At 50.2% G+C, this 115,343-nt stretch carries 98 protein-coding genes and 1 riboswitch (2 of these 99 running past the window's edge); of the genes, 71 read left to right on the top strand and 27 right to left on the bottom strand.

What is annotated here, in order from left to right:
- The 8 genes from KJS63_RS10760 to KJS63_RS10725 all read right to left on the bottom strand — a co-directional run.
- Positions 1-468, bottom strand: the 5' portion of a protein-coding gene (locus KJS63_RS10760) for a glycosyltransferase family 2 protein (protein WP_213619140.1). The gene continues 246 nt to the left of window position 1, outside the view; only the first 468 of its 714 coding nucleotides appear in the window; the start codon lies at positions 466-468; the stop codon falls past the left edge of the window.
- The gene (locus KJS63_RS10755; protein ID WP_213619139.1) at positions 465-1,757 is read right to left on the bottom strand and encodes an ArnT family glycosyltransferase; all 1,293 of its coding nucleotides are present in this window, start codon (positions 1,755-1,757) and stop codon (positions 465-467) included. Before KJS63_RS10755 ends, KJS63_RS10760 begins: the two co-directional genes overlap by 4 nt.
- Positions 1,758-1,888: 131 nt before the next feature.
- The gene (locus KJS63_RS10750; protein WP_213619138.1) at positions 1,889-2,569 is read right to left on the bottom strand and encodes a DNA-3-methyladenine glycosylase family protein; all 681 of its coding nucleotides are present in this window, start codon (positions 2,567-2,569) and stop codon (positions 1,889-1,891) included.
- A 41-nt stretch (positions 2,570-2,610) separates the two neighbouring features.
- The gene (gene abc-f / locus KJS63_RS10745; protein ID WP_213619137.1) at positions 2,611-4,620 is read right to left on the bottom strand and encodes a ribosomal protection-like ABC-F family protein; all 2,010 of its coding nucleotides are present in this window, start codon (positions 4,618-4,620) and stop codon (positions 2,611-2,613) included.
- Positions 4,621-4,719: 99 nt separating this feature from the next.
- Positions 4,720-4,869 carry a hypothetical protein gene (locus KJS63_RS10740; protein ID WP_213619136.1) on the bottom strand — a complete coding sequence of 50 codons (150 nt, stop codon included), beginning with the start codon at positions 4,867-4,869 and terminating at the stop codon, positions 4,720-4,722.
- A gap of 60 nt (positions 4,870-4,929) precedes the next feature.
- Positions 4,930-5,769: an alpha/beta fold hydrolase gene (locus KJS63_RS10735; protein WP_213619135.1), complete on the bottom strand. Its 840-nt coding sequence runs from the start codon at positions 5,767-5,769 to the stop codon at positions 4,930-4,932.
- 75 nt (positions 5,770-5,844) lie between these two features.
- Entirely contained in the window at positions 5,845-7,404 is a 1,560-nt protein-coding gene (locus KJS63_RS10730; protein WP_213619134.1) for an amidase, read from the bottom strand.
- Complete coding sequence (locus KJS63_RS10725) at positions 7,385-7,933, bottom strand: PadR family transcriptional regulator (protein WP_213619133.1); 549 nt, start codon at positions 7,931-7,933, stop codon at positions 7,385-7,387. The genes KJS63_RS10730 and KJS63_RS10725 overlap by 20 nt, the downstream gene beginning before the upstream one ends.
- A gap of 193 nt (positions 7,934-8,126) precedes the next feature.
- On the opposite strand from KJS63_RS10725, the gene KJS63_RS10720 reads away from it, so the two are divergent.
- Positions 8,127-8,579: a hypothetical protein gene (locus tag KJS63_RS10720; RefSeq protein WP_068620777.1), complete on the top strand. Its 453-nt coding sequence runs from the start codon at positions 8,127-8,129 to the stop codon at positions 8,577-8,579.
- Between the two features lie 88 nt (positions 8,580-8,667).
- Here the strand turns inward: KJS63_RS10720 and KJS63_RS10715 are convergent, their stop codons facing one another.
- The 5 genes from KJS63_RS10715 to KJS63_RS10695 all read right to left on the bottom strand — a co-directional run bounded on the left by KJS63_RS10715 (position 8,668) and on the right by KJS63_RS10695 (position 12,706).
- Positions 8,668-8,982: an antibiotic biosynthesis monooxygenase gene (locus KJS63_RS10715; RefSeq protein ID WP_213619132.1), complete on the bottom strand. Its 315-nt coding sequence runs from the start codon at positions 8,980-8,982 to the stop codon at positions 8,668-8,670.
- Positions 8,983-9,011: 29 nt separating this feature from the next.
- The gene (locus KJS63_RS10710; RefSeq protein ID WP_213619131.1) at positions 9,012-9,851 is read right to left on the bottom strand and encodes a DUF4097 family beta strand repeat-containing protein; all 840 of its coding nucleotides are present in this window, start codon (positions 9,849-9,851) and stop codon (positions 9,012-9,014) included.
- 2 nt (positions 9,852-9,853) lie between these two features.
- Positions 9,854-10,450, bottom strand: a complete 597-nt coding sequence (locus KJS63_RS10705) for a DUF1700 domain-containing protein (RefSeq protein WP_213619130.1) — start codon at positions 10,448-10,450, stop codon at positions 9,854-9,856.
- Positions 10,447-10,773, bottom strand: coding sequence for a PadR family transcriptional regulator (locus KJS63_RS10700; RefSeq protein ID WP_068620769.1), 327 nt, complete (start codon positions 10,771-10,773; stop codon positions 10,447-10,449). Before KJS63_RS10700 ends, KJS63_RS10705 begins: the two co-directional genes overlap by 4 nt.
- A 382-nt stretch (positions 10,774-11,155) precedes the next feature.
- On the bottom strand, positions 11,156-12,706 hold the full coding sequence (locus KJS63_RS10695; protein ID WP_213619129.1) for an FAD-dependent oxidoreductase: 1,551 nt from the start codon (positions 12,704-12,706) through the stop codon (positions 11,156-11,158).
- A 177-nt stretch (positions 12,707-12,883) separates the two neighbouring features.
- Between KJS63_RS10695 and KJS63_RS10690 the strand changes: the two genes are divergently transcribed.
- The 11 genes from KJS63_RS10690 to KJS63_RS10640 all read left to right on the top strand — a co-directional run bounded on the left by KJS63_RS10690 (position 12,884) and on the right by KJS63_RS10640 (position 24,012).
- Positions 12,884-13,273 carry a Fur family transcriptional regulator gene (locus KJS63_RS10690; RefSeq protein ID WP_068622567.1) on the top strand — a complete coding sequence of 130 codons (390 nt, stop codon included), beginning with the start codon at positions 12,884-12,886 and terminating at the stop codon, positions 13,271-13,273.
- Positions 13,255-14,007 (top strand): response regulator transcription factor, encoded by a 753-nt coding sequence (locus KJS63_RS10685; RefSeq protein ID WP_244862567.1) that lies wholly within the window; start codon positions 13,255-13,257, stop codon positions 14,005-14,007. Before KJS63_RS10690 ends, KJS63_RS10685 begins: the two co-directional genes overlap by 19 nt.
- A gap of 237 nt (positions 14,008-14,244) precedes the next feature.
- Positions 14,245-16,317 (top strand): methyl-accepting chemotaxis protein, encoded by a 2,073-nt coding sequence (locus tag KJS63_RS10680; protein WP_244862596.1) that lies wholly within the window; start codon positions 14,245-14,247, stop codon positions 16,315-16,317.
- Positions 16,318-16,578: 261 nt separating this feature from the next.
- Positions 16,579-17,412 (top strand): uroporphyrinogen-III synthase, encoded by an 834-nt coding sequence (locus KJS63_RS10675; RefSeq protein ID WP_213619125.1) that lies wholly within the window; start codon positions 16,579-16,581, stop codon positions 17,410-17,412.
- A gap of 63 nt (positions 17,413-17,475) precedes the next feature.
- Positions 17,476-18,114 (top strand): ThuA domain-containing protein, encoded by a 639-nt coding sequence (locus KJS63_RS10670; protein ID WP_213619123.1) that lies wholly within the window; start codon positions 17,476-17,478, stop codon positions 18,112-18,114.
- A 172-nt stretch (positions 18,115-18,286) separates the two neighbouring features.
- Positions 18,287-19,750 (top strand): DEAD/DEAH box helicase, encoded by a 1,464-nt coding sequence (locus KJS63_RS10665; RefSeq protein WP_213619122.1) that lies wholly within the window; start codon positions 18,287-18,289, stop codon positions 19,748-19,750.
- Positions 19,751-19,983: 233 nt separating this feature from the next.
- On the top strand, positions 19,984-20,883 hold the full coding sequence (locus tag KJS63_RS10660; RefSeq protein WP_213619121.1) for a M15 family metallopeptidase: 900 nt from the start codon (positions 19,984-19,986) through the stop codon (positions 20,881-20,883).
- Between the two features lie 91 nt (positions 20,884-20,974).
- A complete protein-coding gene (locus KJS63_RS10655) occupies positions 20,975-21,319 on the top strand; it encodes a DUF3243 domain-containing protein (RefSeq protein WP_213619119.1) in 345 nt (114 codons plus the stop codon).
- Positions 21,320-21,663: 344 nt separating this feature from the next.
- A complete protein-coding gene (locus tag KJS63_RS10650; protein WP_213619569.1) occupies positions 21,664-22,530 on the top strand; it encodes an ABC transporter ATP-binding protein in 867 nt (288 codons plus the stop codon).
- Positions 22,531-22,566: 36 nt separating this feature from the next.
- The gene (locus KJS63_RS10645; RefSeq protein WP_213619118.1) at positions 22,567-23,367 is read left to right on the top strand and encodes a (2Fe-2S)-binding protein; all 801 of its coding nucleotides are present in this window, start codon (positions 22,567-22,569) and stop codon (positions 23,365-23,367) included.
- A gap of 234 nt (positions 23,368-23,601) precedes the next feature.
- On the top strand, positions 23,602-24,012 hold the full coding sequence (locus KJS63_RS10640; protein ID WP_213619116.1) for a YjdF family protein: 411 nt from the start codon (positions 23,602-23,604) through the stop codon (positions 24,010-24,012).
- A gap of 143 nt (positions 24,013-24,155) precedes the next feature.
- Here the strand turns inward: KJS63_RS10640 and KJS63_RS10635 are convergent, their stop codons facing one another.
- Positions 24,156-24,806, bottom strand: coding sequence for an SDR family oxidoreductase (locus tag KJS63_RS10635; protein WP_213619115.1), 651 nt, complete (start codon positions 24,804-24,806; stop codon positions 24,156-24,158).
- Positions 24,807-25,342: 536 nt separating this feature from the next.
- Between KJS63_RS10635 and KJS63_RS10630 the strand changes: the two genes are divergently transcribed.
- The 5 genes from KJS63_RS10630 to KJS63_RS10610 all read left to right on the top strand — a co-directional run bounded on the left by KJS63_RS10630 (position 25,343) and on the right by KJS63_RS10610 (position 32,353).
- Complete coding sequence (locus KJS63_RS10630; protein ID WP_213619113.1) at positions 25,343-26,704, top strand: FAD-dependent oxidoreductase; 1,362 nt, start codon at positions 25,343-25,345, stop codon at positions 26,702-26,704.
- A 496-nt stretch (positions 26,705-27,200) separates the two neighbouring features.
- A complete protein-coding gene (locus KJS63_RS10625) occupies positions 27,201-28,034 on the top strand; it encodes a formate/nitrite transporter family protein (RefSeq protein ID WP_068620744.1) in 834 nt (277 codons plus the stop codon).
- A gap of 265 nt (positions 28,035-28,299) precedes the next feature.
- Positions 28,300-30,378, top strand: a complete 2,079-nt coding sequence (locus tag KJS63_RS10620) for a molybdopterin-containing oxidoreductase family protein (RefSeq protein WP_213619112.1) — start codon at positions 28,300-28,302, stop codon at positions 30,376-30,378.
- Positions 30,379-30,572: 194 nt separating this feature from the next.
- Positions 30,573-31,796: an MFS transporter gene (locus KJS63_RS10615; protein WP_213619568.1), complete on the top strand. Its 1,224-nt coding sequence runs from the start codon at positions 30,573-30,575 to the stop codon at positions 31,794-31,796.
- Positions 31,797-31,846: 50 nt separating this feature from the next.
- Complete coding sequence (locus KJS63_RS10610; RefSeq protein ID WP_213619110.1) at positions 31,847-32,353, top strand: GNAT family N-acetyltransferase; 507 nt, start codon at positions 31,847-31,849, stop codon at positions 32,351-32,353.
- Positions 32,354-32,447: 94 nt separating this feature from the next.
- Here the strand turns inward: KJS63_RS10610 and KJS63_RS10605 are convergent, their stop codons facing one another.
- Positions 32,448-32,921, bottom strand: coding sequence for a low molecular weight protein-tyrosine-phosphatase (locus tag KJS63_RS10605; protein WP_213619109.1), 474 nt, complete (start codon positions 32,919-32,921; stop codon positions 32,448-32,450).
- Between the two features lie 477 nt (positions 32,922-33,398).
- On the opposite strand from KJS63_RS10605, the gene KJS63_RS10600 reads away from it, so the two are divergent.
- Both KJS63_RS10600 and KJS63_RS10595 read left to right on the top strand, forming a co-directional pair.
- Positions 33,399-35,093 carry a glutamine--tRNA ligase/YqeY domain fusion protein gene (locus tag KJS63_RS10600; protein WP_244862566.1) on the top strand — a complete coding sequence of 565 codons (1,695 nt, stop codon included), beginning with the start codon at positions 33,399-33,401 and terminating at the stop codon, positions 35,091-35,093.
- A 237-nt stretch (positions 35,094-35,330) separates the two neighbouring features.
- Positions 35,331-35,933: a nitroreductase family protein gene (locus KJS63_RS10595; RefSeq protein ID WP_213619106.1), complete on the top strand. Its 603-nt coding sequence runs from the start codon at positions 35,331-35,333 to the stop codon at positions 35,931-35,933.
- A gap of 272 nt (positions 35,934-36,205) precedes the next feature.
- Here the strand turns inward: KJS63_RS10595 and KJS63_RS10590 are convergent, their stop codons facing one another.
- Positions 36,206-37,183, bottom strand: coding sequence for a LacI family DNA-binding transcriptional regulator (locus KJS63_RS10590; RefSeq protein ID WP_213619104.1), 978 nt, complete (start codon positions 37,181-37,183; stop codon positions 36,206-36,208).
- Between the two features lie 180 nt (positions 37,184-37,363).
- Positions 37,364-38,578: an MFS transporter gene (locus KJS63_RS10585; protein WP_213619102.1), complete on the bottom strand. Its 1,215-nt coding sequence runs from the start codon at positions 38,576-38,578 to the stop codon at positions 37,364-37,366.
- 166 nt (positions 38,579-38,744) lie between these two features.
- Between KJS63_RS10585 and mobA the strand changes: the two genes are divergently transcribed.
- On the top strand, positions 38,745-39,398 hold the full coding sequence (gene mobA / locus KJS63_RS10580) for a molybdenum cofactor guanylyltransferase (protein ID WP_213619101.1): 654 nt from the start codon (positions 38,745-38,747) through the stop codon (positions 39,396-39,398).
- Between the two features lie 230 nt (positions 39,399-39,628).
- On the top strand, positions 39,629-40,318 hold the full coding sequence (locus KJS63_RS10575; RefSeq protein WP_213619099.1) for a TorD/DmsD family molecular chaperone: 690 nt from the start codon (positions 39,629-39,631) through the stop codon (positions 40,316-40,318).
- Between the two features lie 73 nt (positions 40,319-40,391).
- On the opposite strand, the gene KJS63_RS10570 is transcribed toward KJS63_RS10575, so the two are convergent.
- The 5 genes from KJS63_RS10570 to KJS63_RS10550 all read right to left on the bottom strand — a co-directional run bounded on the left by KJS63_RS10570 (position 40,392) and on the right by KJS63_RS10550 (position 46,037).
- The gene (locus KJS63_RS10570) at positions 40,392-43,712 is read right to left on the bottom strand and encodes an efflux RND transporter permease subunit (protein WP_213619097.1); all 3,321 of its coding nucleotides are present in this window, start codon (positions 43,710-43,712) and stop codon (positions 40,392-40,394) included.
- 42 nt (positions 43,713-43,754) lie between these two features.
- Complete coding sequence (locus KJS63_RS10565; RefSeq protein ID WP_213619096.1) at positions 43,755-44,696, bottom strand: TetR/AcrR family transcriptional regulator; 942 nt, start codon at positions 44,694-44,696, stop codon at positions 43,755-43,757.
- An 81-nt stretch (positions 44,697-44,777) separates the two neighbouring features.
- Positions 44,778-45,092 carry a DMT family transporter gene (locus KJS63_RS10560; RefSeq protein WP_280520805.1) on the bottom strand — a complete coding sequence of 105 codons (315 nt, stop codon included), beginning with the start codon at positions 45,090-45,092 and terminating at the stop codon, positions 44,778-44,780.
- Positions 45,092-45,430: a DMT family transporter gene (locus KJS63_RS10555; RefSeq protein ID WP_213619094.1), complete on the bottom strand. Its 339-nt coding sequence runs from the start codon at positions 45,428-45,430 to the stop codon at positions 45,092-45,094. The genes KJS63_RS10560 and KJS63_RS10555 overlap by 1 nt, the downstream gene beginning before the upstream one ends.
- 25 nt (positions 45,431-45,455) lie before the next feature.
- Complete coding sequence (locus KJS63_RS10550; RefSeq protein ID WP_213619093.1) at positions 45,456-46,037, bottom strand: TetR/AcrR family transcriptional regulator; 582 nt, start codon at positions 46,035-46,037, stop codon at positions 45,456-45,458.
- A 189-nt stretch (positions 46,038-46,226) separates the two neighbouring features.
- Between KJS63_RS10550 and cls the strand changes: the two genes are divergently transcribed.
- Positions 46,227-47,735 carry a cardiolipin synthase gene (gene cls / locus KJS63_RS10545; protein WP_213619091.1) on the top strand — a complete coding sequence of 503 codons (1,509 nt, stop codon included), beginning with the start codon at positions 46,227-46,229 and terminating at the stop codon, positions 47,733-47,735.
- 189 nt (positions 47,736-47,924) lie between these two features.
- Here the strand turns inward: cls and KJS63_RS10540 are convergent, their stop codons facing one another.
- Positions 47,925-49,463, bottom strand: coding sequence for a phospholipase D family protein (locus tag KJS63_RS10540; RefSeq protein WP_244862565.1), 1,539 nt, complete (start codon positions 49,461-49,463; stop codon positions 47,925-47,927).
- Between the two features lie 630 nt (positions 49,464-50,093).
- Here KJS63_RS10540 and fni point away from each other — a divergent pair.
- The 8 genes from fni to KJS63_RS10500 all read left to right on the top strand — a co-directional run bounded on the left by fni (position 50,094) and on the right by KJS63_RS10500 (position 60,386).
- Positions 50,094-51,185: a type 2 isopentenyl-diphosphate Delta-isomerase gene (gene fni, locus KJS63_RS10535; protein WP_213619565.1), complete on the top strand. Its 1,092-nt coding sequence runs from the start codon at positions 50,094-50,096 to the stop codon at positions 51,183-51,185.
- A gap of 340 nt (positions 51,186-51,525) precedes the next feature.
- Positions 51,526-52,626: a redox-regulated ATPase YchF gene (ychF, locus tag KJS63_RS10530; protein ID WP_068620715.1), complete on the top strand. Its 1,101-nt coding sequence runs from the start codon at positions 51,526-51,528 to the stop codon at positions 52,624-52,626.
- Positions 52,627-53,096: 470 nt separating this feature from the next.
- Positions 53,097-54,164, top strand: a complete 1,068-nt coding sequence (gene prfA / locus KJS63_RS10525; RefSeq protein WP_213619090.1) for a peptide chain release factor 1 — start codon at positions 53,097-53,099, stop codon at positions 54,162-54,164.
- Between the two features lie 25 nt (positions 54,165-54,189).
- Complete coding sequence (gene prmC, locus KJS63_RS10520; protein ID WP_213619564.1) at positions 54,190-55,059, top strand: peptide chain release factor N(5)-glutamine methyltransferase; 870 nt, start codon at positions 54,190-54,192, stop codon at positions 55,057-55,059.
- A gap of 393 nt (positions 55,060-55,452) precedes the next feature.
- Entirely contained in the window at positions 55,453-56,634 is a 1,182-nt protein-coding gene (locus KJS63_RS10515) for an FtsW/RodA/SpoVE family cell cycle protein (protein ID WP_213619087.1), read from the top strand.
- 514 nt (positions 56,635-57,148) lie between these two features.
- Positions 57,149-57,844: a stage II sporulation protein R gene (gene spoIIR / locus KJS63_RS10510; protein ID WP_213619086.1), complete on the top strand. Its 696-nt coding sequence runs from the start codon at positions 57,149-57,151 to the stop codon at positions 57,842-57,844.
- 362 nt (positions 57,845-58,206) lie between these two features.
- Entirely contained in the window at positions 58,207-59,469 is a 1,263-nt protein-coding gene (locus tag KJS63_RS10505; RefSeq protein ID WP_374706285.1) for an L-threonylcarbamoyladenylate synthase, read from the top strand.
- 56 nt (positions 59,470-59,525) lie between these two features.
- On the top strand, positions 59,526-60,386 hold the full coding sequence (locus tag KJS63_RS10500) for a DUF72 domain-containing protein (protein WP_213619085.1): 861 nt from the start codon (positions 59,526-59,528) through the stop codon (positions 60,384-60,386).
- Positions 60,387-60,598: 212 nt separating this feature from the next.
- Here KJS63_RS10500 and KJS63_RS10495 read toward each other — a convergent pair whose 3' ends face one another.
- Positions 60,599-61,051 (bottom strand): DUF2269 family protein, encoded by a 453-nt coding sequence (locus KJS63_RS10495; protein WP_213619084.1) that lies wholly within the window; start codon positions 61,049-61,051, stop codon positions 60,599-60,601.
- Positions 61,052-61,187: 136 nt separating this feature from the next.
- Positions 61,188-61,346 (bottom strand): hypothetical protein, encoded by a 159-nt coding sequence (locus tag KJS63_RS10490; RefSeq protein ID WP_213619082.1) that lies wholly within the window; start codon positions 61,344-61,346, stop codon positions 61,188-61,190.
- 167 nt (positions 61,347-61,513) lie between these two features.
- Here KJS63_RS10490 and KJS63_RS10485 point away from each other — a divergent pair, with 167 nt between their 5' ends.
- The 16 genes from KJS63_RS10485 (at position 61,514) to KJS63_RS10410 (ending at position 75,178) form a co-directional block, all read left to right on the top strand.
- Entirely contained in the window at positions 61,514-62,074 is a 561-nt protein-coding gene (locus tag KJS63_RS10485) for a manganese efflux pump MntP (RefSeq protein ID WP_213619080.1), read from the top strand.
- 56 nt (positions 62,075-62,130) lie between these two features.
- On the top strand, positions 62,131-62,715 hold the full coding sequence (locus tag KJS63_RS10480; protein ID WP_213619079.1) for a low molecular weight protein arginine phosphatase: 585 nt from the start codon (positions 62,131-62,133) through the stop codon (positions 62,713-62,715).
- 49 nt (positions 62,716-62,764) lie between these two features.
- Positions 62,765-62,849, top strand: a riboswitch (ZMP/ZTP riboswitch).
- 184 nt (positions 62,850-63,033) lie between these two features.
- Positions 63,034-63,627, top strand: a complete 594-nt coding sequence (locus KJS63_RS10475; RefSeq protein ID WP_213619078.1) for a TIGR01440 family protein — start codon at positions 63,034-63,036, stop codon at positions 63,625-63,627.
- Positions 63,628-63,685: 58 nt separating this feature from the next.
- Positions 63,686-64,936, top strand: coding sequence for a serine hydroxymethyltransferase (gene glyA, locus KJS63_RS10470; RefSeq protein ID WP_213619076.1), 1,251 nt, complete (start codon positions 63,686-63,688; stop codon positions 64,934-64,936).
- 305 nt (positions 64,937-65,241) lie between these two features.
- Positions 65,242-65,871 (top strand): uracil phosphoribosyltransferase, encoded by a 630-nt coding sequence (gene upp, locus KJS63_RS10465; protein WP_068620689.1) that lies wholly within the window; start codon positions 65,242-65,244, stop codon positions 65,869-65,871.
- Positions 65,872-66,138: 267 nt separating this feature from the next.
- Positions 66,139-67,275, top strand: a complete 1,137-nt coding sequence (gene wecB, locus KJS63_RS10460) for a non-hydrolyzing UDP-N-acetylglucosamine 2-epimerase (protein WP_213619562.1) — start codon at positions 66,139-66,141, stop codon at positions 67,273-67,275.
- A 173-nt stretch (positions 67,276-67,448) separates the two neighbouring features.
- Entirely contained in the window at positions 67,449-67,733 is a 285-nt protein-coding gene (locus KJS63_RS10455; RefSeq protein WP_068620687.1) for an AtpZ/AtpI family protein, read from the top strand.
- On the top strand, positions 67,726-68,139 hold the full coding sequence (locus KJS63_RS10450) for an ATP synthase subunit I (protein WP_068620685.1): 414 nt from the start codon (positions 67,726-67,728) through the stop codon (positions 68,137-68,139). The genes KJS63_RS10455 and KJS63_RS10450 overlap by 8 nt, the downstream gene beginning before the upstream one ends.
- Positions 68,132-68,950 (top strand): F0F1 ATP synthase subunit A, encoded by an 819-nt coding sequence (gene atpB / locus KJS63_RS10445; RefSeq protein ID WP_213619075.1) that lies wholly within the window; start codon positions 68,132-68,134, stop codon positions 68,948-68,950. The genes KJS63_RS10450 and atpB overlap by 8 nt, the downstream gene beginning before the upstream one ends.
- Before the next feature lie 69 nt (positions 68,951-69,019).
- Complete coding sequence (gene atpE, locus KJS63_RS10440; RefSeq protein WP_068620681.1) at positions 69,020-69,247, top strand: F0F1 ATP synthase subunit C; 228 nt, start codon at positions 69,020-69,022, stop codon at positions 69,245-69,247.
- 124 nt (positions 69,248-69,371) lie between these two features.
- A complete protein-coding gene (gene atpF, locus KJS63_RS10435) occupies positions 69,372-69,860 on the top strand; it encodes a F0F1 ATP synthase subunit B (protein WP_068620679.1) in 489 nt (162 codons plus the stop codon).
- Complete coding sequence (locus KJS63_RS10430; RefSeq protein WP_213619073.1) at positions 69,857-70,396, top strand: F0F1 ATP synthase subunit delta; 540 nt, start codon at positions 69,857-69,859, stop codon at positions 70,394-70,396. Before atpF ends, KJS63_RS10430 begins: the two co-directional genes overlap by 4 nt.
- Before the next feature lie 24 nt (positions 70,397-70,420).
- Positions 70,421-71,935, top strand: coding sequence for a F0F1 ATP synthase subunit alpha (atpA, locus tag KJS63_RS10425; protein ID WP_213619072.1), 1,515 nt, complete (start codon positions 70,421-70,423; stop codon positions 71,933-71,935).
- Positions 71,936-72,126: 191 nt separating this feature from the next.
- Positions 72,127-72,996 carry an ATP synthase F1 subunit gamma gene (gene atpG / locus KJS63_RS10420; RefSeq protein WP_213619071.1) on the top strand — a complete coding sequence of 290 codons (870 nt, stop codon included), beginning with the start codon at positions 72,127-72,129 and terminating at the stop codon, positions 72,994-72,996.
- A gap of 89 nt (positions 72,997-73,085) precedes the next feature.
- Entirely contained in the window at positions 73,086-74,486 is a 1,401-nt protein-coding gene (gene atpD, locus KJS63_RS10415; protein ID WP_213619070.1) for a F0F1 ATP synthase subunit beta, read from the top strand.
- A gap of 278 nt (positions 74,487-74,764) precedes the next feature.
- Entirely contained in the window at positions 74,765-75,178 is a 414-nt protein-coding gene (locus tag KJS63_RS10410; RefSeq protein ID WP_213619069.1) for a F0F1 ATP synthase subunit epsilon, read from the top strand.
- A 413-nt stretch (positions 75,179-75,591) separates the two neighbouring features.
- Here KJS63_RS10410 and KJS63_RS10405 read toward each other — a convergent pair whose 3' ends face one another.
- The gene (locus KJS63_RS10405) at positions 75,592-76,293 is read right to left on the bottom strand and encodes a copper homeostasis protein CutC (RefSeq protein ID WP_213619068.1); all 702 of its coding nucleotides are present in this window, start codon (positions 76,291-76,293) and stop codon (positions 75,592-75,594) included.
- 304 nt (positions 76,294-76,597) lie between these two features.
- Here KJS63_RS10405 and KJS63_RS10400 point away from each other — a divergent pair, with 304 nt between their 5' ends.
- The 24 genes from KJS63_RS10400 (at position 76,598) to KJS63_RS10285 (ending at position 112,711) form a co-directional block, all read left to right on the top strand.
- A complete protein-coding gene (locus KJS63_RS10400; RefSeq protein ID WP_213619066.1) occupies positions 76,598-76,855 on the top strand; it encodes a DUF1146 family protein in 258 nt (85 codons plus the stop codon).
- Between the two features lie 385 nt (positions 76,856-77,240).
- On the top strand, positions 77,241-78,572 hold the full coding sequence (gene murA, locus KJS63_RS10395) for a UDP-N-acetylglucosamine 1-carboxyvinyltransferase (RefSeq protein WP_068620665.1): 1,332 nt from the start codon (positions 77,241-77,243) through the stop codon (positions 78,570-78,572).
- A gap of 321 nt (positions 78,573-78,893) precedes the next feature.
- Entirely contained in the window at positions 78,894-80,705 is a 1,812-nt protein-coding gene (gene spoIID, locus KJS63_RS10390) for a stage II sporulation protein D (protein ID WP_213619065.1), read from the top strand.
- A gap of 384 nt (positions 80,706-81,089) precedes the next feature.
- Positions 81,090-81,833 carry a M23 family metallopeptidase gene (locus KJS63_RS10385; RefSeq protein ID WP_213619064.1) on the top strand — a complete coding sequence of 248 codons (744 nt, stop codon included), beginning with the start codon at positions 81,090-81,092 and terminating at the stop codon, positions 81,831-81,833.
- A gap of 210 nt (positions 81,834-82,043) precedes the next feature.
- Positions 82,044-82,328 (top strand): sporulation transcriptional regulator SpoIIID, encoded by a 285-nt coding sequence (spoIIID, locus tag KJS63_RS10380; protein WP_068620653.1) that lies wholly within the window; start codon positions 82,044-82,046, stop codon positions 82,326-82,328.
- A gap of 260 nt (positions 82,329-82,588) precedes the next feature.
- Positions 82,589-83,587: a rod shape-determining protein gene (mreB, locus tag KJS63_RS10375; RefSeq protein WP_068620651.1), complete on the top strand. Its 999-nt coding sequence runs from the start codon at positions 82,589-82,591 to the stop codon at positions 83,585-83,587.
- Positions 83,588-84,379: 792 nt separating this feature from the next.
- Positions 84,380-85,255, top strand: a complete 876-nt coding sequence (locus KJS63_RS10370; RefSeq protein ID WP_213619063.1) for a flagellar hook-basal body protein — start codon at positions 84,380-84,382, stop codon at positions 85,253-85,255.
- Between the two features lie 10 nt (positions 85,256-85,265).
- Entirely contained in the window at positions 85,266-86,087 is an 822-nt protein-coding gene (locus KJS63_RS10365; RefSeq protein WP_213619062.1) for a flagellar hook-basal body protein, read from the top strand.
- Positions 86,088-86,096: 9 nt separating this feature from the next.
- Complete coding sequence (locus KJS63_RS10360) at positions 86,097-86,297, top strand: DNA-directed RNA polymerase subunit beta (RefSeq protein WP_213619061.1); 201 nt, start codon at positions 86,097-86,099, stop codon at positions 86,295-86,297.
- 432 nt (positions 86,298-86,729) lie between these two features.
- Positions 86,730-87,167: a 3-hydroxyacyl-ACP dehydratase FabZ gene (gene fabZ / locus KJS63_RS10355; protein ID WP_213619060.1), complete on the top strand. Its 438-nt coding sequence runs from the start codon at positions 86,730-86,732 to the stop codon at positions 87,165-87,167.
- A gap of 23 nt (positions 87,168-87,190) precedes the next feature.
- Positions 87,191-88,915, top strand: a complete 1,725-nt coding sequence (locus KJS63_RS10350; RefSeq protein ID WP_213619059.1) for a phospho-sugar mutase — start codon at positions 87,191-87,193, stop codon at positions 88,913-88,915.
- Between the two features lie 115 nt (positions 88,916-89,030).
- A complete protein-coding gene (locus KJS63_RS10345) occupies positions 89,031-91,061 on the top strand; it encodes a DUF5693 family protein (protein ID WP_213619057.1) in 2,031 nt (676 codons plus the stop codon).
- Positions 91,034-92,167, top strand: a complete 1,134-nt coding sequence (gene csaB / locus KJS63_RS10340; protein WP_213619055.1) for a polysaccharide pyruvyl transferase CsaB — start codon at positions 91,034-91,036, stop codon at positions 92,165-92,167. Before KJS63_RS10345 ends, csaB begins: the two co-directional genes overlap by 28 nt.
- A gap of 5 nt (positions 92,168-92,172) precedes the next feature.
- Complete coding sequence (locus KJS63_RS10335) at positions 92,173-92,931, top strand: WecB/TagA/CpsF family glycosyltransferase (RefSeq protein ID WP_068620634.1); 759 nt, start codon at positions 92,173-92,175, stop codon at positions 92,929-92,931.
- A gap of 112 nt (positions 92,932-93,043) precedes the next feature.
- Positions 93,044-94,165 carry a glycosyltransferase family 4 protein gene (locus KJS63_RS10330; RefSeq protein WP_213619053.1) on the top strand — a complete coding sequence of 374 codons (1,122 nt, stop codon included), beginning with the start codon at positions 93,044-93,046 and terminating at the stop codon, positions 94,163-94,165.
- Positions 94,166-94,371: 206 nt separating this feature from the next.
- Positions 94,372-98,325 carry an S-layer homology domain-containing protein gene (locus KJS63_RS10325; protein ID WP_213619052.1) on the top strand — a complete coding sequence of 1,318 codons (3,954 nt, stop codon included), beginning with the start codon at positions 94,372-94,374 and terminating at the stop codon, positions 98,323-98,325.
- 173 nt (positions 98,326-98,498) lie between these two features.
- Positions 98,499-98,840 carry a hypothetical protein gene (locus KJS63_RS10320; RefSeq protein WP_068620628.1) on the top strand — a complete coding sequence of 114 codons (342 nt, stop codon included), beginning with the start codon at positions 98,499-98,501 and terminating at the stop codon, positions 98,838-98,840.
- Between the two features lie 501 nt (positions 98,841-99,341).
- On the top strand, positions 99,342-102,377 hold the full coding sequence (locus KJS63_RS10315) for an Ig-like domain-containing domain (protein ID WP_213619051.1): 3,036 nt from the start codon (positions 99,342-99,344) through the stop codon (positions 102,375-102,377).
- A 179-nt stretch (positions 102,378-102,556) separates the two neighbouring features.
- Positions 102,557-105,142 carry a hypothetical protein gene (locus KJS63_RS10310; RefSeq protein ID WP_213619049.1) on the top strand — a complete coding sequence of 862 codons (2,586 nt, stop codon included), beginning with the start codon at positions 102,557-102,559 and terminating at the stop codon, positions 105,140-105,142.
- Positions 105,143-105,250: 108 nt separating this feature from the next.
- Positions 105,251-105,814 (top strand): hypothetical protein, encoded by a 564-nt coding sequence (locus KJS63_RS10305; protein WP_213619047.1) that lies wholly within the window; start codon positions 105,251-105,253, stop codon positions 105,812-105,814.
- 110 nt (positions 105,815-105,924) lie between these two features.
- Positions 105,925-106,206: an alpha/beta-type small acid-soluble spore protein gene (locus tag KJS63_RS10300; RefSeq protein WP_068620620.1), complete on the top strand. Its 282-nt coding sequence runs from the start codon at positions 105,925-105,927 to the stop codon at positions 106,204-106,206.
- A gap of 199 nt (positions 106,207-106,405) precedes the next feature.
- Positions 106,406-107,608 (top strand): methionine adenosyltransferase, encoded by a 1,203-nt coding sequence (metK, locus tag KJS63_RS10295; protein WP_068620618.1) that lies wholly within the window; start codon positions 106,406-106,408, stop codon positions 107,606-107,608.
- A gap of 221 nt (positions 107,609-107,829) precedes the next feature.
- A complete protein-coding gene (locus KJS63_RS10290; protein ID WP_213619045.1) occupies positions 107,830-108,348 on the top strand; it encodes a stalk domain-containing protein in 519 nt (172 codons plus the stop codon).
- A 349-nt stretch (positions 108,349-108,697) separates the two neighbouring features.
- Positions 108,698-112,711, top strand: coding sequence for an Ig-like domain-containing protein (locus KJS63_RS10285; protein ID WP_213619044.1), 4,014 nt, complete (start codon positions 108,698-108,700; stop codon positions 112,709-112,711).
- 125 nt (positions 112,712-112,836) lie between these two features.
- Here the strand turns inward: KJS63_RS10285 and KJS63_RS10280 are convergent, their stop codons facing one another.
- Positions 112,837-112,986: a hypothetical protein gene (locus tag KJS63_RS10280; protein ID WP_213619043.1), complete on the bottom strand. Its 150-nt coding sequence runs from the start codon at positions 112,984-112,986 to the stop codon at positions 112,837-112,839.
- A gap of 768 nt (positions 112,987-113,754) precedes the next feature.
- Here KJS63_RS10280 and KJS63_RS10275 point away from each other — a divergent pair.
- Positions 113,755-115,343, top strand: the 5' portion of a protein-coding gene (locus tag KJS63_RS10275) for a stalk domain-containing protein (RefSeq protein WP_213619042.1). It continues 1,114 nt past the right edge of the window; the window shows 1,589 of its 2,703 coding nt (coding positions 1-1,589); the start codon lies at positions 113,755-113,757; the stop codon falls past the right edge of the window.

Genomic DNA, 115,343 nt, shown 5'->3' with positions numbered 1-115,343 from the left:
GCCCGCTGCGCGGAAGCCGCTGGTCGTGTCGGTAAATTTCTGACGGGTGACCAGAGTCACCAGCTTCGAGAAGAAAATAATCCCGACCCGCCGCATGCTTGATGAGCGGTAAGAGGTTTCTTCCACAAAACGGGAGCCAATCACGAGATCATAATCCGAAGCTTTGGCGATCAGCTTGGGAAGTTCCTCAGCAGGGTGCTGGCCATCCGCATCCATCTGGATTGCCACATCGTAGCCGTTGTTGCGTGCATACATGTAGCCGGTCTGCATGCCGCCCCCGATTCCCACATTAAAAGGCATAGTCAGCACATGAGCTCCCGCTTCAAGCGCCAGTGCCTCGGTATTATCCGTGGACCCGTCGTTGACAACGACAATATCAGCTTCTGGCGCGTGCTTGTTGATATCGCGGATAACCCGCACGATGCTGCCTTCTTCGTTATATGCCGGAATAATGATGAGTGTCTTCATCGGATGCCTGTTCCTCCCTGGTTTGCGTTAAGCAATGGTTCATTTTTTCTAATGGACAACAATCGGTCAATCAAGTAAGCTGCGAACAAGAATAAAATGATTTCGTTAGGATACCCATAACGGTTAAAAGCCACAAATGGCTGATAGATCAAAGTGAAATAAGCAAGCGTCAGCAGCAGCGGGGCCATTCTCCGCATCGGGTGTTTGATCAGCGCCCAGACTAGCCCAAGTATGCTTACCACGATCATAATTATTTGAAGCACGTTCATCACCGGACGGGTCACAGGCCAGAAAGGTCTGGAATAGAACGGATGGCTGTAAAGCTCGACCCATCTGCCAACGGTATACCAGTAAGTGTACTTCAGAGGCTCATGCATGAAGCCGTACTTGACGATATCAAGTCCCTTGGTTACCGCACTGCTATCGGCTCCCTGGAATATCGTCTTCGGATCATACTCCGGGTGTTCAACGAAGAAACCAGCTGGCGGCAGTGCTCCGTGAATTCGCGTTCCCAGCAGGAACGGGCTGCCCCCCGAATTCGTGAACAGAATGAACTTATCAAAAGTTACCATGTTGCGGATCCACCAAGGCAGAAGGCATACAATATACACAGCGGCCATGGCCCCAACATAACGGGCCATCTCCTTCCAGCCAATTTTCTGCTTCCACCATAGAATAAGGAAGATCGCCGGATACAGGGTCGCATGCGGTTTGAAGTAAGCCGCGACAGCGACCAGAAGTCCAATAAGCACATACCAGATAGTTTTTCGCTTGTCCAATGCCACAAAAGCGAGGCAGATGAGCAGCAGCTGAATCGTGCGGAAGGTCGTCTCGGACAGGATGCTGCCTGAGGAGTAGTAATCCGGCGGGTAGAGCACACAGATCACTACCGTGATCAGGGCCACCCGGGTATTGAAAACCCGGCGTCCGATAATGAAGATCAGATAGACCGAGAAGGCCTGCATCACACATTGCAGAATCCGGAAGGCGTTGATGCCGACATCGTCCTGTCCGAATATAGCCATCACACCGGCCAGCAGGAACGGCATGCCAGGCATGATAAACGCAGAAGGCTGTTCGCCCGAATTGTAGGCCAGGATACCCTGATTAAGCAGCAGTCTCGCACTATGAATGTACTTAACATCATCGTTGTTGCGCTTCACTAGATCCCCAAGCAGAAAATAGTTATTATAGGTTAACACAATGATGCAGGACAGGATAAGCACGATCGCGATACACACCGCAAGAAACCGTTTTGCGGGACGGCTGACCTCGGTTAAAGAAAACAATTTGGTTTCAACCCCACTCTATTTAATCTGGAAATTACAGGATTTACCTAGCATTAGCCCATTGTCCATGTTATCTCATATTCTGTGAAAGTTCCATGCTTATATTTCAAACGTTTCACATTTGTAAAAAGTTACTGCCGGGATGTTCCAAGTGTTGGATCTTCCGAAATGAATATCCAGTGTTCCAGGTTGTCCGATCCATCCACGGCCCCACAGTTGATGGCCTCCCAGAGATAGAGGCCTGCGATGGCCCCGTATGGGGTCCAAAGATGTGAGATTTGCTCCAGGTATTTCTTGTCTTTACGCTCTTCAAGACCGTGAAGCCACCGGGCCGCACGCTGCAGCCCCGCATCCCCATTCGAGACCACATCATACCGGCCCATGGCGAAGATCAGAAACATCTCCGCCGTCCAGCGGCCGATGCCTTTCACAGCGGTAAGGGCCTGAATAATCTCTTCATTTGTCAGAGAAGGGAAGAGGTTGAAATCCAGCTGGCCTGCAAGAATCCGGCTGCACAGGTCACGCAGGTATACAACCTTGGCTGCGGACAAGCCGGCCGCCCGTAAAGCCTCATCCTCCTGCTGGTGGATCGCCTCAGGGGTGAAGGCGCCTGTTACTTCCAGCACACGGCCGCGGATCGTTGCAGCCGCTTTAACAGAGATCTGCTGGCTGATAATGGATCTGACTAGAGAGACAAAAGGGTCGCTTTCAATCCGGATCTCAAGGTCGCCGATGAACCGGATTAATAGCCCCATTCTGGGATCGGCAGAGCTGAGGGCCAGCGCCCGGGGATCGCTAATTTCGAACTTCATAGAAACCTCCTCAGGAGCATAAATTCAGGAAACCGGCTCCTCTAGGAAGAGGAGTCGGTTAACAAGAAGTATTTCTCATACAATTCATCCAGACGGCAGGTTAATTGATCGCGTTCAAGCTGCAGCTCAACCAATCGCTGGGCATCAAGTACAGCTTCCGGCTTCTGCATAGCCTCATCTATCTCCGCTACCCTCGACTCTTCCGCTGAGATGGTCTGTTCCAGCTTGAGCAGGGAAGAGGGGTTTGCGGCCGGCTTACGGGTCTGCATGCCAGCTTCCCGGTCAATCCTGTTATCTTCCATAATAACAGGATTCGCGTTCCGCTCAAGGCTGGTGTTGCCTGCCTTCCTATTCACAGCCTCCTGGGCCAGTGCTGTAGAGGACGGGGCTGCCACTGCTGTATCCTTGTGAGCCTGCAGCTTCTCCTGATCGGACCGGAAATCATCGTAATTTCCGATATAGGCATGCAGGGTACCCTGCTCCAAGGACCATACCCGGTCCGCGATCCGGTTGATGAAGTACCGGTCATGAGATACCGCAAGGACGGAGCCTGGATATTCTTCGAGCGCCTCCTCCAAGGCCTCCCGCGAATCAATGTCCAGATGGTTCGTCGGCTCATCCAGAATAAGGAGATTCGGTCTGCGGTGCATCAGAACCGCAAGCCGCAGCCTCGTCCACTCCCCTCCGGACAGGTTGCGGACTTGCTTGAACACATCCGCCCCGTAGAACAGGAAGCGGGCCAGCTGACCGCGGGCCTCTCCCGCCTCCATCGCCGCCTCATCCTGGAAATAACGCAGTACGGTCTGTTCATCTTCCTTCGGCGCTGACTCTTGGGGAAGATACCCGGTCTCCACACGGGAGCCGATGGTGATCTCTCCGCTGTCTACCTTCTCAATCCCCAGTATACTTTTGAGGAGCGTGGTCTTGCCAGAGCCGTTTCCGCCGATCAGAGCGGCAGACTCGCCGTATTGAAGGGTCTGGTTCACGCCGCTGTAGAGAGCCCGGTCTCCAAACTGCTTGGAGACATCTTTGAGCACAAGGGCCAACTTGCCGGAGCGATCCTGCTGCTGAAGCTCGAGGCCAATCTTCTTCCGTTCGAGGACAGGCCGCTTCAGCTTGGTCATCCGGTCCAGCGCCTTCTGCATGCTAGCGGCCCGCCGGTGGAAGCTCGGGTTCGGTGGAACGGACCGGTTTCCCCATTCAATCAGACGTTTAATTGACTCTTCCATCTTCTTGATCTTCTTCTGCTGTTCCTGGTAATCCGCGAACTGCTGAAGGAGCAGCGCTTCCTTCTCCTGCTTGTACTGGCTGTAGCTGCAGTGGTAAGTGAAGGCTTCACCGTCTTCAAGCTCGATGATTTTACGGGCAACCGCATCAAGGAAGTAGCGGTCATGGGAGATCACCACCACCGTTCCGCTGTATTCCCGCAGGAAGCCCTCCAGCCACTGAATGGCGGCCATATCCAGATGGTTTGTCGGTTCGTCCAACAGCAGAAGATCAGGCTGCTTCAGCAGGATCACGGCGAGACCGATCTTCGTCTTCTCTCCACCGGAGAGTGAAGAGAAGGAGCGGCTGAACTGCTCTGCCGCGATGCCCAGACCAGCAGCCACGCGGTCCACATTCGCTTCCATCTCGTACCCGCCGCTCCGCTCGAACTGTTCCTGCAACTGGCCGTAGCGGGCGAGCAGCCGCTCAAGTTCCCTCCCGGGAGAGTCTGTGCCTGCCGAGGCCATATCAGCCTCCATCCGCGCCATCTCATCCTGGAGGGCCAGCAGGTCATCATAAGCGCTAAGCAGGACCTCACGTACCGACTTGGTGCTGCCGTAATCCGGAATTTGGCTGAGAAGCCCAATCCGGGCCCCTTTCTTCACGGCAAGCAGCCCCTGATCCGGCCGTTCGCTGCCGCTGAACAGGCGCATCAGCGTAGTCTTGCCGCTGCCGTTTTGACCGATAAGACCAACCTTGTCGCGGTTTTTAATTTCCAGAGTAACTTGGCTGAGCACCAGCTCGGCACCGTAATATTTTTGAATGTTTTGACATTGAATCATCATAAGAGTACGCTCCTTCGGCGAAGCCATGCTCCCATAACCGAAAGAAAGGGTTGCAGGAAATCCCTGCAACCCTCTTCACGCGTGATTCTATCCGTGAGATTAAGGTAGGAGCGGCATTTCGCATCGTAATAGGTTAATTGAATTACCGAAAATGGACAGACTTCTCCCGTTGTCGGCAAATTCATGAACGATGCCAGACAATGCCAATGGCAGCTGGCTCAGTTTACTCCATACCCGATTGCGATCCACTCGTACCTCACCTCCTGATTACATAGTTAACTTATATTTTATCCGAAAAGTGGAAGTGTTTCAAGATTCTATTCCCTGGCCAACAGGCAGCTTACCCGACACAAAATCAAGAAATGCGCTATTGAACTTGTCGAGCTCGTCATAGAAGACCCCATGACCACTCGCCCGGAAGCGGTATAACACCGAGCCCGGAATATTCCGCTGCAGGGCCTCGGCAGACTGGACAGGAACAATCCGGTCCTGCTCCCCGTGAAAGATTGCCGTAGGGACGCGGATATGAGGCAGATCCCCGCCCAGATCCTCATCCCGCAGGGAGAAGGCCGTATTGATTGTCCCGTGGCCGGAAGCTTCGAGCCCCATCTTCAGGAACCATTCCTCGAATTCCGGACTGAGTCTGGTGGCGAAGAATTTACGTCCGAATTCCTTCAACAGCTTGGGGCGATCTGTATACAGCTGCATGATCTGCCGGTTGATCTCCTCTTTGGTCTGGCCGAAGGGGTAGCCTTTCTGTTTCGTAAAAGACGGGGCAGCCGCGGCAAGCAGGGCCAGCCTGCTGACCCCGTGCCCCCGGTGTCTCGACATATACCTGATGGCTACGGCTCCCCCAACGGAGAAGCCGGCTAATGTGATATAGCGGAGTCCCATGGCATCGATAATGACCCGGATGTCGTCGGCCAAGCGGTTATAGTTGTACCCTTGCCAAGGGTGGTCTGAGCGGCCGAATCCCCGCAGATCGAGGCTGATGCAGCGGAAGCCGTATTTCGGCAGTTGATCGAGCTGGTATTTGAACATGTGATGATTGAGGGGCCAGCCGTGAATGAACAGAACGGTACGGTCGCCCCCGGGGTTAAGATCCTTCACGTAAATACGGACGCCAGGCTCGGTCTCGATATAGATCATGCTCTTCTTCGCCTCCCTATAACATGCTTAGTTAAGATTATGGGAAGGCGGGAAAGATCAGACCGTGAAAGTGATTTACGGTCTGCATTGGGCCAGTACGGGGTAGTCCTCCCGGGTCTTAAACAGATTCTCCAGCGTCTGCATGAGAAGAAGCACCTGATCCTCGCGGAAGGGTCTGCCCATGATCTGCACGCTGACCGGCAGGCCGGCGGAACTGCGTTCAAGATCGGCAAGCGCTGCAGCTGCCTTATCTTTAGGGTTTGCTTTGCGGGCGAGGGCTTCCTCGGGACGTACCGTGGAGAGAGACAGCGTTCCCGCGGGAAGACCGAGATAATTGGGCAGTGACACATACGCTCCTTCGAAGGAGATCATCTTGGTCCCACCATGAGGCGGAGCGGTGGTCACGAAGGAAGGGCAGAGCAAGACGTCCACATTTGTGGAATCCAGGGTACGGATGAATAGCTCACGGTGAGCCTCTCTTTGCATAGTTAATTTCTGGTACTGCTGCTCTGTCTTTGCCCCAATCTGGGACACTATCAGCTTGGCGAGGGCCTTCTGGCCGGAGAAGCCCAGCAGCTTGGTGATGAGCCAGCGCTTGGCAGGGGGGAAGCCTTGGGAAGCCAGCACGCCCGCAATATGAGGCGCAGTCGGGCTATCACCCAAAGTACGCTTCATTCCTTGACCCCCATCGGCAGTCATCAATCCGTAAAAGGTCTGAACCATGTGGTCCGGCTCTGGCAGAGTGAAGGGCACCACTTGGATACCTCGGGCTTCCAAGGCGCTGGAAGCTTCGCGCAGCAGACGCAGTATCGCCGGATGGGCTTCAACAATGCCGTCCGAGAGAACGATGCCCACACGAAGTTCAAGCGCGGACTGTCCTGACCGTTCAAGCGGGTACTCCTTCTGCCGGGATGCCAGCACCCGCATCGCAAGGTGCAAATCCTCTGTGCTGCGGGCCAGGGGACCGAGCGAGAACATGGCACCGGCTTCCGGACGAACATGATACACGCCTCTTGGAAGGGAGGCTGGAATCCGGCCGGGTGTTGGCTTCAGCCCGTGAACTCCGCAGAAATGGGCAGGGACCCGAACGCTCCCGCCAATATCGCTGCCTATGCCAAGGGGAGATCCCCCAAAGGCCACGGCAGCTCCTTCGCCACCTGAGCTGCCGCCTGGGGTCCGTGTCAAATCCCACGGATTAGACACTTTTCCATAGACAGGATTATCGGATTCATAACCAGTCAGGAGCTGCATTACGTTAGTCTTGGCGACAATGACGGCTCCCGCCTGGCGGAGCAGGTTCACGGACGCGTCATCCGTGGCTGCAGGCTCGGTAAGGTGGCTGATACCCCAGGTACTCGGAGAGCCCTCGACATCAATGCTCTCTTTTATCGTAACCGGCACACCATGAAGCGGGCCGAGCTTCTCTCCGCGTCTTACAGCTTCATCCGCAGCGGCCGCCTGATTGAGAGCCTCTTCATAGAGGGGGATGGCAACCGCCCGGGTGCTGGATTGCATCTGCTTCAGCCGTTCAATCAGCGCGCTTGTGATTTCAAGCGAGGAGTATCGGCCAGCGGCAATACCGGCGGCCATTTCAGACGCACTCATTTTGGAATAATCAATCTGGATCATGCTCATGGGCAGTTGGCTCCTGTTCCTGAAGTTTAGCAATAAACACTTCTGTTAGCTCTAGCTTGTTGTAATTGGAGCGGATTCCGTATTCCAGCGAGAACTGCTGTGGCAATGGCATCCTGCTGCCGAATTGCTCCTTAAGCTGTTCAAGCTCGGTGATATTCTTGCGGGCGGCTTCACGTGCTTCACTGAGCCATCCTATGATGGTGCTCTTGTCCACGTATTTTCCGAAGAACAGCCTCATCAAGGTATCGGAACGGACGGTATCCGGTTCGTAAGGGCCGACCAAACATTCAAGAAATTCGGCACGTCCGGACTCCGTGATGGAATAAATATTTTTGTTGGGCTTACCGTCCTGTGTAACTACGGTCTTCGTGAGCAGTCCGTCCTGCTCCAGGATTTTGAGAGTGGGGTAAATCGTCCCGTAGCTTGGATCATAGAAATAGGACAAGCGATTCTCAAAATACTGTTTGATTTCATAGCCTGATCTGGATTCATCCATAAGCACGCCGAGGATAGCATGACGGACTTTCATATATATCACTCCGATACAATTTTTAGTATCATATATCGACTCGATATATGATGTCAATAATATGTTTAAAGGTTATTTTTTTTGGGTAATAGTTAGATTGTGGTTCTAAATCCCTTTGATTTCCATTATAATAAACTTTAGTATGGCATAGCATACTTTATTGTTTAAATCATGAAGAAATAAGGGGAGTAAATTGGATAGAACCATAGCAAAGCAAATTTTTGATGATTTGGTGGAGCAAACGGGCAGTCAAGTTACCGTGAACATTCGGAGCCGGTTTCCAGGCGGACGCAATGTAGGCGGCAAATATAGCATGAACGAGCACAAGGTCACCATGTACCTTGGCGAAATCCGTAAGCAGTGTCTGAACATATTCGGGACGCTTGACCGGTATGAGGAGGTGCTCCGCATTGTGTTTGCCCATGAACTGGGCCACGCGGCGGATGCTGAGCTGGCGGGACTATCTGACCAGCTGGATACGTGCGAGAATGAGCTTGAGCGGAAGAAGCTGGCTTTGTTGATCGAGGAGAATGCCTGGAACTATGCGGTGAAGGTCCTACCTGATGCCGACCAAGGTATACTGCAGACCATGATTTATGTGTCTTTGCAGGCTTATCGTGACGCTATCGCACAAGAGATTGCCTAAGTTGCACCTTATATAGATGCGGACATATATGCAGAAACCAAAAGAGGACGCCTGGGGCGTCCTCTTTTTGATAGGAACATTACTTCAATTATTCGGGCTTGTGGCTGACTACAAGCTCATATTGGTCCAGGGAAGCGCCGAGCATATATTCTCTAGCCTCTCCCGCACCCCGGTGGGATTCTCGGAAGGCCTCGCTGGAGGTCCAACCCTTGAATGAAGCTTCATCCTCCCATAAAGTGGTCACTTTCACCTCTTCGGCCCCATCTTTGGGGCTTTGGCTGAGCCATACTTCAAGCCGTAGGAACCCCGGCATGGATTTGACTGCTCCGGCTGTGGTGAACCGGTCCGCCACCTGGCGTCCGAAGCCTTCCTTCACTTTGATAGAGTTCGTTACAACGAGCATTTAGCGTTTCCTCCTTCACGTCAGTTTAACTACTCGATGTCAATGCTCCCGGATTCGGTGCGGGCTTTGATGACATCTGATGAAGTCTTCGGCGAATCAGGAATCTTCACACTCCCTGAATCAGCCTGGGCGTCGTAGAAGCCTTGGAAATCCGGATTCGCCTTAACTTTAATACTGCCTGATTGTGCGCTTAAGTCAAGCTGGGTCGAATTCTGGTCAGCGATTCGGATGCTGCCGGATTCCGCCTTGATGCTTCCGTTGCCGTCAAGGTGTTCAATTTTAACTCCACCCGACTGGGTGGACAAATCCACATCGGCTTGGATGGTCCCCGCTGTAATGCTGCCGGATTCAATCTCCACTTTTAACTGCCTTGCTTTTACGGAATCCAGATCGACATGGCCAGAGCTGCTGGAAATCTCAACCTGTTCCGCCTGAATTCCCTTGAACTCCCCGCTTGAAGAATCCAGGTCGAATTTGATCTGCTCCAGTTCGGACGGCTGCGCCAGGGCAATGGTCATGTGCTGTCTGGTTGATTGGAAATTAAAATTAAAAAATTGAAACTCGGGCTTCGTAGAGAGATCCAGCGCAAGCTTGCCGCCGGAGAGCTTTACCTGATTGACCCGGTCTATAGTATCCTGCTCCAAGTTCCCCGAGATTTCCACATAATTAGTGCCATCAGAGCTCTCTACGAACTCGGCTTCAATGGTATGCTCGCTGTTAACGAAAAGATCTTTAAGCTCCCCGGCTTCAAAAGTCCATTTCTTGCTGTATGAAGGGAGTTCGTCTCCAAAGGCGAATTTGTGGGCGGCCATTCCGCCAGCACCGATAATAATAAGCAGGATGGCAAGTACAACTGCGTACTTTTTCATGGTTAAGCATCTCCTTTAGCGATTTGATGGTTCCAGCTGAAATACTTTTGTGTGGATATCAGCACTGCTCTGAACAGGCCCTTGGAGGCCAGGGCAAGCAGAATGCCAATACCAACCATAAATACGCTTGCGAACCACTTCGCTGTGGAGACCTCGTTGTACAGCATATCCATAGTGAGAAGCACAGGGCTTGCGATGCATGCAACAGCTCCAATGGTTATCGCAGCGGCAAATGTCCAGAAGGCCAGCATTAAAGGTGCAAGCACGAGATTTATGAAGAACATGCCGATAATGACAAAGGTCTGGGCCGTGGCTCCTCTTCTCCTGCGGGCTGGTGCCGGCGGAGCACTGGCTTCGGGCCGTCTGCTCGGATCGTGATACCAATAGACCGGCTCGCGTGATGTGAACCGCTCCCCAAGAGCTTCCTTGGCGAGCTCATGCGGATCACCCAGCTCATGTACGATCTCTTCCTCTGTCTTGCCATTTTGTTTGCCGAAGGCAAAATGGGCTTCGTAGTCCTCAAGCAGCTCCAGCTTCTCTTCGGGTGGAAGCTGGGACAGCTGTGTGTTCAGCAAAGTTAGAAACTCGTTCTTGTTCATAGTATTGGCCCTCTCTCGATTAATCTTGATACGCTGTATACAAATTGCTTCCATTCGGTGATCAGCTTCTTCATATGGGCTTTTCCTGATTCGGTAAGCTTATAGTACTTCCGGGGAGGCCCTCCGGTAGATTCCTGAAGGTAGGTCGTGCAGTATCCTTCATTGACCAGCCTGCGAAGCAGCGGGTATAGAGCACCCTCGGCAACTTCAATATGCTCGGATACGGACTGGGCTAACTCGTAGCCGTAGCGGTCACGCTCGTGAATGAGCACGAGAACGCACAGCTCCAGCGCCCCTTTCTTGAATTGGATGCTGATATCCAAGGGACATCCCTCATTTTCATTTCATTTTCACTTAAGGTGTAATCCTTAGTACTGAGTATTGATCAGTATGTGAGGTAAATGTTACCATGCACTACTGAATAATGCAATATAGTGAATATAATTTAATAAATATGTAAGAAAAGGGCGGCAGATAAAAGAGTCGGATGAAAAATATAAAATGACGCACATAACAGGGAAGAAAGCCTGTTTCTGTGCGCCATTTTCAAAGCCTGTATGTTAACTCCGGTTCAGCTAAATCACTTTATTTTTAATCAATGGGATGTCCCGGTTACCTGGCACAGGAGAGGGGAGCTTAAAGTAATCATATTTCTGCAGGTTGTCTTCTTAATCCTAAACTCCAGATTTGTCTATAGGTGGAACGTTATTGATGGGAATCGAGCGACTTGAGTGGTTCCTTGGCAGGGCCTTCGATTACAGCCCCCTTATGGTCAAAGCGGGAGCCGTGACATGGACAATCCCAAGTTCGTTCCCCCTCGTTCCAGGAAACCTCACAGCCCATATGGGTGCAGGTTGAATCGACAACGTAGAGCGTACCATCCTTATCCCTGTAGGCGGCCGCCTTTTGACCCAGATGGCGTACAATACTTCCCTCGTCATTCTGAAGGTCCTGAGCTTTCCGGTGTACGATATCGACTTTGCCGGCAATCAGCTCTTTCGCAACGTTGGAGTTCTCCACGATTAAATTCTTGATGCCCGGGTTTGCTTTAAAGCGTGAAGGACTAAACAATTCAGCATATCTGTTCTCCCGTCCGAGGATGAGATCCCGGTTGATCAGGGCGGACAGGGTCCCATTGGTCATTCCCCACTTGCCAAAGCCCGTGGCCACATAGATATTCGGATGCCAGCCATTTAACCGTCCGATATAGGGAACATTATCCACTGTGATCAAATCCTGAGCGGACCAGCGGTAAGGAATCCGCTTGGCTCCAAGCAGTTCGCCTCCGAACTGCTCAAGACGCTCGTAGTACTGGATCGTACAGATGCCTTGTCCTGTCTTATGTCCTTCCCCGCCAACCAGGATTACTTCTTTACCGTCCAGCTTGGCGGAGCGAAGAGACCGGGAAGGAGTACCCGCGTTGATATACATGCCGCCAGAATAGGAGGTTTCGGGTTCTATGGCAACCACATAGGAACGATCCGCATGAAGCCGCGCGAAGAAGAGGCCCTCTTTATCACAGAAGGGGAAATGGGTGGCGGCTACTGCGTGATTGCATTTGATCGTATACCCTTCCGAGGTATTCAAGTGAAGAACACCGCTTTCTTCCTCAATCTGCCCATCCAAAGTAGTCTGCTCGTAAATAGCACCGCCCTGCTTCTCAATAAACTCAAGCATAAAGCGCAGATATTGCAGCGGGTGGAATTGGGCTTGATTAGAGACCTTGATCGCCCCGTGTACCGTAAGCGGAACGGGTATGGATTCCACCCATTCCCCAGGAATGCCCAGTTTCTCATAGGCCTCCCATTCCTTTTGCAGCTTGCCAAGGGATTCCTCGGATTCTGCATAGAGGTAGGCATCCTGCTTTTCAAGCTGACAATCAATTCCATGCTCGGTTACGGTCTGCCGTATAAATTCCAGCGCCTCATAATTGCCGTCATGATACAGCCTGGCTTGTTCCTCACCAAAGTGGCTGATCAACTTATCGTAAAACACTCCATGCTGGGTGGTGATTTTGGCGGTTGTATAGCCGGTTGTTCCTTCCAGCACACGATTCATCTCTACGAGCGCAACCTTCAGGCCTTCCTTGGCTAGCAGGTAGGCGGTAGTAATTCCGGAAATACCGGCACCAATAATGGCAACATCGGTATATATCGTCTCCTTGAGCTTATCGTAGGTTGGAAGCTGTGCAGTACTTCTCCACATGGACTCCGGGAACCTTGGGAGCTCGCTGTGCGGGGGGATTGAGCTGTTCATTTTAGTTACCTCCTGCTTTCACTTAGGGTTATGTTCATTTATTACCATTTTCAGGCTGTTAGAAACCATCAGCAGTCTAGAGGGGGAGGCATGGGAGCAGGAACGGGCGCAGAGTTGACAACAATCATATTTATATTTATACTTATTCTAAATACAACTGAAGGAATGAGTAGAATTATGAAGTCTTTGAATCTAACTACACAGCGTAAGGCTGTTTATGACGTGGTACGCAACTCGAACGATCATCCTACAGCGGCTGAAGTCATGAACCGGCTGGTGGAGCAGGGGCATAATTTCGCTTATGGGACCGTATATAATTCACTGAGATATTTAACGGATAAAGAGATGATCCGTGAGCTTAAGCTTGGGGAGGCAGCCAGCCGTTATGATGCCAAGCTGGATGATCACCAGCATATTCTATGCGAGGTATGCGGCCGTGTGGATGAAGTGATGTCACAAGTGCCTGAAGAGTGGAGTGCAGCTGTGGCCAAGGAGACAGGCTATGATGTTCATCATGCTCATGTCGTATTCGGGGGAGTGTGTTCTAAGTGTCTGCAGAAGAAGTAAATACATTTGAGCCTGTTATGCAGCCGGATTTCTGTCCGGTTACCCAGCGGGTCATTGTAGTTAGTCCGCTTCCGAGGGGACTTCATGAGCTTGTACGTGATTTGTCGGACGGCTGCTTTGATGTGATGGTGTTCCACCATCTGGAGCAGGGAATTCGCAACGCCCAATCGGCCGACCTGCTGATTCTGGATCTAACCTCCTATCGGGAGCACGAAGAAGAGGTGGCTCTTCAGACTCTGCTGATGCAGGAGACCGGCGGGGTTCCTGTGCTGCTGCTGATTAAGGAGTCCATGCTCGGACGTATGGACGAACGCCTCCGCCAGCAGGAGCTCGTGGTCTGGCCCGCAAGGCCCCAAGAGGTTCTGTACCATGCCCAGCGGATTATTCGGAGCAGCAATAAGAAGGCTCCTGCCTCCTTATTGCTGAGCGGGACATCTCCCGCGATCTTCAAGGATTTGTGGATTGACCGCAAGAAGATGTCTGTCTATCGGAACGGGGCCCGCATCGAGCTAACGAAGACGGAATATGATCTGCTGCTGAAGCTGCTATTGAGTGACGGGGCGGTACTGACCCGTGAGGATTTGCTCAGTGATATCTGGGATACGTCCTTCTTGGGAGGCAGCAATGTGGTGGATGTGCATATCAAGAGCTTAAGGAGAAAGCTTGGAGACCGGGCATCCAATCCGACTTACATTGCTACCGTACGTGGGGTTGGCTACCGGATGGCTGATTAAGGGAAACATCACATGGGTATGGGGAAACCGTTTGTCAGGAAATGAATGCAAGGGTCTGGAAAGGCAACCCATCGTTAATGGGAGATTTGTCTTAGAGCCAAAGACCTAAAAAATTCATCTGACTAAGCGGTTTTTTTGTCTTAGTTGTCAACTTTTAATGATAAAATGCCGATATCAAATGGGGATACACTGATTAATGGGAAGTTATGAATAAAAATAGGGGGAGTTTCTTTGGATATGGGAGAAGTGGCAGAGCTAGAGACAAATAATAAGACAGAGCCAACTGGGACAACTGAGAGAGAGAACAAGCGAGGTAAGAATAAAAACAGGAATAAAGGCCGATTCACGATCCGCAAGCGGCTGATTATTGCCTTTACCGGGATTCTTCTAATTCCAAGCATTGTTATCGGCGCTGTTATATTCTTCACCTCTTCGCAATCCATCATTTCAGAGGTTACCAGTAACTCGAAAGAAATGGTCAAGCAGGTTAACGGCATCATTGACGATAAGATATCCAATAAGATGCTGAATGTGGAGTACTTGGGCAGACAGGTTACCAGTCAAATGTTGGGACCTGAAGCCAGACCGCAGCTGGTTGGAATCCTGGATAACTATATGGGACTTAATTCCGACGTGGATAACGTCTTCATCGCTACAGCTAAGGGAGATATTATTCAGGCTACGGATGGGAAGATGAAAGATTCTCCAGCCGAGGTTCAGAAGAGCACCTGGTTCACCGATGCTATGACAACGGCCGATACAACTTTTGTAAGTCCGGTAGTTATTAATCGTGAGAAGCTGCCTGTAATTTACATAACCCGTCAGTTGAAAGAAGGGGCCGGAGTCCTTGGGCTTACGCTTAATCTGCAAGTTCTCCAGCGTTCCGTGTCTGTTAAGCTGGGGGATACCGGATATATCATGGTGCTGGATAATAAGAGGCAGTACGTTGTTAACCCGAATGCCAAGCAGGGGACAGTGGCCGCAGACAACTATGTGAATGACATCTTTAAGACGGATGGGAACTTGACCGAGCTGAGTTACACGGAAAAGGGCACGGCCTTAAATATCCAAACCGTGGAGAACGTCTCAACCGGCTGGCGAATTGCGGCGGTCAGAAATCAGATCGATATTAACAACCAGGCTGCGACCAGTTTCTATGTATCTATCGGTGTGCTCGTCGGGGCCCTTGCCCTTGGTGCTATTGTGATTGTGTTTATCATCCGGTCGATCGTTGGACCGATTCGTAAGCTGCAGCAGGAGACGGAAAGCGTCAGCCAGGGTGATTTAACGTCGGAAATCGAAGCTGTGCGCAACGATGAAATTGGCGATCTAGCGGCTAACTTCTCGCTCATGGTGCAGAATTTACGTGAAATGATTGTGAATGTCCAACGGACCACGAATAATGTAAGCACCTCTGCCGAGGCGCTCTCCTTGGGTGCAGAGCAGACCACAAACGCCATCGAGCATGTAACTGTCACGATCCAGGAAGTTGCCTCAGGCAGCGAACGTCAGCTGCAGAGCGTGGAAGTTGGTTCGGAGAGTATTGAAGATATGACGGGTAAGGTTGTTGTCATGTCAGATAATTTGAAGAATGTGACCGGCCGGATGAGTCAGACGATCCAAGTGGCCGAGGATGGGAATACTTCCGTCCTCAGTGTAGTGGAGAAGATTGAGAACATCAATCAGACGGTGGAGGAACTGAGTCAGGTTATCCATACTCTGAATGGCCATACCGAGCATATTGGAGGCATTGTCACAGTGATCACGGACATTGCCCAGCAGACGAATCTGCTTGCCCTTAACGCCTCCATTGAGGCCGCTAGAGCAGGGGAGCATGGCCGTGGATTCGCCGTTGTCGCCGAGGAAGTCCGTAAGCTGGCTTCAGATTCGGAGCAATCGGCCCATCAGATCGGAGATTTAATCCAAGGTATCCAGGGTGAAGTGAAACGGGCTATGACCTCCATGGAACAGGCGGTTCAGCGTGTGGAAGAGGGGATTCTAGCTGTGGACTCCACGGGAAGATCCTTCTCGCGTATCCGCAAAGCCGTTAAGGAAGTGGCGGCGAAAGTGGATGAAGTCACTTCGGCGGCTGTACAGTTAGCCGAGGGGGCAGAGACCGTTAACGCTACAATCACCGAGATACGCCGGATTTCTGAGGAATCCGCGGGAAGCACCCAGACCATCTCAGCTGCTGCTGAAGAACAGCTTGCTTCTGTAGAGGAAATTGCCTCGTCTTCCGCAGATCTCAGCCGGATGGCAGATGAACTGCAGGGGCTGGTTGGAAAGTTCAAAATTCCCCAGTCTGAATAAGCTGTGCCCAGGCTGGGCTTTGGGCCACGCATTAAACTGGGTTCAGTTGATTTAGAACAGAGTAGGTTTATCATAAATGCAATCAGGTCAGCCGGGATGTCCGGCTGGCTTTTTTTCATGAATGAAGTTGGCCAGCATATGATTTTTAAAAGTCAGAAAAAGCGGAAAGAATACCATGGAACGATTTACAACCCTCCCGCTCTCGTATAAGCTGTTAGCAGAAGACAGAGCGGCAGATGCGGCTTTCATGGGGGGAGTACGATGGCAAGAAGACTTGAAGGCAAGAGGATTGCCCTTACCGGTCCGAGAAAGGCACAGGACCTCAGTAAGCTGGTGGAGAACATGGGCGGGATTCCACTGCTCCGGCCGGCCCAGGGAACGGTGTTCCTGGACGATATGAACCTAAGGAATGGGCTGGTGGCTTGGGTGAATCAGCGGCCCGACTGGTCTGTATTCACTACCGGCGTAGGACTGGATGCCTTGTTTGAAATGGCTGAAGATATGGGGATTGCTGAAGCATACTGGGACCTCCTGCGTGAGACTTCGATCGCCGCGAGAGGATATAAGACGGTGAATAATCTTAGGAAACGTCAGCTTGAGCCGCTGGTCCGGGACGATGATGGAAGCACGGAAGGCCTGATTCGGGCCTTTGCGGGGCATGACCTTAAAGGCCGAAGCGTTATGATTCAGCTGCACGGGGACCCTGCGCCAAGGCTTGTGGAATGGCTTGAGCAGCAGGGGGCTAAGACGCAGCAGATTCTGCCTTACCGTCACATCCCGCCTGCAGAGGAGCAGCTGGATCAGCTGTTGTCCGATCTGCTTGGCGGTCATATCGACGCGGTCACCTTCACCAGTACGCCGCAGGTGAGATTCCTGATGGAATATGCTGATAAGCTCGGCAAGCTGTCAGAACTGATCGGGGTGCTCAGTGGACCAGTGGTGGCTGTGGCAGTTGGCAAGGTTACCGCCCAGGGGCTGGTCGAGTCGGGAATCCCACGTATCATCGCTCCGCGCGAGGAGCGCATGGGGAGCATGATGGTGGAGCTTGCCCGCTATTATGCCGGTGAGAGTGAGCCCTTTCAGGCGGATCACTGAAATGCCACACCTGAACGATTCCTAATGAATACCGGGTATCTCCCGGCCACAGGAGGAGATTTGATGAATAAGAAGAAGGCTCTACTGATTGGGGATTATACTCATCCCAAGTTCCATCCTCTACAGGGGGTGGATGCGGAGATCACCCACGCGCTGCAGGATTATTTAACAGTCCAGTGCAGTGAGAATAACCATATGTTCGAATATAATAACTTGGGCGCATTTGATCTGTGTATCTCCTACCGGGACAGCTGGACGGAGAAGCTGTCCCCCAAGCAGACCGGTGGCCTGCTTGCTTTTGTCAGCGGGGGCGGGGGATTGCTTGTGCTGCATAACGGCATTGTGCTGGGCAACAGGTATGAAATTGCCCAATTGATTGGGGCGAAGCATTCGGTGCAGCCTACCAGACAGACGCTGGAGCTCCGGGTAACGGAACCCGGACATGATATTACGGAGGGCGTAGGCACGTTTCAGATGGAGGAGGAGCCCTACCGTTTCGAATTTGACCCGTTCACAGAGAAGACAATTCTCATGGAATACAATATGGACGGAGAATGGCATCCTGCTGCGTGGGCTCACTCTTATGGGCTTGGACGGGTGGTGTATCTGATGCCGGGCAATGATCAGCCGGCGTTTCAGCATCCAGTGTACCGCAAGCTGCTGCTCCAGGCTGCCAAATGGGCGGCACGGGTATCCGGCTAACGTCGGACTGAACCACTTGGTTCCGGTGTAAGAAACAGGTAAACATGTTATACTGTAAAATGTATAGAGGCCGGAACGCCGACATGAGGCGTAACGGTCTTTTGTTTGTAGAGGAAATGTCTGGTACAATGTCCGTGCAACGCGGATTATTCGAGCTATGAGGTGAATTCATTTGACAACTTTTCAAGATTGGGGCTTTTTGCCCGCTTTTTATGATATTTTGCGTGATCAGGGAATCGTAAACCCAACCCCTGTTCAGGAAGCTGCAATTCCTAAGCTGCTGGAGGGACATGATCTGATTGCCCAGGCGCAGACAGGAACGGGCAAGACGCTTGCTTTCCTGCTTCCGATCATGCAGAAGATCCGCCCGGATGTCGAAAGCGCCCAGGCACTCGTCATCACACCGACAAGGGAGCTTGCCATCCAGATCACGGCTGAGGCCAGAAAGCTTGCCGCAGCGAGAGAGGGCGTGTCCGTTCTTGCGGCATACGGCGGGCAGGATGTGGAGCGTCAGCTCCGCAAGCTGCAGGGCGGCAGCCAGCTTGTCATTGGCACACCGGGGCGGCTGCTGGATCATATGCGGCGCGGCTCTCTCCAGCTGGGCAAGGTACGGATGTTGGTGCTCGACGAAGCGGATCAGATGCTGCACATGGGATTCTTCGAAGAGGTGGAGTCGATTATCCGCTCTATCCCACGCAGCCGCCAGACGATGTTGTTCTCGGCGACCATGCCGGAGAAGGTTCGCAATCTCGCGAAGACTTACATGAAGCAGCCTCAGGACGTGCGGATTTCCACGAAATCTGAAATTCCCCGCGAGCAGATCCGCCAGCTCGTCATCGAATGTACGGACGCTTCGCGAGAGCGTGCCCTTCTGGACATGATGGAGCGGGATATGCCTTATCTCGGCGTGATTTTCTGCCGTACGAAGGTAAGGGCGAAGCAGCTTAACCAGTCGCTGCAGGAGAAAGGGTATATGTCGGGGGAACTGCACGGTGATCTGTCCCAGGCGAAGCGGGAGCAGGTGATGCGTTCTTTCCGGAAGGCGAAGCTGCAGTTCCTGATTGCGACTGACGTAGCCGCGCGCGGTATTGATGTGGAAGGGATCACGCACGTGTATAATTATGACGTGCCGCTCGACCATGAAAGCTACATCCACCGGATTGGACGGACAGGCCGGGCTGGCGAGAAGGGGCTGGCGGTTACCTTTGCCGCTCCGAACGACATGCCCGAGCTCCGGAATATTGAGCGCGGCATAGGGCAGAAGATTGCCCGGGAGCGTTATGAGGCTTCCAGCCACTCCTTTGCCCCGGTGAAGAATTCCTCCGTCAGCCACGAGGAGGGTGGCCGCCGGGCCAAGGGCGATGGCGGCCAGGGCCAAGGCCCAGGCGCCTCCCGCCGCGGGGAGCGCAGCTCCAGCCGCAGCGGCGGGCGTGAGCGCACCGGGGGCCGGGGCGACCGTGCCGCCGGCTCCCGTGCAAGCAGCGGCCGCGCCGGATCATCCGGCGGCCGCAGAGGCTCCTCCGGCGCGGGCGGCTCGCAGCCGCGCCAAGGGGGGGCAGGCCGCTCGCAGGGCCAGAGCGGCCGCGGCGGTTCAGGCGGCAGCCGTGACCGCAGCCGCCGGGGCGGCAAGCGGTAGGCGGCATAGAGCCGCCTGCCGCTTGAAAGCCGGCCCTGGGTATCTTCCGGGCCGGTTATAATACAGCTTTAAGGGGCGTGGGTCTAGAAGCACTTGAACACGCCCCATTCAGGTTACAGCAGCTCCGGCGGTTACAATGCCGGAGCCTTTCTGTAACTTTTTGAACGTTATCATAGTCTATTATTTATATGAAATACAGACATGGACAGGTCACGAGGAGGAGCCAGGAACGGATGAAGAATAACAATAACAAAGAATCATTACAGCTGCAGGCAGCCAAGCGCCCTTGGGCGAGAATTACAGCGGTGTCTGCTGTGCTGCTCATTGCGGTGTCTATGTTCACAGCTTGTGGAACCAAAGATAACGCTGTTCAGACAAGTGGAAATACTTCTGCCGGACAGAAGGACTCAACCAAAGGTCAGATTACAGAGCCGGGAGTGGCTACCCCTGAATCTTCAGACAAGGAATCGGGAACAACTAAGGAGCAGTCAGGAGACACAGGCAAGACTGGGGAGAAAGGCAAAACTGCCCAAGAAGCCTCGGCTGATCCAGAGAGCGAGGCTGTTCTGGTGAACAAGCAGTTCGGTCTGCCGGACGGCTATGAACCGAAGGATCTCGTATATCCTAACGTTCCGTTTACCTTCAGCGAGAAGATTGATAAACGAAAAATGCGTAAAGAGGCTGCAGAGGCCCTTGAGAAGATGTTTGACGGGGCCAAGAAGGATGGTATCTACCTGGCGGGAGTGTCCGCTTACCGGTCCAAGAAGACCCAAACGGCTTTATTCAACCGCTATGTCAAGAAGGACGGGCTGGAGAAAGCCAAAACTTACAGTGCGGTTCCCGGATACAGCGAGCACCAGACCGGCCTTGCGATTGATGTGTCGGGCAGTGATGGCAAGTGTGCGGCGGAGTCCTGCTTTGGGGGAACCCCGGAAGCAGATTGGCTCAAGAAGTATGCTCATGAGTACGGCTTTATTATCCGATACCCTGAAGGCAAAGAGTCCATTACAGGGTATAAATATGAGCCTTGGCATATTCGCTATGTAGGCAAGGAGATTGCCGACGAAATAACCAGCAAGGGAATTACGCTGGAGGAATATTACAATGCGGTGGAAGTTACGGGGAAACCTTAGTTTAAGAAGATGATTCATCCATCAAGTGCGGGGGTTATGAGGTATGTACACTTGAACTTCAATCATTCAATCAGCCAAAGGAGGCACTATCATGTCTGAACAAGATCATGTAATTAACAAGGAAGGCGAACTTGAGCTGAATAAGGTCGATGATGCGTTGAACCGTATTGATGGAGAGCAAAAGGATGAGATTTTAAGCAACTTCCAATCTTTTAAAAAATACCTCTCGAACAAGATTGAAATGGCGGAGAACATTGGCTTGAGTGAAGAGACCATGGCGAAGACAGCTGAGAAGATTGCCGGATACCTGGCTGAGCACGAAGAGCCCCGCAACCGTGAAGAGAAGCTTCTTCAGGAGTTGTGGAAGGTAGGCGACCAAGACCAGCGCCATAAGCTGGCACATATGCTTGTTCGTCTGGCGCAGGCCGCCGATTAATACTGAATTGGATAAGCATAAAGGCGGTCTTTCCTGTAAAGGAAGGGCCGTTTTTTTATGGGCAGAGATGAGGTTTTTGCGGGTCATAATTAATGTCTTAATCTCCTTCAACGCCATCACTACATGCAAGCCCAGCATTTCACATACTCAGTTATTGCCCCGGTTTACCAAAACCTCCAACGATATTTCAAGTACTGTCCCTTATACGGATACACATAAAATGAAGATCAGATGAAAAAACAATTGACACTGATAATGATTATCAGTATCTTTAAGAATATAATGATAATGATTATCAATGAATGTTAATAGAATAAGTCATAACTTGGAGAGGGAGATTGACTATGGTATCACTTCAGACCTCACATCTAAATATCGCTTATGAGGACCGCTTAATTGTAGAGGATTTGAACATTGCGATCCCTGATGGGCAGATCACGGCTCTGGTTGGAGCCAACGGATCAGGTAAATCAACGATTCTTAAGACGATGGCCCGGATCATGCAGCCCAAGGGTGGCAGTGTAATTCTGAATGGTAAATCCATTCACAAACAATCCACCCGTGAAGTGGCCAAACAGCTGGCCATTCTGCCACAGAACCCGACTGCACCTGATGGACTGACGGTTTATGAGCTGGTTTCTTACGGCCGCTTTCCTTATCAGAAGGGGTTCGGAAGCCTTAGAAGCGAGGACAAGAGGGTCATTGAATGGGCCATTGAAGCAACAGGTATGGGCCAATTTGCTGACCGGGCGATTGAGCAGCTGTCCGGCGGACAACGTCAGCGGGCGTGGATTGCTATGGCGCTGGCACAGGAGACTGATATCCTATTCCTCGACGAGCCAACGACCTTCCTGGATATGGCCCATCAACTGGAAGTGCTGCATCTGCTTGAGCATTTGAATGCAGAAGCGAACCGGACGATTGTCATGGTGGTCCATGATCTCAACCATGCAGCGCGTTATGCTCACCATGTCATTGCCATTAAGCAGGGTCGTGCTGTGGCGGCAGGCTCTCCGGAGGAAGTGGTCACTCAGGATGTGCTGCGTGAGGTATTCGGTATCGAAGCGGATATTGTTACCGATCCGCGCAGCGGTGTTCCGCTCTGTCTTCCATATGATCTGGCTTCCCGTTCTTCAGCGGAAAACCGCCGCATGAATCAGAATGTGGCGGCTCAGCCTGAGAAGATGATGCTTGCCGCATCTTCCAGATAGAAGCCGTATTCCTTGTTGAAGAGAGGATGGAGTGACGTGAAGCTTGATGCTGATTGGCTTGAGCAGTATGTTCATATTGTGGGAGGGGAGCCAGGCGGTGTTATCACACGTGTATCCGCCTCCGCTTTTCTAGAGGACGACATGGCAGTATCTTTCCTGAGGGAATTTCAGAAGGAGATCACCGGACATGATCTTCAGGTGGCCTCCACCTACTTCATCTCCTCGTGGAGAGCTCTGTGTGCCTTGCAGCAGTATATCGTCACACTGTCGGATACCTGGCTGGATTTCTCCTTGTCCAATATAGAGTTGCTGCTGTGCCGGAAGAATGGGTACCCGGCCATCATGTTTAAGCTGAGCGAGCCTGCTGAGCAGCCTTGGCCTTACCCGCTGCCGCATGAGCGCTTTAGAGAGGATATGATCACCCGGTTTTACAGCGAGACTCTAAGGCCGCTTGCCGAGGTGCTTGCGCGTGTCTCGGGCCTGCCCGCAGCCCAAATTTGGGGACAGCTTCCATTGGGAGTGTCTTACTATGTCAACCTGATCAGTGGCAGATTGGAACGGGAGCCGGATCGCGTTCGGCTCCAGGAAGAATATGAACGTTTGACTGGGGAGCTTCAGCCCTCTGCGTTTGGACTTAGCCTTAACCCTTACCGGATTAAGAAGAAAATGATCGATGACCCTTACCATCCTGGCGGGCAGATGACGATGAAGCCGACCTGCTGTCTGGCGTACCGGACAGATTCGGGCAATGGTTATTGCTATTCCTGCCCAAAGCTAACCCGGCAGCAGCGGGAGGAGAAGGCGGCCGCCATCATGGCTGCTTCCGCATCGAAATAGAAGACCGTTACAGCGCCTGCCGTGCTGTAACGGTCTTTTTTGTGCTGCGTTTATCAATTGCACGTGTTGACTCTTTGTTTTATCATGGGGGTGAGAGCGTAAAAACACAGCCCGGTTGGTAGTCCGGGCGTCCTGCGGATTAGATCGTGTCATCCGTATTCTGTCCGTTATGGATCAGTAACCTTCCCCCCTCGGGATGTCCATCGCTTTCGTATCTTAGAGGGGGTAGTGAGTATGAAGTTAACTGTGTATTATGAAAGTCCGTATTGGGTCGGTGTGGTTCAGGAAGAAGACAAAGGCAGGGTAAAGGCAGCCAGGTATATATTTGGCTCCGAGCCGGCCGATGCTGAAGTGCTTGAGTTTATAACCGGGCAGCTTGCCGCGCTGATGGACTCGATGACAGCCGAGGTGAAGGGCAAGGGCTCCATACCGGGGAAAGTGAACCCCAAGCGGATGCAGAGAATGGCGGCACGCGAAAGCAGGGCTCATGGCGTGTGTACCTATGCTGAGCAGGCCATTAAGCTTCAGATGGAAGAACGGAAGCGGACCCGGCGTATCGCCAGCAAGGCGGAGCGTGAGGAACTGAAGGAACGGAAACGTGAAATCGCCAGGCAAAAGGCTAAAGACAAGCACAGGGGCCATTAATGGCCCCCTGTGCATGCAGGCCGATCGGTGGGATGCGTTGAAGCAGGCTTTTGTGGTCGCGAGATCATTGGATTCATCCATTTCCCGATAAGGCTTTATCTACAAAACAAGCCGTCTTCCCAAGGAAGATCGGCTTATTTTTGTTATTTAGAAGCTGTGCGAAGAGACTGAAGCGCCTCCGCCAGAGGGGTGTCACCCTCTACAAGCTCGAATTCGCACCGCTCTGTTTGGGGGAGTGCCAGAGCAAGCACAGCCGCTTTAGCGACATCATCACGGGAGATTCGGCCTGATCCGGAAAAACCGACGGCTGCGGTCACCCGCCCTGTAGGCGGATCATTAGTGAGGCCGCCTGGCCGGATAATCGTATGGTTCAGCTTGCTTTCCTCCAGCACCCGCTCCGCCCGTCGTTTAGCCATAAGGTAAGGCTTCAGCAGACTTGGCATTTTGTGGGGAGCGAGCGTCCCAAGAGAGCTGATCAGAATGAACCGTTCAATTCCATCCAACATGGATTGCTCAATTAGCCGGACCGTGCCTAGATGATCAACCTCTTCAGGATTGCCTGATGCACCTGCTCCGACCGCACATATTACGGCATCCACGCCTTTCATGCCCTCTGAGAACACCCCGTTCAAATCCCCGATAAAAGGAACGGCTCCCAATTCCTTAATCGCAGCTGCCTGTTCCTCACTCCTCACCAGTCCATGCACCTTGTATCCAGCCTGTACAAGCTCACGCACGATCAGCTGCCCGGTTCCCCCGTGCGCTCCGGCAACAAAAATAGTGCTGTTCTTCATGCCCCGTCCTCCTATTAATGAGATTCACGCGCCCAGATTGATATCAGTATCTCCCTGTATGGTGTATGCAATCCATTACCCGTATAATCCTCCTTTTAAAAGAAATTCAGCCAGGCATAGAGCAGCGGCGGGCCGGGGATGATACAAGTACATCGCATCGAGCTGGTTTTATTCCGTACTAGAAGTGCCTATATAGAAGCCCGGTATGATCAGGGGTGTATCAGGTACCGCAATGACTTTTTTTACAGCCGGGCGAGTCGGAGAACTGCACATAAGAGGACTGCAAGTACCTGCGAGAACAGGGTTTATAGCTGTAAAGTGAAGATTTTTTTAAAAAAGCCAATGCATCATAATTGTGAACATTGTGAGAAAATGCACACAACCTATTGTAATGTGAAAAAAATCACACTATAATAGCGTCATAAGGTGATTTAATTCACAAACAGTATTGAATCAAAAGTGATTGTTTTCACAAGGTTGGAGAATTGGCTTTCTAGATTATAAATAAATGGATACAAATGGAGGAGGAAGAAATCATGAAAGTTGTAGTTATTGGATGTACCCATGCAGGAACCGCTGCTATTGTTAACACTGCCAAGCTGTACCCGGAGGCTGAAATTACGGTGTACGAGCGTAATGATAATATTTCGTTCTTGTCTTGCGGTATTGCTTTATATGTTGGAGGCATGGTTAAAGATCCCCAAGGCCTGTTTTACTCGTCGCCACAACAGCTTGCTGAACTTGGAGTCCATACCAAGATGCTGCATGAAGTAGTGAGTGTGGATACAGAGAATGGTAAGCTTGTAGCACGCAATCTCCGCACCGGAGAAGAATTTGAAGACACATATGATAAGCTTATAATGACTACGGGTTCGTGGCCGATCGTTCCTAAGTTTGAGGGCGGGGAGCTGAACAACATTGTTCTCTCGAAGAACTGGAACCACTCTAACGCGATCATTGAGAAAGCTGAGAAAGCCCGTAACATTGTAGTTGTCGGAGCAGGGTATATCGGGGTGGAGCTTGTTGAAGCGTTCCAGCTGAACGGGAAGCAGGTTACACTGATCGATGCGGAAGACCGCATCCTCAGCAAGTACCTTGATCCTGAGTTCACGGATGCCACCGAGAAGAATCTTCAGGATCACGGTATCCGGTTGGCTTTGAGTGAGAAGGTAACCCGGTTCGAAGGGGAAAATGGCAATGTAAGCCGGGTTATTACGACCAAGGGTGAGTATGACGCTGATTTGGTTATCCTATGCATCGGCTTCCGTCCGAATACGGATTTGCTTAAAGATCAAGTGGAAATGCTGGAGAACGGTGCGATCATTGTGGATGAGTACATGCGGACCAGCAGGGACAATGTCTACGCGGCCGGCGACAGCTGTGCGGTATTCTACAATCCGACAGGACAGCATGCCTACATTCCTCTGGCAACCAATGCCGTACGCATGGGTACCCTCGTTGCCCGCAACCTGGTTGAGCCAACCGTTAAATATATGGGAACCCAAGGAACCTCAGGCATCAAAATCTATGAGGATAACATCGCCGGAACCGGGTTGACTGAAATTGCCGCCAAGGAAGCTGGCCTTGATGTAGAGGCCGTGGTAATCAATGAGAACTATCGCCCTGAGTTCATGCCAACCCACGAGCCGGTGAAGCTGAAGGTGGTTTATGAGAAGGAGACCCGCCGCATATTGGGTGCCCAGCTCATGTCTAAAGCGGATTTGACCCAGTCGATCAATACCATTTCGGTCTGCATTCAGAATCATATGAAGATGGAGGAGCTGGCGTTTATCGATTTCTTCTTCCAGCCTCATTACAACAAGCCGTGGAATTTCCTAAACACCGCAGGTCTTCAGGCGCTGCCGCTTGTACCGTCGAGACAGCCTGCACATGTGTAATCAGCACTGTATCTGAATTGTCAATACTAGTGTCATGTAGTATTATGGGTATAATAACAAGTGTCAAATAGAATGAAATAAGGGACCGGTGGCCGCCGATCCCCTGTACAACAGCTTGAGTGAGGATACTCCTCCGCTTAAAAAGTTACACAGAAGAAGTGACCTGCACGGTTTGCCGACCCAGAGCAGGTCACTTCTTTTTTCGTTCGATGTACGTCAGCAGCGCAATAACAAATGCAGCAAATCCGATAACATCCGCAAAAGAGAAGTTCATACGCCTCACCTCCCTTCTGGAGGAAGAGGCACCCACTCAAGGTGTGTTGTACAAGCCTATTATATCAAACCGTTCCTTAATATGGGACGGTCTTATTTTTATTCCAAGAACTTATGTGAAAAATTTCACTAAATGTGATTTACATTACATTTAGCCGGGAGACCCACGCCCTACAATAGATTTAGAGAGAAAACTCACATAAGGATAAGGAGGCTGACCAATATGGCTTACAATAAACCTGATCAAATTGCGGCCGTTACGGTTCAGAATGGTACACACAAAGCAAACAATCCTCTGCTTACGATGATTATCCTAGGGTTCCTGGCGGGAGCCTTTATCGCAATTGGATTCCTGCTCGATATTCGGGTTATTGCCAGCATGCCCAAGGAATGGGGCAGCTTTGCGAACTTCATCGGCGCTTCGGTGTTCCCTGTTGGCTTGATTCTCGTGCTGCTCGCGGGTGGTGAACTGGTGACCGGGAACATGATGGCGGTATCTCTGGCGGGAATGGCCAGACGAATCACACCCCGGCAGTGGGTGGTGAACATCGCGGTAATTACAATCAGCAATTTCATTGGAGCCTTGTTCGTGGCGTATTTCTTCGGGCATGTGGCTGGATTGACAGAGAGCGGGCCATACCTGGCTAAGACGGTGGAAATGGCAGGACATAAACTGGATGCAAGCTTTGTTCAAGCTTTTGTGTCCGGAATCGGATGCAACTGGCTGGTCGCTATTGCGGTATGGATGTGTTACGGGGCAGACAATATGAGCGGTAAAATAATCGGCATTTGGTTCCCGACCATGAGCTTTGTAGCAATTGGTTTTCAGCACATCGTGGCGAACATGTTCCTGATTCCGGCTGCCATCTTCGCAGGCCATTATAGCTGGGCGCAATACTTTGGCAATTTTGTACCAGTATGGCTTGGTAATCTGGTTGGCGGCGTAGTTTTTGTGGCTGGCGCTTACTATATGGCCTATCTGCGCAAACCCGGCGAGGCGGCTCCTGCCAAACAGGAGGGTGTCACCGGGGAGGTTCTGCACAAGAGTGCCGTGTGACCGTCCTAAAGTAAGCTGGTTGAACTAGGTGAGCTGAGTGAGCGGGACATAAAAAAATTCAGCATACAGCGGGGTTAGGGGGAGTAACCTTGCTTTATGCTGAATTCAGGAGTGTTCTTGAAACAGAGAGATCTGATCAAGAACAGATGCACTTAAGTATCATTACCTCTAGCAGCCCGGGTTGAAACGGGCTGCTTATTATTTTTTTTGCAGTCTGCCGTCTCTCCTTATATGATAGAATGGACCAAGTTGCAATAGGGGAGAGATGAGCTTGATCGAACAGAAGAATGGAATATTCCCCGCTGTGTGTCCGTTGGATTGCCCGGACACCTGCGGGTTATTGTTACATAAAGAGGACGGACGGATTGTTAAGGTAACCGGGAACCCGGAGCATCCCATTACTCAAGGGGCTATTTGTAATAAGGTGCGGAATATGACGGAGAGGATTTATCATCCGGAGCGGGTTCTGTATCCCCTTAAGCGGGTTGGAGCCAAGGGGGAGGGCAAATTTAAGCGGATTAGCTGGGAGGAAGCTGTCAGCGAGATAGCTGCCAGATATAAGCAGCTAATTGCGGACCATGGGTCGGAATCTATCTTGCCTTACAGCTTCTATGGCAACATGGGGATTCTAAGCGTTGATGGTATGGACCGCCGATTCTTCAACCGGCTTGGTGCAGCCCAGCTGCGGCAGGGAATCTGCAACGCGGCGGGAAACACCGGATTCAAGTTCACCATGGGCTTTGGTGGAGGAACCGTTCCGGAAGATGCGGCTGAGGCTGATCTGTTCATCGTATGGGGCGGGAATATCGTCAGCACGAATATGCATATGGTGCCGATTATCGAGAAGGCCCGCAAGCGTGGGGCGAAGCTCGTGGTTATCGATGTGCACAAGAACCGTACAGGGGACCGCGCCGACTGGTTCCTTCCGTTGTATCCGGGAACCGATGCGGCGCTTGCGCTAGGCATGATGCATGTATTGTTTGATCGCGGTCTTGTGAATGAAGAGTTCATGATGAAATACACGCTGGGTCACGAGCAGCTTCGTGAGCACGTCAAGGAATATACTCCAAAGCTGGTATCGTCCATTACCGGTGTGCCCGAGGAGGATATTGTGAAGCTTGCCTTAATGTACGGGCAGACTCCACGGGCTTATATCCACATCGGGAACGGGCTTCAGCATCATGATAACGGCGGCATGACCGTCCGAACCATCACTTGTCTTCCTGCTTTAACCGGGGGCTGGATTGTTAAGGGAAGCGGCGCGTTCAAGACAAATGGCCCTTATGGTAAGGTGAACAGCGCTGCGCTGGAGAGACCGGATTTGCGGCCGAATCCGGATGCGAGAACGGTAAGCATGAACCAGCTGGGTGACGTGCTGCTTCGTCTGGACCCGCCGATCCATGCATTGTTCGTCTACTGCTCTAACCCAGCCGTGGTGGCACCCGAGACCGGAAAGGTGGAGCAGGGTCTGATGCGGGAGGATTTATTTACGGTGGTGCATGACCTATTCATGACGGATACGGCCAAATATGCCGATATCGTGCTGCCGGCAACGTCGTCTTTTGAGAATACAGATTTGTATACTTCTTATTGGCATACGTATGTGCAGCTCCAAGAGCCGGTGATCCCGGCCGTGGGCGAGAGCAAGAGCAATGTGGAGACCTTCCGGCTGCTCGCGGAAGCGATGGGCTTTGAAGAGGAGGCGTTCCGCGAGACCGAGGAGGATATGATCCGGGCCGCTCTGGATTTCGGCAGCAACCCATACCTTAAGGGAGTTACATATGAAGCCCTTCAGGACAAGCGGTTTGTCCAGCTGAATATGGAAGAGAGGGAGCATTATTTGGAGCGCCTTAGCACTCCATCTGGCAAGATTGAACTATATTCAGGCAGGCTTGCCGAGGCAGGTCTCCCGCCGCTTCCAACATATGTGCCTCTGCATGAGGGTTATGACGGGTTGAACAGACCGGGGGACACAGCGGGATATCCGCTTATGTTTATTTCTCCTCCGAACCATAGCTTTCTGAATTCGTCCTTTGGCAATGTGCAGAAGCTGGCTGCCCTGGAGAAGGGTCCTTCCCTGCAAATCCATCCTGTGGATGCCCAGTCCCGGGGGATTGAGGATGGAGATAAGGTAACTGTATGGAATGACCGCGGCAGCTATATTGTCCGGGCTGTCGTTACGGACCGGATGCTTCCGGGTACGGTAGTCAGTCAAGGCTTATGGTGGGAGGCCGAGGGCGGGCGCCAGCGGGCCAATGCCCTTACACCGGACAGACTTGCCGATATGGGGGGCGGGGCCACCTTCTTCTCGACGGTTGTGGAGGTAAGACGCAGCCAAGACTGAATTTCTAGATGTTTGGATCACCTCATTAAAGCGGCAATCGCCCTACTTGCCAAGCCGGCGGAATATAGGGGATACTGGTATTCTGGGCGAAGAATGAAGCAGCTGATTTCATGCGCACTTACAAACTAAGCTTAAGTTAGGGCCCTTCGGGGCTCTTTTTATATGAATACCGGGAAGATAGGGGCGCAGACATGATGAGATGGTTACAGAATTACCCGAAGGAAGTGAAAGTCTTTCTCTTGGCCAGTCTGGTGAACGCCGCCGGAAGTGCGCTAATGTGGCCTTTGATTACGATGTACATTTTCAAAGAGCTTGGAAGGAGCATGACGGACGCAGGGCTGGTAATCCTGGTGCAGTCCCTGGGAGGGATTGCCGGGCAGGTATTTGGTGGAGCACTGTATTACCGGGTCGGAGTTAAACAGCTAATCGTGGGTTCTCTTGTGCTGAATGCGGCGGCATTGGTTCTTCTGCCGTTCACAAGCCAGAACTTTACCTTGTTCATGTTTCTAATGCTCATGGTTGGTTTTTGCAACGCGCTGTCTATGCCAGCGATTCAGGCCTTTGTCGGCTTCAGGTTTGCGGACCGGCGGGGAGAGCTATTCAACATTATTTATGTGGCCAACAATATTGGTGTTGCCCTGGGCACATCGCTGAGCGGGGTGCTGGCACAAATCTCCTATAATCTGAGTTTTGTTATGAATGGGCTGACATCGCTTGTTTTTGCCGGATTCTTCTATGCTTATTTAAGCAAGATTCAGAAGGCGCCGGGCGGGCTTCATCTGGAGAAACGCAGCACTTCCCACACAGATCAAGGGACGGGAGACCTGATCCGGCGCTATCCCGTGTACTTCTTCATGGGCATGGGCTCCCTGTTCATATGGCTTGGAAATAGCATCTGGAACAATGGGGTCGCCCCGTTTACGATTTCCAAGGGGATGCCAGAATGGAATTACAGTATTCTATGGACCCTTAACGGCATTCTAATCTTCGCGGGTCAACCATTCATAAGTTGGCTGAAAAAGACACTGGCCGGCACACCGCAGGCCCAGATGACGGCAAGCGCCGTCTTTTACATGCTGGGTTATGCCAGTATCCTCAGCCTTCAATCCTACCCGGTGCTGGTGCTGGCCATGGTGCTGACCACCTTTGGCGAAATGCTCATCTCCCCGGCCATTCCGGCCTTCATTTCGGATCATACCGGCAAGGCAGCGCCCTTCTATTTGGGCCTGGTAGGTGGGATGGGGGTGGCTGGCAGGGTCATCGGCCCATACGCTATGGGGGTGCTTTACGATGAAGGAGGGCTTGGCCCGGTCGCCTGGCTGTCTGTGATCATAGCCGCACTTTCGGTAGGCTCCTTCGCTGTTCATGCCGCACTTAACCGGGAAGAGAGGCGTGGGGATATCCGGCCTGGGTTCTAGGTGGCAAAAGGCACAATTATACCAATGTCAGTCTAAAGTGGAGGCACATTATGATGAGTTTAAAGCAAACGGTGGTCCGCATCTCTGAACTGCGTGATGCGGCCCAGCTGATTGAAATCGACAAGCTGGTATGGAATCCTAAGACAACGCCAGCGGTCATTCATCCTGTGTCCAGGGAGGATTTCCTTCAGAACAATCCGCCAGGATCACAGCTTGTTGCCGTGATGGGAGATGCTGTATGCGGATACCTGGGCTTCTCCTGCCCGACACCTTTGGAGAGTAACCGGCATGTGTACGAAATTAACATCGCGGTTCATCCTTCCTGCCAACGGCTCGGGGTTGGCCGGGCACTGATGGAGGGGATGAAGAGATATGCAGCGGAGCAGGGCAAGCGCAAGCTTTGTCTGCGGGTTTTGGCAACCAATGAGAACGCGCTGGAGTTCTACCGGAGTTGCGGGTTTATAGAACAGGGGAGACTGGTGGAAGAGTTTTATTTAGACGGGCGTTATGTGGACGATATTTTGCTCTGGCTTCCGGTTCAAGGGGACAAGCAGTGAACGCGGAACTGGAAATAAGGGACATCCCAGCAGGTCATAATTGGCCTCAGGAGGTGTCCCTTTGTTGTAGTCGTTATATTCGTTTGTTGGTGGTTCAGCCGAGATTGTGCTGCTTTTTGATATGTTCGAGCAGAGATGCAAGCCCCTTGCTCAGCAGGTCATAGGTTTCCTCGAAGTCTCCGGTGTAATAAGGGTCCGGCACATCCTTCTTGGCCAAATCTTCTCTGAAGTCCAGCAGACGGAACGTCTTCTCGGCCCCTTGACCGTCTGAGACAGCCAGGATATTGCTGATGTTGCTCTCATCCATCCCGATGATGTAGTCGAAGGACTCTATATCCCCGCTTGTTATCTGTCTGCCCAGGAGCCCGTCGGAGCTAATCCGGTACTTGTCCAGAATACCCAAGGTGCCTTTATGCGGTGGCTTGCCAATGTGCCAATCTCCTGTCGCAGCACTATCAATCTCAAACTTCGCCTCCAAGCCTTCCTTCTTGACCAGATCCCTGAACATGGCTTCTGCCATGGGGGATCTGCAAATATTACCGAGGCACACGAAAAGAACCTTAATCATATTTCCCATCCTCTTTGTCTAAAGTAATCAATCTATTCGCACGGGATATCACCCACGGGCGGTATACACAACACTATACCAGAGTTCTAATTTAATGTGGAACTAGAGTGATGCGGCATCTTGTGCTCATGAGAAAGTCCGGGAAGGTAACTGTTAAAGCAATCAGAGGAAGTGGAGAAATCAACTGCTGTTACAGGTTTCCCTGCAGCGGCCTCTGCCGCTCAGGGATGAAGAGAATATCAGGAGATTCGACACGAAGCTGCGACAGTGGGCGTGGCTTGCGATGTCCATGTCGCAAATCTCCTCCACGAAGGTATCCGTGAAGAATGCGGATGCCTTCTTTTGCCTATAAGGGGGTGTTTAAGCATTGATCTATTGTGAACTTATCGGTATATTTATAAGAAGAAAAAAATGGGGAACCTAATGAGTATCAAGGCTTTAGACAGAGATGAACCCAGACGGAAAGGTGGAGATACTGTGTCCCACAATGCGAGCACACCTCCGAATTTTATAAAGAACATTATTACTGAAGATTTGGAAAGCGGAAAGGTAAAAGAAGTGGTGACCCGCTTTCCTCCAGAGCCGAATGGCTACCTGCATATCGGACATGCGAAAGCGATCTGGATTAACTTTACCCTGGCAGACGAGTTCGGCGGACGGACAAATCTCCGCTTTGACGATACGAATCCGGCTAAGGAAGATGTCGAATACGTCAATTCCATCAAGGAAGATGTGAAGTGGCTCGGTTTTGACTGGGAGGAGCTCCGTTTCGCGTCGGATTATTTCGAAGAAATGTACGAGCGTGCGGTCCTTCTGATTAAGAAGGGCAAGGCCTATGTGGATGACCTTAGTGCAGACGAGATTCGCGAGAGACGGGGTACACTTACAGAACCTGGTACAGACAGCCCTTACCGCAACCGTACGGTAGAGGAGAATCTTGATCTCTTCACCCGCATGCGGGCAGGTGAATTTAAGAACGGGGAGAAGGTGCTCCGCGCCAAGATTGACATGGCATCCCCGAATATTAATCTGCGTGATCCGGTCATCTATAGAATTGCCCATGCCACTCACCATAACACAGGTGACACTTGGTGCATCTATCCGATGTACGCTTATGCCCATCCGCTTGAGGACGCGATTGAAGGGGTTACCCATTCCCTGTGTACGATCGAGTTCGAGGATCAGAGGCCATTCTACGACTGGGTGATTGCGGAGACAGAGATGCCTCACACGCCGCATCAGTATGAGTTCGGGCGGCTTAATCTGGCAGGAGCGGTAACGAGCAAGCGGAAGCTCAAAATGCTTGTGGATGAAGGCATTGTGGATGGCTGGGACGATCCGCGTCTGCCGACCATATCGGGTCTGCGCCGGAGAGGATACACCCCGGACGCCATCAAGAGCTTTGTTTATGAAGCGGGAATTTCCAAGACTCAAGGTCTGGTCGACACAGCAATGCTCGATCACTTTATCCGGGAGGACCTGAAGCTTAAAGCACCCCGCTCGATGGCAGTGCTGCATCCTCTGAAGGTTGTGATCACCAACTATCCAGAAGATCAAACGGAAATGCTTGAAGCAGAGAACAATACGGAGAATCCGGAGATGGGCAATCGTCAGATTCCTTTTTCCCGGGAGCTGTATATCGAGCAGGACGACTTCATGGAGAACCCGCCGAGCAAATATTTCCGACTGTTCCCCGGCAATGAAGTCCGTTTGAAGCATGCTTATTTCATCAAATGCAATGATGTGATCAAGGATGAAGCGGGTAATGTGGTGGAGATTCATTGTACCTATGATCCGGAGACCAAGAGCGGCAGCGGATTCACCGGACGTAAAGTGAAAGGAACCATCCATTGGGTAGATGCCAAGCACGCAGTACCGGCCGAATTCCGTCTTTATGAATCTCTTATCCTGGATGCGGAGCAAGAGGAGACAGAGAACGGGGAGGCCCCGGAAGAGAAGACCTTCCTTGATCAAATCAATCCGAACTCGCTGACGGTAGTGCAGGGATTTGTGGAGCCCGGGCTAGCGGAAGCGAAGCCGCAGGACAAGTTCCAGTTCTTCCGGCATGGATACTTCAACGTGGACAACAAGCACTCCAAACCAGGTGCGCCGGTGTTTAACCTGATTGTATCTCTTAAAAGCTCATTCCAACTCCCTAAGAAAGCTGAATAGGATTTTAACCTCAAGAGCACATTTCACTAAGGTGGGATGTGCTCTTGGCTGTGTTATGAGACGAAATAATGGATGGAATGATGGCATAGAATCGGATAAATCGGGTAAATCTAGATTAGGCCCTTTTGATGAATTAAAAATTCGGGGATTTTTGGAAAAAATGAATTGCCATTCGTTAAAAATGTATGTTACAATTCAAAAGTAAATAACTAACCAAAAGAAGGTAGGTTGTTAAAAATGTCGAATACGTTTTTTGATGCGGTGAAAAACAGACGTAGTATTTATGCGCTCAGCAAAGAATCTCCTGTCTCTGATGAAAGAATAGAGGAAATTGTGAAGGAAGCGGTTAAGCACACGCCATCCTCATTCAACTCCCAAAGTGCACGTGTGGTTGTGCTGTTTGGTGAACAGCATGACAAGCTGTGGAATCATACTGAGGAAATTTTGCGTAAGATCGTAAATAACGAAGAAAACTTCAAAGCGACTGCGGAGAAAATGGCTTCTTTCCGTGCAGGGCATGGCACAGTTCTCTTCTTCGAGGATACCAATGTAATCGCGGGCTTGCAGCAGCAGTTCGCCGCTTATGCGGATAACTTCCCGATTTGGTCAGAGCAATCCTCCGGTATGCTTCAATTTGTTGTATGGACCGCGCTTGAGCAAGAAGGACTTGGAGCTTCCCTGCAGCATTACAACCCAATCATTGACGAAGCTGTTGCAGCAGAGTGGGGAATTCCTGAGAATTGGAAACTTAGAGCTCAAATGCCTTTCGGTAAGATTGCCGCACCTGCTGGTGAGAAGCAGTTCCAGCCGCTTGAAGATCGTGTGAAAGTGTTCAAATAAGAAGCCTGCGTGCTTCTTTTATATAGATGATCCTATAAAAAAGAACATCCTGTGCCCGCCTGCTGAAGATTCTGCTTCAGGGGAGGCTGCAGGATGTTCTTTTGTGTAGGGTAAGATATATGTTGGCAGAACGGCCCGAGTCTGGCTTGGCCTTAACCGATCTTAGCTGAGAGGACGAGTGATTCTGAAGAAGCGAAGCATCCGCCTTTGTCTCCGAATTTCCCCACTGGATATCTAGTTCAAGGATTTCGGTAATGGCCCTAGGCCAATAGTCAAGCTGTTGACCGCTCTATTAATTTGAAAGAGATTTCCTTGGTCAAGGGACCGCTGGAGCGGCCGCTGATGAGCTCATCAGCGATCTGCAAGGCGCTTGCCCCCATGGTGTAGATTCCATTATCCATAGTCGTAATGTCCAGAACCTCGGCTATAGGCTGGTTGTCAAAGCTGATAAAGGCGAGGTCCTGGGGAACCTGGATTCCCTGTCTCCCGGCCTCAACCAGAATTCCGGCAGCAACCTGATCACAGGTGACGACCAAAGCGCTTGGCCGCTCGGGCTGCTCCAGCATCCTGCGCACTAGAAGCACTCCATCTTCAATATCCATACATTGATCGTAAATCCACTGTGGATTCACCGGGATGTCGAACTCCTTATGGATATCGCAATAAGCTTCATATCGGCGGCTGCTGCTGGGACCCTCCAGGCGGCCGATGGAGTAACCAATAGATTTGTAGCCTTTGTTCCACAGATAGCGGATGCCTTCCTGGAAGCAAAGGTAATGATTCAGGAAGACTGAGGATAATGGACGGTCTCCAGTGTCCTCGCACAGCACGATCGGACCGTATTGTCGGTAAGCTTCGATATGGTCTAGTGGCAAGGACCGGGAGCAGATAATTGCCCCGTCGATCTGTTTGTTCCTCAGCATGTCCAGCATCCGCTGCTCTTCCTCCGGTTGATATCCGGTTTGAGAGACCATCAACTGGTAGCCTGATTTCAAAGCTTCCTCGGCAATTCCCTCCATCATCACACCGAAATAGGTATGATTGATCATGGGCAGCACAATACCTATGATTTGGGTCCGGCCTTTCAGCAGATGAACGGCATTAATATTACGGGAATAGTTCAGCCGTTCTATCGTTTCAAGCACAGCCCTGCGTTTGTCGTCCTTAACGTAAGGGTGATTGTTGAGAACCCGGGATACGGTAGCGACGGATACACCGGCTGTTTTGGCGATTTCCTTAATATTAGCCATGGGATCACCTCGGTATAAGCCAGAATATTTTTCAACAGGACATAGATAACCTCTTGCTCTGAAATGCGTTTCATACTTTACACTGATTACGAGATGACCGATATTCATCTCTACGCGAAGACAATCCACAATAGACCGGCGTAACCTTGTTTGGGCGTGACGGTACAGTGGATTGTTTTGTTATTCTTTTCGAAAAATTACCGGAGTATATCCGTGTCTATACAGCCGATAACCCATGATGCCGAATCCAAGCGAGCCGCCCAAAGTCATCATCATGCTGATCTTGTACATGGTTATGGCCCCGAAATATTGATACAGCCAGCCGCCGAATATTCCGGCTATCAGTCCGGAGACGCCGCCTAGCATCAGGGTGAATACAGCCTGGCCTGATGAGCGGTAGGGACGGGGCAGAAACAGATTGGTAAGCTGGATTCCGACATAGAAGAAACCGCCAAGGGTTACGGTATGCAGAGCCTGAATCCCCACAATCTCTACGGGGGTGGTAACTTCGGTCATCAGAAGCCAGCGCAGCGACAGCACGAGGCTGACGAGGAACAGGCAGACCATAAGATGGGTGATCTTTCGCTTCATATATCTGCGAAGCAGAATGAGCACACCCACTTCAAATATTGTTGAAATGAACACAGCCAGTCCGACATACAGCTTCGATCCGCCGAGGTCGGTCACGAAAAAGGGCATGAACAGGGCGTTCATGGAATTAGGCACGGCCACGAGCATGCACAGGAACACAAAGGACATAAAATACTTGTTGTGCATCGACCGGGTGAATTCCCAGTAGTTGAGCCAGGGTGTGTCTGGAGCCTTCTGAAGCGGCGGCAGCAGCAAGGTGGCTATAATCGCAAGCAGAAGTATGGCCGTAAATAGAACGATCAGGCTGATTGGACCCGCCGCATCGAGAGACGCCCCTGTGAGAACAGCTATAAATGCCCATCCGATTGAACCCCAAGTCCGGAATGACTCGAATTTCCGTCCCGCATGCTCAGTATAACATAAGGTCAGCGTGTTGCTCTGGGACAAGAGGGGCGTTTGAAAGAAGAAGAATAGGAGCATAGCCAGGTACAGCATCTGATACGTTTCAACACGGTATATCAAATAAGCGATTAACACAAGTCCGGACATCATAAGCAGAAGGACAAATTTGGTGTTCTGCTGGCGGTCGTTGCAGTACTTCCAGAATGGATTCGCTGCAAGGGACACGAGCGGCCCGAAAGCAAGCAGTAATCCAATCTCAAGCTTGTTCATTCCCGCTTCCTGTAAATATAATTGGAAGAAGGCGGAGAATATGGCCATTGCACCAAAAACGAAAAAATTAATCAGCTCCAAAGGAAGCAATGAGGTCACATTTGTTATTGCAGGCTTACGCAAAGGCGCCATTCCTTTCTGGCATGCATCTACATGCAGCCTGAACTCGGGTAACTCAGACAAATGGTCGCTAAGTAAATTAATTCGGGTAAGTTCAATGTATCATGTGATGGAAAGGGATACAAACCATGTTTTTTCGGATTTACTTAATTATGGCACCAAGAGAGGGGAATCATTCATGGAAGTCACAGCGATTGTGATTGCCGGCGGTCTCTCCAGCCGGATGGGTCAGAATAAGGCACTGCTCCCTCTGGCAGGGATTCCGCTTATTGAAAGACTGGTTCGATCTTTGGAGCAAATTGCTCCGAGAGTTGTTATCGTGGCGAATGATGGAGCTCCTTACAGCTATCTTCATAAAGAGGTAGTTCCCGATATCTATTCCCTGGCTGGACCCCTTGCCGGCCTACACGCAGGACTGGCCGCTTCAGGAACTGAGTGGAATCTGGTTACAGCTTGTGATATGCCGTTTATTAACGCTGCTGTTGGTCAGCGTCTCATTGACGAGGCAGAAAGGCATTCTAACGTCAGCAGAGGCCAGGAAGAGGAACTGGAAGCGGTGATTCCCTTAACATCATCTGGCGTACTGCCGCTGCTGTCCATGTACAAGCGTACCGTACTAGCAAGCCTGGAGACTGCGCTTCAGGAAAAGGAATTACGCTTGGTTCCATGGACCAAATCTCTTCAAGCAGCCTATATCCCGGCCCAATTACTGTGCGAGGGTACGGGGACTGATGAGGAGCTGCTGAGCTTTAATATGAACCGCCCTGGTGACTATGAAGAGGCCAGCCGCCGCTATACATCTTGGCTGGGGAGAGACTTTGATCGCCATTAAAGTGTATAAGTTAACACAGGAATAGAATCAGGCAGGGCATCAAAATGTTTCCGGAGAAACTAAAATTTTCGTAAGAAAATGGGTCTCATAGGTGTTCACGGTTATGTCAATTTTATATGTGAATGCGCTCACATATCCAGGAAAGACTTGGCTATAATAAAGGTGAAGAGACGTCGTCGGTCAGGGGGAGACGGTATCTCTACCTGGAATTATATAGGAGCTGACTGAAAATGATTACGACCGTGTTCGAGGATGGCGTGACTGCGAATGAGGAGCAGCTGCTCTGGCTTGAACGAAGGGGCTGGGTTTACCAGCTGCTGGTTGATTTTCTGGGGCGTGAGCCGCGCCTGTCGCTGATTGCCCAATACCGGCGTGAAGCGGCGCTCAAGGGTCCGGTGATTTCAAGTGAAGGCGGCCGGATGCTGAAGGCTTATCTGGAAAGTATTGAAGAGGATAAGCTTCGGCAGGTATGCTATGACGAGGCGGAAGAATATACGCGATTGTTTGTGGGAAGCCCAGCGGTGCTGCCTTTCACAGAAGGTGGATTCCGGGCTAGGAAAGAAGGAATCCAGGTGATGTGGGAATCCTCTCAGCTGGGGACCGTCTATTGTGAATGTGGCGTGGTGTTCAACAAGCTGCACAATGAACGGGATGACCACATGGCCATTGAGCTTGAGTTCATGTCGGTACTGGCCGACCGGATGCTGGTTGCAGGCTGTGTGAGAAATAAATGCACAGAGCTTGCCGACATGCAGCTGTGGTTCATGGAATCCCATCTTATGAAGTGGGCGCCGGCCTTCGCTGAAGCGCTGCAAAGAGAGGCCCGTACTCCCCTTTATAAGGGCCTGGGTGTGCTGCTGTCTGAGTTCCTGAGCAAGGATCTTGAAATGCTGCGTGTCTGGAGAAGTGAGCTTAGTTAATTTCATGTATTCGTCTGTCCCCCCAATAAGAAAGAGAGTCCCCTGATCAGGGAACTCTCTTTTTTGCTTTTAATTATTTGGCCTGGGCTGCAGCCTTGTTGGATCTTCCGCCTCTGCGGATTTTCATCAGGAATTCGTACACCACCGGCACAATCACAAGGGTCAGCAGCGTGGAGCTGATCAGACCCCCGATTACGGTAATTCCGAGACCGCGTGAGATAATCCCCGCACTGTTCTCGAGACCGAATACCAGTGGGAGCAGGGCGCCAATCGTAGCCAGTGCTGTCATCAGAATCGGACGAAGACGGGTCGCACCGGCTTCCAGCAGTGCTTCGCGAGTGGAGAGGCCTTCGCGTTCTTTGTGAATCACCCGGTCGATCAAGACGATGGCATTGGTGACTACGATCCCGATCAGCATGAGCGCACCCATCAGCGAGGATACGTTCAGGGTCTCGCCGCCGATAAGCAGGGCGATCAAAGCACCAATCACTATGAACGGCAGTGAGAACAAAATGGCAAATGGTGCAAGTCCACCGCCAAAGGTGACAACGAGCACGAAATATACGATGGCAATGGCCGCTGCCATAGCCAGACCAAGCTGGGTGAACGTATCGTTAATTTGGGCGGTAACTCCGCCGAATTCAACCGTTACCCCATCCGGCTTGCTGTAAGCCTTGATTTTGTCCTCCAGCTGTTTGGAAGCCTTGCTGACATCGGTCGAAATAATGTCGGCATTGATCTGGATAACCATCTTACCATCAATTCGCATAATGGAATTCGGTGAGATGCCTTTCTCCACCTTGGCGACATCCTTAACGGCCACCTGCTTGCCGAGCGGAGATGTCAGCGTCTCATTTTCAATATCGGTCAAGCTCTTGTACGTCTTGGTGTCAGCGTCGATATAGACTTTATAGTCCTTGCCATCCACCTGAACTTCGGTTAAGACCGGACGTTCGCGCTGCGGGCTAAGCTTCATGGCGAGCTGCCCGGCAGTCAGTCCGAGGGAGCTAAGCTTCTCTTGGTCGGCTACCAGAGTGTACTGGTCATAGGCTTTGGAGAGACTGGAATCTCCTTTGTCAAAATTGGCCTTATCCTCGTTCACCCATTTCAGGATCTGGTCGGCTACCGGCTGAATTTGCTTGAGATTGTCTCCGTACACCTGAACAGCGAGCTTGCTTCCGCCCATACCGCCGCCGCTCATGCCGGACATTTCCTTCCAGGTGCCTTCAGGAACCTGGGTCTTTAAATCCTCAACTAGCTTCTTCTTCACATCCTCAAAATTGCTCGTGTCTTCCTTATAAATCACATAGAAGAGAGCTGAGTTGGAAGGCCCAGGGCTAAGCGGATTGGAGCCGCCGACGGAATACTGCATTTTGTCCAGATTCGGCTGCTTGAGAATAAATTTCTCTGCGGTCAGAGCGCGCTTCTCCACATCCTCACGGGTATCCCCAGGTGCTGGGGAATAGGTGACCATAGCATACTTCTCACTTTGTTCGGGCATAAAGCTGGTTCCGATGAATTTAGTCAGGAACAGACTGCCTACCAGCAGCAGCACCGCCAGACCGAAGGTAACAAATTTATGGTTCAGAGACCAGTTCAGCACCCGTTGATAACCGCGGGCCAGGCCACCCGGCTTCTCATCATGGTCGTGCGTCTTCTTGAGGCCGTTCTTGAACAGGGTATGGGCCAGTGCGGGTACCAGGGTTATGGCAACCAGCAGGGAGGCCAGCAGTGAGAAGACCATGGTGAGGGCGAACGGCATAAACAGTTCCCCAACCATACCGCTTACGAATGCCAGCGGCAGGAAGACAGCGATCGTCACGATGGTGGACGAAGCGATCGGTACGAACATTTCGCGTGTGGCTTCACGGATCAGCTCGCTGCCCTTAAGCTTCTCCCCAGTCAGGGACAGACGCCGATATATATTCTCAATGACAACGATCGAGTCATCGACAACCCGGCCAATCGCCACCGTCATGGCCCCCAGGGTCATCATGTTTAGCGTAATATTCATCTGCCGCAAGGCAAGCACCGCAATCAGCAGTGACAGAGGAATAGAAATGATCGAAATAATGGTTGAACGGAGATTGCGCAGGAAGATCAGGATAATGATGACTGCAAACAAAGCTCCGAACACAGCCTTGCTCAGCATTGTGTTTACGGAATCTTCAATAGGTTTGCCTTGATCCATAAGCACGGTGAAATCAACATCTTTGAATTCTGTCTTCAGGGATTCAACCCGGTCCTTCACTTGATTCACGACGTCTACCGTATTGGCATCATTGGATTTAACGATCTGGATGCCGAGAGATTCTTTCCCGTTCGTGCGGGAGATGGATTCCGCTTTCCCGATCACTTGGATGGAAGCCACATCAGACAGCTTCACGGTAGGAATCGAGGCAGGTACGCCTGCAGCGCCTTGTCCGGCAGCGATCTGGCTGGAGCCTGGAGCCGTGCCTTGAGCGGCAGTCCCGGCCTGCTGGCCTGCTGGAGTCCCAGCAGCCCCGGACGCCGTGCCTTGGCCGCCGGCAGGAGCCCCTGCTCCGCCCTGGGTCATACCCGCAGCGTTAGCACTGCCACCAGCGGCAGTCCCTGCAGCCCCTTGCTGACCTGCTGCGGCTCCCGCGGATTTGCCGGACGTTCCGCCTGGTACAAGCGGGATCGCTACATTCTTAAGATCCTGGACCGTGGTTACCGCACCGTCAACCACAACGGCTTTCTGGGATTTGTCCATTTCGAACAGACCCAGCGGCACACGGATCGCGGAAGCCTGTACGACTCCTTTTACCGTATCTTCAGTCAGTCCAAGCTCCTTCAGCTTGTCCTGGTTGAATTTCAATTGGACTTCCTTCACATATTGACCGGCAACCTGTACAGAAGCCACCCCGTCCAGCTTTTCCAAAGCCGGCTTGATGTCAGACTCGGCGGTACGGGTCAGATTCTCCAAGCTGCCGCCGGATTTGGCGCTCATGCTAAGTGAGATTACCGGCAGAGAGCTGAGACTGAATCTGGTGATCTGCGGCTTCTGGGCATCATCCGGCAGGGTTACGCGATTCAGCGCCTCCCGGACGGCCGCAGAGGCATTATCCAGGTTGGTGCCATAATCGAACTCCAGTGTGATGGAGGCTGCATTCTCCATTGAGGTGGAGGTGATGGTCTTAATGCCTTCAACATTTCTAAGACCGGTCTCCAGCGGTTTGGTAATATCATTCACCACATTCTCTGGTGCGGCTCCCGGATACACTGCAGAAATATTTAAGTAGGGCACATTGATGTTGGGAATGGTCTCCTGCTTCATGGTCAGACCACTGTAAAGTCCAGCCGCCACGACGATAATCGTCAGCAGCCATACGGCAAATTTGTTTCTGAGTGAGAAATTAATGATTCCTTTCATAATCTAAGTATGTGCTCCTCTCCATATGCTTCTCTCTTAACGTCACCCGTAATTAACAGGTATGGGTCTTGACTGTATATGTTGAAACAGAGCAGCCTCTAGTTCCTTGAACTGTTCTTCCATCTCAGAAATGTTTTTCAAATTCCGCATCATGCCGAGCAGGATGGCACGTCTAGGCTGAAGCTCAAGGAGCTCTTGTTCTAAGATCACCAGGGAATCCAGCGTTTCGTCCCTGCGGGGCTCCGGCAGATCCAGCCCTTTCAGTGTGATCTTCATCGCCTTGATGACTTGAAGGGGATGCGGGTTGGCTTGAATTGGGCCAAATCCATCATGAACCCACTGTTCAAGCAGCTCGGAAGAGAACAGCGGGACGGGGCGTTTGGCGAGCAGTCCCTCGGACAGCGCATCGAGCATAAACATAAAATGCCCGGACATTTGCTGGATCGTAATAGACAGCCTTGGATCAAACAGCAGACGGATATATGAGCCCAAGGAACCGTGTATGAACAGAGTCAAGTCAGCTGTATAGGGTTCAATTTCAGGCCCGTATACGTGAAGCAGCTTTGACTGGGCCCTCTTCAGCATACGTATGTTATTGTCCTTGACACACTGCGGTTCCATGTTCTTCTTGCCATGGGTAACCCATTCCTTAATCTGCATGAGCAGGAATTCGCGAAGCTCAAGAACCAAACTCAGCAGGGTCTCTAACTGCTTGCGCAGGTTTTCCTTGGGGGTCAGACCTTGCTCTTGATCTACCTGCACCAATTGCTCGTGCAGCATTTGGTAGCAGTAGGTGTAGATGCTCTGCTCAAGCTCTTCCTTGGATTTAAAATGCAGATACAGACTTCCCTTCGACATGCCGCAGTGTTCCGCAATTTCCTGCATGGAGGTGGCGGATGAGCCTTTGATGGAGAACAGCTCCATGGCTGTTCTGATGATGAACTTCTTCTTGTCAGCCGGCTTATCAGACAACGGCTTGTTCACTCCTTTCTGACCTCTTGGTTCTCTATGTGACCAATGGGTCAAAAAAATTATAATACATATGGGAGAGGAGATACAAATTTCCTACTGGATCACCTTGAGACCTATGGCTGAACCTAGAATAAGGGCGATGCAGAGCAGTCTGCGCCACTCCTTCGGCTCTTTGTACAGCAGCATCCCGACCAAAGCGCTTCCCACGGTTCCGATCCCGGTCCATACTGCGTAAGCTGTGCCCATAGGCAGCGTCTCCATGGCCAGAGCCAGCAGGGAGAAGCTGCACAGAAAGCCTGCCGCCAGCAGCAGGTAAGCGCTCAGATTGGCTCTGAGCGTAACCTGTTTGATTCCGATGACGCCAAACACCTCGCAACAGCCTGCCAAAACAAGAATAAGCCATGCCATTATGATCTCGCCTCCTCATGCTGGGTATCTGTAATCAGCTTCAGACCGACAACGCCTGCAAGGAGCATTGCAATCAGTATAGTCTTCACCCAGTTAAAGGGCTCCCCAAAGACAAGCATCTCGGTCAGAACCGTTCCCGCTGTGCCAATTCCGGTAAATACCGCATATACCGTACCCACCGGAAGCCGTCTTGAGGCTTCGATGATCAGCCAAAAGCTGGCGGCAATAGCCGCGGCCGTGCCGAGCCAGGCCTCCCAGGTATGCGCATGTTTGAGTCCGGTGACCCAGACCACCTCAATAATTCCCCCCAAAAGGACAAACAGCCAGTTTTTATTCATATATCATTTCTCCTTCGTATCCTATTCACATTGAAATGCCTTTCCAATAGACCGGCCATACCGCATCCAGCCGTTTGCGGGATCTTTCGGGATTCTCGTACAGCAGCTCCACCATAATTCCGTCCGCAAAGGTCATGAAGGCTACAGCCGCCTGGCGGATATCCGCAGTCACAAAGTTGCCGCGGCTGGATTCCTCCTTCAGCAGCCGGACCAGCCTGTTCTCAAGCGAGTCGAGAAACGGGTAAATCACTGCCATAACCTCTTCATAGACTGCATGAGGCGGGAAGAAGATCATTCGCAGGAGGAACTTTGTATCCCGGTTGCGCATGTACTCCTCTTGAAGCATCAGGAATAATCCGTGCAGCCTTTGTTCCAGCGGGGTGTCCATCTCCCGGAGGAAATAAGCTGTAATCCGGTGGCGGCCTTCTTTGAAGACCTGGCTGAGCACAGACATGAACAGTTCCTCTTTCCCTTTAAAATGGGCATAAATCGAGGGTTTCTTCATGCCTGCATCCTGTGCAATATGCTGAAGAGAAGCACCCTCATACCCATCCCTTGCGAAATGAAGCAGGGCCGCCTTCTGCAATTTTCGTTTGCCTTCCGTCATTTCTATCACCTACCTAACGATCGTTAGGAACCATCTTTTCACAGTTCTCCTTGTAAGTCAAGATCCGTTCGGTGCTGCCCTTTTTGAATCCGTTTACAGCTATTGGCGTAATATTGTTAGGAGGAATAGACAGGTTCATGTAAAATGGGGATAGCATGTGAACATCGTGGAAAAGGAGAACTTACTTGCATGAGACGTGGGCTTCAAATCTTACTTATTGCGGCAATCTTATTTGCCTTTTATTTTTTGGGATTCGGCTTCTTCGGCAGCTTCGGGGGGACGCTGGTCAGCATATTTCAGACCTTGACGGTAATTACCGTGGGGATGGCCATCTTCATGGAGAACCGCAATCCTTCAAGCACGCTCGCCTGGATCCTGCTGCTGGTTCTGCTGCCAGTGGTCGGGCTTGTTCTTTATTTTCTGCTGGGACAGAACTACTTCAAGCGGCGGAAGTTTGATAAGAAAGCAATGCAGGATCAGAAGGCCTATGAACTCATTGACAACAATACCCTGCATGCGGCCTTTGACCTCTCTGAATTCAGTCCGGGGCAGCAGAAGCTGCTTAAGATGTCGCATAAAATCGCCCGCACGCCCTGCTCCATGGCTACACGCACCCGGGTGCTGACCAACGGCGAGGAGACGTTCTCCTCGCTGCTTAAGGAACTGAAGATGGCGAAGCATCATATTCATATGGAGTATTACATCTACCGGGCTGATGAAATCGGCCGGGAGATCCAGCAGACGTTGATCGCGAAGGCTCGCGAGGGAGTTGAGGTCCGCTTTATGTTTGACGCGGTGGGCAGTCTTGGGCTGTCCAAGACGTTCTTGAACGAAATGAGGGAAGCCGGGATTAAGATCGGCATCTATGGACAGGTCCGGTTCCTGGCCTTGTCCAGCCGTGTCAATTACCGCAACCACCGCAAGATTGTGGTCATTGACGGCAATACCGCCTTTATGGGCGGGCTTAACGTCGGTGACGAATACCTCAGCCGGAGCAAGACGTACGGATTCTGGCGGGACACACACATGCTGGTCAAAGGGGAGGCGGTGCGCTCCCTTCAGATTATTTTCCTCCAAGACTGGCTTTATGTCACCGGTGAGAAAATTATCGGTTTGGAGTACCTGTCCCCTCAGCTTGAGGTGGGCTGCAGTGGTGCGGTGCAGATCGTGCCGAGCGGTCCGGATAATGAAAGCCGGTCGCTCAAGGATATCTTCTTCTCGATTATTACATCTGCCAAGAAATCGGTATGGCTTGCGACCCCATACTTTATTCCAGACGAGGACATCCTGACAGCCCTTCGCGTGGCGGCCATATCGGGCCTCGATGTCCGCATTTTATTCCCGGCCAAGCCGGACAAGTGGCTCCCGTTTCTGGCATCGCACTCATACTTCCCTTCCCTGCTGGAAGCCGGGGTGAAGATCTATGAGTATGAAAAGGGCTTCCTGCACGCCAAACTGCTGATTGCCGACGGGGAAGTAGCCTCGGTGGGCACGGCGAATATGGACATGCGCAGTTTCCATCTGAACTTCGAGGTCAGTGCGCTGCTTGTCCAGAGTGACAGCGTCCGCAAAATCGTAGAGGACTTCGAACGGGATCTGCATTCCACAAAGCTGATCGAACGGAAAGCGTTCATGCAAAAGCGCATCGTTGTCCGCTTTATGGAATCGGCGGCCCGGCTGATGTCCCCTTTGCTGTAAAGTGAGGCCTGCCCTTAAGGCGCCTCTAGGCATCGCTGAAATGTACACGTTGTTTGTAGGCAAAGCGCTGCCTTTGCGCTATTTATATGGCAGATGCCAGATATGTTAGCTTAATGGGTCATCTTGCTACCATTATAGAAGAGCGGGTGCAAGGAGATATCCTCTTGCACCCGCCTCTTTGTGCGGGGGTCAGTAGGTTGTAAATCCGAGCGCCTTTTGCAGGCGGAACAGAACGTCCTTGAACCAGACGGCTTTCTCGTGATAAGCGCTATAGTCCAGGCTGTAATCGGCGCCTTGGTTGTACCAAATACGCTCGAAATATTGATCCAGGCTCCGGGTTAGTTGACTTCCGCGCGGAGCAGAGATCCAGAGATCGTTCTCCAGATTAAGATCATCCAAATTCCGGGAGGTGAAGTTGGCGGAGCCGCCCAGGATCACACTTGGCCCTTGCGTCTTGGCAATGTACAGCAGCTTGGTATGATACTGCTCCTGCGTTGTATTGTACCAGCGGATCTGCATGGCTGGACCCGAACGGGCCAGAAGCTCTTCTGTGACCGGGCGGTTGGGCAGACCGATCTTCTCCTGGCCGAACGCATTCTGGTTCGGGTCCAGAATCAGACGGAGCTGGACACCACGTTCTCCTGCAGCCACCAGCTCGTTCATGACTTTTGTATCCGCCAGATAGAACATGCCCATCCAGAGTGTGTCGCCTTTTTGCGAATCTTGAATAGCCTTTAGCAAATAGGTGTAGATTTTGCCTTCCGTGAGATAACGGATTTGCAGCTTACCGCTCTCCGATGCAGTTTTACCTACGGTACTGCCGGTGTGGCTCTGCGGGTTGTCTGACTGTCCTCTGGCCTGGCTTCCTGTCCATTTGGGCAGTCTTCCCCCGCCGGAGAAGTTAGCCACGGCCTGCTCACTGTTCAGTATGTCTTGGATTACCGGCCCGCTGACCTCAAAGGCTATATTGGAATGAAAGGCGCTTGCATTATGAACATTGCCAGAAGAGATCAAGGCGCTGTTCTCTGTCGCTAACACCTTCCGGTGATTGGCCTTGACGTTCAGCAGCTTCAGATAGGAGCGGGCCGTAATATCCGGACCGTTCGAGGCCATCAGATTGGGAATCCAGCCGGTCCCGGATTGTCCAAACCATTGAAAGAAGGTTCTCCACACCGCTGAATAGGCGGGAGTGGAATCCCGCAGCGGGTTCACATCGGTGATGATTACCTGTGCGCCGGCCTGCTTCAGCTCTTCCAACAGGTGATTTGGAGCCGAGTCATAATTCGTATTGATCTCATCGGTAATAAATACAATGTCCAGCTTCGGATACTTCCGTTTTTGTTCAAGCAGCTTACGGGTGAGGCCTCCGCTTACATCGGGATAGGTCTGGCCTTTATGTACATAATCATTAAAAAGGAATAAATCCAGCACGATAAATTGGCGGGCTTCTCCAATTATCTGCAGCATCCGGTCATAAATATGCCGTTCCTGCTGGAATCCGCCGTGCCCATCCGGATAAGTCAGATCATACAGGAAGTCTGTTGTATTAACGGAGTAGAGGGGACTTTCGTAAGAAACCCCTTGAGGAAGCCGCTTATGGGTCTGGTAAACCATAACGGCGGACAACCACAGAATCAAGAGCAGCAGGACGAGAAGGACTCTTCGCAACCACGGCTTTGGCCTGAGGTTTTTGGAAGCTGCCGTATTATTTTTAAACAAAGATGCCAATACCTACTCCTCCTTTTGTTGGCCTTAAAGCAGCCGTGTGGGTCAGTTCTTATCATTACCATAATTGAGGTAAAGTTGAAGCACAGAAAGTTTTGGAAGAATACGGCTGCAGACAAACTGTAGTCATACCGGGAACAACCAGCCTAGCCTTATCTCCCTTAGGCAATCGGAATTCAAACAGTTGGCTGAATTTTTATGTACTCGTAGTCATTTCTGTATGAATACTGAAGACTTATATAAGGGCTGATGAGTTAAAGCCGGATGAAAGAGGATGAGACGTATACTTCTGGCCCTTAAAGTCTGGTATGCTGAACTACGTGCGGCCTAGATAGGGCTGACTAAGGAACGAAGGCTGAGCTAAATAAGTTATATAAGATAAACTTTAGAATTAACTGATCTCAGCGCCCCAAAAGGGTGAACTTTATAAGTTTATTTTATATAACGTGAATAAAATTTGCGGTCAGAACCGAACGCCGTTAAGATTGCCACAGGCTAAGCTGGGCTAGGCTGTGCTAAGTTGGATTGGACGGCAGGGATTAGGAGGCATAGATGAAGGATCGTTTGAATGTACGGAACAGACGGATGCGCAGAGGGAAGTTGAGTCCGGCCGGCCGTAATACATTGGATAATATGAGAGTTAAGCCTGGCGGAGCGCATGATTCCGGCATAAGTCTGGTGGATACAGCCATTTCGGCAACCTCTGGGCGGAAAACGGAGCATATCCGCATTTGTCTAAATGAAGAGGTGAATGCGGTAGGTCTGACTGCCGGCTTCGAACGTTATGTATTCCGGCATAATGCGCTGCCGGAGATCGATTTTGACCGGATCAGCTTGCAGACCTCCTTCTTGGAGCGGCCGGTGCGTACACCATTGTTAATCAGCTCCATGACAGGCGGAAGTGAAGCAGCGGGGCGGATCAACGAACGGCTTGCCGAAGCGGCGGAACGCCGGGGCTGGGCCATGGGCGTTGGTTCAGTCCGTGCGGCGGTGGAGCAGGACCGTCTTAAGGCAACGTTTGCTGTGCGACGCAAGGCACCAACCATTCCGGTGATTGCCAACCTGGGCGCGGTGCAGCTGAATTACGGCTTTGGCACAGAAGAGTGCCGGAGGGCGGTAGAGATCGCTGAGGCGGACATGCTGGTTCTTCATCTGAATTCGCTTCAGGAGGTGTTTCAGCCGGAGGGGAATACCGCTTTTGGCGGTCTGCTTCAGCGGATTGAACAGCTGTGCCACAGCCTGCCTGTCCCGGTAGGCATTAAAGAGGTCGGCTGGGGGATTGACGACCAGACGGCGGTAAGGCTCCGTGACGCAGGAGCTGCTTTCATCGATGTTGCCGGTGCGGGAGGCACCTCCTGGAGCCAGGTGGAGAAGTTCCGCAGCATCGACCCGGTTCGCAGGGAGGCTGCCGAAGCCTTTGCAGGGTGGGGAATTTCGACAGCGGAATGCATCCGTCAAGTTCGCGCGGCGTTGCCCGGGTATGCCATTATTGGAAGCGGTGGCTTAAATACCGGGGTGGATGCTGCCAAGGCGCTGGCGTTGGGGGCCGATATGGCTGGTTTCGGAAGGGCCTTGCTCGGGCCTGCTGTCCAGTCAGAACAGGAACTCGATGAGGTGCTGAGCCGCGTAGAGTTCGAACTGCGGGCAGCTATGTTCGGGATAGGGGCGGCGGATGTGGGTGCGCTTAAGGACACAGACCGCCTGGTTAGTCTGGATAAAGAATAGATCGGGAACAAGGCTGACTGACAGTGGTTTGCTTGAAATTATAGATTTTCTGATAAAACCTACTTGTTTACAGTGGATTACAGTTGATTTATTGGTCCGCAACCCTTATAGTGGAAATTGCAGACCTCGTTCGCTCTCTTGGAGTAAGTCCGGGAGGGCGGACGCCAGGTTATCTTAAGTGGAATCAAGAGGCAGACGGGAACCCAATCCGGCGGATGGGTTTTTTTGCGTTTACGGAAGTGAGAAGGTTTTTCCTCTACTCTCCTTGAAATATTGCCGGGGTATATGTACTATGGTTGAAGAAGATGAGCAATTACAATAATGAGGAGTTGTCATAGATATGGCTTTAAAAGCAGGAATCGTGGGTCTGCCGAACGTTGGCAAATCGACACTGTTCAATGCGATTACGCAGGCAGGGGCCGAGTCCGCGAACTATCCGTTCTGCACCATCGACCCAAACGTGGGTGTCGTGGAGGTGCCTGATGAGCGTCTCGACAAGCTGACTGAGCTGGTAGTGCCGAACCGTACGGTGCCTACCGCATTTGAATTTGTGGATATCGCCGGTCTGGTGCGCGGTGCAAGCAAAGGGGAAGGTCTCGGTAATAAGTTCCTTGCCCATATTCGTGAAGTGGACGCGATCGTACATGTGGTCCGCTGCTTTGAAGACGAGAATATTACCCACGTGGACGGCAAAATCAATCCGATCAGCGATATCCAGACGATCAATCTGGAGCTTATTCTGGCGGATCTCGATAGCGTCGAGAAGAAGATTGAACGCTCCCGCAAAAATATGAAGGGCGGCAACAAGCAGTACGAGAAGGAAGTGGAAGTGCTTGAACGTGTTAAGGAAGCACTTTATAACGATATGCCGGCACGCAGTGTTGAACTGTCCGATGATGAGAAGGCGATTGTGCGCGACCTGCATCTGCTTACGCTCAAGCCGGTGCTGTATGCGGCAAATGTTAGCGAGGATGGCGTGACAGAAGCCGACAGCAACCCGTTCGTACAGCAGGTTAGAGAGTTCGCTGCTGCCGAGAATGCGGAGGTTGTGCCGATCAGTGCCAAGGTGGAAGCTGAAATTGCCGAGCTTGAAGGGGAAGACAAAGCGATGTTCCTGGAGGAGCTGGGGCTTGAGGCATCAGGCCTTGACCGCCTGATCCAGGCGGCTTACCGCTTGCTTGGCTTGTACACATACTTTACAGCAGGGGTGCAAGAGGTGCGTGCCTGGACGATCCGCAAGGGGACTAAAGCTCCGGGGGCTGCGGGAGTCATTCACTCTGACTTCGAACGCGGCTTCATCCGTGCCGAAGTGGTGTCCTATGATGATCTGGTGGCTGCCGGATCTATGAACGCTGCCAAGGAACGCGGTCAACTGCGCTTGGAAGGCAAGGAATACGTTGTGCAGGACGGCGACGTCATGCATTTCCGCTTCAACGTGTAATTTAACGGATGTTGAAATCATATACGATCACAGGAAACCGTGCTTACCCCAGGGGGAGCACGGTTTCTCTTTGTCTGATTAGAATAAGTGCAATGATGGAAAAATAAACAGAGGGTCCTATCTTTGTCCGCAGGAGTTCTAATTAAAACGAACTTTGGAATTAACCGATCTGAGCTTCGATCCCGAGTGATTCTGAAGAAGCGGAGCGTCCCCCTTTGTCTCCGAAATGCCCCTGCTTTAATATCTAGTTCAAGCATTTCGGAGACAACAGCGGCCTTAAAGAACACTCGGCATGGCAGCCCCGATAAGGGTAATCTTCATAAGTTCATTTTATATAACGGAAAAATTCCCGAAAAAAGGCGGATTGTCCACAGCCTTCATCTATTCAAAATCGAACAACCATGCTATAATAAAAAGTCGTTTACCCTAACAATATTATGGGAATTATGTAACGAAAAGAGGTGCTTTCTTTGTTAGACCGACTTCAGTCCCTTGCAGACCGTTATGAGAAGCTGAGCGAGTTGCTCTGCGACCCTGACGTGGCCAATGATACGAAGAAACTGAGAGATTATTCCAAAGAACAATCGGATTTACAGCCTGCTTACGAGGCTTTTATCGAATATAAGAACGTAATTGAAGAACTGGATGCGGCGAAAGCCATGCAGGCTGAGAAGCTGGATGACGAGATGCGTGAGATGGTGAAGATGGAGATTGAGGAGCTTACTGCCCGCCATCAGGAGTTGGAGGAGAAGATCCGTATTCTCTTGCTGCCGAAGGACCCGAATGATGATAAGAACGTTATCGTCGAAATTCGCGGTGCCGCGGGCGGTGATGAGGCGGCCCTTTTCGCGGCTGACTTGTACCGGATGTATACACGCTACGCAGATTCCCAGGGCTGGCGTGTAGATGTGATGGACGTGAATGCGAGCGACCTCGGCGGTTTTAAGGAGGTCATCTTCATGATCAATGGACGCGGCGCTTACAGCAAAATGAAATTCGAAAGCGGCGCCCACCGGGTTCAGCGGATTCCTTCCACAGAGTCCGGCGGCCGGATTCACACCTCTACTTCTACGGTTGCGGTTATGCCGGAAGTTGAAGATTTTGATATCGAAATTCATGATAAGGATATCCGGGTAGACACGTTCTGCTCCAGCGGTGCCGGCGGCCAATCGGTTAACACAACGAAATCGGCTGTACGCGTGACCCATATTCCTACGGGTATCGTGGCGACGTGTCAGGACGGTAAATCCCAGAACTCGAATAAAGAGAAGGCCCTTCAAGTGCTTCGTGCGCGGATCTATGACGTAAAACGCCAGGAAGAAGAAGCGAAATACGCGGGGGAACGCAAGAGCAAGGTGGGTACGGGCGACCGCAGTGAACGCATCCGTACTTACAACTTCCCGCAGAGCCGTGTAACTGACCATCGTATCGGTCTCACGGTCCACAAGCTGGATCAAGTGATGAACGGGGAGATTGAAGAATTCATCTCCGCCTTAACGCTTGCCGAGCAGGCGGACATGATGGACAAAGGAGAATAAGTCCTTGAATACAGAGAGTTATACCATGTCTTCGGGATTGCTGTTGATAGAAGCCTTTAAGGAGGCTTCTTCTTTTTTAGCGGCGGCCGGGCTTCAGGAGCCTGAATCCAATGCCGAGCTGCTGCTGCGGCATGTGCTGGGGCTGAGCGGGGCCGAATACTTGATGGCCCTGCGCGATCCGTTCCCGGCGCAGCATGCGCCCGCCTGGGAAGAAGCTATCCGCCGGAAGGCGGCGGGCGAGCCCGCGCAGTACATCACCGGGGAGCAGGAATTCTACGGCCTGACCTTCAAGGTCACCCCGGCCGTATTGATCCCGCGCCCCGAGACGGAGCTGCTCGTGGAAGCCATTGCCGCCGAAGGCGCCAAGCTGTGGCCGGGCGGCGCGCCGCGCACGGCCGATATCGGCACGGGCAGCGGCGCGATTGCCGCTGCCCTTAAGACGCTGCGTCCCGCGTGGCAGATCGCGGCCGGGGACCTGTCGCCGGATGCGCTGGCTCTTGCGCGGGAGAATGCGTCCCGGCTCGGGCTGGAGATCACGTTCAAGCAAGGAAATCTGCTTGAACCGTTCGCGGGCGAGCCGCTGGACATTGTGGTGTCCAATCCGCCGTATATTCCTGCGGCGGATATTGAAGAGCTGCAGCCTGAGGTGCGCGATTATGAGCCGCGGCTGGCTCTGGACGGGGGGCCTGACGGATTGGCACCTTACCGGGTGATGATGCGGCAGCTCCAGCTTCTGCCGGCCCCGCCGCGGTTGATCGGTTTTGAGCTGGGCATGGGCCAGGCTGGTGATGTGGCTGAGCTCCTTAGAGAAGCCGGGCACTGGGAGGAAATTATGACTATTCCGGATTTGGCGGGGATTGACCGCCATGTGGTGGGAATCTCCCGGATTTCATGATGATGGTGAAAGGTAATAAGGAAATCCCTGATCGATATCCCAGTATATTTGCGTTTCATAGAAGACTCGAACTATATTAGAATGAGACGGAATATGCAGCGCTTGTTCCGCGAAGGAACCATCGGTTAGGATAGACATGATTTAACGTGGTTCTTACGCACATGCATAAGGAACTGTAGAGGTTGAACTAAAGAAAGATCGGGGAATGGATTTATTATTAGATCAGACAATCTGCAAACAACTTTGACCTTAAAGAACACTTCACCTAAGATGCCTGCATCCATACGATCTTTTGTTCAACTTATATAGATCACTGTATATAGATTAAATAGATGAACTTCTGGAAGAACAGTTGTAAATGCTGTACCTGGGGAACGTGAAGGGAGCCGCTTCATGCTTAACAAGTTTAAAAAAGTTGATTGGTCGATTGTGTTTATTGTATTTATACTCGGAATCTTAAGCATCGTGCTAATCCATAGTGGTATAGCTGCTTGGCCGAAATTTAAAAACGCGGATACCCGGATGATTTTTTTCTATATCGCCGGATTTATCGCCTTTTTTGGAATGATGCTGATTGATTTCCGGATTCTAACAAAGTACTTTATGTATTTGTTTGGGGCCGGTATGATTCTGATGGTTATCGTTATTCTAAAAGGGGAGACGGTCAACGGGGCCCAAGGCTGGCTGAATCTCGGTCCCCTCAGTATCCAGCCAGCAGAGCTGTTCAAGCTGGTGCTGATTATCACGCTGGCAGCCCTGTTAAGGCGGAAATACCGGATGAGCCTGTCGTTCTGGAAGGATGTTGTTCCGCTGGGGCTTGTGACACTCATTCCTTTTGGAATGGCGATGGTTCAGAATGACATCGGGAACGGGCTCAGCTACCTGGTCATTCTCCTGGGCATGCTGTGGATCGGGAAAATGAAATATTCTCATGCTCTGATTATTCTTGTGATTACGGCCGTGGCGGTTGTTGGCGGAATCAAGGCCTATATTACTTTCCACGACGAGATTGCTACAACACTAAAGTCGACGAATAAGCAGCACTGGTTGGACCGGATTGACCCATGGCTGATGCCGGAGGAAGCCAGTCAGAAATCTGCCTACCATACCAAAAATGCAAGTGTGGCCATTGCAGCTGGGGGTATGTTCGGTAGGGGGTATATGCAGGGTCCGTATGTTCAATCCATGCGGGTACCTTATACGTATTCGGATTCGATCTTTGTTGTGGTGGCCGAGGAGTTTGGGTTTTTCGGATGTTCGGTGCTGCTTCTGCTGTATTTTATTCTGATACACCGTCTCATTCTGATCTCTCTAGAGTGCAGGGATAGGACCGGCCCGCTGCTTATTGTGGGGATCGTGTCGATGTGGCTGTATCAGATCTTCGAGAACGTTGGCATGTTCATGGGGCTGATGCCGCTCACCGGAATCACTTTGCCGTTCATCAGTTACGGGGGGACGTCGCTTCTCATCAATATGGCTAGCCTAGGCTTGGCGATGAGCGTACGAATTCATGGTCATGAGGTTGACGATGATATTCCGCAGACTACCCGCGCTTCTTTGAACCGGTCGACGTAATGGGTTTGGAACCGGATTTGGCATTGCCCTGGACTTCAACCGGAAGCAAATCCAAGTATACTGACTCTAAATTAGGAAGCGGCTGTTCCCAGCACTTCTTGACCGGGATTAGAAACGATGGACCCGGGAGCAACCTTGAAAGTTGAAATTGGTTCAGGCCATTAGTGTCTTGCTAGTCTCTAAGCAGGTTGATCGGGGGCAGCACCAAGAACAGTGATACCAGTACATCCAAGTGCTGATTAACGTTTAGGGGAGTTAGTCTGGTAGTCCCCTGGAAGCAACTGTTTAGCGCCACCTCGTTCCGACTTTACAGAATGAGGGTGCAGCTCCCACTCCGGGACCTAAAGCAAACAGCAGTTTAGCAAGTCGCCTGCCGGCCATTCGTGGCCATGGTAGGCGGCTTTTTGTTTTTATCTTTGTTTCTCTCATAAATTGCTAGATTCATAGGTTTAAGACTCCCGGCACCGGACATACTGATAGACATCAGGAGTTAACGGTAAAGGGGAGATTGGAAATGGCGGGAAGATACGGGGGAAAAAGAATCGGCAGACTGCGCAGCGTGGTGCTGCTGGTCATCTGTATAGCAATTCTAGTGATGTCCTGGGAAGAGCAGAAGACGGATGCGGCGGTCACCAGTACGGAGATTCCGAAGGACTCCATCCGGCTGCGGATTCTAGCGAATTCGGACCGGCCGGAGGATCAGGTGGTTAAACGGAACGTTCGGGATGCGGTAGTTGAACAGATGAATAGCTGGGTGAAAACGCTGGAGAACCCGCAAAGCCTGGAAGAGGCCCGTGCGGTTGTCCGGGAGAAGCTGCCGGAAATCGAAGAGCAGGTAGGGCGCACACTGAAGGCGAAGGGTGAGACCTACGGTTATAAAGTGGAGCTGGGCGTTGTTCCCTTTCCTACGAAGATGTATGGTGGCGAAGTTTATCCTGCGGGTGACTATGAGGCGGTGCGGGTAACCCTTGGATCTGGGGCGGGCCAGAACTGGTGGTGTGTGCTGTTTCCACCGCTCTGTTTCATCGATGCGGGGACAGGAGATGCGGTCGCACAGAAGGCGGGCGACATCAAGACGGCATCGGCCGAAGGCAGTCAAAAGAGCGGGGCAGAACAAGGAGAGAAGGCTGAGCAGGCGCCAAAGGTCCGGTTCTTCCTCTGGGAACTGCTTAGCGGATTCTTCCACTGGGTGGGCAGTTTGTTTGGTTAAGCTGCGGGATAACGGCTTGAAGGTGTTGCCTGATTAGTAATCTGATTAGTATTCTGATTAGCAATTTGTTTTGTACAGCACTTATGGTAAAATTATTGGTATTCTAAATTCGTATTCTTACAAGTTTTGCCGGAACCTTGAACCTTCCGTGTTTAATCTGGATTTAACACTGCTGTAGTAGTGATATGAGCATTAAACCCGCCAAGGGTGGTATGGGCCGAGCATTTCGGTCTTCAGGGAATTCATAATTGAACCGGAGAGTGCTTTCACTTGCCTGGAACTGGTGCAGTTTGCGCCTGCTGGGAGTGGGGCGCTTTTCTTATGTTATGAACCTACAGAAAACAATGGAATGGGGCTTCTATATGGAACACGATCATGAGCTGAAACAGAATAAAGGGAAGAGTCAGGATAATCAAACTGCCACCAAATATTGGGATGTGACGGGCCTGATCGTGAACCCTGAGGCAGGCCGCGAATCGGAAAAGGGTGGACTGGAGCAGCAAGCGAATGGCCGGCTATCGAATCGGGAGCGGACGACTGAGAAGCCGTCTGCTGAAGAGCGGCTGATCCAAGAGCAATACGCCAGGGAGCGGTCCGCTGAGCAGTCTATTCTTGAGGCCGCGGCGATGCTCAGAGCTGGACAGACGGTGGCTTTTCCGACAGAAACGGTGTACGGCCTGGGAGCGGATGCACGCAGTACGGAGGCGGTCGAGCGGATCTTTGCAGCCAAGGGCCGACCTTCGGACAACCCTCTGATTGTGCATATTGCGGAGCTGTCCCAGCTGGACGAGCTTGTGCTTGAAGTGAACGATACAGCCCGGAGGCTGATGGAGGCCTATTGGCCGGGCCCGCTCACACTGGTGCTGCCGGTGCGTCCGGGTGCGGTCTCTCCGCGCGTGACCGCCGGTTTATCCACCGTGGCCGTACGCATGCCGGCCCATGACATTGCGCTGCGGCTGATTGCCGCAGCGGGCTGCCCGGTGGCGGCGCCCAGCGCCAACCGCTCGGGACGGCCGAGCCCGACGCTGGCCAGCCACGTCGGCGAGGACCTTGCCGGCCTGATCGGCGGCATCGTGGACGGCGGGCCCACCGGTGTGGGCCTCGAGTCCACCGTGGCCGAGGCCGGCGCGGACGGCACCGTGACCGTGCTTCGCCCTGGCGCGGTCACGGAAGAGGCGCTTGCCCGCGTGGCGGCAAGCGTGCACACGGACCCCGCCCTGCGCAGCGGCGGGGATGCAGACAGCAGCCCGGCTCCGCGGTCGCCGGGCATGAAATACACGCACTATGCGCCGCAAGGCAGTCTGCGCATAGTGCGTGGGGACGACCCGGCGGCTGTGACGCGCCGGGTCCAGGAGCTGCTCACCGCGGCTGAGGCGCGCGGCGAGGTGACCGGGGTGCTCGCGTATGACGAGCACCTGCCGCAGTACCGGGCGAGCGTCGTGATCTCGCTCGGCCCGCTCGGTGCGCTGGAGAACGCGGCGCACCGGCTTTATGCGGGGCTGCGCCGCTTCGACGAAGAGGGGGCTACCTTCATGGTTGCCGAGGCCTGCCCGGAGGAGGGGCTCGGCCAAGCGGTGATGAACCGCCTGCTTAAAGCGGCGGGCAATGAGGTAATAGACGTATAGCGGTGATGGCTGCCGGAGATAACCGGCGGTAGATCTATTGGAAAGGCGGGATGGCGATGATCCAGATAGGATTGACCGGATGGGGAGATCATGATGATCTGTATCCTGCGCGTACCCCGGCCCGGGAGAAACTGCGTATTTACGGACAGCATTTTCCGGTGGTTGAGGTGGACAGCTCCTTCTATGCCATACAGTCCCAGGATAATTTCCAGCGCTGGGTGGACAGCACGCCGGAACACTTTAGCTTTTTTGTGAAGGCTTATCAAGGCATGACAGGGCATTCGCGCGGCAAAAACCAGAAATTTGCCGGGCCTGGTGAAATGTTCGAGGCCTTCATCCGCTCCATTGACCCCGTGGTGAATGCGGGCAAACTGAATGCCATTCTGTTTCAATTCCCGCCCTGGTTCGATTGTACACCGGATAGTGTCCGCAGGCTTCGGGCTATCCGCAAATGGATGGGCGATCTGCCGCTGGCTGTTGAATTCAGGAATCCCAGCTGGTTCCAAGACGACACGCGGGAGAAGACGATTCAGTTTATGCGCGAAGAGGGCTGGTTTCACGTGATCTGTGATGAACCCCAGATTGGTCCGGGGTCAGTTCCTACAGTGCTGGAGCCAGGAGCAGCAGGGAAGACATTCATTCGTCTTCACGGCAGGAATGCGGAAGGCTGGAAGATGAGCAGCGCGCCAAATTGGCGGGAGATCCGGACGTTGTATCGTTATTCAACGGAAGAGCTTACCGAGTGGCGGGAGCATCTTAGACTGCTGGAAGAGAAAGACGCAGGGGATATTTATATGATTTTCAACAACAACTCCGGCGGGGACGCAGCGGATAATGCCAAGGAAATGATGAGTCTGCTCGGCATGAAGCCGGCGGCTCACGCCCCACGCCAAATGGATTTGTTCGGGGAAGCCTGAGGTTGTCTGTGTGATTAACTGTTAACTGTGCCTGGCAGATGGAGTGCAGGGCGGGCGGATTTCGGGTCTGCCATGCTGAACGGCGGTGTGGTAGTTGTGGGAGTTTCAGTTTTTGAATCGTGGCCTATTTAATTTTTGAATTGTCGTACGTTTGGATTAAATCCCACAATGGCAGCCTGCAGTTGGATCACAGCCCAAGAAGTTCCCCACGTTTAAGGCCGTATAACCATCAGGATGATAACCAGTACGGTTAGAACATGCACGGTTTTATTCAAGTAATTGAGCTTATGCGCAAAAGGTTCGTAGGCGGCGGGGATGTCCTCGCCGCTGTGCTGTGCAATGATCTGGCCCGCCTTCTTCATCGTGGGCTCAAGGATAGCCAGAATAAGTATCTCAATGAGAACAAACAGAACAAGGCTGAGGTTAAGCCACATTTTGCTAAAGCCGGTCTGATCAACAATCATGAGGAGCACGCCCGTCACAAACAGGGTGATTCCTCCAATCTTAGGGAACTTGCCCAGAGCGATGTTCATTTTATAAACGAACTTAAGCTGGCTGCTTGTCCGGGCGAAACCGGTGATCATCGGAAGTACAAAAGCAGGTCCGATGCCAATGATGGCTGCAAGTACGTGTATAAGCACCAGCAGCTTTTCAAATGCCTCCATAGGGGGTACCCCTCCTTAATATTTTTGATATGAAACAGGGCGGGGGCTTGCCGCCTTGTTCGCCTGATTCATCTTACTCTTGTCCGTATGAATTCATGCCAAGTTCATAGTATCTTGAGGTATGAAGCGGGGCTTTCTATCCACTTTCATTTTCTTGCAGTCCTCCTGAAGCCTGCTTTCTATTCTCCTCTTGTGGTTTTTGAACTCTCAGCTGTAGGCCGCGGATCAGCTTGTACAGGAAGCAGTGAACCAGAGGGATGCTTGGATGGGTGTAGGTGTAGAACCATGTGCCCATGGTCTGCCTTCTATGCACTGACGGGCTTTCATGGACCGGCGGGCGGCATCGATAGAAGGAACCTGCTGGATGGCAGGGGATAAGCTGTCATGAACCCTATCTTGTCCGCATACCTATTTCTGTAGGGAAAGCCAAACTTCTGATTTGCGGACATGGGGGAATGAGGAATGCATGAAGCAGCCGAGCGGCTGGGGGAACTGGCCACCATTGTCATGATGGCGGTCGCTCTGGGAATGGATGCTTTTTCTCTGGGCATAGGGATCGGCATGAGAGGGGTTCGTCTGCGTGAGGTGCTGCGGATCAGTTCGGTCATTGCCTTGTTCCATATTCTGATGCCCTTGCTGGGCATCTTCACCGGTGAATACTTAGGAATGCTGCTTGGACAGGTGGCCAGCTATGTCTCAGGCGGTCTGCTCGTCCTGCTCGGCTTGCATATGATCATAAGCTCCATACGCGGCGGAGGGACCGAAGTAGTGAACATTCGCAGTTTTTTGGGTATGCTGTTATTTGCGATGAGTGTCAGCGTGGACTCCTTCTCGGTTGGGGTTTCACTTGGCCTATTTCACAGCGATCTCGTGATTACGGTGTTGGCTTTTGGCTTTTTTGGTGGAGTGATGTCTGTACTGGGTCTGCTGCTTGGCCGCAGGGTCAGCCACAGCCTGGGGGATTACGGGGAGGCGGCAGGCGGAGCGGTCCTGCTGGCATTTGGACTGATGTTTATCTTTTGATACAATAAAGGGACTATGGCGCATAAGCCAGTCAGTTACCGGAGGTGAAGGCACAGATGCGGATTTTGTTTGTATGTACAGGGAATACGTGCCGCAGCCCCATGGCTGAAGGCATGCTTCGCAAGCTTGCGAAGGAGCGCGGGCTTGATGTGGAGGTAAGGTCAGCCGGGGTCGCTGCTGCGGAAGGCATTCAGATTTCTTATCATGCGGAAGGGGTTCTGCGTGATCATGAGATTCATGACCGGATTACCTCGACGCCGCTACGGGGGGAGCTTACCGAATGGGCTGATCTGATTCTTACGCTTACCCAAGGGCATAAACGCCAGGTTATTCAGGTGTTCCCGGATGCTGCGGGCAAGACCTACACGCTTAAAGAATACGTGGAAGATGATGAACGGGTACTTGAAGATTTGAAGGAACTGGACAGCCTGCTCGCAGCAAGGGAACTGAATATGTCGCTTGGACAGCCGTTTAGCGAAGCCGATGCCGAGCGGATTATTGAGCTTCGGCAGCGTATTCCGGTCTATGATATTTCTGATCCGTTCGGCGGATCACGGGAGGATTACGACCGGACGGCCGCAGAGATTCGCACGGCACTGGACAAGCTGCTGGACATGTTGAAGCGGGATGGATCGCAGTAATTTGGCTTGCAAATCAGGCCGGGTTGCTATATGATGAAAGTGAAAATTGCAGATCCGGTGTGACTGGCGACGAGAGTGGGCGATAAACCACGATGGAGCATCGGAGTATACGGCCGGTCGCCTGGGCAAAAGAGCACACGCATTCCTTGGGATGCGTACTGCTCTTTTTTTCGTTCCGTCTTTCGATTTCTTGTCGGATTTTAGGTATAATAAGTCTTTGTGGAGCGGTGATTCTTCAAGTTCCCGCTAGGTGAACGGTTAGTCTTCTGCCTGAAGCATGAGCTTCTTATGCCTGACTGAAATGGGAGGAATGTGAGAATGAATAAAGGCAATGGGGAATTGGAACTATCCATACGTGAGCAGGCCGCTGTTGTGTTGAAGGATCTGGCTGAAGCCGCGAGGCTCGGGCCGGGTAAAGTCGTGGTGCTTGGAGTCAGCACCAGTGAGGTTGCAGGCAGCCGGATTGGCACAAATGGTGCGGAATCCATCGCTGCCGAGCTTTATGAAGGTCTGGAGCAGGTCCGTTCTGCCTATGGTTTTGATCTTGTCTTTCAATGCTGTGAGCATCTCAACCGCGCCCTTGTGATGGAACGCGAGCTGCTGGAGCGTCTAAACCTCACTGAAGTCAGCGCTGTGCCTGTTCCCAAGGCAGGAGGCTCCATGGCGGCAGGAGCATACCGCCGTCTTAAGGCTCCTTGTTTAGCGGAGACGATCGAGGCTGATGCCGGCCTTGATATCGGTGAGACCTTGATCGGGATGCACCTGCGCAGGGTGGCTGTTCCATACCGGCCACAGGTCCGCTATATCGGGAAGGCCAGGGTGAACGCTGCTTGGAGCAGGCCGAAGCTGATCGGCGGGGAAAGAGCGGTCTATGTTCTGCCTCAGGTGCAGGACAATGATTTATGTGATTGATTTGTTATTCGTCGTGATTGATGAAACAACCAAATAGATTGTGGGAGGATGAAGGAACATGGAATATTTGAAGAAGCAGGACCCGGCAGTACTGGAAGCTATGAATCTGGAGTTGAAACGTCAGCGCAACAACATTGAGCTGATCGCCTCCGAGAACATTGTGAGCGAAGCAGTTATGGAAGCTATGGGCTCCGTGCTGACAAACAAATATGCGGAAGGCTACCCAGGCAAACGCTATTACGGCGGCTGCGAGCACGTGGATATCGTAGAGGATATTGCCCGTGACCGCGCTAAGGAACTGTTTGGCGCTGAGCATGCCAATGTACAGCCTCACTCTGGAGCTCAGGCGAACATGGCTGTCTATTTGGCCGCTTTGAAACCTGGGGATACTGTTCTTGGGATGAACCTGGCCCATGGTGGACATTTGACCCACGGCAGCCCGGTTAATGCTTCCGGTCTCATGTATAACTTTGTTGCTTATGGTGTTCAGGAAGATTCCTTCACGATTGATTACAATGAACTGCGTAAGCTAGCATTCAAGCACCGCCCTCGTATGATCGTTGCCGGTGCCAGTGCATATCCGCGCATCATTGACTTCGAAGCAATTGCGTCCATTGCGAATGATGTAGGAGCCCTGTTCTTCGTAGATATGGCGCATATCGCAGGCCTGGTTGCTGCCGGACTTCATCCAAGCCCAGTGCCTCACGCCCATTTTGTAACCACGACTACACATAAGACGCTTCGCGGTCCTCGCGGAGGGCTGATTCTATGTAAGAAGCCTTGGGCACAAGCGATTGACAAGGCGGTATTTCCTGGGATTCAGGGTGGGCCTCTAATGCATGTGATTGCTTCCAAAGCCGTGGCTCTTGGTGAAGCACTGCAGCCTTCCTTCAAGACCTATGCCGAGAATGTAATCAAGAATGCCAAGAGATTGGCCGAGACTTTGGTGGAAGAAGGCCTCAACCTCGTTTCCGGCGGAACGGACAACCACCTGATGCTGATCGACACCCGCAACTTGAACATTACCGGTAAAGATGCTGAGCATGTTCTGGACTCTATCGGAATTACGGTCAACAAGAATGCGATTCCGTTCGATCCAACCAGCCCGTTTGTGACCAGCGGCATCCGTCTGGGTACGCCTGCTGCGACCTCCCGTGGCATGGATGAGGAAGCAATGATTGAAGTCGGACGCATTATTGCGATGACATTGAAGGCTCCTCAGGACAATGCGGTTCTGGATCAGGCCCGTACCCGCGTGGTGGCCCTGACTGACCGTTACCCTCTGTACCCGGAAATGAAATACGAATAAGAGCATTAGCGGAAATAAGGCTCCTGTGCAGGATTGCACAGGGGCCTTTATTGTATGTCATGATTTAAATAGGGTGATGGTATCACCTGGGAGATGTTTGGCAATAATGCAATTGATTTTGGCTTAGGCTGGGTGGCATGTCTGGAATTAGGGGAATTGAAGGTGAAAATGGCTAAGGGGAGTGATATAATAAACAGGATTTGGCCGAGGTATGCAGGGATTGAACAGATCTGCTGATCATTCTTTCTGCATGAATGGACAGGCCATAATGGATAACAAGAAGTAACCTGACCGGAGGGACCAACATGGGAAAATTGGTGATATGTGATCACCCCTTGATTCAACACAAATTGACATTTATCCGTGACATGAGAACGAACACGAAGGATTTCCGCGAATTGGTAGACGAAGTAGCCACTTTGATGGCTTATGAGATTACGAGAGAGGTGCCGCTTGAATCGATCACGGTTCAGACACCGGTGGCCGAGACCGAAGCGAAGGTGATATCCGGGCGTATGCTGGGACTCATTCCTATTCTGCGTGCAGGACTTGGGATGCTGGATGGCGTTCTCAAGCTGCTTCCCGCGGCCAAAGTGGGTCATGTGGGCTTGTTCCGGGACCCGGAGACGCTTCAGCCGGTGGAATACTACGTTAAGCTTCCTACAGATGTTCAGGAACGTGAGTTGATCGTGATTGATCCGATGCTGGCAACCGGAGGCTCCGCAATTGCAGCGATTGAATCGCTCAAGAACCGGGGCTGCACCCAGATCAAGATGATGAATTTGATTGCCGCGCCGGAAGGCGTCAAGGCTGTTCAGGAAGCCCATCCCGATGTGGATATCTACGTGGCGGCGCTGGATGAGCGCTTGGACGATCATGGTTACATCATTCCGGGGCTTGGCGACGCGGGTGACCGCTTGTACGGTACCAAGTAACCGGCTTTTAGACAGCCTGTACGCGGCTTCTGTGAAGGTAGCCATTTGGGTGGGGCGGGCGGTCCCTGAAGAAGGGGATTGGAATCGTGTCCCGAAAAATCAGACATCAGTTGGCCATTATACATCAAGATTTCGCCCTTTAGGGTCCGGGTACGAACGTTCCAGTTTATCCACAGGTGAGCCTGGACTTCCTCGGATAGCCCGAGGTGCGGCTTTTGTTCAGGGAAATAGAAAGGGGTTACTGTTTTGACTAAAAAGATAAAAGTAATGACGATTTTTGGCGTGAGACCGGAGGCCATTAAGATGGCTCCCTTAATTCTGGAGCTTCAGAAGCATCCGGAGCAGATTGAATCTGTGGTATGCGTTACAGCACAGCACAGAGAGATGCTGGATCAAGTGCTTGAAGTATTCAAGATTGTGCCGGATTATGATCTAAACGTAATGAAAGAGCGTCAGACCTTGAACGAGGTGACGATCCGGGTGCTGCAGGGTCTGGAAGAGGTACTCAGGCAGGCTAAGCCGGATATAGTGCTGGTGCATGGGGATACTCTTACGACCTTCCTGGCCAGCTATGCGGCATTCCTGCAGCAAATCCAGGTGGGTCACGTGGAAGCCGGGCTCCGCACTTGGAACAAATTGTCCCCTTACCCGGAAGAGATGAACCGTCAGCTTACCGGAGTACTTGCGGATATGCATTTTGCGCCGACGGAATGGTCTGCGGATAATCTTCGCAAGGAGAATAAGAAGGAATCAACCATTTATGTCACAGGCAATACGGTGACAGATGTGTTTCAATATACCGTGAAGTCGGATTATACACATCCGGTTCTAGACTGGGCTGCAGGTAAGAGACTGATCCTCATGACTGCACACCGGAGGGAGTCCCAGGGTGAACCGCACCGTAACATATTCCATGCTGTTCGGAGAATTGCGGATGAGTTCGAGGATATCGCGATCGTATATCCTGTGCATCCTAGCCCTGCGGTAAGGGAGCCTGCTTATGAAATTCTCGGGGGCCACCCGCGAATCAAACTGATTGATCCGCTGGATGTGGTGGATTTCCATAACATCTATCCTCATACCCACCTCATCTTAACCGACTCGGGTGGTATGCAGGAGGAGGCGCCATCCTTTGGTGTGCCGGTGCTTGTTCTTCGTGATACTACGGAGCGTCCAGAGGGAGTTGAGGCCGGAACTTTGGAACTCGTAGGTACGGATGAAGAGAAAGTTTACGAACGGACAAGAACACTTTTGACAGATACAGCTGTCTATGAATCCATGAGCCGGGCGGCCAACCCATACGGAGATGGGAAGGCTTCAGAGCGAATCGTCAATGCGATTTGTCACCATTTTGGACTAAATGAAGAACGGCCTGACAAATTTCACACAAAGTTCACAAATTAACATCTGAGCCAGAATGAGTGAGAAATAGACAGCATACAGTTATACTGTACGCTTTGGTGGTTGTCAGAGTCGAATTTTTTATACTTCGCGCTTTAAAGCGCGAAAGATTTCTTCGTTGACAAAGGTTCACTGATTTCAGTAAAATAAACTGGGATTATAAGGTGGGTTGAAGTATGACTAAACCTCTGAAAAGCCCAAGGAAATCAAGCGATTCAGACTCTGACAAACCGGCTCGTACCGGGAGCGTCCTCAAAGCTGCAGGTCTTGTGTCCGCGATTGGAATTGACATTGCTGTATGCACGGTTGCCGGGTATTATCTGGGCAGCTGGTGGGATAGTTTTGGCAGCGGTTCCGCAACCGGTATCCGCACCGGAATTGGCGTGCTGGTTGGCGTCGTTATCGGCATGGTCAGTGTCATATTCCTCATCAAAAAGGTCATGGAGGACAGCGATGGATGAACTGCGGGTATACCGTAGAGTGCTGAAGGTGGCAACCTACTCTGTCCTTGCTCTCTGCTTCATAGCAGCGGCATTGGTAGGGTCATATAAGTCGATTCCGCTCGGAATTGCACTTGGAGTTGTCGTCAGCTATGTTAACGCCAACTATTTGGCATTCAAGGTTCGACGTTTTATGGATGGAATTACAGGCCAGGAGAAACGACGGCCGGGACTTGGATTCTTCACCCGTGCCGCCTTGGCTTTGGCAGCTGCCATGATAGCCTATAAAAAACCGGAGATGTTCAATATGTTTGCGGTTGTTGGCGGATTGGTCTTCTCACAGTTCCTTCTACTATTTGCAGGTCTTATTCAGTCTAGAAAGGAAGAAGATGACGCGTCTGAGAAAGGGGTGAAAAAACATGCATGAATCACCAATTATTAAGTTGGGCGGACTGCGCATTGACCTTTCTGTTGTTCTTATGCTAGTTGTCACCTGCGCTATTGTTTTTATCCTTGCTAAACTCGCAACACGCAAACTTTCTGTGGAGAACCCAAGCAAGATACAGAACTTCATGGAATGGGTGATAGAGTTTGTACAAGCTCAGATCTCTAGCGCCATGGACTTCAAGAAGGGCAAGCCGTTCCTTGCTCTCGGCGTCACGATGATCATGTTCATCTTTGTAGGGAACATGCTCGGACTGATCTTCGGGGTTGTGACCGAATACGATAATAAGGATGCAGCTACGGCCTTCGGTCAGCCGATTGTTTCGGTTACTGAGAAGCTGGATACACTTCACGCGAAAGGCGAAGCTCATCCGCACGCTGAAGTAGCGTGGTGGAAATCACCAACCGCGGATATCAGCGTAACCATGGGTCTGGCACTCCTGGTATTTGTAATCGTTCATTACCTGGGGGCAGTGAAGAATACGAAGGCTTATTTCAAACACTACTTCCAGCCTTATCCGGTTTTCTTCCCGATCAACCTGATTGAGCAATTTTCCAAGCTGCTGACGCACGGGATCCGTCTATTCGCCAACATTTATGCCGGTGAGGTTCTGATCGGTGTCATTATGGGGCTGGCGTCATCCAATGTGATCGGAGCTGTCCTGTCGGTACCGCTTCTGATGGCTTGGCAGGGTTTCAGTATATTTATCGGTGCGATCCAAGCGTTTATCTTCGTCGTATTGATGATGGTGTATATCTCGCAAACCGTGGATATGCATCACGAAGAACATTAACACACAAGTTTGAACTTCAAGCTTGAACGATATTACTAAACAATCACAAATTTTGAGGAGGATTTACACATGGAAGGAATGGCATTATTAGCAGCAGGTATCGTAGCAGGTCTGGGCGCACTTGGCGCAGGTATTGGTAACGGTCTTTTGATCAGTAAAACAGTTGAAGGTGTTGCTCGTCAGCCGGAATCTAAGTCCACTCTTCAAACTCTGATGTTCCTTGGAGTAGGTCTGATCGAGGTTATGCCAATCATCGGCGTGGTACTTGCGTTCATGTTCTACGGTAAAGCTTCATAATTAATGTACGACCCAAAGCTTGGCGGGGAAGGCGAAGTCCATCTGCCGCCTTCTTTATTCTTGAATAGCCCTGTGAAATGGGTCTGCCCGAGATGATCGACGCTTTTGGAAAGGAGTGACGAGGTTGAATTTCGTATGGGAATCTACAGTAATTACATTAATCGCTTTTTTAATCCTGTACTGGCTGCTTAGCAAATATGCATTTGGTCCCTTGTTCTCCATTATGGAGAAGCGCCGTGAGCTGGTGCGTCAGCAGTTGGACGAAGCCAAAGCCACACGCGAACAAGCAACAGCCTATGTTGAGGAACAAAAGCAAGCTCTTCAGCAAGCGCGTCAGGATGCTTACGATATCATCGAACAATCCAAGCAAACCAGCAGCAAGCAAGCCGCTCAAATTGTGGAGCTTGCCAAGAACGAAGCTACTCGTCTGAAAGAAGACGCTGTGCGTGAAATTCAGAACGAGAAGAACAATGCGGTTGAACAGCTTCGCAGTGAAGTGGGTGTCGCTTCTGTCAAGATTGCTTCCAAGCTGATTGGCAAAGAAGTGAAAGAAGACAGCGTACAAGGCGAGCTGGTTGACCAGTACCTTAAAGAAGTCGGTGGCAGATCATGAGCCGCGAAACAGTTGTAGCCAGACGGTATGCTAAGGCGCTCTACGAAGCTGCCGCACAGGATGGCCGCACGCTCGAGACGGAACAGGAACTGACCGCAGCAGTAACAGCTCTTACTTCTGACAAGGATGTTATGAATTTTATTGTCTCTCCTAATATTTCAGAAGAAGTTAAGTGGAATATTATCAGCGGCAGTCTTGAGGGCAAAATGTCCCAAACGGTTATTTCCGCTCTGAAGCTGGTGATTGAACGCGGCAGAGTAGATATCCTGCAGGATATGCTTAATAGCTATACGAAGATTTCCAGCGATGCGCTGGGTATTGCCAATGCGGTAGTATACACTACTTACCCTCTGAATGAGCAGGAGCAGCAGCAGGTTGCCCAGGAGTTTGGAGATTTGGTTCATAAGAAGATTCGTGTGAATAACGTGATTGATAAAGATTTGCTCGGCGGTATGAAGGTGGTCATTGGCGATACGCTGTATGACGGCAGTCTAGCGGGTAAATTGGAACGCCTTGAAAAGTCTTTTCGAAGATAAGCACTGAAGATAGGGGTGAAATTCTTGAGTATCAGACCTGAAGAGATCAGTACACTGATCAAAAGTCAAATCGAACAATATAAAACGGATATCGAAGTAGCTGAAGTCGGAACCGTAATTCAAGTTGGTGACGGGATCGCCCGTGTTCACGGACTCGAGAATGTTATGGCTAACGAGCTGCTCGAATTTGAGAACGGCATCTTCGGCCTTGCCCTCAACCTTGAGGAAAGCAATGTGGGTGTCGTTATTTTGGGACCATACAGCGAAATTCGCGAAGGTAACCAGGTTAAACGCACAGGACAAATTATGCAGGTTCCTGCAGGCGACGCCCTGCTTGGACGCGTAGTAAATCCGCTCGGACAACCGCTCGACGGCAAAGGTCCGATTAATACTACAGAATTCCGTCCTGTAGAGAACAACGCTCCAGGCGTTATCGAGCGTAAATCGGTACATGAGCCGATGCAGACCGGGATCAAGGCAATTGATGCCATGGTACCTATCGGCCGCGGACAGCGGGAATTGATCATTGGTGACCGTCAGACAGGTAAAACTGCTGTTGCCATCGATACAATTCTTAACCAAAAGGGCAATGGCGTTAAATGTATCTACGTCGCTATCGGCCAGAAGCAATCCACGGTAGTTAACGTGGTGGAAACTCTTCGCCGCCATGGTGCCCTGGATTACACGATCGTTGTGACGGCATCCGCTTCGGATCCTTCACCGCTTCTGTATATCGCACCATATGCCGGCGTGGCTATGGCCGAGTACTTCATGTACAAAGGCGAGCACGTCCTGATCGTTTATGATGACTTGTCGAAGCAAGCTGCGGCTTATCGTGAATTGTCCCTGCTTCTTCGCCGTCCACCGGGCCGTGAGGCATTCCCTGGTGACGTATTCTATCTGCATTCCCGTCTGCTTGAGCGTGCTGCGAAGCTTAGCGATGAGCTTGGAGGCGGTTCGATTACGGCGCTGCCGTTTATCGAGACCCAAGCCTCCGACGTATCGGCATACATTCCAACCAACGTAATTTCCATCACGGATGGACAGATCTTCCTGGAGTCCGACTTGTTCTATGCAGGTCAACGCCCGGCGATCAACGTAGGTATCTCCGTATCCCGTGTCGGTGGTTCCGCTCAGATCAAAGCGATGAAGAAGGTTGCCGGATCTCTCCGTCTGGACTTGGCTCAATACCGTGAGCTTCAAGCGTTCTCTCAGTTCGGTTCGGATCTGGACAAATCCACTCAGGCGCGTCTAAACCGTGGTGCCCGCTTGATGGAAATCCTGAAGCAGGGTGTCAACCAGCCGCTTTCTGTTGAGAAACAGGTTGTCAGCTTGTACACTGCGGTAAGAGGATACCTCGATGATATCCCTGTGGCGGATGTCCGCCGTTTTGAAGCCGAATTCCTGGGCTTCATTGAGAGCAATCATGCTGAAGTTCTGCAATCGATCCGCGATACTAAGGATTTGACTACGGATAATGAAGCGGCTCTGAAAGAAGCTATCGAGAAGTTCAAGAAGGGCTTTGCTGTCTCTGCTTAATGTAACGAACGCCTAAGCTTTGAACATTGTGTCAAGGCTTAGGCTGCCATAATCGGTGAAATAGATTGTAATTCGGGATTTGGCCCAGGCCAAATCAAGTTAAAGCTTTCGAAGTAACTTTGGCTCCGCCAAAGTTTAGTAACGCTTACGAAGTAGTTTTGGCTCTGCCAAAACTTTAAGGTGGTGAAATCATGGCAAAAGGGATTCGCGAAATAAAACGTCAGATCAAGAGTATCCAAAGTTCCCGTCAGATCACGAAAGCGATGGAGATGGTGGCTGCATCCAAGCTTCGCAGAGCACAGGAGAAAGCCCAGGCTTCTCGTCCTTATGCAGAGAAGCTTCGCGAAGTGGTCAACGGTATAGCCGCAGGCACCAAAGGAATCTCGCATCCTATGCTGGTAAACCGGCCGATCAGGAAAACGGCGTATATCGTTATTACCTCCGATGCTGGTCTTGCCGGCGGTTACAATGCTAACATGCTCCGTGCGGTGATGGATAAGATCAAAGCTTCTCACTCGTCCAAAGATGAGTATGGTCTGTTCGTAGTAGGCCGTAAAGGGCGCGATTACTTCAGACGGCGTGAACTTCCGGTTGTTGGCGAAGTAACCGAGCTTTCTGATTTCCCTTCATTTGCAGATATTAAGAGCTTAGCGTACGCGGCGGTTCGCAGCTTTGAAGAGGAGCAGTTTGACGAGGTTTACATCTGCTACAACAAATTCATTAACCCGCTTACCCAGATACCTACCATTAATCGACTGCTTCCGTTTGAACAGCCTGAGGCTGCTGCATCAAGCGGAGTCAAAGCAAGCTATGAGTATGAGCCTACCCCTGAAGATGTCCTTAAGGTGCTTCTGCCGAAGTATGCGGAAACCATCATTTATGGTGCTCTTCTGGAGGGCAAGGCAAGTGAACTTGGCGCGAAAATGACAGCGATGGGTAATGCTACGAAGAATGCCAGCAAATTAATCGGTGAATTGACACTGACTTATAACCGTGCTCGTCAGGCGGCAATTACTCAGGAAATTACGGAGATTGTTGCCGGGGCGAACGCTCTGTCTTAAATCTAGTTAGGTTACAATGACCGTTTGCGAGGATGACACTGTACGCTAAGCTGCAGTTCTGGCAAACGTTGAGGAGGGAAACAAGAAAGATGAGTAAAGGACGCGTTGTCAGCATTACGGGTCCGGTTGTCGACGTTGAATTTGAACGTGGTCACCTTCCCGAGATTTTTAATGCTATTAAAATTGATAAAAAGGATCAAAACGGAAACGTAGAAAGACTGATCCTTGAAGTATCCAACCATCTTGGTGATAACCAGGTTCGTTGTATCGCGATGTCCTCCACGGATGGTCTTGTACGCGGAACCGAGGCTGAAGACCTGGGCGCACCAATCTCCGTACCTGTAGGAGAAGCTACTCTTGGACGTGTATTCAACGTGCTTGGAGAAACAATCGACAACAGAGGCGAAGCCGCAGCAGCGGTGAAGAATCCAATTCACCGCCGCCCGCCAGCCTATGATGAATTGTCTACTCAATCTGAAGTCCTTGAGACTGGGATTAAAGTTATCGACTTGCTTGCACCGTACGCAAAAGGCGGTAAGGTCGGCCTGTTCGGTGGTGCCGGTGTAGGTAAGACCGTTATGATTCAGGAACTTATCAATAACATTGCCCAAGAGCATGGCGGTATCTCCGTATTTGCCGGGGTAGGCGAGCGTACCCGTGAGGGTAATGACTTGTACCATGAAATGACCGATTCCGGCGTTATCGGCAAGACGGCCATGGTGTTCGGACAGATGAACGAACCGCCAGGCGCACGTCTTCGCGTAGCCTTGACGGGTCTGACTATGGCTGAGTATTTCCGCGATGAAGAAGGCAAGGACGTGCTTCTGTTCATCGATAACATCTTCCGTTTCACGCAAGCCGGATCTGAGGTATCCGCCCTTCTTGGACGTATGCCATCCGCGGTTGGTTACCAGCCGACACTTGCTACAGAAATGGGTCAGCTTCAAGAACGTATTACTTCCACGAAGAAGGGTTCCGTTACATCCATTCAGGCGATCTACGTTCCTGCGGATGACTATACTGACCCGGCTCCGGCAACTACATTTGCCCACTTGGATGCAACAACGAACTTGGAGCGTAAAATCTCCGAGATGGGTATCTACCCAGCGGTAGACCCGCTTGCTTCCAGTTCCCGTGTTCTGGCTCCTGAAATTGTAGGGGAAGAACATTATAATGTAGCTCAAGAAGTTAAACGGATTCTTGCCCGTTATAAAGAATTGCAGGATATTATCGCGATCCTTGGTATGGATGAGCTGAGTGAGGATGACAAGCTGATCGTAGCTCGTGCCCGCAGAATTCAGCGCTTCCTGTCCCAGCCGTTCCACGTTGCCGAGGCATTCAACGGAATTCCTGGTAAATACGTGCCTGTAGCCGATACTGTGCGCAGCTTCAGAGAAATTCTGGACGGCAAGCACGATGATCTTCCAGAAGCAGCCTTCTTGTTCGTAGGAACTATTGAGGAAGCTGTGGAGAAAGCGAAGACTCTGTAAGACCCCAGCCATCCTGCCGAAAGGCTAGGGCTGTGAGACAGGTTCCCCCAGCAGGGGAACCTGGCCGTGTAATACGTAGATGGCTCTCCTCTGGATAGCCTGGCTTATGTTTACGAAGCAAGTTATCCTACTTAAGGAAAACATGGGAATTGCTTCGAAGATAGCTACCCTTTGGGTAGCTAAAGCCTATGCTTACGAAGTAGTTTTCCTATTCAGGGAAAACTAAGCAGTGCTTACGAAGATAGCTATCCTTTGGATAGCTTTTAGGAGGGTTGCAAGTGAGCACCTTTTTATTGGAAATCGTTACACCTGAGCGCGTTGTGTTCTCGGAACAGGTAGAGAGCCTTAGTGTACGCGGGGAAGAAGGGGAGCTCGGAATCCTTCCAGGGCACATTCCTTTTGTTACACCGCTTAAGGTAGCTCCGATCAAGGTGAAAACCGGGAAGAACTCTACAATTCTAGCCGTACACGGCGGGTTTGTTGAGGTGCAGAAGGATAAAGTCATCCTTCTGGCGGAGAGCGCGGAAGCACCGAATGACATTGATGTTGAACGTGCGAAAGCTGCGAAGGAGCGTGCTGAACGGCGTCTGAACGCGCATGGCAACCAGGATATGGTCGACCATCGTCGGGCAGAGCTTGCCTTGCAAAGAGCAATTACGCGGATCAATGTCTCCTCTCGGAGCAAAGAATAGCATTGAAGTAAGAAAGGGGCAATCCCAGGGAAGAACTCCCAGGGATTGCCCTTCTTTTCTTGTTTAAACTAGTAGTAATAGAATGATTACTGTCAATCGTTTATTACGGCGGTTAAGAGGACACTATTCAGGGGGGATAAGCTCACGGACATTATTATATAAAAGAAGTAAGAAAATGATTGAGTGAGTACCGGATAAGCTCCTTAAGCAAGAAAGGTGAGAAAATGGACTACTGAGGATTCAGTTTGCGATTTTGTAAGTAACAACCGACATAATTATTGATCAATTAGCAAGTAATAAAGTTCATAAGGTAATAGAGAAAGCAAACAGGCAAGGAAGCAAAGGAATAGGAATGCCTGCAAGACTGTAAGACTGTATAAAGTAAGACTGTAAGGCTGGTAAGCCTCCCGGTCTTACCAAGAAACTCTGCTGTGGACAAGAGCCTTGGCTTGGGAGATAAGACTCGAATCCAGGGTGCTGAGAATTTGATTGTCCATTCGGACACCAGATCCTATATGAATCTCAGACAGCCCGGTAGACTGAAGAAACTGGGGGAGTGCCTGCAATCCGATACCCGCCCCGGCAATAATAGTTAAAGTCCCAAGCTCGGCCGCCAACTGATTCAGTTCGCGCAAAGTGTCCTGGGCCAAGAGAGCCGAAGGTTTCCCGCCAGAGGTTAAGACATGAGTCACCTGTGGGTATTTGCTCAAAGTGCGAAGGGCTTCCTGCTGGTCGCGGACTTCATCAATAGCTCTATGGAAAGTCACCGGCAGACCGTCTGCAGCGTCAATAAACCGGGCAAGAAGGTCTTCATCCACTTTTTTATCTGGAGTAAGGGCACCAAATACAAGACCATCAATCCCTTTGCGTCTGAACGTTCTTGCATCCTTTAGAATAGTGTGAATGTCGTCAGCATCATAATGAAAATGACGGCTGTGCGGGCGTACCATAACCCGCATATCTATACTGCTGTGTTCTCTAATTTCTTCAACCAGCCCCAGGCTTGGTGTTAATCCTCCTTCTGCAGGAGCTGTAATCACCTCAATCCGGTCTGCTCCAGCGGCTTGGGCGATTTTAGAATCAGCAAGCGTATATGTAATCACTTCGAGTTTCATGTGTATTCCTCCATCAGGTAATATCCGGGGTCAATGATGCCCTGTTTATATAGCGTAATGATAAAGAAAAAATGTTTCAAGCTGATCTTATCTAATTGAATCGCTTACATATGGAAAAATAAGAAATTGTATATAAAAAGCTGGATTATTAGCGGCTTGGCAAGTATGATATAGAAGGTCTTTATTTTTGTAAAATAATCGATCTATAGTTTATTCTATGTATTACCGATATAATTTATTGGGTGATTAACCGATTGACATGTACCCGCATAAATTATAAGCATGCCCAAGGAGGAGTCCAGTTGTGGATTCAAGCACAGTGAGCCAATTGCCCTCAACAATTGCAGTAAGCGGTCTGGCCGCGATCATTGTATCTTTGGTTTGTATTGCCGTTGCCTGGTGGGCTCTGCAGAACCTCAAGATTGACTTGATCGTTCGCAATCCCAAGGGACCTCAAGGCAAGCTGCTACAGCTCTTGTTGGCGGTTGTTTTGGGACATTTTGTATCCTCGTTCATCCTTGATTATTGGGGATATACGCGGATGCTCAAGTACATGTTTTAATGTTTAAACGAATGGTTATATCTCTGTTAGGTAACTCGAACGCCTTGGTAATGTCGAATAACATCGAATCATTGTGTCAACACTGGAAATAAGGATTTTATGCTCCGTTAATATTTATCCCCGCATGGTAATCGGCCTTGCCTCGTACTATGCCCTTCTCGAAAAGGATCGGGTACTGACCCGAGGATAAATTTCCTTGGTCCAACACAAAACTTCCTTCGGCAGGCACTCAGCTTGGTGGAAGTATAGAATTCGACACAAACTTATGTAAACAAATCTTGAGCCATGTAAATAAACCATGTTATTATGAAACTTAGTGAATTAGCGGGATGCTTTTTTTCAGATGTTGAGAAAAAGAGAAAATGAACGCGCGGAGGGAACCAAGATGAGCAAATTTATCGTCCGCGGTGGCAATGTGCTGACGGGGACCGTCAAAGTCAGCGGAGCTAAGAACTCAGTGCTGCCCATAATCGCAGCTTCTCTGTTGGGAGAAGAAGGGGTTAGCATTATTCGGGATGCACCACCACTTGATGATGTGATGACGATTAATAAAGTATTGGAATATCTAGGAGCCGGTGTTACATACGAGCAGGAAGTGATCACGGTAGATGCACAAAATCTCGTATCCTGTGAAGCTCCCTATGAGTGGGTACGCAAAATGCGGGCATCATTCCTGGTCATGGGACCCCTGCTTACACGCATGGGACATACACGGATTTCTCTCCCAGGCGGTTGCGCCATTGGGACTAGACCGATCGATCAACACCTTAAAGGGTTTGAAGCTATGGGGGCCGAAATTAATCTGGGCCAGGGCTACATCGAGGCGAGATCCGAAGGCAGACTCCGCGGCGCGAAAATTTATTTGGATGTGGCCAGTGTAGGCGCAACTGAGAATATAATGATGGCGGCAACTCTTGCCGAAGGTACGACCATTATCGAAAACGCGGCGAAAGAGCCGGAAATTGTCGATTTGGCGAATTACCTGACGAGTATGGGTGCGGTGATCCGCGGTGCGGGAACCGGTATCATTCGTATTGAAGGTGTTGAGAAGCTGCGAGGCGTAGAACATACTGTAATTCCTGACCGTGTTGAGGCTGGAACGTATATGATCGCTGCGGCTATCACAGGTGGGGATGTTTTTGTAGAGGGTGCGATTGCAGATCATCTTGGCCCCGTCATCTCCAAACTTGAGGAAATGGGAGTTGTGGTGGACGTACAAGAGAACGGGGTACGTGTTACCGCGAATAAATCTTTGCGTTCTGTAGACGTAAAGACTCTGCCTTATCCAGGCTTCCCGACTGACATGCAGTCTCAAATGATGGCTCTTCTGCTTAAAGCAGAGGGAACGAGTGTGGTGGCTGAAACAGTATTTGAGAACCGCTTCATGCATGTGGAGCAATTCGCTCTGATGAATGCGGAGATTAAAGTGGAAGGCCGCAGCGCGATCGTAACTGGGGGTGCCAACCTGAAAGGCGCCAAAGTGTGTGCAACTGACCTTCGTGCAGGAGCCGCACTGATCATTGCTGGGTTGGTCGCCGAAGGTACAACAGAAGTAAGCGGCACGCATCATATCGACCGCGGTTATGTGAATCTGGCTGAGAAGCTGCAAGGACTCGGCGCCAATATCTGGCGTGTCTCGGAAGCTGCGGAAAGCGAGAAGGCACAAGTTGTTCAGGAAGATCTGAGCGTGTTCAAGATTCAACCAAGTTTGGCCTAATTATTTATGATGATTTGAAGACAAGGGCTCCTGCCGTAAGGTAGGGGTCCTTTTTTTTGTAAACATGCCACACCGCGTGCTGGGAGCTTTTCAATGGGAGGGGGGAATGACTCTGGTCAAAATGATAAGTTTACCGGTTTGTTATAGGCATTCGATAGACTTAAAGTAGCAACCATTTTCAGTTTTGGCTTGTTTAAGGGTTCTACCCCATCATCAAAACTCATATCTATAAGTATAGTGACAAAAAGATATAACGAGGAAAAGCTAGAGTGCTCTGAACATGAACAGAGCAAGCGGCGGATGATGGAGGTAACCGAAAAGATGAGAGACAACAGAGCATCGATTAAAGTGATTCTAACTCCGGAGGATTCTACAGCAGGTAGGGCCCCGTCCGAAATAAAGCCACCACGTGAGACCATCCCGCTGTCGTTGGAGGCTCCTGTTGCTGAGGGGCAGATTGCTGAAAAAACCGGGCATTCGGGGAATTCGCAAGCCAGTGGGTCTATTAAAGGTCAGGAGGGCAGGTCTGCACAGTCCCGCCCTTCCCTATCCTTAGTGCCTGGTCCAGCGGAGAAAAGTCGGCAGACAGTGAGTGATGCTGCAGTAAAGTCCTCTTCGCAGAGCGGTTATGGTGCCGAGAGAAGCGAATCAGTCAGTGGCAATGAAATAGGTGTATCCATACAAAAGCAAGTCCAGGCGGATTGGGCTCACAGAGCAATTACTGATCCTAGAGTAGGCGCTAGCGAACCACAGCCCGCTTATCAGGCGGATGAAGAGGGGGCGTCCAAGGCCGGCGGCCCTACCTTAAGCGCCCGAACGCCGCACGGCGCCACGTCCACGGCTCCGCCTGCGCCCGGGCAGGCCGCCCCGCAGCCTCTGCCTGCGGCTGCGGGGGAAGCCGGCGCGCCTGCGGAAGCGCCGGCAGTGCCCCAGCTGGCCCGGCAGGGCACGGGCCAGAACTCCTGGCCGCCCGGCGCGCAGACGCCGCAGCCGGGCGAAGCCCACACCGCCCCCCGCACAAGGGTCCGGGTGCGGGGCAAGGCGCGCGGTCCTTTCTTCCCGAGGTTCGGAAGAAAGGACCGCCAGATTGTCGCCGCGGCAGCGCTCATTGCCGCGGCGGCCCTGACCCTGCCCGCGCTGGTGATCAGCCTGCGCGGGCAGGGCCCTGTACCCGGCGCGGTGTCCCAGCCCGCGCCGGTCCGGGTTCCGGCGAAGCCGGTGCCTGCGCCGGCCGCGAAGCCGCAGGAGATGACGCCGGTCCGGGTCTATCTCTCGAAGACCGGCGCTGTGGAAACCCTGCCGCTCGAAGAGTATGTGGCGGGCGTACTGGCTGCCGAGATGCCCGCCACCTTCGAGCTGGAGGCGCTGAAGGCACAGGCCATTGCGGCACGTACCTTTATAGTAAGAAGACTTGCAGATGGAGATACAAGCGGGGTTCCTGGACGGGCCGCGGATGTGACCGATACGGTGGCCCATCAAGCCTATCTCTCCCGCCATGCCTTGAAGAAATGGAAGACAGATGGGGAAGCCGATAAGCTTGCCAGAATCCAAAAGGCTGTCCATGCCACGGCTGGGACGATTATGACTTACCAGGGCAAGCCGATTACGGCCTCCTTCTTCTCCGCCAGCAACGGGTATACTGAGAATTCAGAGGAATACTGGAATTACAAAATTCCTTATTTGCGCAGTGTGCCAAGCCCTTGGGACACCAAGCTGGACCCGGACTATAAAGAGACGGTCACCATGAGCTTGAGCAGTGTCTTTAATAAACTGGGACTGGCCCAGCCAAGTATTCCGGCGGTTGCGGGTCAGGCAGCAGGCACCCGCTCTCTGTTTGAAATTGTATCCAGTACGACAGGACATAGAGTTAAGGAAGCGAAGATAGGCGGAACCACCTTTAGTGGAAGGGAGATTCGGGAGAAGCTGGGGCTGCGGTCCAGCCAGTTCCGTTTTGATCCAGAAGGCAATCAGGTCAAAATTACAACTTACGGGTATGGCCATGGTGTAGGTATGAGCCAATGGGGAGCAAATGGAATGGCCAAGGAAGGATATACGGTGAACCAGATTCTAGAACACTACTATACAGGCATTCAATTCGCCCAAGCCTCACATTTGCTGAATAAGGCCAAGTAGAACGGACTAGACCAGTTTTGTGGCCTAGGCAGCTACGAGGGGGCTTGCGTTCACTAGATATAATCGGAAAGTGCAGCAGGGAGCAGCGCTCCTTTTTCCAGTAGAGGTCTCCATCAGAAGGGGGTCCATATTCCGGTGTGGCTCATCCTTTCACGTATAGTAGGGTTATAGCGATAGTTATATTCGTATAAACCTAAAGCTCACCCATCTTGTCGCTGGAGCAAAACATCCGCAAGACCTCATTTGTTTAAGGACCGCGCGGGGCTTAGGGGTTGCCCGGCAATAGAAGGGGAATAAGGCTCTAAAATTATTTTCTAAAAAAGTAGGATAGGCGAAGTATAAAAGAGTTGACCCCGGTAACACTTGTTACTGAGGTGATAAACTATGAATGATCAAAATCAGAAGCAGCACAAGAATGAGGAATCTCCTAAAATTGGATTGGGAGAGCCGGCTGTACCGGCATCCTCATGGAAAAGACTTTTGTCCAGAAAGTGGGTATACCCGGCAGCATACATGGCCATCGCGGCAATCATACTAACCTTAGTGTGGGTGTACCAGGGCGCGAGCCGTAAGCCGCAGGCTGAGAGCACATCGGGAACGGTGACCCAGCCGGTAGGGACTACCACGGGAGATACCAAGGTTAAGCCTGAAGATGGCACATCCGTTCAGACTGTCGCTACGCCGGAAGATCTCGTATGGCCGGTGGCTAACGCCGCCGAGGTTAATGTTGTTAAGCCGTTTTATGACAAGGATGCTTCAGCAGAAGAGCATGTGTCCGCGATCGTGCAGTATAACGACACGTTCGTGCCGAACACGGGTATCGACCTCGCAAGAGGAGATAACAAATCTTTTGATGTGAAAGCAGCTTTGGGTGGCAAGGTTACGCGGGTAGAGCAGCATGCGCTGCTTGGTTATGTGGTGGAGATCACCCATGCCAACAATCTAAAGACCGTCTACGAAAGTCTCGCGGATGTGAAGGTGAAGAAGGACGCTGAAGTGAAGCAGGGGGATACCCTGGCCACCGCCGGACGCAATGAGCTGGAAAAGGATCTTGGCAATCATGTTCACTTTGCCGTATACGAGAACGGCACACCGGTGAACCCGTCCCAGCTGCTTCCGCAAAAATAATGTGTTGACTTGGGGCAGGCTAGTCCACTAACTGAAAAGTCTTAGTACATAAGGCCTGCGCCAAACGGGGGATCTCCAGATCCCCCGTTTTTTTCGCTTGCTGTGTAAAATAATTGGCCCCGCGCAGGCTTGTCAGGCTTGGAAACAAAGAATATATGGGCACGCCCCTCATATACTGTACCAAACTATCTCGAGTTGGGAGGCGGGAGCGTGCATGATTACATTAAGGAACGAACCATTAAGATAGGCCGCTGCATCGTGGAGACGAAGCATACGGTTAGGACCATCGCCAAGGAGTTTGGTGTGTCCAAAAGCACGGTACACAAGGATTTAACGGAACGGCTTCCGGAGATCAACCCGGATTTGGCTGACCAGGTGAAGCATATTCTGGAGTACCATAAATCCATCAGGCATCTGCGCGGAGGAGAGGCAACCAAGATTAAATATAAGAAGACCACACCCTCCAAGCGGGAAGTGATCACAGCAGCGAATTAATCCGCCCTTATCACCCACTTTTCGTACGAAAAAAGACAGATATGTAATTGAATACGTCCCCCAAAGTATGATATTTTTAAATATGGTACAAGAATGCGGGTAATTTATCCAAACATCCCGAAATTTAGCTAAGCAAAACGGACTTCAGATGTGTTTTTTCTGGATGTTTCTGTAAAATTGACGGATATTCTGTCGAACAGAATGACCATAGACGTTAGGTTTCTTTTACCATTAAAAATACGCTTTGGGGGAGCTTTGTAATGATGAGCAAGGATATCGGAATTGATTTGGGCACTGCGAACGTGCTGATCCATGTAAAAGGGAAAGGTGTAGTGCTCGACGAGCCTTCTGTCGTCACGATTGAGAGCGATACCAAGCGTGTGCTTGCTGTCGGTGAAGACGCAAGGCGGATGGTAGGCAGAACACCTGGAAATATTGTGGCAATCCGTCCGCTGAAGGACGGGGTTATTGCGGATTTTGAAATTACGGAGACGATGCTGAAGTACTTTATTAACCGGGTTGGCGGGAAGAACTGGTACAGCCACCCACGGATTCTGATCTGTGCCCCAACCAATATCACCTCCGTTGAGCAGAAGGCGATTCGGGAGGCAGCAGAGCGCAGCGGCGCGAAGGAAGTTTATCTCGAGGAAGAACCGAAGGCGGCTGCTATCGGCGCCGGTATGGACATTTTTGAGCCAAGCGGCAATATGGTGGTGGATATCGGAGGAGGAACAACGGACGTAGCCGTTCTCTCCATGGGGGACATTGTCACGGCCTCATCGATTAAGATGGCAGGGGACAAGTTCGATGCCGCGATTATCCGTTACATTAAGACGAAGTACAAGCTCCTTATCGGTGAACGCACTGCCGAGGATATCAAGATTGGTATCGGAACCGTTCGTCCTGGCGGCCGCCAAGCTGAGCTGGACATCCGGGGCAGAGATATGGTGTCAGGACTCCCTCTCACGGTAACCATTTCGTCCTCCGAAGTTCAGGAAGCTCTATGGGAGCCCGTGTCTTCCATCGTCGCAGCAGCTAAATCAGTCCTGGAGCGCACACCGCCGGAACTGTCTGCCGATATCATTGACCGTGGTGTAATTCTGACCGGGGGCGGCGCTCTGCTGAATGGATTGGACGAGCTCCTCGCGGAGGAACTTCGGGTTCCGGTCGTGATCGCGGAAGATCCGATGCACTGCGTAGTTAAGGGCACAGGGCTTATGCTCGATAATTTGGATAGAGTTATAAAGAAAAAGTTCTAGTTATCCGATATATTGAAAAGAAGCATTTGCCGGGGCGGGCAATTTGGAATATAGATAGGCAGATGACGTAGCATAACTTGCCTTGATTTGGATAAATAAGTCCGGTTGCCTTTTTAATAAAAAAATAAACAGCCTTGTTCATTACGAAACAGGGAATTGTTTACAGTTGAATGTATGGATAAAGACATCCGGTTGAAATGTTCTTAAGGTCGCTGTTTGTTAACAGATTTCTTGATCTAAAAGTCATAATGTATAAATCATCTGTTCACAAAGGCGAACGCTGTACCTATCAAGAACCATTTCACCTTTTGTCTAGTCTGACCTTTCTTAAGTTCAACTTCAATAGTTTTAAATCCGTACCCAAGCAGTCGCCAAAGCTACAAAATTTAGCTCGTTCATCTGGTCAGGCATCCATGCTATGAAATTCAGTTCTTTTGCCCGGTCAGTCACCACTGCTACAAATTTTCTACACGTGGAGTTCAGAAGCTGTTCAATATCTAGCCTACAATCGGTCAGTCATCCATGCTACTAAATCAATTTATCAGTCACTCGATTACCCAAGCTAATAGCTATAGACACCACAACCCAAAAGCGTGTCCCGCAGGGACGACAAGCGGCCCGGAGCACGTATTTACCAAGTCCAGTTAGCCTAGCCCCATTCCCAAGCCATTCAGGTGTCCAGAGGACGAAGTCCTTGGGGCCCTCCCTTAGGCAAGGGAGGGTTTGGGAGGGTTGGGAAATTAAAAGATCGGTGATTTTTTTAAGAATTTTTAAGTTTTTAGGAGGTTTCCTATGCTGAGAGGACTCTATACGGCGGCTGCGGGGATGATGACCCAACAGCGTCTGCACGACACGGTGACACAGAATATCGCCAACATTAACACCCCAGGATACAAGTCTGTGAATGAGGCCGCACGCTCTTTTCCCGAGGTGCTTGTCTCGTTGGTGGGCGGAGATGCACCAGGCAACAGGCAGATTGGCAAGCTGAACACCGGCGTGTTCGCCGAGGAGACTCAGCCAATTTTCACCCAAGGAGATCTTAGAGAGACTGGTAAAATGTCAGACTTTGGACTGGAGTCCAGCCTTTCTCTAGTTGATCCTGCTACTGGACAACCTTATCCTTTTGACGAGTCAGGCAAGTATGTGAAGCAGGATGGCAGTGTGGTCTATCGGCCACAAGCATTCTTTACGGTGCAAGACAATGACGGCAATGTCCGTTATACACGGGATGGTAACTTCCATGTGAATGCTGCTGGGGAACTGCTCAGCTCCACCGGTTTTAGAGTGCTGGGCGCCAATGGGCAGCCTCTTGTCCTGAACCAACCGATCAAGGATCTTCAGACGGACGGAAAGGGAAACTTCCTATATAATGGGGCTCCTACCAACCAGCAGCTTCAGATTACGGTTGTGGAATCTCCTTACCAGCTTACGCGTAACGGTAATGGGGTATATGAAGCAGCTGATCCGCAAAAAGCCGGCATCCGTAATCTAGCGGCTAATGATGCCGTGACGGTACGTCAAGGCTCTCTTGAAGGCTCTAACGTAAATACCGCGCAGTCCATGGTTGATTTAATGACGGCACAGCGCGCCTATGAGGCTAACCAAAAGGTAATTCAATTTTATGATAAAAGCATGGACAAAGCCGTAAATGAAGTCGGCCGTGTGTAGGAGGCGCTAAATGAATAACTCCATGATCAGCTCCGCCGTATCCATGGCGGGGATCCAGCAGCGGCTGGATGTTCTGGCAGATAACATCGCAAATGTGAATACAATTGGATACAAAAGCAAGGGCGCTACGTTTGAAGATACGTTGACGACCATGTTTAAGCAGGAGCCCCCGATGGGGCGTACGGGAAGAGCCACTCCGCTGGGGATTAATGTGGGCTACGGTTCCAAAATGGCGGGCATCACTCGCGACTTTTCTCAAGGCTCCTTCAAGGACACGGGGATTGACACCGACCTGGCCATTCAGGGGAATGGATTGTTCGCGGTTCAGGCTAACGGCCAGAAGGCATGGACGAGGGAAGGAAGCTTCCACATTCAGCCGGACCCGCAGGACTCTAAGCTGGCATATTTAGTGACAGCTCAGGGATACTACGTATTGGATAAGAATAACGCGCCAATTACCGTTCCCGCAGGTTCGAAGCTTCAAATAGATGCGGGCGGAAATATCAAGGCCACATTGGGTCGGACGACAACTAACCTGGGGCAAGCCATTCAGCTTGTATCGCCACAGCGGCCGGACGCGCTTGAACAAAGAGCCGACAACCTGTATGTGCTTTCTGCAGGGGCGGCTGAGCGGGATGTGCTCGCGAACAATGATGCGCTGCCTCAGAATCAGAGAGCTACGCTTCGCCAGGGTGCTCTTGAGCAGTCCAATGTGGACATCACCACAGAGATGTCGGACATGCTCCAGGTTCAGCGTGCTTACCAGCTGGCTGCCCGGGCGCTGACTTCGAGTGACACAATGACGGGCCTTGTGAACAATTTGCGCGGATAGGTGGATGCGATGAGTCAAGAGAGTAAACCGGCGGCAAGACGACCAGCTCTCCGGAGAACCCTGTTCGTTCTTCTGATCCTATTTATCCTCTTCCTTGCGCTGTTTGGCGGTATGATTGTAGGGTATGTAGTACTGGGCAAGCAGAGTCTAAGCGGTGTCTTTCATTGGAGTACCTGGCGTCATGTGTTTGACCTGGTGTTTGCGCCATAGTGCCATAGTAGTGGGTTATCTGTGTAATGAAGCCGTGTCTTTAAGGCATCATTTCATGAAACAGATGACAAGATGTAGTAACCTGTTAATCACTCCCGCCGAGGAGGGATGGAAATGCGGGAACCGCCGCAGCCTCCCTGAACGGGCGGGAGTTTTATTTTTGCGCAGGGAGAGGGTATAATTGGTGGAGGATTGTCCGAAGAGGACTCTAGGTCAGCACGGCCCCGTTTAAAGTTAGAAATGACAAAAGGGTTTTACCCGCAGGCCAGCTGGTGCAGCCCCGCGGATAAACCCCTTATCTGAACCTTCGTATCTGCAGAGACGAAGGATAGTTACAGTATGGCCCTGAGGGTCTGTTTTCATACTGGCTTATCCGTTTAAATACAATTTACCCGAAATTTAAGGGCAATGAGAAAGGGGTATTACATAATTATGTTAGATAACCGTAAAGTCCAGGAGTTGATTCCGCACAGGTATCCATTTTTATTAGTGGATCGCATCGTGGAAATGGAGGTAGGCAAACGTGCTGTTGGAATCAAGAATGTAACCATCAACGAGCCGTTCTTCCAGGGGCATTTCCCAGGTTATCCGGTGATGCCTGGAGTCCTGATCACTGAAGCGCTCGCCCAAGTTGGTGCTGCAGCGATGCTGAGTCTCGAGAGCAATAAGGGAAAGATCGGATTCCTTGCCGGGCTGGATGGGTTCCGTTTCCGTGATCAAGTGTTCCCAGGCGATACGCTGCGTCTGGAAGTGGAGATTACACGTCTGAAAGGTTCCATAGGCAAAGGGCGTGCGGTTGCGAAGGTGGAAGACAAGGTGGTTGCGGAAGGTGAGATTATGTTTGCCCTCTCAGACGGGAAGATGAACTAATTCAACAGAATAGGAGTAGAGACATGAGCGAAATCAATAAGACAATTCAAGAGAAAGTTCAAGCATGGCTGCAAGATGCTTCAATTGATGAGGAGACCAAACAGGAGCTTCGCTCACTGGATAAGAACCCTGCTGAATTGGAAGACCGCTTCTACAAGGAGCTTGAGTTTGGAACAGGTGGTCTCCGCGGCGTTATCGGAGCCGGAAGCAACCGGATTAACAAGTATACGGTAGGAAAAGCAACGCAAGGCTTTGCCCAGTATATTTGGGATGCGCACCGTAAATCAGGGGCGGGGGATCAGCCTTCGGTTGTGATTGCCCATGATTCCCGGCACTTCTCTCCGGAATTTGCTCTGGAAGCCGCTCTAGTGCTTGCTGGAAACGGAATCGCTGCGAAGCTGTTCCCATCGCTTCGGCCGACCCCTCAGCTGTCGTTTGCTGTACGCTCACTTAAGGCAACCGGGGGCATCGTGATTACAGCGAGCCATAATCCTCCCGAGTACAACGGTTATAAGGTGTATAACGCGGCTGGCGGTCAGCTTGTACCGCATGAGGCGGAAGAAGTGATCTCCAGAATTAAAGAGGTCTCCTCTTTTGCTGAGGTGAAACGTCTTGCGAGGGAAGAAGCGGAAAAGCAAGGATTGCTTGTATGGCTTGGGGATGCGGAGGATGAAGCTTTTGTAAATACGGTGGCTGCTACCAGTGTGAATCCGCAGCTGCTGGCAGGCGGGGCTGCCAAGGACGTTGTGATCGTCTACACCCCACTTCATGGAACAGGCAACCTGCCGGTGCGCCGGGTGCTCGATAAGCTCGGGTTCACCCAGGTTCATATTGTAAAAGAGCAGGAGCAGCCTGACGCGGAGTTCTCCACAGTGAAATCTCCGAATCCGGAGGAGCGGGAAGCCTTCACTCTGGCTATAGAGCTTGGCCAGAAGGTCGGCGCGGATCTGCTTATCGGTACAGACCCTGATGCGGACCGCATGGGCGCTGTAGTTAAAGACTCGCAGGGAGAATACCAGGTCCTGACCGGGAATCAGTCCGGTTCGATTCTTGTACACTATCTGCTCAGTCAGATGAAGGAAAGCGGCAAGCTTCCAGCTAATGGAGCCGTGGTGAAGACCATTGTGACCAGTGAATTCGGTGCGGTGATTGCACGCCACTATGGGGTCGAAGTGTTCAACACCCTAACCGGGTTCAAATATATCGGCGAGATGATGAACAAATTTGACGCGTCCGGTGACCATACCTTCCTGTTTGGATATGAAGAGAGCTATGGATATTTGGCGGGGAATTACGCCCGTGACAAAGACGCTATTGTAGCTTCAACATTAATTGCCGAAGCAGCGGCATACTATAAGACACAGGGCAAGACCTTGTTTGATGTGCTTGAGGATTTGTACCAGCAGTACGGTTATTACCGTGAAGCATTGGTATCCCGCACGCTCAAGGGTAAGGATGGAGTTGCGAAGATTCATTCTCTCATGGAAGATTGGCGTAATGCCGCTCCAGGTGAGGTTGCCGGTCTAAAAGTGAAGGAAGTCGAAGACTACTCTCAGGGTCTATATGGATTCCCTAAGGAGAACGTGCTCAAATTTATTTTGGAAGACGGGTCTTGGTTCTGTCTTCGTCCTTCGGGCACGGAGCCTAAGATCAAGGTATATTTCGCCGTATGTGGAACCTCTAATGAGGATGCCCTAGGGACGCTGGGCCGATTACAGGATGAAGTCATGGGCAGAGTTGACGCTTAACTAACAATTGAATGTAATAATTAGTATTTATGCTTTGTATATGATCCGGGGCTCGCAGGCTCAGTCCTTCAGGCTGGGCCCGGGCTTCGGAGTTTATTCATGAGGAGGTACCTTCGTGTATCAGAAATGGCAACAATGGAACAATGTATCACGCAAGTGGCTTTGGATTCTGGTGGTTATCGGGATGGTGGCATCACTCCCCCTGATTTATGCCCGTATTCAGACAGAACAAACGGCCAAGAACGTGGAGCTTATTTTCAACTATCGCAGTCTGCTGGAGAGTTCAGTTTATCAACCTAAACCCGAAGAGTTTTTGAATGAAGAGCTTGACCAGTTAAAAGGGGCCGGAATTGGCACGATCGCGATGTTTGAAAGCAATCTCGACGAATTGACCCGATCCCACCGTCTAATGGTGTACAGCACACAGGATTTGATTGGTATGAAGAAACTTCCGCTGTCGACCGCCCAGACGGACAATCAAACTTACGTCGTGTTTACGAGTAAGGAGAATGCCGAGACTTTCGCGCCGATGATTGAACAGACGTTCAAAGCCGCAGGCATTGATGTGGTTCCATGGAGCTGGGATGAAGGAACCGCCGCAATTCGCATTAATACGTCACCGGCTGATGCGGTAATGAAATCATTCGCGCCGGATCCGATTGCCATGAAGATGCTGCGCGACAAAGGCTTCAATATTCTTCCGCGTATGAGCGACAGCCAGCCTTATGATCAGGCTGCAGTGGATCAGATGCTGACCATCTTCCAAGAGAACAATGTTAAACACATCTTGTTTGAAGGGGATGCGGTCAAAGGCTTTACAGATGACCCGGAGAAGAAGAGTCTTAAAGCATTCGCGGATTCCTTGAAAGCTCACGGACTCGGTATCGTGACCATTGAGGGTCTGAAGAAGCCTCAGGCAGGCTTTAATAAACTCGCTTATTATTTGAACTATAATGTTGTACGTCTGTATTCCTTAAGTGATAAGGATGCGAAGCTGGATCCTGACACGCTTGCTGACCGATTCGCCCTGGCGGCGAAGGACCGTAAGATCCGGATGATTTATATCAACAGCATGCCGAGCAAGGACACTACAAAATCTACAATTACGGATTCGGTTGAGAACATTGTGAAGACCTTGGGTGAGCCTGGAAATGCGGTCAAACGCATTGAGAAGGACGGCTTCAAGCTCGGACAAGCAGAAGCCTTCACGGTTACCACCCATTCCTGGGACAAAATTGCCAAAGCGATTGTCGTTCTGGGCGGAGTTGCGTTCGTGGCTATTCTGGTGTCTTACTTCCTGCCTTCTCTAACCCTTGCGGCTCTGATACTCGGACTCCTTGGCTGCGCGGGACTGTTCGTTATTCATAAGGAGGAGTGGCTGGAACAGCTTCTATCCCTGTTTGTCGCAATCAGCGCACCGACCATTGCGATGCTGCTGGCCATCAAGAAAGTCCAGGAGATTCATGGAGAGCATCCGGACATGTCAGGCGGACGCCGCCTTACTCACACTTTAGTGCTGTTTATCAAGACGTCCCTGCTGTCTTTGTGTGCGGTTCCTTTCGTTATCGCACTGCTTAATAATATTACGTATGCGCTGGTGCTTAACCAGTTCCGCGGTGTAAGTCTGCTGCATCTGGTGCCTGTTTTCCTTGTAGCGGTATACGTCTTCTTGTATCAAGGTAAATCTGTATTCAGCGAGCTGCGCAGATGGCTGCGTATGCCGATCACACTATTGTGGGTGGCTTGTGCCGTTGTACTGGCAGGAGTAGGCTACTATTATCTTTCAAGAACAGGCAACTCGGGCAGCCTTCTTCCCGGTGAAGCGCAGTTCCGCTCATTCCTGGAGAACACAATCGGGGTACGTCCACGGAATAAGGAGTTCCTGATTCTGCACCCGCTCTTTATAGTTGGGGTATTTGCCTCTTTGCGGTATCCAAAAATTATTTATGCGCTAATCATCGCTACAATCGGTCAATTGTCGATGGTGGATACTTTTGCCCATATTCACTCTCCTGCCATGATCTCGTTGATTCGCGGACTTCTTGGCATGGGCTTCGGAATCATTATTGGTCTTATTGCCGTAGGCGTGTGGATTATTATTGAAAGGTGCTGGAAGAAATGGTCACCCCGTCTGTTACAAGACTAGTCATCTCCGGATATTACGGGTTCCGCAACAGTGGGGACGAGGCGGTGCTGAAGTCCATCCTGACCGCGCTGGAGGAGGAAGGGGCCCGGGCCGGAATCCGGATTGAGCCCATCGTGCTGTCGGTGGACCCGGAGTGGACCACTTCCATGTATGGTGTGAAGGCTGTGCACCGGATGAAGCTCGGTGAAGTGCGGCGGGCTTTGAAGGAGAGTGACGGACTGATCAGCGGCGGCGGAAGCCTGCTGCAGGATGCTACCAGTATGAAGTCTATCCCTTACTATCTGGGCATCATTAAGATAGCCCAGTGGCTGAAGAAACCTGTGTTCATTTATGCGCAGGGGATTGGCCCGGTGAACCGGGGAGTGTTTCATCCTTTTATTGCTGGAATCTTCCGCAAATGCAGTTACGTCTCTGTCCGGGATAACGAGTCTGCGGAGCTGCTTGTGAGTATGGGGCTGAACCGGGGAAACATTGAAGTTGTGCCAGACCCGGTTATGGGTCTGCCGCTTCCCGAAGGTATGGTTCCCCGGGAGACTGCAAGCGCCGGGGAGGAGCTGCCTGTTGTGGGAATTTCCGTGCGCTACTGGAACCCGGAGCGGCTTGAGCTGATTCAGCTTGCCGCAGGTCTTGCGGCTCTGGCAGGGCAGATGAAGGTTCATTTCCGGTTTCTGCCCTTCCATGTGCCTGGGGATGATGAAGCATCGCGCTTTGTCATAGAGCGGATGGAGTCAGTACAATCGCTGGGAAGTGTAGTGAGTGTCGCTCCAGAGACGCTTGATCCTCAGGCGATGCTGGCAGAGGTCAGCCGCTGTGACGCGCTCATTGGGATGAGGCTGCACAGCCTGATCTATGCGGCTAACCAGCGGGTGCCGCTGCTGGGGATATCGTATGATCCGAAGATCGATCATTTCCTGGCGCGTCTGGGCTCCGTTCCAGCGGGAACAAGCGATCAGCTGGATCCGCATATCGTAGCCTCTGAGCTGCGCGGCCTTCTTAAGGACGGGGACGCCTGGCGCGCCCGGAATGCGGCTAGAATTGATAATCTGAAGCAGGAAGCCCGCCGTCCGGCGGAGCGGATCGCTGAATTTTTTAAGAACAGAGGGTGAATCACATGAAGCAGCCAGCTGCAGTGCCTACGGTATCGATATTCGGCATCCCTGTCTGCAAGTGGGGAATGAAGGATACCGTAAGCTACTTGACGGACGTGGTGAAGTCCGGGAAGCCGCATCAGATTATTACGGCCAATCCGATTATGGTCATGGCCGCCTTGGAGAACCCGGAGTATAAGACCATGATGCAGCGTGCGGATTTGATTGTGCCTGACGGGACTGGCGTGGTGTGGGCCGCCCGCAAGGGTGGCGAGCCTGTGACCGAGCGCGTGGCAGGATTTGATCTGCTTCATGAACTCATGAAGCAGGGCGAGGAGCTAGGCTGGAAGGTATATTTGCTGGGCGCTGCGCCGGAAGTGATTCAGGAAGCGGCCTCGCGGTTACAATTGCAATATCCGAGAGTGAAGATCGTCGGCTCCCGTGACGGATATTTCGGTCCGGAGCAGGACCGGGAAGTTATAGATGAAATTGTAAAAGCCGGGCCTGATTTGCTGTTCGTGGCCCGGGGTGCGGATACCCAGGAACCATGGATCGCCAAGTATAAGGAAGACCTTGGAGTTCCTGTGATTATGGGGGTTGGAGGAAGTTTTGACGTGATCTCAGGACGGACTCAGCGCGCACCTAAATTCATGCAGAAGATGCATTTGGAGTGGTTCTACCGTCTTCTCCGCGAACCTTCCCGGATTGGAAGGATGCTTGCACTGCCGAAATTTACCGTCAAAGTACTGCGTGAGGGCGAAAAGCTCTCAAAAATGCGGTAAATGGGCGGAATTCTCTGAAAATCAGCCGAAATTTGCTGAATTACAGAGTTGGTAGTTTGTTTGCATTCGGAGTATAATTCATTCGGTAGATAAAATGGGGGTTGAAATTGACATGTTGATGATCTATATCATCGGGTTTATCGCCGCGCTGGTTCTGGCGCTCGGATTAACACCGCTCGTGAAGAAATTTGCGATTAAAGCCGGTGTGGTCGATGTTCCAAATGCGCGCAAGGTGCATACCAGAGTAATGCCGAGACTCGGTGGACTAGGCATTTATTTATCTTTTGTTATCGGTTTAGTCGCACTACTTCCTTTTATCCCGGATAGTTATATCTCTTCCAGAGACCTCGACTTCGTGGGAGCGTTTCTCGTCGGTGGTACCATGATTGTGCTGCTTGGGGCTTTAGATGACCGTTTTGATCTTTCGGCCAAGCTGAAATTGGTGGTTCAGATTGCAACAGCTTGTGTAGTTGTATTCGGATTTGATATTAAAATTGAATTTGCTAATATACCTTTTCACACTTACTCCTCCGTGGAGACCTGGATTTCGATCCCGTTTACGATTCTATGGATCGTCGGGGTAACCAACGCAATTAATTTGATCGATGGATTGGATGGTCTCGCTGCAGGTGTATCCGCCATTGCGATCGGTACGATTGCGGTTATGGCCTTTATTATGGGCAACGAAATTACTGCTTTTCTGTGCCTGCTGCTGCTTGGCAGCATTCTAGGCTTTCTGTATTTCAATTTCCACCCTGCCAAGATCTTCATGGGAGATTCCGGGGCCTTGTTCCTGGGCTTCAGCCTTGCGCTGCTGTCCCTGTTAGGATTTAAACAGGTTGCGATTGTCTCGTTCCTGACCCCGCTCATTCTGATTGGGGTTCCGCTTTCGGATACGATGTTTGCTATTGTGCGCCGCTGGATGCAGAAGAAACCGATCTTCTCGCCGGATAAAGGCCATCTGCATCATTGTCTGCGAGAGCTTGGCTTCAGCCACCGCCAGACGGTGCTGATCATCTATGGGATCGCCGCTTTCTTCGGGGTGCTGGCGATCATACAGTCCTCGGCCGCACTGTATTCAGCCAACTGGGTAACCTTTGTGGTCATTTGTATTATGGTCTTCTTCCTGCAGATTGGCGCCGAGGTCATCGGCCTGATCGGCAAGACAAAGCGGCCTGTACTCAACTTCCTCGCAAGATTGCGGATGAAGGAGAGCACGGAGCGCTCGGACTGATCTAAATAGAAATCCCGCTGTGCATTCGTACAGCGGGATTTTTTTGTTTGCTGCCGGTTCCTTATCCCATAGCGCCAAAGAACGATCTTTTGGGTATTAAGAGGCAAAATTCCATTAATTTGGATTTTTTATTCCATTTTTCTTCAAAATCTCTCCCGGTTGTCCGATAAAGAAGATAACTGACCTTATAAAGGAGAGATTCATACATGCAGCGCACGAAAAAGCCGTTAATATGGCTTATGTTGTTGACACTGTTGGTATCTTTGGTTCCGGTGGGACTGACGGGGACTGTATCGGCGGCAACCACATCGGCAGCAACTTATTTTATTCCTGATTCAACTGCTATACGTCAAACAGCTTTGCTGACTACAGAGCCTGGAACTCAGCTCACGCAGATTACAAGAGCCAATGTATATGCAACTAACAATTCTGCTTTAACCATTGGTGGTACCTTCTCATATGTCACTAAAGATACTATGAAGGTAAAGGTTGAACAGCTCGTTTCTGAACCTGCAGGCGCGGGTGGTACAATTCGTTGGGTACCGGATGGCACTCACTTCACTACCAGTTCTGTAACAGCTGATCCATCAAATCCTCAGAAGTTTTTAGCGAATAACCTGGGGCTGTTTTCTGGATTCAACCGGATTACTTTTACAGGGATGCAAGGAAGCATTGAGCGTTCAGACATCTTCTATGTTCTCTATGATAAAGTTCCTTTTGTAGACTCCTTAAAAATCTATGGCAGCAGCCAAGGGCCTATTCTGTTAAACGAAGGTACTCAAGTTGTTGTGGATAGTAAGACGGTTACCCTTCAAGGGATAGCTCAGAATACAACAAAAGTGACTGTTTCCGTAAACGGGGGAACTGCACTGGTATCTACGGTTCTTCAAGACGGTACGTTTTTCTCTCCAACGCTTAACCTTAAGTCAGGACAGAACGACTTGAAGGTTTCCATTCAGAATGGTTCGGATTCCGTGGCTATTGCACGTACGGTATATTTCTTTGATAAACTCCAGCCATTTACTGAACTGCAGGCGAATGTAGGATCGGAAAAGCTTTCTGTTATGGATAACAAGCCAACTTTTACAAAAGACGCTGGTCAAACAACTGGATACATTACAGGACAAGTCCTGGTTCCTTATGTATCTGATGCATTCAAGGACAAAGCGGTAATCACAGTTAATGGTGGAGCTCAACTTCCTTTTGATGTGTTAAAGGATGACGGCACAGTAGGAACTTCAAGTGATGAGAAGATCATTCCGGGGCCGGATGGAATTACACCAGCATATCGTTTGGTAAGATTTAAAACCGCTAACTATAATCTTCAGACGGATTCTGGCGTACCAGCCCAAGTTCTTACTGAACAAAAGGCAACCGTAGCTGTCACATACGGAACACTAACTGCTGCATACCCAGCTGCTTTCAGATACTTGCCGGGTGATACGGTAATCACAGATATGAAATACCTTGAGAAGTTTAAAGAAGGGGATGACATCACTAAGGCAACTAAGCTTCCGCTTAACGGAGCCAATGTGGATGCTCAAGACTTCTATATCCTTGTTGAATCAAACACGACACCATCTCAAACGTTGGTAGCGAATTATCTACCACTTGGAACTAAAGCAGTTACCTTGACCAAGGTAACTGGTGTAGCAAATCTTACGGCGACGCAAGAAGTTTATAAGGTAACAGGCTTTTCTAACGGGCAACAGAAAGTCCGGTTCCAATATTCAGGTTCAAGCTCATGGTACAATGCGGATATTTCTTATGTATCCAAGAACTACATTTATATTGATAACCTGACAGACGGGCAGACTTTTGAGTTTGATTCCCGTACTACGCAGAAGCTCCCGATCAGCGGTAAATATATCGGTTTTGAGAATATCTCTAACGCTGAGTATTTCGTAAACGGGATTGCGGGCACTTCTTTAAACAGCGGGTCAGACTCCGGAGTTGATGGAGATCATACCGTTCTGGGAGTAACGGCCTCCAATCCTTCATTTGCCCTAAATCTGAATATTACGGCTGCTGGTCCGTTATTCTATGGGGATAACAAGATTGTTTTCTCAGGTACATCCATGGATGGGGCAGGTAATAAGCGAGTAGTTACCAAGGAATTACACATTTACATCATTGACAAGAATATCTCTAAGATTGACAAGTTCTTGCCGAATGCAGCTTTGGACACACGGACTCCATTTACCAAGGATGTAGCTGGAGATAATGACATCACGAATATTTTTGCTCCTTCGCCAGAGTTCGTATATTCGGATGGGAAATACACAACAACTCAACAGAAATACGATTTGGTGCTTAGAGGTAGCGGCGCAACTATTCTAAACTTGAACTTGGGCACAGACGTGTTCTTTACAACCTCTACAGACAATTTATTAGGGGATGCAAAAGTAATAAAAGCCCCAGGTACGTTCACCTATAAAGGTACAACCTACACTTATGATTTTGCCGGTAACAAGGATGACTTCATCCTGCGTATTCGCAACATTGCATTTGATGCTCCAGGAAGCCATGTGTATAACCTGGAAATGATCAACAGCACGGGAGCACGTGCAAATCAGCGCCTTGAAGTAGTACGTGAGGTATCCCCTTACCGTATTCTTGCTCCTCAGCCGACAGTAGGCAAGCAGTACATTGTGAATAAGAATTTCATTCACTTTGATATTGAAGCTGAAGGCGCAACTAAAGTTATGATTGATAAGTTTGAAGCGAAAAAACGTCCTGACCTGGGAAGCAACCGTTTCTTGTACGACTACGTTGGTTTGAAACCTGATAAAGCGACAACAGTTAAGATTCAAATTATACGCAACGGTGCAACCATAAACGATACTATTACCGTTTACTACACGAGTACAGTAGCCGTAGATTCTCAGTTCATGGCCGAGAAGGTTGCAAACAGCTACAACGTATTTAATAAATCATTACAGCTTTCTTTCCCTAAGGGAACAGTAATGAAGACAGCTAATCCTGACGGAAATAGCGTGACTAAATACTATCCGGATACGAAGCTGCTGTTCGGTATCGCAGATCCTAAGGATGGCGTAGTTGAACGCCGTAACGATTATGGGAACCTGATCGGGATTCCTAATACAGGTGTAGTGAGTGGATTCCCAAGCGTAGCTCTCGATGATCTGCTGCTGCTTAAATTCACATCTAATGCCAATACAAGCAACTTTAGCCGTGTATCCAATATTTATTGGGTGAGCGGTGGCGTTGGCGAAAAAGGCGATAGTAATATGCCTGGATATAAACCAGCAACCAATGGTCTTGCTCCTTATTCTCTCGAGGGCCAATTCACCAAGTTCGAGGCTGAACGTAAAGTTGTCCCATCCAATCGGGGTACGATGAAGATTGCTTTCAACAGCAACATCGTAGATGAAGTAGGTTCTACCATCACTGTTTTCCGTTATACAGATCAGGGAGTATGGGAGAACATTGGTGGCGAAGTGGATATGAAATCACACACCGTTTCAGTACCATTTGATGAATTTGGTTACTATACCGTAATGAAACTTCGTCTTGGTTATAATGACATTACAAATCATCCTTGGGCACGGAATTACTTGAACGGCCTGTATGCAAAAGGAATTATGAACAACCTTCGTTCTGATGCCTTTGGTGCGGATGACCGTACAACGCGCGGGGAGTTTGCTACATTAATTGTCAAAGGTCTGAATCTCCCGCTGAACTATGATAACAATCAGCAGACCTTCTTCGATATCAAGCCGACCGTCAAAGCACCGACATGGGATTTTGAACATCTGGAGACGGCTGCAAGAGCCGGTATCGTTACCGGGCTGAGTGACGGGTTCTTCGGGCCTGACCAGCCTTTAACTAGAGAGCAGGCAGCCGTTATGATCGCCAGAGCCTTGAAGCTTAAGACAGCGGTTAATGATGATAAGCTGAAAGCCTCCCTGGCGAAAGCTTTTACCGATTCAGGCACGATGGATAACTACTCAATGCCTGCTATTGATGCGGTAAGCAAAGCGAAGATCATGAGTGGTAACCCACAGACCGTTCCAGGTCAGAAGAAGCCTACTTATGCCTTCAATCCTAAAGGCACTCTAACCCGTGCCGAGGCAGGAAAGATTGCTGTAGCGCTGCTCTTGAAAAGCACGAAGATCTTCCCTAAAAACCTAAGCTAATCCCTAACCGTTACCCGCTTGTGAGCGTCAAGCTTGCAGGCGGGTATTTTAATGACAACTCTAGCAATAGAGGGACAAACTGTAATTTCCAATTACATCTTTTTGTAATTATTCGTAGATTAGGATACAATAACAGAGTAATAGACATTTTCTGCAAAAGGGTGAACAAGTACATGAAACCGTTGTTATCGAAAGCACAGCTGGATTATATGAAAGCAAAGTCGAAATTTGAGGATAGAGCGAAAGTATTGGAGAAGAAGATTGAGGAGACTGCGAAGCTGCAGGAAGTCACTCAAGAGGTTATGGAAGGCCTTGTTATGGAGACGGGTTTCCACGATGCATTCAATGAGCTGACACTGGCAGAGAACGCGCTGATCGACTGGTCACATGTCACCATGAAGCACGAGAAGACCTACAAGGACAATAAGCAGGCAATCGAGAATATGTACACGAACCTGAGCTCCGATCCTCAGATGCGCGCACGTATTATTGATTTGGCTATGAAAGTAAGGTAATAATTGAAAGTGATATACGATATATTATTAGGAGACGTTCGTTTTTGGACGTCTTTTTCTTATGTTTGAATTGGCAAAATCCAGGGTATTGTATTGGGAAAACTTGCTTAATGACTGGAAGATACAGCCATGCTATACTAAAACCCGTAAAGCCCCATCACTGGGATATTGTTGAATATGAGGGCGCGAATAGTAAGTCATAACAACTTTTTAATTTTTTTTCGCAGACCCGCAACTTTTTGATTTTACCTGCGTTTAAGATGTAGAACATGAACAACGGGCGACCAATTTAGACAATCCATAATGTCCCTCATAGGGAAACTTGTCTATTTACTAGAAAAATGTTCTTTACGGCTCTAGGGACCCATTGTATAATGTCAAGGTAGGATTAGGAAACTACTCTATTTCTACATGCTCCAATAGTTTACAAGTTTCTGTGGCCCGTTCACAGACATAATTTATAGTAACTCGCTCAACTCGGGAAAGGGGGTGTATCGGCTAATGAGTAACATGAGCTATACATTTAAAGAAAATTCTCAAGTGAAAGATATTCAAGGAGGAGAAAAAAAGGTTATGAAGAAAATTTTATCCGTAGCATTGTCTACAGCAATGGCATTCTCCATGTTTGCTTCTGTAGCATTCGGTGCTGAGTCCCTCACACCACAACAACAATTTGATGCTTTGAAAGCTAAAGGAATCCTGACTGGTTATGCAGATGGTTCCGCTCATTTGGAGAAAACAATCACTCGTGCAGAACTTGCTAAAGTGATCGTGAGCACTCTGAGCCTGAAACCAATCGAGGGTGTATACAGCTTCAATGACAAGAACTACAAGAAAGATGCTAAATGGCCTGCACCTTACATCGAAGCAGTAGCTACTGCAGGTATCATGGAAGGTAAAGACAAGACTAAGAAAATCTTCGACTTCAACGGAAACGTGACTGTAGAAGAATTGGCTACTGTTCTTGTTCGTGCTCTGAAACTTGAAGTTCCAACTACTGGAATTGACAACAGTGCTACTAAATGGGCTCAAGGCTACGTTCAAGCAGCGATCAACGCTGGCTACATTCAAAAAGGTATTAACTACCAAGCTGCAGCAACTCGTTCCCAAGTAGTTGTAGCTGCTTACACAATCGATCAACAAAGATCCATCCCAACTGTTGCTTCTTACAAAGTAGTGGACGCTAACAACGTTGAATTCACACTTTCTAACCAAGAAGTTGTTAAGGTGAAACTTGACAAAGCTCTTGAAGCTAACAAAGAAACTGCAGTTGAGTTCAAAGATTCCAAAGGCAACACAATCGCAACTAAGGTTACTTGGGTTGTAACAAGTGCAACTAAAGTTGATGCAGTAACTGCTGACAACCTGAAAGAAGTTGTTGTTAAATTCAACGGTGAAGTTGACAAAGCTACTGCTGAGTTGAAAGACAACTACAAGTTGAGCAACAGCCTGGAAGTTAAATCTGCGGTGTTGAACGATGCTAAAAACGCAGTAACACTTACAGTGAAAACTAACCTGAACAACCAACAAAAGTACACTCTGAATGTTACTGGAGTTAAAGCAGGAACATCTACAATTTCTGCAACTAACTACGAATTCACTCCTGTGGACAACAAACTTCCAGAAGTGGTAAGCGTTACTGGTTTGGGTACTAAAGCAGTTAAAGTTGTGTTCAGCGAGCCTGTAAAACAAACTTTGGCGGGTACTTTCCAAATCGATGGCAAAGGATTCTATGGTGAGCCTAAAGTAGAAGGTCGTCAAATGGTTCTTGTAGCTGCTGACTCTTCTATCCTTACAGTTGGAGAACACACTCTTACCGTATCTGGTGTTGAAGACTTTGCAGGATTCAAGTCTTTGAAATCCGAGCATAAATTCACTGTAGCAGAAGATACTACTGCTCCAACTATCCAAGATGCTACTGCAACTCTTGAGAAGTTGACTGTGACATTCAGCGAAGATATCGATCCAGATACTCTTAACGTAAGCAATGTGTACCACAAACGTGGAGATTCCAAGGTATCCCCAACTAGCTTCACAGCGCTTTCTGGTAACAAATACGAGTTCTACTTTGACAAAGACAAAGCTCTTCCTTCCTACGCTACAACTATTAATGTAGAAGGTGTCAAAGACTACTCCGGTAACCAAATTAAAGAAACAACTAAGGTGGTTACTCCAACTATCGATACAGAGCGTCCTACAGTTGTAGATGTTCGTGTGGATGCAACTAACAAAGCTCGTCTTGCTATTACTTTCAACAAGCCAATCTTGGCTGACCAAAACTTTGCTAACCTGATTACTGTTACAGATAAAGACGGAAAAGTTCGTCCTATCTCTAACGCAACTGTACAAGATGGAAACAAACTGATTGTTGATTTCTACTCTGTACTTCCAGAAGGCACTAATACAGTATCCATTAAAGGTATCAAGGATAACACATTGCTGGGTAATGTAATCCAAGATTACAGCACTACAGTTAATGTAGGCGACAATACTGCTCCTAAATTTGCAGGTGCCTCCTTCAATATCTCTGATAGCATCCGTCGTGCGGTAATCGTGTTCAATGAAAAAATGGATCCAGCAACATTGGTTAACCGTGCTAACTACATCTTGACTATTAACGGTGCTTCAGTAGCATTGCCTGACAATGCATCGTTCACTGTGATTCAAGATTCCAAAGCAGTAGTTATTGATCTGCCATCTGAGATCAATGGTACTACAATCGACAGCAGCTCTTGGACTGACATCTCCATCAGAGGATTGAGAGACGTTGCTGGTAACTACGTTGATCCACTGTCAAAGAACATTAGCATTGCTGCTTACAGCAACATACAAGTTGCATCCGACTACAGCGATGTATATCAAGGTTCGTTGACTGGTAAGAAAACACTGAAAGTTAAATTGAACCAAGCTGTTTCCGGCACAGTTAATGCAGCTACTGTTAAAGTTAACGGTGTTCAAGCAGCTAGCGTAACAACTAACAACACAGATGTTATTACTATCGGTCTGAACAACGATACTTGGGATTCAAGTAAAGTATCTGTAGACTTTGCTGGAACAACATTTACAGGTGTATCTGGTAACAAATTGACATTGGGCTCCACAGCTACTCCGGTAACTGCTAATAACTTCAATGATGAAGTTAAGCCTGAAGTTGCTGCTAATCAAAATGTTTATGCAACAACTGTTACTAATTCCACTTACACTGCTAAAGTTTACGTGACTGAAGATCTTAAAGCTACTCCTGGTCTCGTTGGACTGTATGCATCTGACCTGGTAGTTACTCGCCTGTCTGATACTAAGAAGGTTCCTTCGGTTGCTACACCAAATGATCTTACAGACTTCTCTTACACTGTAGAAGTAGTAAACACGTCTAATACTGAAGCTAGACCGTACCTGAAAGTAACTATTAAAGATGCAAGCGGTGCAGCTAACCTTTACAGCATTGAAGTTAAATCCGATGCTAGATACATCCAAGATGTAAAAGGCAACGTAATCACTGCTAAAGGTGCACAAAACACAGTTATCTCTGCTAACTAATGATTAATAAAAAAGAAGTCTTGAGAAGAAATTCTCAAGACTTCTTTTTTATTATGCTCCTTTACCTTAAGTGGGGGATAGTTTGACTTTTGTGAATTAGAAGCTGCAAAAAACGAAACATTTTCCTCTTCTAAACGTTTAAATAGTATACCCTTATTTTGGCATAGGAGGAAAGCGGATTGAATAAAGTTTCAATTACGGCTGCAGCAGTTGGCTTAACTTTGGTCATAGGAAGTATGGCGCAAGGTTCATCTGTAAGTGCAGCGTCAACTAACTCAAAATCGACGGTTAAAGCTACTACACCGGTTGTTCATACAATTAATGCACTGCCAGCAGTAAAGCTCACTAATAAAAGCAGTGTTCGTTTATCTGAGGTGAATATTCTTACACAAGACGAGGGGAGTATTGTTACATATACACTGACCTTCAATAATAAAGATGCTAAGAATCTGGATTTAACGGATTATTGGACCAGAGTCCGCTCTTCGGGGGGAGCTGTGTACAGCGCCACACTTAAGGCTTCAGATGCAACCAAAAAGAATGTTGCCTCAGGTGCAACAACAACCTTAACGTATATTGTTAAAGTTGGTAAGAATGTTAAAATTAGTGATCTCGCTTTTCAAATTGTAAAGTGGGATTTTAGCAAGCCTAACTATGAAAACAATCTTGGCTCTTTTAAAATTCCTTCATCCTATTTAATTTCTACTCCTTCAGGACAATCGAAAGCGTTTAGAATAAATGAGGCGCCTGTAAAAATGAAAGTAAGTCAGGTTACAAGCTACTTGTCAGGCAACTATAACTATGTAGGTGTCACACTGGATGTTCAAAATATTGGATATAAGCTTTTCGAAGACCCAAAGGTTAAGATGGTAGTAAAGACAGCGAATGGTTCAAATTATCCTTTATCAGCAGATTCTTTAAGTTCTGATTATCGAATTCAGCCTCAGGATACCAAAAAATTAAACCTTATGGCTTCAATCCCAAAGAATATCCCGTTAAAGAATCTCGAGCTTCAAGTTATCCAAGATGATGAAACTTCAAAGATGTCTTTGCCGCTTGCAACATTACAACTACCGCTTGCCAAAAATCAGTCTATCACCGTGAAACCCTATACTGAAAAGATTGTTTCGTTACCAACGGGTAAGTTAGCTGCAAGTGTAAAAGGAGCCTGGATGAATCAGAGTTATGATAGTACTGACCTGGCTATTCAAATTTCGCTTCGAAATGCAGGAACAACTACTATCACCGTGCCTAAGTATGAATTTGTATTACACACAGGAAGTGGCTACACCTTGCCAATAACTGTGCAGGGATTAGAGAATATGCAGCTTAAACCAGAGGAGGAGAGAAATCTCAGGCTGAATATCTCGATCCCGTCTAAAATGGCTGATCAGAAGCTTCAATTATTTGTGAATGTTCCTCAAACATCTAGCGAAGTTCCAAAAGATAATGCAGGAAATACTTCAGCACCTACCGGCAAGGACGCTGTGTTTAATTACCCTATAGGAATATTCGCTCTACCTGAGGCAACACCACTTCAAAACACTACAGGTATTGAACAACTTATGCAAATAAACAATGGACTACTTGGCCTTACTTTATCCAATGTTCAACGTTTGCCATGGATTGATGGGGACCTAGTGTCAGCAAAAATAACAATAGCCAACAAGAGTAACAAGACGATCGTTCTTCCGGAACTGTCAGGTCAATTTATCGTAGACTCGGCCAAGCTAACGAATGATACAAAATTAATTAATAGCCAAAGTGTTGCGTTACTAGGTGCTGGTAAAACATCTGATTTGTATTTAGTATCTAAGCTTCCATCATATCTAGACTTCACACAGTTACAAATAGCTTTGTTAGAGAAATCCGGTGAAGCTTCATCGCCAACGTTGTCCCCGTGGTTCCAATTTACTAATCTTGGGGATCTTCCCGAGATTAATACGATTAAGAAAGAGTCATCCTATCAGATGAATAATAGTGGTCGTAAGGAAGAGTTTAAAGTACTAAAAACTATAGTCTATCCAGGAGCTGCCTCAGATATTGTTTATACTGAATTAGAGGTGAAAAATTTAGAAGAACATCAAATTGACCTTTCACAAATAGTTGGATATTATAAGGCCGTCGGGGGACAGACTTATCGTGCAAAAAATATTCAAATTGAGACACCAGTTGGACCTGAAGAAAAGAGTGTAATCGCACTCTGGACTAAAATACCTAGCAGAGCAACCTCGCCAGAGATGAAATTAATTATTGGTGAAGGGGTAACAGATAATAAGTTAACTCCTATAAAAGGGGAAGCAACCGGCTATATCAATGCAGCTGCTATGGAATTGAATATCATCAAGCCCACTATTAGCAACAATCTTAAGGGGTTAGATGCATTCCCTTATAAGTTGGACATTAATAACGTTGACGCTAAATTGACCGCTACTAGCTCAGTTCAAGTTAAAGTGGAGTACAACCTGACTAGAAATACAGAGTATAGTGTTGGGGAGTTAGGTCATAAGTTTGTTTTTGAAGTTAAAGATTCTACTACTGGCCGTATATTTGAGAAAGAAGCAACACCGGGGACCGATCTTAAGGTTGGACCAAATGGTACGTATTCCTATAGTTTTGATGATAGTTTCTTTGAGAAGATGACTGCCGGTTCATACTATCTATCAGTTTATGATGATTTCCAAGGACAAAGGGTGAAACTCGCAACTCAAGGATTCTATTATAATTCATCTGGGTTGATCCGTTTCGGAGACGATAACAAATAACAACAAGGAAAAATCCCCTTCCCGGGGATTTTTCCTTGTCTCCCCCTATCAAAACCTCTATCATTAATAGATAGAGAAGAAATTTCCTAAAGTGGCAGGAGGAACATCATGAAGAAGACTTGGAAGATCACGGCGGCGGCCGTTTTTATTGGTGGTGGGCTGCTGGCAGGCTCGTTAATGAATCTTCAGGCGGAAGGAGCCGGTGTTGCGAATCAGCCTGGAACTGCGGATGATCCGGTTGTGACGAAGAGCTATGTGGATCAGCAGATTCAGAAGGCGCTTGGTGGTGGATCTGGGGGCGGCTCAACACCGACGAAGCCAACTCCGAACACAGGAAGTGGATCTGGCGCTGGCACAGGTACTGGTGGCGGTACATCAGCTGGGGGTGCAGCATCCAGCGACGGAATTGAAGTAGTAACCCTTAAGCCTGGACAGACGATGGTAGCCAAAGCTGGCGCGGAATTCATTGTCCGCGGAGGTAAGGCGGTTATTTATAGTGCAGATGCGAATGGCGTCGCGGATCTTACTGACGGGATCGATGTGGCCAATGGAGAAGCGGCCAAGAGCAATCATCTGTTATCTTTTCCAAGAGAAGGCCGGGGTATTCAAGTAGCTGATGGGCAAAAGATGAGCGTAACCGTAATGGTACGCGGAGGTTATGTCATTAAATAACCTTCCGCCATCGCCAAGTTCTGCTTGAGTTAACAAACATTCATAAGATTATAAGTTAACACATCAGAGATACTAATCCTGTATAACAATTACACAGGAGGTGTATTCTAATGGCTAGTAACAGTCGGAGAAATCGTCAAATCGTCCCACAAAGCCGTGAAGCGCTTAGACAGATGAAATATGAAATCGCAGCGGAATTTGGCCTTCCCGTTGGTTATGGGGCAGGTTCACTCGGCTCAGCCGATACGGAGTTCTCCGGGGAGCTGGGCAGCATTGGCGGTGGTCATACGACCAGCAGCTGGGGGCATCTGACCTCGCGGGAAAATGGTTCAGTTGGCGGGGAAATTACCAAGCGTTTGGTTGCCCATGCGGAGCGGCATTTTACATTATAATTATGGCACTTATTCACCTTAAATTGGATACAACGGAATAAGGAATCATGAGCCTGGTCCCTTGATTGACAGGGGGGTACAAATACGTTAATATGACTTTTGAGGCTTGTACTTCAACCTTTTCCGCTCGGAAAAGGTTCATTTTTTGTGTAGGATGAATTGGCGGTGGCCATACATCCCTATGGGAGGTTGAGAATTCATGTCCATTAAAGGGCGCCATCTATTTACTTCCGAGTCCGTTACTGAAGGACATCCGGACAAGATTTGTGACCAGATTTCTGATGCGGTGCTTGACGCATTTCTGGCTAATGACCCTAACGCTCGTGTGGCTTGCGAAGTATCCGTTGCAACGGGGCTTGTACTTGTAATCGGCGAAATTAGTACGAAATCCGAATACGTGGATATCCCATCTATCGTACGTAAGACTGTCAAGGATATTGGATATACCCGTGCGAAGTATGGTTTTGACTATAATACCTGCGCAGTGCTGACGTCACTAAATGAACAGTCCGCGGATATCGCCCAAGGCGTGAATGCGGCGCTGGAGTCCCGCGACCCTGCCCAAGTGGATAAGGAAACCGCTGATATTGGTGCGGGCGACCAAGGTTTGATGTTTGGTTTTGCAACCAACGAAACTCCTGAACTTATGCCTCTTCCAATTGCTCTGTCCCACCGTATCGCGCGTCGTCTGTCTGAAGTGCGTAAAGACGGTACGCTGGACTATCTTCGTCCTGACGGTAAGACACAGGTAACCATCGAGTATGTGGACGGCAAGCCGACCCGTGTGGATACCATTGTTGTATCGACACAGCATGCTGAAGAAGCAACCTTGGAGCAGATCCAAGCTGACATTAAAGAAAAAGTTATTCTTCCTGTTGTTCCAGCTGAATTGCTGGATGCAGAGACTAAATATTTCATTAATCCAACAGGCCGTTTCGTTATTGGCGGACCTCAAGGGGATGCCGGTCTGACAGGCCGCAAGATCATCGTGGATACTTACGGTGGTTATGCTCGCCACGGCGGCGGCGCATTCTCCGGTAAGGATCCTACGAAGGTAGACCGTTCCGCAGCATATGCAGCACGTTATGTAGCTAAAAACCTGGTTGCTGCTGGTCTTGCCGACAAAGTGGAAATCCAGCTTGCTTACGCTATTGGCGTAGCAACACCGGTATCGATCAACGTCGATACATACGGAACTGGCAAAGTATCTGAAGAGAAGCTCGTTGAGCTTGTCAGCAACAACTTTGACCTTCGCCCTGCGGGCATCATCCGTATGCTTGATCTGCGTCGTCCGATCTACGCACAAACCGCGGCTTATGGTCACTTTGGGCGTACTGATGTGGATCTTCCATGGGAGCGTGTAGACAAGGCTGAGCTGCTCAGAGAGCAAGCGGGTCTGTAAGCTTAATCAATTATATAGAGCACTGGAGCTAATTAAGCTTCAGTGCTCTTTTTGGTATATATGAGCAAGGCCAACTGGTATAAGTGAACTGTACCAATTATATATATGGCATTAGCAATAATTATTTATTAAATAAGTTCACAATAAATAAGAAAACTATGTTCATTTGCTTGCTGTCTGGGTAAAATATCCATGTACCCTACATAAAGGAGCTGATTTTCATGAAAAAACTTATTATCGGACTTACATTAGGATTAGCGGTGGGATCAACCACTATGGTAGCTGCGGGCTCAGACGCAGTTCAAGCAACTTGGCAAAAATATAAAATTTTTGTAGACGGAGAGCAGGCTTATGCAACCGCAAACCAACTTTCCTATAAAGGAACCACTTACGTCCCAATTCGTGAAACTGCTGCACTTCTAGATTATTCAACAAATTATAATCCTAAAACTAAATCTATTGAATTCAATTCTAGCCCTAAACAGAATCAGTGGATTTCATTGCTGGATCTACAGGCCATAAATAATATTTCCATTGCACAAGTAAAGGATAAAGAAGGTGCTTATGAGGTAACAAGGGCGGGGAAACTTTTGCTAGCCATATTTAGTGGAGATTTAAAAGATGGTGACCAAACAGTAATACTCGATGTTAATAACAAGCAAATTCGTATGCAGAAAAACCTGGGTGCCCTTCTACTTAGTAAGCAAGATTTAAAGGACGCTGGATTTAAAGTGAAGTAAAAATAAGTGAAAATTCCTCGGGGGCCTTATTATTGCATTCATATATGCGTCCCGTTCCCCGGGTTATGTGCTTATGTGAGTGTTTGCCCGCTATATCTAGTTGTACGCTTGGCTGAGAGATGAGCTTGAATGATATCTGTTCATCTCGGATAGCCGCTATGTCAGGGGAGACAGATGATAATTCTATTATAAAATAGTTCATAGATAGAGGGGGCTTCGCTGAAGGCCCCTCTATCTTTTTATTCTTTTCTAAAGATTTACAAAGAATTTGCCGACATAGGATATACGACTGTCTTTTTGTTAATCCAAATTTTACATATGGAGAGAGACTTGAAAGGGGAAGTAACCGTTGAGAAGAAGAATTTCATTGTGGCTGGCTGTAGTGCTGGTGTTGAACTTGGCTGTGTCGGTCTATGCAAATGCTGCAGCTTTACAGCCTGACCCTACGCTGCAGCCCATAGTTACACTACCAGTGGACGGATCGAAGGGGATCGATCCGGCTAAAGTGGATTTGAAGGTCCAGTTCGACCGGGAGGTTAAGGCCGGGAACGGGACAATTACGGTGACGAAGGATCCGTCTGGGATGCCGACGGTAGCTGCTACGATACCCGTATCACCAAGCGTGGTGGATGCTTACAGTACGATCCGGAACATCGACAGCACCGGGATAACTTTTGATGCGGGAACCGATTATAAGGTCAGCTTGTCTGAAGGGACATTTGTAGATAAGGCGGGGAATACGTCAGCGGCATTCGACTATACGTTCAAGACGCTGACCAGTGGCAGTGTGGCTCCTAAAGACCTCACGAGAGTGCCAGCGAAGAATGAGGTCATCGACGCGTCTTCCCTAAAACTCAGCCTTACTTTTGATAAGCCAATATATAAAGGCAAAAGTGGAACGATTTCCGTTAAGCGGACATCGGATAACGCTGCTGCGTTCTCCCAGTCTGTGACTTCGACTCAGGTCACTATATCCGGCGGCAACGCCGCTGAGTTTACGGCCACTGGCCTAACTCCAGGTGAGCGTTATTACGTGCTTATCGACCCGGGTGCATTTGTGGATGAGGATAACCAGCCTTTCGCCGGTTTCACTACAGCCGCTGATTGGGTGTTCAACGTGCGGGGAGCGGCAGTTCAGCTGAACTCGGTTAGTCCGGCAGACCGTACAACCAGTGAGGCTCCTGGTAGTAATCTGAAGATGAGCTTCAGCCGTCCGGTATACCCCGATCACGGCTCCATCAGCATTCAGCCGTCCGGCCAGTCCGCGCAGAGTGTGGCAGTAACGTCTTCTGGTGTGACAGGGGGCGGAACGAATACGATTACGATAACCCCAACGGTCGCACTTGTGGCAGGCACGAATTATACCGTAACAGTGCCATCGGGTGCTTTTAGAGATAGCGATGGCAATTCAGTTCCAGGCAGTTCAGGATACAGCTGGAGCTTTAGTACCGGCTCCGTGGTATCGACTCAGCTGTCTGTAACGGGTAAAAGCCCATTAGATCAGAGCAGCACAGCGAGCACTTCAGTTGTTCCTACTCTTACTTTTAACCGCAGTATTAAGCTAACCGGCTCGGTTTCTAGTCTTGAGAACGGTCAGGGAGGCTGGGTTACCTTGCGTAAGGTTGGGTCAACCGTTATTCCTTCGGCGCTCGTCCAAGCGAGCGGGTCCCAACTGATTATTTCTCCAAGGTCGTCCCTGGAGGCTGGGGCAACCTATTACGTGGATGTAGCTGCTGGTGCTGTTCTGGACAGCGCAACGGGGGCTTCTTTTGCCGGATTGAGCGGTACCCGGGATTGGAGCTTCAGCACTGGAGTGGCAGACAAAACAGCTCCTGTAATTCAAAGTGCTCAGCTGTACAATAGCTCAACGATTCGTCTGCAGTACAATAAGACCCTGGATTCCTCGATCAGTCTGCTTACTTCGAGCTTCCAGGTGACGGTTAATGATGAGGCCCGCCGCTTGTACAGTGCGTACGTGTCCGGCGACGCGGTATATGTCACCTTGGAGACGGGAGTTGCGGTCGGGCAGAATGTCCGAATCAGCTACACAGGCAGCTCCATTCGCCCGATCCAGGATCTTAACCGAAACGCTGCGGCCTCTTTCTCAGCTCGAGATGTGGCGAATGGAATTGACTCTGCCCTGCCCAAACCGCAGGATGGGTATGTTAGTGGAAATATGGTGGTGCTGACGTTCCGAGACAGCTTGAAGAGCGTATCCAGCTATGCGGCGGGGCAATTCTCGGTCACATCGGATGGATACTCCAGAGGCGTCAGCAGCATTTCTCAGAGTGGTAGTATCGTGTATTTGTATCTATCCAGTTATGTTGGAGATGGGGAAGTGGTCAAAGTATCCTACTCTCCGGGTTCGTATCCGCTACAGGATTACCGGGGACAGAATATTTCCGGGTTCAGTGACTTCTTTGTCCGCAATACCTATGATACGAAGCCACCTGTATTCACAAAAGCAGAGGGCAGCGGCAGTACGGTGATACTCACGTATAATGAGGCTTTGAAGCCGAGTGGGATTCCAATGAAAAGCCAGTTCTCGGTGCTCGTGAACAACTCACCGGTTTATGTTACAGCCGTAGCTATTAACTCTAATCAGGTTACTTTAACATTGGCTTCCGCATTTACGGCAGCACAAAAAGTAACGGTCTCCTATGTGCCTGCTTCAGGGGGCATCAGTGACCTCAACGGTAATTTGGCAGGGTATATTAATCTGGAGCCTGTAAACTATAGTTCTACTGCCAGTCAGAATATCCGGTCCGCGTCAGTTAAAGGGGATACCGTTACCGTAGTATTTAATAGTGTGTTGAGATACTCATCATCATCACTTCCGACTACGCTGTTCTATGTGACGGCGGATCAATTAACCAAGGGAGTTCAGTCTGCTGCACTAGATGGAAGCACACTGACCCTAAAATTAAGTTCGCCTGTCACTTCCAGCCAGGTGGTGGACTTGTCTTATGCCCAAGGCGGAACACCTATTTATGACAGCTCCAATAATGTGGTGCCGAGCTTCAGCCGGATGGCGCTGCAGAACTTGACGGATTCTGCGGCATCCAATAATGGATTGCCATCCTATCTGTCCATGCTGCAGTCCAGCGAGTTCGGAAGGGCCGCTTATATGTTGAATTCAAGCACAGCTTCAAAAACAAGTGATCGCTCACGTTCAGGTCAAGAAATTAGCAAATATACTATCGACAATGCAAAATTGTCGGAAGCATACAGCTACTTGGCTACTGCGGGTCTTGACCGGACGTTGGGATTTGAAGTGCCTGCTACAGAAAAGGCAGCCAAAGTGGCCATTCCTCTGCAGCCATTGCTTGAGGCATACACACGTGGAGGCAATCCATCGTTGGTGGTGAGATATGGAGATGCCCTCTATGAGGTTCCGCTAGGCAAAATTTCGTTTGTGGATATATCCAGATTAATTGGAGGGTCGACTCTGTCCTCGTCCTATTTAACGGTTCAGCTGGAGCGTATCTCAAAGTCATCTTTAATGGGACAATCAACAAATACAGGAGCTGGGGTGACCTACGCAGCTGTGGAGGACCCGGTGGATACTTATATAAGTGTTACATCTACGTCAACACCTGCAGCCCAGGTACTCGATCTAAAGGGCAAGCTGATGATCCGGACAGCTAAAAGTGCACCAACAACACAGACAGCCCTTTTAAAATTCGATGCGGCTTCACGGTCCGGCACTTTCATGCCTTCCAAGGCAGCGAAGCTGGGTAATTATACTGTTCTGACCGCTGAAATTCCAGGCAACATCATTGCTGGCCCAGTAACTGGGATCACTTTGTTCTCGGATGTGAACACACATTGGGCACGTAATGATATTAATGAGCTTGCAAGCAAGCTGATCATTGACGGGCGCAACACTAATCAGTTCCAGCCGAATCAAAATATCACCCGCTCTGAATTCGCGGTATATATTGCTAAGGGGCTTGGATTGTCCCCGGACGTTTCGTCCGGAAGCCGTTTCCGTGACGTTCCGCCCGGCTTATCATCAGTTGGCTACATCAATGCTGCTGCCAAGGCTGGAATTATCACAGGAAATACGGACGGTACATTCCAGCCGCTAAACCCGATTACTCGCGAGCAAATGGCGATTATGATGGTTCGGGCCATGAGCACAGCAGGACGTAATGTTACGCTGGGAGCCACACCGGCTCAGACACTGAAGGTATTTAAGGATAGTAAGAAGATATCTTCCCAAGATCTTGTTGCCAAGGCTTATCAGGAAGGTATTATTCAAGGGACAAGCCCGACAACCTTTGATCCAAGAGGCAATGCGACCCGGGCTCAGGCTGCGGTTATGTTGAAGCGGGTATTGACAAAGCTGGGATATTTGTAGAAACTTAAAACCAAAACCTATGTCGGTATGACATAGGTTTTTTTATGCATAGCAGAATATTAGTAGGGCCTACGCTTAAATCAGCAAAATTCACCACTCACAGCCAGCACCGTTCCGTTGGGATATTAGAGTGTTGCGGCAGCCGCGCTGATCTGATCGTATTCACCCGAGTAGGCGGGAGCGCAAGGGTGAGGGTTCAACAGAGACAGAGGGGCTACGGTGGCCACTGCTCCCACGGGGAGAAGACCTCCAGTCCAGGTAACGGTATCGGACATGATTGTGATGGAGCCGCCTTGCTGTTTGAGTTGGTTGCTTCCTCACCATTTCTACAACGCGGGTTACAACTCCTACCTAGCATATTTGCTCAGATTTCTAATTTTCCAGGCATACACCTCTATGCATTCTCACTCCATAAATCTCTATTCTTTATATCTCTACATCATGCTTGAACTCTAGTCCCCGATCTTAAGAACTTCAATTCCTAGCCCTCTACCTCTCTCCTTCTCACATCTCCCGAACCTCCCTGTTCTTCTTTCAACGGTTATGCTCACGGGTATATGAGCCTCTTTCCTAAACTTAAATCCCCCATATGAAAAAGAGATTCATTAAAATCTCTCAGATTTTGGAATGAAATACCTAACAAAGGAGGAATTTCGCTGTTTTTCGTAACTTTTCCGTCTTTTCGCAGTCTATTAATTGTATAAGAGAAATACGGATGTTGAGAGAGAGGACCCCGTTGAACGGGCCTAAGCAGCCGGAGCCGGAACAGGGGCTTTTCGGCTTTTGATTTTTAAGCCAGTTGGGATGCAGCCTTAGCCGGTTGAGTTGGGTTGGGGTGCGGTTCATCGAACCCTCCTCAATGGCTGAATCTAGGGGGTCTCTTTCTTACCGAACCAGGCTGTCAAATCTTCCTGGACGGCTTCCGTATACCAAGCAGGAGCGCAGCTGGTGCCTTGATGCGGCTCCTTTATTTGATGTTGTCCGCGGGTTAATCTACAGGTTTTACAAGATCTGCAATGAAGATGGGAGAGTAGCGGGATAATATGAAAGAGCAAAAAGAGCAGAAGCATGTCAGTATACTCGTGAGTGGAGGGAAACGTCTTGCCATCGTCACCCTGGCAGGACTGATCTGGATTCAGCCGGTACTAGGTGTGGGACCTCTGTCCGCAGGGTCAGGGGCTGTCGTTGAAGCAGCTAGTAACGTTGTGAAGCTGGGAGAAGATATTATCACTTCGGGTGCGAAGCTGGTTCACTATCAATATACGGTCAGCCGCTCAGGCAAAACCGCCAAGGTGCTGGCGGATGTGATTCAAGTGGATCTGACCAACTCGTACGTCAAGCTGGATGTCATGACCGGCAAAGGGGGCCAAGTGACGACCCGACAATCCGTTCAGGGCATGGCCAAGGAGACTGGAGCGGTTGCAGGCGTTAACGCCGACTTCTTCAATGTCAATGGGCAGGGCGTTCCTATGGGAGCCTCGATCTCAGATGGCACGATGATTACGAGCCCATCTCAATTGCAAGGGATGTATGCTTTTGCAGTCAGCAAAAATGGCACACCAACGATTGACGAATACACGTTTGACGGCAGCATTAAGGCCGAGGATGGAACCACCTTCCCGCTCGCGGGAATCAATAAGGAAGCTTATTATACAGAGCCAAACAAAGGCTTCAGCCATGTAAATGCAATGTATATTTATACAAGTGCCTGGAAGTCGCCGGACCGTCCGAAGGACAGTTCCACAACACCGACAGAGGTGCTGGTTCAGAACGGTGTAGTACAGGAGATTTCACCGGGAGCAGCCATCCAGGGAGCAGTGCCGGCAGACGGATATATTCTGCGTGCGCATGGGACAGCGGCGAATTATATCACCTCGCATTTGTCGGTTGGACAGCGTGTGGAGGCGAACTACCAGCTGCGTTCGGTGACAACAGGCAGTACGCTTGATCCATCTGCTCAGAAAATGATGGTGGGCGGCCACACCTTGCTTGTAAATCAGGGCAAGCCTTCTTCCTTCACGCGGTCTACGACAAGTATCAGCGGCAGCAGCGCGGTGGCACGTACGGCAGTAGGGTACTCGAAGGATGGACACACAGCCTACATTATTGCGGCTCAGAAAAATGACAGCAGCAGTGGAATGAAGCTCACTGAGCTACAGAGCTTTATGAGCAGCATTGGCGTCTGGAAAGGGCTTGACCTGGACGGAGGCGGCTCGACCACCATGGTTAACCGTCCGCTTGCTGAAACCGACACAACACTGACTTTTGATACGTCCAATGGGGGAACAACCCAGCGCTTGGTAGCAAGTGGCCTGGGTGTATATACGGAAGCTCCTCAAGGCTCTCTGAAAGGTTTAAAAGTTAGCGGCAGCAGCTCGCTGCTCATTGGGCAGGAGGCCTCTTATAAGCTGAAGGGTTATGACACCTACTACAATCCGGTGGATGCGTCGGGAATTCAGGCCAGCTGGAAATCAAGTACCGGCAGTTTGGCATGGAACGGTCAGAGCTTCAAAGCAGTGAAGCCGGGAGCGGCTGAAGTTACCGCAGTAAGCGGACAGGCCAAGGCGAGCATGAAAGTCAATGTGCTCGGTGGAGGCGACCTGAACGGGCTGACCGCCAACACTACGGCGCT

The organism is Paenibacillus sp. J22TS3, from assembly GCF_018403205.1.
In the GTDB taxonomy this organism is placed as follows: domain Bacteria; phylum Bacillota; class Bacilli; order Paenibacillales; family Paenibacillaceae; genus Fontibacillus; species Fontibacillus tuaregi.
This window is presented reverse-complemented; position numbering and strand designations above follow the sequence as displayed.

Coding starts and splice junctions, on each gene's coding strand:
- KJS63_RS10750 (WP_213619138.1), bottom strand. CDS start 2,569: ATGAAGTTCGAAATTAGCGATCCCCGGGCGCTGGCCCTCAGCTCTGCC.
- abc-f (WP_213619137.1), bottom strand. CDS start 4,620: ATGATGATTCAATGTCAAAACATTCAAAAATATTACGGTGCCGAGCTG.
- KJS63_RS10735 (WP_213619135.1), bottom strand. CDS start 5,769: ATGATCTATATCGAGACCGAGCCTGGCGTCCGTATTTACGTGAAGGAT.
- KJS63_RS10730 (WP_213619134.1), bottom strand. CDS start 7,404: ATGAGCATGATCCAGATTGATTATTCCAAAATGAGTGCGTCTGAAATG.
- KJS63_RS10725 (WP_213619133.1), bottom strand. CDS start 7,933: ATGAAAGTCCGTCATGCTATCCTCGGCGTGCTTATGGATGAATCCAGA.
- KJS63_RS10715 (WP_213619132.1), bottom strand. CDS start 8,982: ATGCTCGTTGTAACGAACTCTATCAAAGTGAAGGAAGGCTTCGGACGC.
- KJS63_RS10710 (WP_213619131.1), bottom strand. CDS start 9,851: ATGAAAAAGTACGCAGTTGTACTTGCCATCCTGCTTATTATTATCGGT.
- KJS63_RS10705 (WP_213619130.1), bottom strand. CDS start 10,450: ATGAACAAGAACGAGTTTCTAACTTTGCTGAACACACAGCTGTCCCAG.
- KJS63_RS10695 (WP_213619129.1), bottom strand. CDS start 12,706: ATGAACAGCTCAATCCCCCCGCACAGCGAGCTCCCAAGGTTCCCGGAG.
- KJS63_RS10690 (WP_068622567.1), top strand. CDS start 12,884: ATGAAGTCTTTGAATCTAACTACACAGCGTAAGGCTGTTTATGACGTG.
- KJS63_RS10680 (WP_244862596.1), top strand. CDS start 14,245: ATGGGAGAAGTGGCAGAGCTAGAGACAAATAATAAGACAGAGCCAACT.
- KJS63_RS10675 (WP_213619125.1), top strand. CDS start 16,579: ATGGCAAGAAGACTTGAAGGCAAGAGGATTGCCCTTACCGGTCCGAGA.
- KJS63_RS10670 (WP_213619123.1), top strand. CDS start 17,476: ATGAATAAGAAGAAGGCTCTACTGATTGGGGATTATACTCATCCCAAG.
- KJS63_RS10660 (WP_213619121.1), top strand. CDS start 19,984: ATGAAGAATAACAATAACAAAGAATCATTACAGCTGCAGGCAGCCAAG.
- KJS63_RS10655 (WP_213619119.1), top strand. CDS start 20,975: ATGTCTGAACAAGATCATGTAATTAACAAGGAAGGCGAACTTGAGCTG.
- KJS63_RS10650 (WP_213619569.1), top strand. CDS start 21,664: ATGGTATCACTTCAGACCTCACATCTAAATATCGCTTATGAGGACCGC.
- KJS63_RS10640 (WP_213619116.1), top strand. CDS start 23,602: ATGAAGTTAACTGTGTATTATGAAAGTCCGTATTGGGTCGGTGTGGTT.
- KJS63_RS10635 (WP_213619115.1), bottom strand. CDS start 24,806: ATGAAGAACAGCACTATTTTTGTTGCCGGAGCGCACGGGGGAACCGGG.
- KJS63_RS10630 (WP_213619113.1), top strand. CDS start 25,343: ATGAAAGTTGTAGTTATTGGATGTACCCATGCAGGAACCGCTGCTATT.
- KJS63_RS10625 (WP_068620744.1), top strand. CDS start 27,201: ATGGCTTACAATAAACCTGATCAAATTGCGGCCGTTACGGTTCAGAAT.
- KJS63_RS10620 (WP_213619112.1), top strand. CDS start 28,300: ATGAGCTTGATCGAACAGAAGAATGGAATATTCCCCGCTGTGTGTCCG.
- KJS63_RS10615 (WP_213619568.1), top strand. CDS start 30,573: ATGAGATGGTTACAGAATTACCCGAAGGAAGTGAAAGTCTTTCTCTTG.
- KJS63_RS10610 (WP_213619110.1), top strand. CDS start 31,847: ATGATGAGTTTAAAGCAAACGGTGGTCCGCATCTCTGAACTGCGTGAT.
- KJS63_RS10605 (WP_213619109.1), bottom strand. CDS start 32,921: ATGATTAAGGTTCTTTTCGTGTGCCTCGGTAATATTTGCAGATCCCCC.
- KJS63_RS10595 (WP_213619106.1), top strand. CDS start 35,331: ATGTCGAATACGTTTTTTGATGCGGTGAAAAACAGACGTAGTATTTAT.
- KJS63_RS10590 (WP_213619104.1), bottom strand. CDS start 37,183: ATGGCTAATATTAAGGAAATCGCCAAAACAGCCGGTGTATCCGTCGCT.
- KJS63_RS10585 (WP_213619102.1), bottom strand. CDS start 38,578: ATGGCGCCTTTGCGTAAGCCTGCAATAACAAATGTGACCTCATTGCTT.
- mobA (WP_213619101.1), top strand. CDS start 38,745: ATGGAAGTCACAGCGATTGTGATTGCCGGCGGTCTCTCCAGCCGGATG.
- KJS63_RS10575 (WP_213619099.1), top strand. CDS start 39,629: ATGATTACGACCGTGTTCGAGGATGGCGTGACTGCGAATGAGGAGCAG.
- KJS63_RS10570 (WP_213619097.1), bottom strand. CDS start 43,712: ATGAAAGGAATCATTAATTTCTCACTCAGAAACAAATTTGCCGTATGG.
- KJS63_RS10560 (WP_280520805.1), bottom strand. CDS start 45,092: ATGGCATGGCTTATTCTTGTTTTGGCAGGCTGTTGCGAGGTGTTTGGC.
- KJS63_RS10555 (WP_213619094.1), bottom strand. CDS start 45,430: ATGAATAAAAACTGGCTGTTTGTCCTTTTGGGGGGAATTATTGAGGTG.
- KJS63_RS10550 (WP_213619093.1), bottom strand. CDS start 46,037: ATGACGGAAGGCAAACGAAAATTGCAGAAGGCGGCCCTGCTTCATTTC.
- cls (WP_213619091.1), top strand. CDS start 46,227: ATGAGACGTGGGCTTCAAATCTTACTTATTGCGGCAATCTTATTTGCC.
- fni (WP_213619565.1), top strand. CDS start 50,094: ATGAGAGTTAAGCCTGGCGGAGCGCATGATTCCGGCATAAGTCTGGTG.
- ychF (WP_068620715.1), top strand. CDS start 51,526: ATGGCTTTAAAAGCAGGAATCGTGGGTCTGCCGAACGTTGGCAAATCG.
- prmC (WP_213619564.1), top strand. CDS start 54,190: ATGTCTTCGGGATTGCTGTTGATAGAAGCCTTTAAGGAGGCTTCTTCT.
- KJS63_RS10515 (WP_213619087.1), top strand. CDS start 55,453: ATGCTTAACAAGTTTAAAAAAGTTGATTGGTCGATTGTGTTTATTGTA.
- spoIIR (WP_213619086.1), top strand. CDS start 57,149: ATGGCGGGAAGATACGGGGGAAAAAGAATCGGCAGACTGCGCAGCGTG.
- KJS63_RS10505 (WP_374706285.1), top strand. CDS start 58,207: ATGGAACACGATCATGAGCTGAAACAGAATAAAGGGAAGAGTCAGGAT.
- KJS63_RS10500 (WP_213619085.1), top strand. CDS start 59,526: ATGATCCAGATAGGATTGACCGGATGGGGAGATCATGATGATCTGTAT.
- KJS63_RS10495 (WP_213619084.1), bottom strand. CDS start 61,051: ATGGAGGCATTTGAAAAGCTGCTGGTGCTTATACACGTACTTGCAGCC.
- KJS63_RS10490 (WP_213619082.1), bottom strand. CDS start 61,346: ATGGGCACATGGTTCTACACCTACACCCATCCAAGCATCCCTCTGGTT.
- KJS63_RS10485 (WP_213619080.1), top strand. CDS start 61,514: ATGCATGAAGCAGCCGAGCGGCTGGGGGAACTGGCCACCATTGTCATG.
- KJS63_RS10480 (WP_213619079.1), top strand. CDS start 62,131: ATGCGGATTTTGTTTGTATGTACAGGGAATACGTGCCGCAGCCCCATG.
- KJS63_RS10475 (WP_213619078.1), top strand. CDS start 63,034: ATGAATAAAGGCAATGGGGAATTGGAACTATCCATACGTGAGCAGGCC.
- glyA (WP_213619076.1), top strand. CDS start 63,686: ATGGAATATTTGAAGAAGCAGGACCCGGCAGTACTGGAAGCTATGAAT.
- upp (WP_068620689.1), top strand. CDS start 65,242: ATGGGAAAATTGGTGATATGTGATCACCCCTTGATTCAACACAAATTG.
- wecB (WP_213619562.1), top strand. CDS start 66,139: ATGACGATTTTTGGCGTGAGACCGGAGGCCATTAAGATGGCTCCCTTA.
- KJS63_RS10455 (WP_068620687.1), top strand. CDS start 67,449: ATGACTAAACCTCTGAAAAGCCCAAGGAAATCAAGCGATTCAGACTCT.
- KJS63_RS10450 (WP_068620685.1), top strand. CDS start 67,726: ATGGATGAACTGCGGGTATACCGTAGAGTGCTGAAGGTGGCAACCTAC.
- atpB (WP_213619075.1), top strand. CDS start 68,132: ATGCATGAATCACCAATTATTAAGTTGGGCGGACTGCGCATTGACCTT.
- atpE (WP_068620681.1), top strand. CDS start 69,020: ATGGAAGGAATGGCATTATTAGCAGCAGGTATCGTAGCAGGTCTGGGC.
- KJS63_RS10430 (WP_213619073.1), top strand. CDS start 69,857: ATGAGCCGCGAAACAGTTGTAGCCAGACGGTATGCTAAGGCGCTCTAC.
- atpG (WP_213619071.1), top strand. CDS start 72,127: ATGGCAAAAGGGATTCGCGAAATAAAACGTCAGATCAAGAGTATCCAA.
- atpD (WP_213619070.1), top strand. CDS start 73,086: ATGAGTAAAGGACGCGTTGTCAGCATTACGGGTCCGGTTGTCGACGTT.
- KJS63_RS10405 (WP_213619068.1), bottom strand. CDS start 76,293: ATGAAACTCGAAGTGATTACATATACGCTTGCTGATTCTAAAATCGCC.
- murA (WP_068620665.1), top strand. CDS start 77,241: ATGAGCAAATTTATCGTCCGCGGTGGCAATGTGCTGACGGGGACCGTC.
- spoIID (WP_213619065.1), top strand. CDS start 78,894: ATGAGAGACAACAGAGCATCGATTAAAGTGATTCTAACTCCGGAGGAT.
- KJS63_RS10385 (WP_213619064.1), top strand. CDS start 81,090: ATGAATGATCAAAATCAGAAGCAGCACAAGAATGAGGAATCTCCTAAA.
- mreB (WP_068620651.1), top strand. CDS start 82,589: ATGATGAGCAAGGATATCGGAATTGATTTGGGCACTGCGAACGTGCTG.
- KJS63_RS10370 (WP_213619063.1), top strand. CDS start 84,380: ATGCTGAGAGGACTCTATACGGCGGCTGCGGGGATGATGACCCAACAG.
- KJS63_RS10365 (WP_213619062.1), top strand. CDS start 85,266: ATGAATAACTCCATGATCAGCTCCGCCGTATCCATGGCGGGGATCCAG.
- KJS63_RS10360 (WP_213619061.1), top strand. CDS start 86,097: ATGAGTCAAGAGAGTAAACCGGCGGCAAGACGACCAGCTCTCCGGAGA.
- fabZ (WP_213619060.1), top strand. CDS start 86,730: ATGTTAGATAACCGTAAAGTCCAGGAGTTGATTCCGCACAGGTATCCA.
- KJS63_RS10350 (WP_213619059.1), top strand. CDS start 87,191: ATGAGCGAAATCAATAAGACAATTCAAGAGAAAGTTCAAGCATGGCTG.
- csaB (WP_213619055.1), top strand. CDS start 91,034: ATGGTCACCCCGTCTGTTACAAGACTAGTCATCTCCGGATATTACGGG.
- KJS63_RS10335 (WP_068620634.1), top strand. CDS start 92,173: ATGAAGCAGCCAGCTGCAGTGCCTACGGTATCGATATTCGGCATCCCT.
- KJS63_RS10330 (WP_213619053.1), top strand. CDS start 93,044: ATGTTGATGATCTATATCATCGGGTTTATCGCCGCGCTGGTTCTGGCG.
- KJS63_RS10325 (WP_213619052.1), top strand. CDS start 94,372: ATGCAGCGCACGAAAAAGCCGTTAATATGGCTTATGTTGTTGACACTG.
- KJS63_RS10320 (WP_068620628.1), top strand. CDS start 98,499: ATGAAACCGTTGTTATCGAAAGCACAGCTGGATTATATGAAAGCAAAG.
- KJS63_RS10315 (WP_213619051.1), top strand. CDS start 99,342: ATGAGTAACATGAGCTATACATTTAAAGAAAATTCTCAAGTGAAAGAT.
- KJS63_RS10305 (WP_213619047.1), top strand. CDS start 105,251: ATGAAGAAGACTTGGAAGATCACGGCGGCGGCCGTTTTTATTGGTGGT.
- KJS63_RS10300 (WP_068620620.1), top strand. CDS start 105,925: ATGGCTAGTAACAGTCGGAGAAATCGTCAAATCGTCCCACAAAGCCGT.
- metK (WP_068620618.1), top strand. CDS start 106,406: ATGTCCATTAAAGGGCGCCATCTATTTACTTCCGAGTCCGTTACTGAA.
- KJS63_RS10290 (WP_213619045.1), top strand. CDS start 107,830: ATGAAAAAACTTATTATCGGACTTACATTAGGATTAGCGGTGGGATCA.
- KJS63_RS10280 (WP_213619043.1), bottom strand. CDS start 112,986: ATGTCCGATACCGTTACCTGGACTGGAGGTCTTCTCCCCGTGGGAGCA.